87 protein-coding genes, 6 tRNA genes and 3 rRNA genes (1 of these 96 cut by a window edge) are annotated in these 115,343 nt (G+C 38.4%); 57 read left to right on the top strand and 39 right to left on the bottom strand.

Going from position 1 to position 115,343, the window contains the following annotated elements:
- From H8Z77_RS06700 to H8Z77_RS06640, 13 genes are all read right to left on the bottom strand, one after another.
- On the bottom strand, positions 1-172 hold the start of the coding sequence (locus H8Z77_RS06700; RefSeq protein WP_186996547.1) for a hypothetical protein. 293 nt of this gene lie to the left of the window's left edge; the window shows 172 of its 465 coding nt (coding positions 1-172); its start codon is at positions 170-172; its stop codon lies off the left edge, out of view.
- 24 nt (positions 173-196) lie between these two features.
- On the bottom strand, positions 197-958 hold the full coding sequence (locus H8Z77_RS06695) for a hypothetical protein (protein ID WP_286165499.1): 762 nt from the start codon (positions 956-958) through the stop codon (positions 197-199).
- 5 nt (positions 959-963) lie between these two features.
- Positions 964-1,290: a DUF5713 family protein gene (locus H8Z77_RS06690; protein ID WP_186996546.1), complete on the bottom strand. Its 327-nt coding sequence runs from the start codon at positions 1,288-1,290 to the stop codon at positions 964-966.
- 52 nt (positions 1,291-1,342) lie between these two features.
- The gene (locus H8Z77_RS06685; RefSeq protein WP_186996545.1) at positions 1,343-2,191 is read right to left on the bottom strand and encodes a DUF2262 domain-containing protein; all 849 of its coding nucleotides are present in this window, start codon (positions 2,189-2,191) and stop codon (positions 1,343-1,345) included.
- A 12-nt stretch (positions 2,192-2,203) separates the two neighbouring features.
- Complete coding sequence (locus tag H8Z77_RS06680) at positions 2,204-3,295, bottom strand: ankyrin repeat domain-containing protein (protein WP_186996544.1); 1,092 nt, start codon at positions 3,293-3,295, stop codon at positions 2,204-2,206.
- 18 nt (positions 3,296-3,313) lie between these two features.
- Complete coding sequence (locus H8Z77_RS06675) at positions 3,314-4,696, bottom strand: DUF6138 family protein (RefSeq protein WP_186996543.1); 1,383 nt, start codon at positions 4,694-4,696, stop codon at positions 3,314-3,316.
- Entirely contained in the window at positions 4,693-6,171 is a 1,479-nt protein-coding gene (locus H8Z77_RS06670) for a DUF6138 family protein (protein ID WP_366471972.1), read from the bottom strand. Before H8Z77_RS06670 ends, H8Z77_RS06675 begins: the two co-directional genes overlap by 4 nt.
- Before the next feature lie 15 nt (positions 6,172-6,186).
- The gene (locus H8Z77_RS06665; RefSeq protein ID WP_186996542.1) at positions 6,187-7,302 is read right to left on the bottom strand and encodes a hypothetical protein; all 1,116 of its coding nucleotides are present in this window, start codon (positions 7,300-7,302) and stop codon (positions 6,187-6,189) included.
- A 171-nt stretch (positions 7,303-7,473) separates the two neighbouring features.
- Positions 7,474-8,115 (bottom strand): TetR/AcrR family transcriptional regulator, encoded by a 642-nt coding sequence (locus H8Z77_RS06660; protein WP_186996541.1) that lies wholly within the window; start codon positions 8,113-8,115, stop codon positions 7,474-7,476.
- Between the two features lie 1,007 nt (positions 8,116-9,122).
- Positions 9,123-9,213: transfer RNA gene (locus tag H8Z77_RS06655), tRNA-Ser, on the bottom strand.
- A 109-nt stretch (positions 9,214-9,322) separates the two neighbouring features.
- Positions 9,323-9,411 (bottom strand) — tRNA-Ser (locus H8Z77_RS06650).
- Positions 9,412-9,767: 356 nt separating this feature from the next.
- A complete protein-coding gene (locus H8Z77_RS06645; protein WP_186996540.1) occupies positions 9,768-11,936 on the bottom strand; it encodes a heavy metal translocating P-type ATPase in 2,169 nt (722 codons plus the stop codon).
- A 30-nt stretch (positions 11,937-11,966) separates the two neighbouring features.
- On the bottom strand, positions 11,967-12,353 hold the full coding sequence (locus tag H8Z77_RS06640) for an ArsR/SmtB family transcription factor (RefSeq protein ID WP_436231579.1): 387 nt from the start codon (positions 12,351-12,353) through the stop codon (positions 11,967-11,969).
- Between the two features lie 273 nt (positions 12,354-12,626).
- On the opposite strand from H8Z77_RS06640, the gene nuoE reads away from it, so the two are divergent.
- The 4 genes from nuoE to H8Z77_RS06620 all read left to right on the top strand — a co-directional run bounded on the left by nuoE (position 12,627) and on the right by H8Z77_RS06620 (position 21,548).
- Positions 12,627-13,118 (top strand): NADH-quinone oxidoreductase subunit NuoE, encoded by a 492-nt coding sequence (gene nuoE / locus H8Z77_RS06635; RefSeq protein WP_069986668.1) that lies wholly within the window; start codon positions 12,627-12,629, stop codon positions 13,116-13,118.
- Complete coding sequence (nuoF, locus tag H8Z77_RS06630; protein WP_069986671.1) at positions 13,108-14,991, top strand: NADH-quinone oxidoreductase subunit NuoF; 1,884 nt, start codon at positions 13,108-13,110, stop codon at positions 14,989-14,991. Before nuoE ends, nuoF begins: the two co-directional genes overlap by 11 nt.
- 5 nt (positions 14,992-14,996) lie before the next feature.
- Positions 14,997-16,694 (top strand): [FeFe] hydrogenase, group A, encoded by a 1,698-nt coding sequence (locus H8Z77_RS06625; protein ID WP_069986673.1) that lies wholly within the window; start codon positions 14,997-14,999, stop codon positions 16,692-16,694.
- Positions 16,695-17,066: 372 nt separating this feature from the next.
- Positions 17,067-21,548 (top strand): family 78 glycoside hydrolase catalytic domain, encoded by a 4,482-nt coding sequence (locus H8Z77_RS06620; RefSeq protein WP_186996538.1) that lies wholly within the window; start codon positions 17,067-17,069, stop codon positions 21,546-21,548.
- Positions 21,549-22,385: 837 nt separating this feature from the next.
- Here the strand turns inward: H8Z77_RS06620 and H8Z77_RS06615 are convergent.
- The 5 genes from H8Z77_RS06615 to H8Z77_RS06595 all read right to left on the bottom strand — a co-directional run bounded on the left by H8Z77_RS06615 (position 22,386) and on the right by H8Z77_RS06595 (position 27,948).
- A complete protein-coding gene (locus H8Z77_RS06615; protein ID WP_186996537.1) occupies positions 22,386-24,023 on the bottom strand; it encodes an FIVAR domain-containing protein in 1,638 nt (545 codons plus the stop codon).
- Positions 24,024-24,038: 15 nt separating this feature from the next.
- Complete coding sequence (locus H8Z77_RS06610) at positions 24,039-25,904, bottom strand: glycosyl hydrolase (protein ID WP_186996536.1); 1,866 nt, start codon at positions 25,902-25,904, stop codon at positions 24,039-24,041.
- A gap of 98 nt (positions 25,905-26,002) precedes the next feature.
- Positions 26,003-26,527 (bottom strand): hypothetical protein, encoded by a 525-nt coding sequence (locus H8Z77_RS06605; RefSeq protein WP_186996535.1) that lies wholly within the window; start codon positions 26,525-26,527, stop codon positions 26,003-26,005.
- Between the two features lie 991 nt (positions 26,528-27,518).
- Positions 27,519-27,611, bottom strand: a tRNA-Ser gene (locus H8Z77_RS06600).
- An 88-nt stretch (positions 27,612-27,699) separates the two neighbouring features.
- Positions 27,700-27,948, bottom strand: a complete 249-nt coding sequence (locus tag H8Z77_RS06595) for a Smr/MutS family protein (protein WP_186996534.1) — start codon at positions 27,946-27,948, stop codon at positions 27,700-27,702.
- Positions 27,949-28,017: 69 nt separating this feature from the next.
- Between H8Z77_RS06595 and H8Z77_RS06590 the strand changes: the two genes are divergently transcribed.
- A complete protein-coding gene (locus H8Z77_RS06590; RefSeq protein ID WP_076939095.1) occupies positions 28,018-28,272 on the top strand; it encodes a FeoA family protein in 255 nt (84 codons plus the stop codon).
- 323 nt (positions 28,273-28,595) lie between these two features.
- Here H8Z77_RS06590 and H8Z77_RS06585 read toward each other — a convergent pair whose 3' ends face one another.
- The 4 genes from H8Z77_RS06585 to H8Z77_RS06570 form a co-directional block, all read right to left on the bottom strand.
- The gene (locus H8Z77_RS06585) at positions 28,596-29,042 is read right to left on the bottom strand and encodes a GatB/YqeY domain-containing protein (RefSeq protein ID WP_069986685.1); all 447 of its coding nucleotides are present in this window, start codon (positions 29,040-29,042) and stop codon (positions 28,596-28,598) included.
- A gap of 48 nt (positions 29,043-29,090) precedes the next feature.
- On the bottom strand, positions 29,091-29,309 hold the full coding sequence (locus tag H8Z77_RS06580; protein WP_069986687.1) for a hypothetical protein: 219 nt from the start codon (positions 29,307-29,309) through the stop codon (positions 29,091-29,093).
- 10 nt (positions 29,310-29,319) lie between these two features.
- Positions 29,320-29,976 carry a Crp/Fnr family transcriptional regulator gene (locus tag H8Z77_RS06575; RefSeq protein WP_186996533.1) on the bottom strand — a complete coding sequence of 219 codons (657 nt, stop codon included), beginning with the start codon at positions 29,974-29,976 and terminating at the stop codon, positions 29,320-29,322.
- A gap of 149 nt (positions 29,977-30,125) precedes the next feature.
- Complete coding sequence (locus H8Z77_RS06570) at positions 30,126-31,382, bottom strand: ROK family transcriptional regulator (protein ID WP_186996532.1); 1,257 nt, start codon at positions 31,380-31,382, stop codon at positions 30,126-30,128.
- Between the two features lie 282 nt (positions 31,383-31,664).
- On the opposite strand from H8Z77_RS06570, the gene H8Z77_RS06565 reads away from it, so the two are divergent.
- Entirely contained in the window at positions 31,665-32,000 is a 336-nt protein-coding gene (locus tag H8Z77_RS06565) for a P-II family nitrogen regulator (RefSeq protein ID WP_186996531.1), read from the top strand.
- Between the two features lie 42 nt (positions 32,001-32,042).
- On the opposite strand, the gene H8Z77_RS06560 is transcribed toward H8Z77_RS06565, so the two are convergent.
- Complete coding sequence (locus tag H8Z77_RS06560) at positions 32,043-33,083, bottom strand: AraC family transcriptional regulator (protein ID WP_186996530.1); 1,041 nt, start codon at positions 33,081-33,083, stop codon at positions 32,043-32,045.
- A gap of 201 nt (positions 33,084-33,284) precedes the next feature.
- Here H8Z77_RS06560 and H8Z77_RS06555 point away from each other — a divergent pair, with 201 nt between their 5' ends.
- Entirely contained in the window at positions 33,285-36,548 is a 3,264-nt protein-coding gene (locus tag H8Z77_RS06555; protein ID WP_186996529.1) for a glycosyl hydrolase, read from the top strand.
- 326 nt (positions 36,549-36,874) lie between these two features.
- Here H8Z77_RS06555 and H8Z77_RS11775 read toward each other — a convergent pair whose 3' ends face one another.
- The 4 genes from H8Z77_RS11775 to H8Z77_RS11615 all read right to left on the bottom strand — a co-directional run bounded on the left by H8Z77_RS11775 (position 36,875) and on the right by H8Z77_RS11615 (position 41,371).
- Positions 36,875-37,189, bottom strand: coding sequence for a magnetosome magnetite crystal formation protein family (locus H8Z77_RS11775; RefSeq protein WP_069986696.1), 315 nt, complete (start codon positions 37,187-37,189; stop codon positions 36,875-36,877).
- Between the two features lie 26 nt (positions 37,190-37,215).
- The gene (locus H8Z77_RS06550) at positions 37,216-38,736 is read right to left on the bottom strand and encodes a polysaccharide deacetylase family protein (RefSeq protein WP_186996528.1); all 1,521 of its coding nucleotides are present in this window, start codon (positions 38,734-38,736) and stop codon (positions 37,216-37,218) included.
- Positions 38,737-39,181: 445 nt separating this feature from the next.
- Complete coding sequence (locus tag H8Z77_RS06545) at positions 39,182-40,879, bottom strand: sugar-binding domain-containing protein (RefSeq protein ID WP_286165495.1); 1,698 nt, start codon at positions 40,877-40,879, stop codon at positions 39,182-39,184.
- Between the two features lie 66 nt (positions 40,880-40,945).
- Complete coding sequence (locus H8Z77_RS11615) at positions 40,946-41,371, bottom strand: hypothetical protein (protein ID WP_235843868.1); 426 nt, start codon at positions 41,369-41,371, stop codon at positions 40,946-40,948.
- 205 nt (positions 41,372-41,576) lie between these two features.
- Here H8Z77_RS11615 and H8Z77_RS06540 point away from each other — a divergent pair, with 205 nt between their 5' ends.
- Both H8Z77_RS06540 and H8Z77_RS06535 read left to right on the top strand, forming a co-directional pair.
- On the top strand, positions 41,577-42,602 hold the full coding sequence (locus H8Z77_RS06540; protein WP_069986705.1) for an AraC family transcriptional regulator: 1,026 nt from the start codon (positions 41,577-41,579) through the stop codon (positions 42,600-42,602).
- Between the two features lie 25 nt (positions 42,603-42,627).
- A complete protein-coding gene (locus tag H8Z77_RS06535) occupies positions 42,628-43,032 on the top strand; it encodes a DUF2500 family protein (protein ID WP_069986707.1) in 405 nt (134 codons plus the stop codon).
- Positions 43,033-43,259: 227 nt separating this feature from the next.
- On the opposite strand, the gene H8Z77_RS06530 is transcribed toward H8Z77_RS06535, so the two are convergent.
- The gene (locus tag H8Z77_RS06530; protein WP_069986709.1) at positions 43,260-43,676 is read right to left on the bottom strand and encodes a putative ABC transporter permease; all 417 of its coding nucleotides are present in this window, start codon (positions 43,674-43,676) and stop codon (positions 43,260-43,262) included.
- A gap of 379 nt (positions 43,677-44,055) precedes the next feature.
- Between H8Z77_RS06530 and glgB the strand changes: the two genes are divergently transcribed.
- From glgB to glgA, 4 genes are all read left to right on the top strand, one after another.
- A complete protein-coding gene (glgB, locus tag H8Z77_RS06525) occupies positions 44,056-46,233 on the top strand; it encodes a 1,4-alpha-glucan branching protein GlgB (protein ID WP_286165494.1) in 2,178 nt (725 codons plus the stop codon).
- 54 nt (positions 46,234-46,287) lie between these two features.
- Entirely contained in the window at positions 46,288-47,490 is a 1,203-nt protein-coding gene (locus H8Z77_RS06520) for a glucose-1-phosphate adenylyltransferase (protein WP_069986711.1), read from the top strand.
- A gap of 12 nt (positions 47,491-47,502) precedes the next feature.
- Positions 47,503-48,630: a glucose-1-phosphate adenylyltransferase subunit GlgD gene (gene glgD, locus H8Z77_RS06515; RefSeq protein ID WP_069986713.1), complete on the top strand. Its 1,128-nt coding sequence runs from the start codon at positions 47,503-47,505 to the stop codon at positions 48,628-48,630.
- 108 nt (positions 48,631-48,738) lie between these two features.
- Complete coding sequence (gene glgA, locus H8Z77_RS06510) at positions 48,739-50,157, top strand: glycogen synthase GlgA (RefSeq protein ID WP_186996526.1); 1,419 nt, start codon at positions 48,739-48,741, stop codon at positions 50,155-50,157.
- 383 nt (positions 50,158-50,540) lie between these two features.
- On the opposite strand, the gene H8Z77_RS06505 is transcribed toward glgA, so the two are convergent.
- Together H8Z77_RS06505 and prfB are read right to left on the bottom strand one after the other, a co-directional pair.
- Positions 50,541-51,044: a GNAT family N-acetyltransferase gene (locus H8Z77_RS06505; RefSeq protein ID WP_069986717.1), complete on the bottom strand. Its 504-nt coding sequence runs from the start codon at positions 51,042-51,044 to the stop codon at positions 50,541-50,543.
- Positions 51,045-51,201: 157 nt separating this feature from the next.
- On the bottom strand, positions 51,202-52,320 hold the full coding sequence (prfB, locus tag H8Z77_RS06500; RefSeq protein ID WP_069986719.1) for a peptide chain release factor 2: 1,119 nt from the start codon (positions 52,318-52,320) through the stop codon (positions 51,202-51,204).
- Positions 52,321-52,616: 296 nt separating this feature from the next.
- On the opposite strand from prfB, the gene H8Z77_RS06495 reads away from it, so the two are divergent.
- The 15 genes from H8Z77_RS06495 (at position 52,617) to H8Z77_RS06425 (ending at position 67,627) form a co-directional block, all read left to right on the top strand.
- Positions 52,617-53,540 carry an RING finger protein gene (locus H8Z77_RS06495; RefSeq protein ID WP_069986723.1) on the top strand — a complete coding sequence of 308 codons (924 nt, stop codon included), beginning with the start codon at positions 52,617-52,619 and terminating at the stop codon, positions 53,538-53,540.
- 17 nt (positions 53,541-53,557) lie between these two features.
- Positions 53,558-54,430, top strand: a complete 873-nt coding sequence (galU, locus tag H8Z77_RS06490) for a UTP--glucose-1-phosphate uridylyltransferase GalU (protein ID WP_069986725.1) — start codon at positions 53,558-53,560, stop codon at positions 54,428-54,430.
- A 91-nt stretch (positions 54,431-54,521) separates the two neighbouring features.
- Positions 54,522-54,818, top strand: coding sequence for a 30S ribosomal protein S6 (gene rpsF, locus H8Z77_RS06485; protein ID WP_069986727.1), 297 nt, complete (start codon positions 54,522-54,524; stop codon positions 54,816-54,818).
- A gap of 12 nt (positions 54,819-54,830) precedes the next feature.
- On the top strand, positions 54,831-55,313 hold the full coding sequence (locus tag H8Z77_RS06480; RefSeq protein WP_069986729.1) for a single-stranded DNA-binding protein: 483 nt from the start codon (positions 54,831-54,833) through the stop codon (positions 55,311-55,313).
- Between the two features lie 21 nt (positions 55,314-55,334).
- On the top strand, positions 55,335-55,568 hold the full coding sequence (gene rpsR / locus H8Z77_RS06475; protein WP_069986732.1) for a 30S ribosomal protein S18: 234 nt from the start codon (positions 55,335-55,337) through the stop codon (positions 55,566-55,568).
- 72 nt (positions 55,569-55,640) lie between these two features.
- Positions 55,641-56,060: a GtrA family protein gene (locus H8Z77_RS06470; protein ID WP_083256309.1), complete on the top strand. Its 420-nt coding sequence runs from the start codon at positions 55,641-55,643 to the stop codon at positions 56,058-56,060.
- Positions 56,061-56,600: 540 nt separating this feature from the next.
- A complete protein-coding gene (locus H8Z77_RS06465; RefSeq protein WP_069986734.1) occupies positions 56,601-57,902 on the top strand; it encodes a phenylacetate--CoA ligase family protein in 1,302 nt (433 codons plus the stop codon).
- Positions 57,903-57,936: 34 nt separating this feature from the next.
- The gene (iorA, locus tag H8Z77_RS06460; protein WP_186996525.1) at positions 57,937-59,676 is read left to right on the top strand and encodes an indolepyruvate ferredoxin oxidoreductase subunit alpha; all 1,740 of its coding nucleotides are present in this window, start codon (positions 57,937-57,939) and stop codon (positions 59,674-59,676) included.
- Between the two features lies 1 nt (position 59,677).
- A complete protein-coding gene (locus H8Z77_RS06455) occupies positions 59,678-60,292 on the top strand; it encodes an indolepyruvate oxidoreductase subunit beta (protein WP_069986738.1) in 615 nt (204 codons plus the stop codon).
- 27 nt (positions 60,293-60,319) lie between these two features.
- Positions 60,320-60,751 carry an ACT domain-containing protein gene (locus H8Z77_RS06450; protein WP_069986740.1) on the top strand — a complete coding sequence of 144 codons (432 nt, stop codon included), beginning with the start codon at positions 60,320-60,322 and terminating at the stop codon, positions 60,749-60,751.
- Positions 60,752-61,206: 455 nt separating this feature from the next.
- Positions 61,207-62,139 carry a LysR family transcriptional regulator gene (locus H8Z77_RS06445; protein WP_069986742.1) on the top strand — a complete coding sequence of 311 codons (933 nt, stop codon included), beginning with the start codon at positions 61,207-61,209 and terminating at the stop codon, positions 62,137-62,139.
- A 113-nt stretch (positions 62,140-62,252) separates the two neighbouring features.
- Complete coding sequence (locus H8Z77_RS06440; RefSeq protein WP_186996524.1) at positions 62,253-63,392, top strand: AraC family transcriptional regulator; 1,140 nt, start codon at positions 62,253-62,255, stop codon at positions 63,390-63,392.
- Positions 63,393-63,600: 208 nt separating this feature from the next.
- Positions 63,601-64,971: a TrkH family potassium uptake protein gene (locus H8Z77_RS06435; protein ID WP_186996523.1), complete on the top strand. Its 1,371-nt coding sequence runs from the start codon at positions 63,601-63,603 to the stop codon at positions 64,969-64,971.
- Between the two features lie 201 nt (positions 64,972-65,172).
- The gene (locus H8Z77_RS06430; protein ID WP_069986745.1) at positions 65,173-65,550 is read left to right on the top strand and encodes a hypothetical protein; all 378 of its coding nucleotides are present in this window, start codon (positions 65,173-65,175) and stop codon (positions 65,548-65,550) included.
- A 169-nt stretch (positions 65,551-65,719) separates the two neighbouring features.
- Positions 65,720-67,627, top strand: a complete 1,908-nt coding sequence (locus H8Z77_RS06425; protein WP_186996522.1) for a TIR domain-containing protein — start codon at positions 65,720-65,722, stop codon at positions 67,625-67,627.
- A gap of 3 nt (positions 67,628-67,630) precedes the next feature.
- Here the strand turns inward: H8Z77_RS06425 and H8Z77_RS11715 are convergent, their stop codons facing one another.
- Entirely contained in the window at positions 67,631-67,945 is a 315-nt protein-coding gene (locus H8Z77_RS11715; protein ID WP_366472178.1) for a DUF2752 domain-containing protein, read from the bottom strand.
- Between the two features lie 152 nt (positions 67,946-68,097).
- Between H8Z77_RS11715 and H8Z77_RS06415 the strand changes: the two genes are divergently transcribed.
- Together H8Z77_RS06415 and H8Z77_RS11710 are read left to right on the top strand one after the other, a co-directional pair.
- Positions 68,098-68,751, top strand: coding sequence for a DUF2238 domain-containing protein (locus H8Z77_RS06415; protein WP_069986751.1), 654 nt, complete (start codon positions 68,098-68,100; stop codon positions 68,749-68,751).
- Positions 68,752-69,391: 640 nt separating this feature from the next.
- Complete coding sequence (locus H8Z77_RS11710; RefSeq protein WP_366471961.1) at positions 69,392-70,468, top strand: M23 family metallopeptidase; 1,077 nt, start codon at positions 69,392-69,394, stop codon at positions 70,466-70,468.
- On the opposite strand, the gene H8Z77_RS06405 is transcribed toward H8Z77_RS11710, so the two are convergent.
- Positions 70,439-71,200, bottom strand: coding sequence for a biotin--[acetyl-CoA-carboxylase] ligase (locus tag H8Z77_RS06405; RefSeq protein WP_069986756.1), 762 nt, complete (start codon positions 71,198-71,200; stop codon positions 70,439-70,441). The two genes, H8Z77_RS11710 and H8Z77_RS06405, sit on opposite strands and share 30 nt — an antisense overlap.
- The gene (locus H8Z77_RS06400; RefSeq protein WP_069986757.1) at positions 71,197-71,682 is read right to left on the bottom strand and encodes a YfcE family phosphodiesterase; all 486 of its coding nucleotides are present in this window, start codon (positions 71,680-71,682) and stop codon (positions 71,197-71,199) included. Before H8Z77_RS06400 ends, H8Z77_RS06405 begins: the two co-directional genes overlap by 4 nt.
- 79 nt (positions 71,683-71,761) lie before the next feature.
- On the opposite strand from H8Z77_RS06400, the gene H8Z77_RS06395 reads away from it, so the two are divergent.
- From H8Z77_RS06395 to H8Z77_RS06365, 7 genes are all read left to right on the top strand, one after another.
- Positions 71,762-71,980, top strand: a complete 219-nt coding sequence (locus H8Z77_RS06395; protein WP_069986758.1) for a hypothetical protein — start codon at positions 71,762-71,764, stop codon at positions 71,978-71,980.
- On the top strand, positions 71,973-72,377 hold the full coding sequence (locus tag H8Z77_RS06390) for a hypothetical protein (protein ID WP_069986759.1): 405 nt from the start codon (positions 71,973-71,975) through the stop codon (positions 72,375-72,377). Before H8Z77_RS06395 ends, H8Z77_RS06390 begins: the two co-directional genes overlap by 8 nt.
- A gap of 19 nt (positions 72,378-72,396) precedes the next feature.
- A complete protein-coding gene (locus H8Z77_RS06385) occupies positions 72,397-72,750 on the top strand; it encodes a hypothetical protein (RefSeq protein ID WP_069986761.1) in 354 nt (117 codons plus the stop codon).
- Between the two features lie 196 nt (positions 72,751-72,946).
- Entirely contained in the window at positions 72,947-74,746 is a 1,800-nt protein-coding gene (locus H8Z77_RS06380; RefSeq protein ID WP_186996519.1) for an ABC-F family ATP-binding cassette domain-containing protein, read from the top strand.
- Positions 74,743-75,411, top strand: a complete 669-nt coding sequence (locus H8Z77_RS06375) for a M48 family metallopeptidase (protein ID WP_186996518.1) — start codon at positions 74,743-74,745, stop codon at positions 75,409-75,411. Before H8Z77_RS06380 ends, H8Z77_RS06375 begins: the two co-directional genes overlap by 4 nt.
- On the top strand, positions 75,412-75,858 hold the full coding sequence (locus H8Z77_RS06370; RefSeq protein WP_069986765.1) for a YaiI/YqxD family protein: 447 nt from the start codon (positions 75,412-75,414) through the stop codon (positions 75,856-75,858). It abuts the gene before it with no gap.
- A gap of 13 nt (positions 75,859-75,871) precedes the next feature.
- Entirely contained in the window at positions 75,872-76,567 is a 696-nt protein-coding gene (locus H8Z77_RS06365; RefSeq protein WP_069986766.1) for a flavodoxin family protein, read from the top strand.
- A 424-nt stretch (positions 76,568-76,991) separates the two neighbouring features.
- On the opposite strand, the gene H8Z77_RS06360 is transcribed toward H8Z77_RS06365, so the two are convergent.
- The 5 genes from H8Z77_RS06360 to H8Z77_RS06340 form a co-directional block, all read right to left on the bottom strand.
- Entirely contained in the window at positions 76,992-77,480 is a 489-nt protein-coding gene (locus H8Z77_RS06360; RefSeq protein ID WP_186996517.1) for a DUF2798 domain-containing protein, read from the bottom strand.
- Between the two features lie 336 nt (positions 77,481-77,816).
- Complete coding sequence (locus H8Z77_RS06355) at positions 77,817-79,289, bottom strand: glutamate synthase subunit beta (protein WP_186996516.1); 1,473 nt, start codon at positions 79,287-79,289, stop codon at positions 77,817-77,819.
- A gap of 11 nt (positions 79,290-79,300) precedes the next feature.
- A complete protein-coding gene (gltB, locus tag H8Z77_RS06350) occupies positions 79,301-83,818 on the bottom strand; it encodes a glutamate synthase large subunit (RefSeq protein WP_186996515.1) in 4,518 nt (1,505 codons plus the stop codon).
- Positions 83,819-83,838: 20 nt separating this feature from the next.
- The gene (asnB, locus tag H8Z77_RS06345) at positions 83,839-85,419 is read right to left on the bottom strand and encodes an asparagine synthase B (RefSeq protein ID WP_069986776.1); all 1,581 of its coding nucleotides are present in this window, start codon (positions 85,417-85,419) and stop codon (positions 83,839-83,841) included.
- A gap of 165 nt (positions 85,420-85,584) precedes the next feature.
- On the bottom strand, positions 85,585-87,681 hold the full coding sequence (locus tag H8Z77_RS06340) for a glutamine synthetase III family protein (RefSeq protein ID WP_186996514.1): 2,097 nt from the start codon (positions 87,679-87,681) through the stop codon (positions 85,585-85,587).
- An 824-nt stretch (positions 87,682-88,505) separates the two neighbouring features.
- On the opposite strand from H8Z77_RS06340, the gene H8Z77_RS06335 reads away from it, so the two are divergent.
- The 5 genes from H8Z77_RS06335 to H8Z77_RS06315 all read left to right on the top strand — a co-directional run bounded on the left by H8Z77_RS06335 (position 88,506) and on the right by H8Z77_RS06315 (position 93,160).
- On the top strand, positions 88,506-89,696 hold the full coding sequence (locus H8Z77_RS06335) for a glutamine synthetase family protein (RefSeq protein WP_069986783.1): 1,191 nt from the start codon (positions 88,506-88,508) through the stop codon (positions 89,694-89,696).
- Positions 89,697-89,748: 52 nt separating this feature from the next.
- Entirely contained in the window at positions 89,749-90,336 is a 588-nt protein-coding gene (locus tag H8Z77_RS06330) for an ANTAR domain-containing response regulator (protein WP_069986785.1), read from the top strand.
- A gap of 47 nt (positions 90,337-90,383) precedes the next feature.
- Entirely contained in the window at positions 90,384-91,184 is an 801-nt protein-coding gene (gene dapF / locus H8Z77_RS06325; protein ID WP_069986787.1) for a diaminopimelate epimerase, read from the top strand.
- Positions 91,181-92,389: an LL-diaminopimelate aminotransferase gene (locus H8Z77_RS06320; protein ID WP_186996513.1), complete on the top strand. Its 1,209-nt coding sequence runs from the start codon at positions 91,181-91,183 to the stop codon at positions 92,387-92,389. Before dapF ends, H8Z77_RS06320 begins: the two co-directional genes overlap by 4 nt.
- Positions 92,390-92,587: 198 nt before the next feature.
- Positions 92,588-93,160, top strand: coding sequence for a CDP-alcohol phosphatidyltransferase family protein (locus H8Z77_RS06315; protein WP_069986789.1), 573 nt, complete (start codon positions 92,588-92,590; stop codon positions 93,158-93,160).
- Between the two features lie 62 nt (positions 93,161-93,222).
- On the opposite strand, the gene H8Z77_RS06310 is transcribed toward H8Z77_RS06315, so the two are convergent.
- Positions 93,223-94,281 carry an AraC family transcriptional regulator gene (locus H8Z77_RS06310; RefSeq protein ID WP_069986790.1) on the bottom strand — a complete coding sequence of 353 codons (1,059 nt, stop codon included), beginning with the start codon at positions 94,279-94,281 and terminating at the stop codon, positions 93,223-93,225.
- A 246-nt stretch (positions 94,282-94,527) separates the two neighbouring features.
- On the opposite strand from H8Z77_RS06310, the gene H8Z77_RS06305 reads away from it, so the two are divergent.
- From H8Z77_RS06305 to H8Z77_RS06235, 15 genes are all read left to right on the top strand, one after another.
- Positions 94,528-98,964, top strand: a complete 4,437-nt coding sequence (locus tag H8Z77_RS06305) for a family 78 glycoside hydrolase catalytic domain (protein WP_186996512.1) — start codon at positions 94,528-94,530, stop codon at positions 98,962-98,964.
- Between the two features lie 572 nt (positions 98,965-99,536).
- Positions 99,537-100,481 (top strand): L-lactate dehydrogenase, encoded by a 945-nt coding sequence (locus H8Z77_RS06300; protein WP_069986792.1) that lies wholly within the window; start codon positions 99,537-99,539, stop codon positions 100,479-100,481.
- Positions 100,482-101,007: 526 nt separating this feature from the next.
- Positions 101,008-101,085, top strand: a complete 78-nt coding sequence (kdpF, locus tag H8Z77_RS11705; protein WP_076939097.1) for a K(+)-transporting ATPase subunit F — start codon at positions 101,008-101,010, stop codon at positions 101,083-101,085.
- A 51-nt stretch (positions 101,086-101,136) separates the two neighbouring features.
- Positions 101,137-102,873 carry a potassium-transporting ATPase subunit KdpA gene (gene kdpA / locus H8Z77_RS06290; protein ID WP_069986793.1) on the top strand — a complete coding sequence of 579 codons (1,737 nt, stop codon included), beginning with the start codon at positions 101,137-101,139 and terminating at the stop codon, positions 102,871-102,873.
- A 14-nt stretch (positions 102,874-102,887) separates the two neighbouring features.
- Positions 102,888-104,945, top strand: a complete 2,058-nt coding sequence (gene kdpB / locus H8Z77_RS06285) for a potassium-transporting ATPase subunit KdpB (RefSeq protein ID WP_186996510.1) — start codon at positions 102,888-102,890, stop codon at positions 104,943-104,945.
- Between the two features lie 16 nt (positions 104,946-104,961).
- Positions 104,962-105,615, top strand: a complete 654-nt coding sequence (locus tag H8Z77_RS06280; RefSeq protein ID WP_235843870.1) for a K(+)-transporting ATPase subunit C — start codon at positions 104,962-104,964, stop codon at positions 105,613-105,615.
- A gap of 312 nt (positions 105,616-105,927) precedes the next feature.
- Positions 105,928-106,605 carry a zinc ribbon domain-containing protein gene (locus H8Z77_RS06275; protein ID WP_069986795.1) on the top strand — a complete coding sequence of 226 codons (678 nt, stop codon included), beginning with the start codon at positions 105,928-105,930 and terminating at the stop codon, positions 106,603-106,605.
- Positions 106,606-106,942: 337 nt separating this feature from the next.
- Positions 106,943-108,634 (top strand): helix-turn-helix domain-containing protein, encoded by a 1,692-nt coding sequence (locus H8Z77_RS06270; protein ID WP_069986796.1) that lies wholly within the window; start codon positions 106,943-106,945, stop codon positions 108,632-108,634.
- A gap of 24 nt (positions 108,635-108,658) precedes the next feature.
- Entirely contained in the window at positions 108,659-109,456 is a 798-nt protein-coding gene (locus tag H8Z77_RS06265; RefSeq protein WP_186996509.1) for an amidohydrolase family protein, read from the top strand.
- A 566-nt stretch (positions 109,457-110,022) separates the two neighbouring features.
- Positions 110,023-111,547, top strand: a 16S ribosomal RNA gene (locus H8Z77_RS06260).
- 117 nt (positions 111,548-111,664) lie between these two features.
- Positions 111,665-111,740 (top strand) — tRNA-Ala (locus H8Z77_RS06255).
- A 51-nt stretch (positions 111,741-111,791) separates the two neighbouring features.
- Positions 111,792-111,868 (top strand) — tRNA-Ile (locus H8Z77_RS06250).
- Between the two features lie 144 nt (positions 111,869-112,012).
- A 23S ribosomal RNA gene (locus tag H8Z77_RS06245) occupies positions 112,013-114,850 on the top strand.
- 63 nt (positions 114,851-114,913) lie between these two features.
- Positions 114,914-115,030, top strand: a 5S ribosomal RNA gene (gene rrf / locus H8Z77_RS06240).
- The 16S, 23S and 5S rRNA genes sit together here with 3 tRNA genes alongside, the layout of an rRNA operon.
- A gap of 42 nt (positions 115,031-115,072) precedes the next feature.
- A tRNA-Asn gene (locus H8Z77_RS06235) sits at positions 115,073-115,148 on the top strand.
- Positions 115,149-115,343 lie beyond the last annotated feature (195 nt).

Here is a 115,343-nt window from a genome sequence, read left to right as displayed (position 1 = left end):
CAGAACGGATAAAATCCAGGTTTGCCGACCGGAGTTCAGATGTGTTCAAAATAATGGAAAACAGGATCTCTGTGTCTGCGATTCTTCCAGTCCAGCAGTGGATGGTTCCTGGTCCTTTCTGAAAGGTCAGTGCTCCCAATCCCAAATCGGAATGTTCAAAAAACTGTTCCATATCATTCTTGCCCCAATCCCCAGGTTACAGCGACAGCCATGTGGTCAAAGCACTAATTTCCCCCCGCAGCAATGCGGATTTCCCAGCGGCGGCAAAGGCTTTTTGGACACCGCCATAGCGCCGCTCGGAGCGATCCGCCAGCTGGAGCGCGGCTGCCTCCAGATTGGGAATCGCCATCACAGCATCTGCCAGCGCCTGGGCGGAGAGTTTATCCCCGATCAGAGAGGCGGCAAAGTAGCGCAAATGGCTGTGAGAGAGGGCGGACAAATCGTTTAGTTTATGCAGCTCATAGAGTTTCAGGGCATAAAGGGAAGGAAGCCCATCCAGAGCCGGTAGTTCCTGCACAGCTGGGAGTGACTGGAGATAGAGTTTCTGAAGCCGGGTCGCTGGAGTCAGGAAAGGGGCAAGATCTTCCGTTTTCCGCATTTCCTCCAAATGGAGATAGGTAATGCTGGTGAGAAGTGGGGTGATGTCGCCATTCTTTTCCCCACGCAGGTGGAGAACACGCAGGCCGGGGATAGAAACATCGTCCCAGGAAACAGGGGCCGACAGCCATAGGGACAGGGTATGAAGCCGCTTTAGCTCGGAGAGAACTTCCACCCCCTCGCATTTTTCCATTAGGGTCAGTTCCTCCAGATTGGGATAATCCTGGAGAAAGGACAGATTTACCTTCCGCTCTCCCGTCACAGCCAGACACCGTACCGCATCTGGTTTTTGTCCATTCAGATCAATCTTTTCTCCGCCACGCCAAAAGACCGCCGTGCAAAAAGAGGGCTCCATTTTCATAAAAATCACCAGTCCCGTTCCCGGATAGCCTCCTCCATGTCAATCGGAATGCCAAACCACTTCAAAATGTAGTCTACAGTGACGCCGATGCAGTCCCGGGCTACCGTTTCAATCTCACTGTTGTTCTCGTAAAATTCGTCCTGAAGATCATTGATGCCGCAAACTGCTTTGTCCAGCTTTTCCTGCACCACTTCGGTGTCGGTTTCGCCGCTCTCCAGCAGGTCGATGACCTTCTGGAGTTCGTCCTTTACCTTGTCTACCAGAAAAACTGGATAGTAATCATCCTGATACATCTCGTCCAGCAGTTTGTAATTCGGGTCAAATGCTTTCATCATGATTTCTCCTTTCGCATTCAAATATCAGCTTGTATGTCTTATGCAACCGTTATCCCGCAATATTGGCGCTCTCTATCCCATTTTCCAGGGAGCCGCAAACCTCAACAGTGTGTCCCCAGAACATATCGTCGTCATCAAAATAGGCCGTAAAGTCACCCTCATAAGTAAGGCTCAGTTCTGACAAAGTAATGCGCTGGGCAAATCCTTCTTCTGTAATGGGATCAGCATTTTTCTTCTCATCGTCATCTGCCTGCCACTCATTGGCCAGCCCGGTCAGTTCCTTTGCCGCAAATTCCCGCATGGACTTGTCCCAGCTTTCGCGGTCTGCCATAACTTTGTGGGCAATGCTGCGGACGGTATCCCAGGTTTCCTCATCCTCCAGATCTATTTCCAGTGCAAGGGAGACTTCCTTTTCGTTCCACAAGATTTTGCCATCCAGCAGCCCGAAGTCCCGGTTCAGTTTCAAAGTTCCCAGAACTTCATCCTCAATGTTTACGGGTTTCTGGTATTCCTCCCATACTGCCTCCAACGGAGGGCAGGGGACAGAAGGCTCCAGCACATCTATAACAGCCCAGCTGTTGAACTGTTCCGGAGTGGTGTGTTCAGGTACCAACCCATCCAACAATCTGCGTACCTTCAGACGGCAAATCTGCCCTTGCTGCAAACGCCCCCAGCTCTTTTCACTGTTGCGTTCCTCCTCCGTAACCGGCCATTTCAGCCGACCTTCTTTAATGCTGACCTTGCCGGTATTGCAGAACACCATACCCAGTGTAATGACAGTCATCTCCCAAAAGTCACTGTTATCGCTCTTATGGTACCCAGCCCCAATGCACTTACGAATCAGGGCAATCACTTCCTGCTCCTCAGTCTCATATTTTTGATAAAATTCCTCAAACATTGCGTTAGCTCCTTATTCCTCAAACTCGCCCTCAATCATTCCATTGAGATATTTTCCGGGATCAGCGATAAATGCCTCCCATTTGGCTAACGGATGAAACTCCTCATGCTCAATGTCCAGATACCAGAGTTTCTTATCTCTGGGACTCCACAGCAGCAAATAGTCGCTGTAATTATCCATTTTCGCCATGAGAGAGAGCAGCTTTTTCCGCTTCCAGGTCATCTCCTGCACATCCATGTAGGGGTACAGTTCCGCCCATTTCACCAGCTCCCACTCTGGAAATTCCAGACGCAAGGGGCCGGTCTTTAAGTATTCCACCAGCTTGGCAGGTAGCTTGTAAGGCATGAGTTGACGCGCCTTTTCCTGTTCGTTGTGCCATTCCTCCGGCTCCAGAGCTTTTAAGTAGGCGGCCATTTCCTGATTTTTGTTCTGCACTGCTACGGTGTAGGGCCGGTCACCGTATTTATCTGGGATGGTGATATCCGCACCCTGCTCCACAAGCCAGCGCACCATAGGAAAATCGTTGTGCCGTGCAGCTTCAGTGACAGGAGTCGAAGCGTAGGGAAACACCATGTCTGGCTTGTGATAGTTGATGTCCGCCCCGTTTTGAATCAGATACTCCACCAGCAGCTGATTCCCATGGCTCGCCATACTGCGCAGGGCTTCACCGCCGTGTTGTTTCAAATCCATGCCCAGTCTTTTCAAAATTGGGAGCACATCAGGCTCATGCCGATCCACCAAGTGGAGAAACAGCCTGCATATATCCCGTTGTTCTGCCGGGATTCTGACTCCCGCATCTACCAAAAAGGAAAACAGGGTCAGGTCTGGACTGCGCAGGGAACCACAAAGCAATGCTTCCGGGTTATGGGTCAAATCTGCTCCGCATTCGATCAGGAGCTGCACCATGTCCATCCGATTTTCCAGCACAGCCAATTCCAGTGGAGAGGCTTCGCCATCCCGCGGCCACTCTCCAATCATTACCTGATAGCACTGCGGCTCATTGGGAGAATGTCCTGCGTGAAGCAGGGAACGAATCGCCTCTATGTCACCACTTTTGATGGCAGCCATCATGGGAGGTACATTTAAATAGCTTACTTCACTCATCCGAGTCCTCCTTATAGTCTATTCAAAAATTTCCTGATACCTTTCTCTCAGTTCCTTCGGAGCCGTCTTGATGACCTTGCTACCGCCGTTTTCGGAGGCCGGGCCCCAGATGGCCCAGAGCAGGCTCTGCCAAGCGATGGCCCGGAATTTCGGGTTTTCGTTTTCTTCCGGCAGGAGATAAGCGGAAAAGCGGCGCTTGACTGCCAGCAGTGCATCCAGGATTTCCGCATTGGCAATCAGACTACGGAATTCCCTGGCAGGCTCCAGCCACTGCATAGACAATGCGCCCCGCACCAATACCCCCAGCGTCCATGGTTGAAACCCAAACTTCCGGATCAAGGCATGAAGGAATTTCCCTTGCATGGAAGAGTGCTCGTCATCGCAGAGATCCAGATACTCCGTCACCAGCGGCGCCCACGGTTCTCCCTCCAGCCCCAGAGCAAACACAGCGAAAGTACCGGGCATCGCGCAGGCTTCATCCGCGAGGTTTTGGTACCACTCAAACTCCCGCATAGCCAGACGAGCGTATCGCTCCATAATCGGATGCAGACTGGGATACTGCACAGCGCAGGCAAAGAGCTGGTTGACTCCCTTCTTGGGCAGGCCGGGAATGGGCAGATAGAGTTTCTCCTTTCCACGAAACTCCACCGAGTAACTGCGGGGAAATCCCTCCTGAGAAAGCACCGCACACAGGTAGTCCAGGATTTCAGCATAGCACTCCTCGGTGGAGTCCTTGGCGGTGATGCGGATGGTGGCAAACACATCATTGGCCGATGCGGTGAAATGCTCCGTCTTACGCCGCTGGATGGCCTTTGGCAATTTGCCGCTGCCGGCTGTTTTCAACTGCTTCACCATATCCGGGCGAAGCTGGGAAACCAGGCCGAGAATGTGTTCGGTGGTGAGGAAGTCGTAGCTGGCTCCATATACCGTATAACAGACCGCCACATAGCAGGCAAAGTGCAGCAGACCTTCGTCCACATCCTCCGGCCGCAGCTCGGGCCACACGGTGCAGGTCGGGTAAGCGGAAAAGGAATCCGCTTTCTCTCCAACCTTAAAATATCGCTCCTGCACCTGGTGTTCGATGTATTGTCCCAGTGTGTGATCGATCTCTTTCCAGCCCGCCAGCCGCCGCAGTGCATCGCAGAATACAACCGCCTCCTCGTAGGGGAACCCCTTCAAAGGCAGTTTGGACAGATACCGATCCAGCAGCTGACTGGGAAGAAAGGGCGTTCCGCTTTGGCTCCGAACTACCATCGGGTAGCCTGAATGATTTTCTTTGGCGGTTCCATCCAACACATCCTGAATGCACTGATCGGCGTGTTCCAGCACTTCTGGGTTCGTATCTGGTTTATGAATCAGGTAATAACGGCCATGTACGCCATCACGTTTAGGCAAACTCATAGCAGGCCACCACTTTCTTCCAGGTTCTCCGTTATCGGAATAAAAATCTGTCGGTAAAGTTCCTTCAGTTCCTCCGGAGCTGCTTCCACCACTTTTTGACCACCCTTGGCGCTGGCTTTGCCCCAGATCACATAGCAGACCGTTTCCCATGCGTATTGCAGCACTTCCTCTGGGCTGGATTCTGTTTCCAGGGTGGGTTCCTCGTCCTCGTCATCATCGTCATCCTCGTCGGAGGAAAAACCGCTTGGAACGATCTCGGACAGGTGGATTTTTGCCTCCAGCAGAGCGTCCAGGCTTTCTGCGTTTGCCATCCACGCGGCATAGTCCTTGGAATACTTCATGTTCTGCATGGACAGCACCCCACGGACAAATACAGGGACAGTATCGGCGGTAAATCCGAACTGTTTCACATACTCCCGGAGGAATTTTTCCTGTAAGTGGGAGTGCTCATCATCGCAGAGATCGAGATAATCCCATACCAGCTGCCGCCACTCTTGCCCCAGCATTCCCAGGGCGAACACGGCAAAACTTCCGGGGAGTGCGCACTGCTCATCGCTGAGATTGGTGTACTGCTCATATTGCCGCATGGCAAGCCGGGCGTACCGTTCCATCAGGGGATGGAGGCCGGGGTACTGCACAGCACAGGCAAAAAGCTGGTTTACTCCCTTTTTGGGCAGTCCTGTGATGGGAAGATATCTCTTTTCCGGTCCTTTAAACTCCACCGCATAGCTGCGGGGAAAATCCTCCTGCGAAAGAACCTCACACAGATAGTCCAGCACTTCATGGCAGCATTCCTCTGTGTTGTCCCTGGCAGTAATACGGATAACGGCAAAGGCATCGTTGGCCGATGCAGTGAAGTGCTCTGTTTTCCGCTTTTGCAGAGAGATCGACAGCCTGCCGGTCCCATGTTCCCGGAGCTTTTTCACCATATCAGGACGGACTTTCTCCACCAATCCAAAGAGGTAATTGGCGTCCAGATACTGAAAGTCCAAGCCATACACTTTATAGCTCACTGCCACATAGCAGGCGAAACGCAGCAGCGGCTCCGGGACCTCCTCTGCACGGATACCTGGTTTCAGGGAATACTCCCGATCCCAGAAGCGATCATCTTCATCGCCTGTTGCAACAAAATACTTCTCTTGTAGCTCCCGTTTCAGCATATCAAGTAGATGGTGGTCAATTTCACCCCAGCGGCTCTGGCGGCGCAGGTTTTCGCTGAAGGCGATGGCCTTTTCCGCATCCAGGGTCTCGGCCCGCTGTATTTCGGTCCATGCCCTAAGCAGTTGCCACACCTCAAAGGGTGCACCTTGACTGCTGACCACTACCGGCGGCCAGTGGGAATCATCAAGCCGCGTGATTTTCCCGTCAATGGCATCCTGGATACACTGGTCAAAGAGCGGTTGCAGTTCTTCCTGTACCTCGGGCTTCATCCAGTAACAGCGCCCGTCCGCACTGTTGAACTTTGGCAAATTCATAGCGATTTCCTCCTATCAGGTCTGCTGATGCTGCATGGATACGATCTGGCAGTCTGGGCAGAACTCCACATAGAGCGTCCCCTCCGCACAGTCAAACACCGTATCCCACTGGATCTGTGCCAGATACTTCATAGGCTTTCCGCAGTGGGGGCAGGCGGTGTATTCCCAGTCCTGAACCCAGTTGGCAAAGCCGCCAACGGTATTCACATCGTCACAGGCGGCGCCATAGAACAGGGGCATTGGCGCACCGCCCAGCACGAAGGGATTTTCGGTAAGGGACCTGTAGTCCTCCGGCCGGACATAGCAGTCCATCTTTCCCGCCCCGTCAAAGAGCTCTGAGGGAAAGACCTCTACGCCGCCGTCCAGAGTAAAGCTGTTAAATGCGGGACCTTTTAAAAACCCGACACAGTTGGGACAGCAGGTGGCAGTTAAAATACCAGCCAGCCCCAAAAATTTAAGCCGTTCATCTCGACCATCCAACACAAGAATGTCCACCATTTGGCAGCCACAGTGAGGGCAGGTATCTTCTCGGACTCGACCGATGCGAACAGAAGTTGCTTCGCCAGGCTCACCCTTCACCATGGGATAACAGGTATCGAAATTGAGCTGTGTCCGATGCCCTTCTTTGTCAAAGGTCCAGCCACCACATTGTGCATAGATAGATGGGTCTACATAGAGGCTCTTGCGCCATGGCCGAGGATTTCGCTCCAATTCCAGCAGCGTTTCCATTGCCTTGTCATCTCCCTGGAAGGCAAGACAGCACATCAGATTGGCCGCTTCATGGGCATTCTCGGTTTTTAACAGAGCGGCGATCAGACCATCTCGAACATCTGCCGGGGCACGGTAATAGATCTCACAGGGCCAGAACACCTCTGCGGCCAGTGCCGCCCGCTGAATCTCCGGGGTGATGGCATCACGGTAACTGAGCAGCTGCCAGAAGTCGGTAGATTCCGGGTCCTCCATATTACTCAGCCGCTGTATATTCGCCATCAGGTTTTTCTGTTTCTCTATGATCTGTTCCGGTGTCCAGGTCAGTGCAGTTTTCCGTTCCTGCTCACACTTACACTTCCAGCACAAGCCCTCATAACCCAACGGCGTGTCACAGATCAGGCATCGGTATTTGCATTTCATCATTTCTCTCCTTTCCCTATAAAACAAAATGCCCTGCGCCGTATTGTCTCAATGACATACTAACGCAGGGCATAAAAATCCGCACGGAACCAAAAGCCGGTCACAAAAATCCGGCCTTTTTTAGTATCTGAATAAATTGGATTGCCTTGTAATCCTATAGAATATGAAATCTTATTTCTGAACATCTTTTTTCACCTTATTCGTTTTTCCTTTGGCACGCTCCATCTCGTCTACCAGCGTGTTGATCTGAAACTCTACCATATCCTCCGCAACTTCTGAAAAGAGAAAAGGCATGGTATCAGGGATCGCTTTGTAGACCATCATCATGCTAAGGGCCAGATTTCCAAATAAGCGGGCATCGATGCTGTCCACCGGAAGACCGAAAACAGAGAGCAATTTGCTGTAAAAAGTAATTTGATCCTGTTGAAAGGCATTATAATTTTCCGCAGAAAGACAGCGGAAAATTTCCCCTTCTTCCTCTATGGACAAAACCGCGACTCCATTTTTGGCTCCATAGCAACAATTTTTCAGAAAGGTTTTTACGCCTTCCCTCCAACTTAGGTTCGGATCCTCCATCAAACTTTGTGCATAATATATCAGTTTGGGTTGCTGATACCGTAGAGCCTGCAAGACCAGTTCCTCTTTGGAAGAGAAAAAAGTGTAAAAAAAGGTTTTTGATATTCCTACTTTCTTACACAGAACATCAATACTGCTATGAATCAAGCCCCTATCCACAATGCACTGAAGGACAGTAGTCATCAATGCTTCTTTCACTCGTTGGCGTTCTTCAATAGAATAAGATTTTCGCGGCATCTTTTATGCTCCCATTTAACAATATAAAATACAAAATAATAAAATAGTATTTATTTTATTATACATTAGAATAATGCAGAAACGCAATCCTAAATTTGTGAATGAAATGTAAATATAAGTTCTTTAAAATAAAATGTTTTTTCTTTCTGCTGTAATCTCTCTTAAAGTGGGGACTTCAAGGAGGTCCATAATGAACCACCCCTAAGTCCACAAGACAGGCAGACTACTCCCTTGTGAGTAAAAATAGATTTTTTAAAGCAAATAATATCCACCTTTTCAAGGCTATCAGGATACATCCACAGGTTAATTTTTTTCTTGTTCTCAAACATGATCCATCTGCTTATTTGTTTTACAACGCCTGCTACAACCCCTCTTTTTTTCCTTGCACAGTCGGTAATTATGGTTACCTACAACCCCGACAACAGGTATTCGGACGGTTTTGCAACCCCTATGGTTTCTGATAGCCAAAAGAGTCGTAAAACCCTGATGCGGTCGGCATTGCCGTCCGCTGTGAACCGGAACGGGGAAGCCTCAGCAACCCCGTTCCTTTCACCTGCTTATTTTTCGACCTTGCTTTACCTGCAAAATACGACCGCTTTACATCTGTAAAAGTTTGTTTAATGGCGTGTAGAACAAGGTAAACACCAAAGAATCGTACTCCTGATTTCTGAATACATAACTTTTTCCTTTCAATAAAAAAGCCTTCAGTTTTTGCTGTGATAATCAAAAACAAAAGGCTTTAAAATGATGTGTTAATATTTTATTGCTGCATGCCAACAGGGAGAATAATAATGATTTTGGGCAAAAGAAAAAGGCGTATGAATTTTTAACTCTCCATACGCCTTTCAGTGCGATTTTTGCTATTTGTGGGTTTAAGTCCTGTCAGTATAGGATTTTTGCCGTTTGGCATCTATAGAATCTATGCTGAAAAACTTGCCCTGAAAATGCGAAAAAACCTCGATTTTATCGAGGTTTTTTGCTTAGGCATCTTTTTTAGTGCCCTCTTATGGCGGAGAAGGAGGGACTCGAACCCTCGCGCCGGTTACCCGACCTACGCCCTTAGCAGGGGCGCCTCGTCACCAACTTGAGTACTTCTCCAAATGACAAGACACCTACCAAGTTTACGTTTGCTCCTTTTATAGAAGCGGTTACAGGGTTGTCCACTTGCTAAAGGTAGACATTCCACTATAACACGTTAATCTTTGGTTGGCGGAGAGGGTGGGATTCGAACCCACGGTCCCTTGCGGGATCACTGGTTTTCAAGACCAGCTCCTTAAACCACTCGGACACCTCTCCAAATCAAATATTAAAATGATTTGCAACGACATTTATTATATCAAACAACTTGTATTTTGTCAACAAGTTTTCCAAAATAATTTAGAAAAACATCTTTCTTTGTAACAGTTTTCAGTGGCATCTATATGAAAAGCCTTATATAAAATTTGACAATATACTTTTTAAAGCAGAAAATGAATATACGACGGTATCTTTAAAAAATCTATTTTCTGTTTTATTTATCTCTACTATTATCTACAATAAAACAGCATTCTTGATATTTTTGAAATATTAAGAGTTAATTTTCAGAGGAAATATAATACTTAAACGCATATTAATCCCCCTCATTTAATGGAAATGAGGGGGGGTGGCGATTTTTATGAAGAATATTTTTTCTTGCGCACAAAGGAGAAAATCCGTACAGAGTTAAGCATTGCTAGAATGGTAACACCAGTATCGGCAAATACGCCCAACCACATTGGTGCCAATCCAATCGCTACTAAGATAATAACAATCAATTTTATCAATAGTGCAAAGGCAATATTAAATTTTACAACTCCCATACTGCGTTTTGCAAGATGGATTGCTTTTGGAAGGTTTTGTAGTTGGTTTCCCATAATTACGACATCAGAAGAGTTGTTTGCTATTTCACTTCCTAATCCCATTGAAATTCCCAAATCTGCTGAAGCTAATACAGGGGCGTCATTAATGCCATCTCCAACAAAGGCTACTGTGTGGTTTGTTTTTAACCGTTGTAATTGTTCTACTTTATCCTGTGGCAACAAAGAAGCATGGTATTCGCTAATACCACATTGTTCTGCCACTGTTTTGGCAGCTTGAGAACTATCTCCTGTTAACATTACTACTTTTTGTACTCCATTTTGTTCTAATTCCTGAACAATTGTTTTACTGGCTTGTGGGATCGTTTCCTTTAAATAAATCATTCCAGCAATTTTACCATCAATACAAAGGTAGGAAGCCGCATAAGTTTTAGGGGTCATTTGATAACGAGCTAACAATTTTTGGTTTCCACATAATATTTGTTGCCCATCAATGATAGCGGAAACGCCAAAACCAGCAATTTCATTTACATCGGATACTTCCAGTTTTTCATTTTTTTGAGTATAATCACATATTGCCTGAGAGATTGGATGATTTGAGTATTGTTCTACTGCTGCCGTATAGGTATAAACCTGTTCTTGGGTAAATTCAGGCATTACATCAATCCGTTCTACCTCTATTTTTCCAGAAGTAATGGTACCTGTTTTATCCATAGCAACACAGTCAATTTTGGATAGGGTTTCCACATATTTTGTTCCTTTAATGAGTATACCTTGTTTTGAAATTGCTCCAATAGAGGAAAAGAAAGAAAGGGGAACAGAGATAACCAAAGCACATGGACAGGAAGCTACTAAAAAGATTAAAGAACGCAAAATCCATGTTTTAAAATCTAAAATTCCCAATAGTGGAGGAACTACGGCCAGAAGGATACCGCATATAATCACAATGGGCGTATACAGTTTGGAAAATCTTGTGATGAATTTTTCGGTTTTTCCCTTTTTTTCTGAAGAAGCATAAACCAAATTTAAAATTTGGGAAGCGGTAGAGTTTTCAAATGTCTTGTTCACCTGACAGGTAAGGGCACCAGATAAATTAATACTGCCGGATAACAACTGGCTACCTGTTTCTGCTGGAACTGGAATACTTTCCCCTGTTAAAGCTGAACTATCAATTGCGGAATGTCCAGAGAGGACAACACAGTCCAATGGGACTTTATCTCCAGCACGAACTAAGATTTTCTCTCCTATCTGTATTTCTTCCGCTTTTACCGGAACTGGAGTTCCGTCCTCTAATAAACGGTTGGCAGTATCAGGGCGAATTTCGGTTAACGCTTTCAGATTTTTACGGGAACGTTTGATTGCTACCTGCTCCAAAAATTCGCCAATTTTAAATAAGAGCACTACCATACAAGCTTCTGGATGTTCCCCTAAAGCAAATGCTGCTACTGCTGCAATGGTCATTAAAGTATCTTCTTCAAATTTTAAGTGGAATAACCCTTTAATGCCGTTCCACAGTAAATCATATCCTGCTAGTAGGATACAGGCACCAAATAAGATGGTAGAAACAATTTCTGGAATCGGTAAAAACGCAAGAACAAAACAAGCAACAGAAATTCCATACAAAATGAAATCTATCTTTTTCATTTCCCCATGGTCATGGTTGTGTTCATCTTGGTGTGTTTCCTGTTTCATCAAAGCTTCTCCTTCTACGCAAGCCTTACAGGAACAGTGTTCTTCTCCATGGTCATGTTCACAACAAGCATCATGGCACCTATGATGTTCTTCTTCATCTGGTGGATCATGGCTATCATGATGATGAGTGTGATGCTCGTGACCTTCACATCCACAACTATCCTGCTCATGGCTTTCTACTTGCTGGCAGTGGCAATGTTGCTCATGGTTGTGGTCATGGTGATGGCAATGGGAATTTTGAGGTTTTGTAAGCTGTTCAGCTGCCGCACATGCTTTACAAGAACATTTTGACATAATAAAACCGCCTTTCTAAAAATGTCTTTTTTATTTTGTAATAGAACGATCTTCCCGAATGTGGTCTAATGCTTGGAAGATAATCCCTTTTACATGGTCGTCATCTAAGGAATAAAAAATTTGTTTTCCTTGACGGCGATATTTGACTAACTTGGAGGATTTTAAGATTCGTAACTGGTGGGATACCGTACTTTGATTTAAAGACAATAGTTCACAAATATCACAAACACAAAGTTCATCTTTTCCTAACGCACAAATAATTTTTAGCCTTGTATTATCTGAAAATATTTTATATAGTTCTGCTAACTCCTCTATTTCCTCTAAAGTAGGAAAATTTTGTTTTGCTAAATCAATCAAATTTTGATGAGGGCAGTTTTCACTACAAACTGGAACATTACATTCGTTCAATTTAGTCACCTCTTTTAATATATGCACATATATTCATATGTTAATCTTATAATAACTCTTTTTTTATCTTTTGTCAAGGTTCATTTTTTATAAAATCCAACTTATTTTTTGCGTTATTACATAGTTTTTTACAATGTTTTTTGTTTAATAATACAAAAATAAATGTAAATTACACAAAAAATTATTGATTTTATTTGAGCCTTATCGTATAATGATTATGTTTTGTATATAATTTATATAAAAATAAAATACATTATTAATTTTAAAATAGGGAGTGTGCATATGTTGACCCAAAAAGAACAAAAGGTCCTGGATCACATTTTAAAAGATCATACCTATCAGCAATCAGAAATTATTGCGATTATGCAGGATATCCAGCAAGAATATCATTATTTGCCACAGGAGGCTTTATGCTATATAGCTGACCAACTAAAATTGCCAGAAGCAAAGGTATACAGTGTTGCTACCTTTTATGAAAATTTTTCCTTAGAACCAAAAGGAAAATATGTCATCAAAATTTGTGATGGCACGGCATGCCATGTAAGAAAATCGGTGCCAATTTTAGAAGAATTCCGAAAATCCTTAGGATTGTCCGATTCCAAACACACTACGGATGACATGATGTTTACTTTAGAAACAGTATCCTGCCTGGGGGCTTGTGGGCTAGCTCCAGTCTGTACTGTAAATGACAAGGTACATCCTTCTATGACTCCAGAAAAAGCAAAAGAATTGATTCAAACTTTAAAACAGGAGGAAGCATCCAATGAGAATTAATACATATAATGATTTGGTTCAGATGAGGAAAGAATACAAGGCTTCCTTGGATAGCCAGTACAAACAAATCCTGATTTGCGCAGGTACAGGGTGTGTTGCAGGTGGTTCTCTGGATATCTACGCAAGGATGCAGGAATTGCTCAATGAAAAAGGGCTGCATACCTCATTAGTATTAGAAAAAGAACCACATGAACATGGTTCCGTTGGTATCAAAAAAAGTGGTTGCCATGGTTTTTGTGAAATGGGTCCACTACTCCGTATTGAACCACAAGGATATTTATATATCAAGGTAAAAGTAGAAGATTGTGAAGAAATCATCGAAAAAAGTATCCTTCATGATGAAGTTGTAGAACGCCTGATTTATAAAGACGCAGAACATTCTTATAGTAAACAAGAGGAAATTCCTTTCTATAAAAAACAGACCCGTATTGCTTTAGAACACTGTGGACATATCAACGCAGAATCCATTAAGGAATATATTGCTGTTGGCGGTTATAGCGCTATGGCAAAAGCTTTATTTGAAATGGACAGCCAGCAAATTGTTGATGAAATTTCTGAGAGTAATCTGCGTGGCCGCGGAGGCGGAGGCTTCCCCACTGGTGTGAAATGGGCACAGGTACTGGCTCAACCACAAGAGGAAAAATATATTGTCTGTAATGGGGATGAAGGTGACCCGGGTGCATTTATGGACCGGAGCATTATGGAAGGGGACCCTCATCGTGTCATTGAAGGAATGATTATTGCCGGAATCGCTACAAAAGCACATCATGGCTATATTTATGTGCGTGCGGAATACCCACTGGCAGTAAAACGGTTGAATACTGCTATTGCAAAAGCGAAGGAAAAAGGGATGCTGGGAAAAAATATTCTGGATTCTGGTTTTGATTTTGATTTACATGTTAACCAGGGTGCAGGCGCATTCGTTTGTGGAGAAGGTAGCGCACTTACTGCCTCCATTGAAGGGAACCGTGGCATGCCACGTGTAAAACCTCCTCGTACTGTAGAACAGGGCTTATTTGGAAAGCCAACTGTATTGAACAATGTAGAAACATTTGCCAATGTTCCTTCTATCATTTTAAAAGGGGCAGATTGGTTTAAAACAATTGGTCCAGAAAATAACCATGGTACAAAAGCATTTGCTTTAACTGGAAACGTAAACAATACCGGATTAATCGAAGTGCCAATGGGAACTACTTTACGTGAAGTTATTTTTGACATTGGCGGCGGTGTAAAAGGCGGAGAATTCAAGGCAGTACAAATTGGTGGTCCTTCTGGCGGATGCTTATGCTTAAACCATAACCATCTGGATTTGCATTTGGATTATGACTCCTTAAAAAAAGTTGGTGCTATGATCGGAAGCGGCGGAATGGTTGTTATGAACGACAAAAGCTGCATGGTAGAAGTTGCCCGCTTCTTTATGAAATTTACCCAAAATGAGTCTTGTGGAAAGTGTGTTCCATGCCGTGAAGGGACAAAGCGTATGTTGGAACTGTTAGAAGATATTGTTGCTGGACGTGGTACCATGGAGCATATCACTATGTTAGAAGAATTATCTCAGATGATTTCCGAAACCGCATTGTGTGGATTAGGTAAAACAGCTGCTTATCCTGTCATTAGTACTTTAAAATATTTCCGTGAAGAGTATATCGCCCATGTAGTGGATAAAAAATGTCCAGCTGGGGAATGTAAAGCACTGTTAAACTACGTTATTGACCCAGAAAAATGTAAAGGTTGTAGTAAATGCGCAAGGGTCTGTCCAGTTGGCGCAATCAGCGGAGAAATCAAAAAGCCTTTTGTTATTGATACAAGCAAATGTATCAAATGTGGCAGCTGTAAAGAAGGCTGTAAATTCAATGCCATTCGGGAGGAATAAGAACAATGCCAAATTATATGATTGTAGATGGAATCCATGTGGAATTCGACCAGGAAAAAAATATTTTAGATGTTGTGCGGAAAGCAGGAATCGAATTGCCTACCTTGTGTTATTACTCTGACCTGTCCATTTACGGCGCATGCCGTATGTGTGTAGTGGAAGATGAACGGGGAAGGATTATGGCTTCCTGTTCCACTCCTCCAAAAAATAAAATGGTAATCCAAACCAATACTCCAAAATTGCAGAAATACCGGAAGATGATTCTGGAATTGTTGTTATCTGCTCACTGTAGGGATTGTACGGTTTGTGAAAAAAGTGGAAAATGTAAATTGCAGGATTTAGCATACCGTTTCGGCATTAAATCTGTACGCTTTGCAAATACCACCGTCAAAAAACCGATGGATACTTCTTCGAAAGCGATTGTACGTGATCCTGGAAAATGTATCCTTTGTGGTGACTGTGTACGTATGTGTAATGAGGTACAAAACGTTGGGGCAATTGATTTTGCATACCGTGGTTCCAATATGATTGTCAGCCCTGCGTTTGAACGGAGTATTGCGGAAACAGACTGTGTCAACTGTGGCCAATGTGCGGCTGTCTGTCCAACAGGGGCAATTACCATTAAAAACGAAATTGACCGGGCATGGGACGCAATTTATGACCCAACTAAACGAGTTGTCGTCCAAATCGCTCCAGCTGTCCGTGTTGCATTGGGGGAAGAGTTCGGTCTGCCTGCTGGAGAAAACGTAATGGGTAAAATCGCGGCTAGCTTGAGGAAAATGGGATTTGACCATATCTATGATACCAATCTTTCCGCTGACCTAACGGTTACAGAGGAAGCGGCGGAATTTGTAAAACGAATCAAAAAGGGGCAGACAAAAGAATTCCCATTGTTCACATCCTGCTGTCCAGCATGGGTACGTTATATGGAAACCAAACATCCAGAGTTAATGCAATATGTATCCTCCTGTAAATCTCCAATGCAGATGTTTGGGGCGGTAATTAAAGAATACTATCGGGAACAGGACGAAATGGATGACCGTCAGACCTTTATGATTGCTATTATGCCATGTACCGCAAAAAAAGCAGAAGCCGCACGGGAAGAATTTGTTCGGGAAGGTGTGCCGGATATTGACCTAGTTTTAACTACTTCTGAATTATGCCAGATGATTAAAGAAACTGGTATTAAATTTAACGACCAGGAACCAGAAGCTTCGGATATGCCGTTTTCCTTGTATTCTGGTGGTGGTGCTATCTTTGGGGTTACTGGTGGTGTTACAGAAGCCGTGATTCGTCATGTGATGGATGACAAAAGTTCCGTCGCATTGCGGGAACTAGAATTTATTGGTGTACGTGGCGCGGACGAGATAAAAGAATGTGAAATCGAAGTGGAGGGAAATCCAATCCGAATTGCTGTAGTAAGCGGGTTAAATAATGCGGAAACAATTATCCAACAAATTACCAACGGAGAACGCCATTACGATTTTGTAGAAGTAATGGCCTGCCCAGAAGGTTGTATTTCTGGAGCAGGGCAGCCATTTAATCTTCGTGGAGGACGTAAAATGCGAGCAAGAGGTATTTATCGTGTGGATAAAGTTGCGCAAATTAAACGTTCTGGAGAAAACCCAATGGTAAAAGAATTGTATAATGGTATTTTGAAGAACCGGACCAAAGATTTATTACATGTTCATTACCATAAATAATACATAAAAAATAAACGGAAGATTTTATTGCTTCCGTTTATTTTTTATGTATAAATATCTTGAATGTCATGATATAGCTTTTCAGCAAATATATGACACCTTATCATATGATTCCTTTTAGAATGAATTAATTACCGGATTTTCTATATCGAGTCAATATTTTTTGAAGTGCCTATCAAAAGTAGAATGTTCTGAATATCCAAATAAAAGTGCGATTTTTTCAATAAAAAAATTTATAGAGGTACTTTTAACAATAAACAGTTCAATATATCTAATAAAAATCAACTATTTTTGTTTATTTATTCTATTGTGATGTAATTTATAGCAGGGTATAATAAACTTATCTTTTATGTTCAAGGAGGAAAAGAAAATATGAAGTTAAAACGACTTTTGAGCGTTGTGCTTTCTGCAACGATGGCAGTATCCGTTATTGGTACAGTGCTTCCAGCATTTGCATTGGAAGATGACGGTTTGGAGGTATCTGCTTTTCAAACAAGTTCCCGCTATGATCTGGGAATTGATGCTGATAATGTGCGGATTGGTTGGGAAATTGATGCGGAAAACCGTGGTATGGTACAGTCCGAATACCATGTAATCGTAAAGGATAGCAAAGATACCATTGTATGGGACAGTGGATGGGTTACATCAGACCAACAAACAGGTATCCGGCCACAAGGGCTAAAGCCGGAAACAGTGTACACCTATCAAGTCAATATTAAGGACCAAAGTGGAACAGAATCCAGTTGGAGTGATCCTAAAACGATCGAAACCGCTCCGGCAAAAGTGGATGGGCAATGGATTGCTTCCGACAGTTTATTGAGAAAAACCTTTGAGCTGGATCAGCCATTGGAAAACATAGATCGGGCACGTTCTTATATCGGTAGCACTTCTTATATGGAGCTGCGAATGAATGGCAATAAAGTAGGGGATATGGTGTTGGCACCTAAAAAACCGGTTGCTGATTTAGAATGTTATTATAATACTTATGATATTTTGCCTTATTTGCAGGACGGAAAAAATACAATTGGTGTTATGGTAAGCGGCGTCAATTCGCTGGGTGACCGTGCTGCTGGTATGATAAAAATTTATTATAAAGATGGTACGACCCAAACGATCTCCACTGATACCAATTGGAGGGCTTCTGCAAAATCAGAAATTACACGAGAAAATTTATCTACTGGGGAAGATGTCAATGCCAATTTGCGTGACAGTTGGGATACTAACGATTATGTAGAGGATGAAACCTGGTCAAACGCATTACCAGCAGGACCTACTATTGTGGATGGACAATTACGTATCCCTTCCAATAGCGGTATTTATTACAGCAAACAATCTTTTAGTGGGGATTATACCATTCACGCAACAGTAACTCCAAGACAGAATGCGTATGGGTTAGTATTTGGACATGGAAATCCAAACCCTGGCATGTGGCAGTTTAATGTGGAAGGGGCAGGAGTATTGCGTGCCCACCATCCAGGACAGTGGACAACAGTAGATACCATCCCTTGCGATGATATAAAAAAAGACGTTCCAATTGATGTTGCCGTTACGATCCAAGGAACAACAGTAACAACTTCTGTCAATGGAAACACTATCCATACCACCACTGTAGGAGAAGGGGAAACGACTGGTCCAATAGGAATGCGAGCGGCCTTAAATGAATCCTTTGATTTGGACAAAATGTGGGTAGAACAAAATGGAGAGGTGATCTTTGAAGATAATTTCGATACAGTAGATTATGAAAAATGGAATTTTCCATCTTCTCCTGATTTAGTCCCTTCTATCAGCGGTACAAAAGTAATTGATGAAATTAAACCAATTTCAGTCCATGAAAGTACATCTGTGGATAAAACTCGTCCCTATGCGGAAGATGGGGCGTTGGTTCTGCCAACCAACTGTGGTACATTCTATTCCAACCAATCTTTTAGTGGGGATTATACCGTTGAGGTAGCAGCAAAAACTAACAGTGTATTCGGATTTTTGTTTGGTAGTGGAAATCCAAACCCATGTATGTGGCAGATTAAACCAGATAACAACGGTGCGCTTTATCTGCATCGACCAGGAGATTGGACTGATATTAAAGGCATTTTTGGGACACCAGGGGTTGATCCAATCAATGATTGGGTACATATGAAAATTGAAGTAAAAGGCAACCATGTGGCTACCTATATTGGTGATATTTTAGTGGATGAAGTAGATCTTCCAGAAGGTAGTACGACAGGACCATTGGGATTCCGTACAACCATAGATGAAAGCAGTACAGTGGATTATGTACGTGTTACTCAAAACGGGCAGGTGGTATCTGAGGATAATTTTGATAAAATAGACTCTTCCAAATGGGCTGGTTTTATTGAACCAACTACCAATTATGTTTTGGATTACGGAAAAAATATGCAGGGTTATGTAAAAGTAGATACCACTGGACCAAAAGGTTCCACGATCTCTGTAAAATATGCGGAATTGCTAAATGAAGATGGTTCGATTAACGGGACATCAACCTTCCACCACCCATATTGTAGTTATACCCTTTCCGGAGGGGAAGATAGCTTTGAACCTAGATTTTTCTATACTGGGTTCCGTTATGTAGCGGTAGAGGGGGTTCAGGGAGAATTTGACCCGAATGATTTCACCGCTTGCTTTGTCAGCGATGATGTAACACAAACAGGTTATTTTGATTCTTCCAATGACCGTTTGGATCAGGTATTTGATATGTACTACCAATCCCAACGTTCTAATATGATGAGCAATTATACCGATTGTCCACAACGTGAAAAGAATGGTTGGACTGGGGATGCTTCCGTTATTAAAGAATCTGCGGCAATTATGTTGGATGATTATACTACAGCGGAAGCATTTATGAAAACTATGTATTTGGACATTACTGAAGAAGGGCAGCCATTTACAGTGGTACCTTGGATTTCTACTGATATTGCCACTAATGCTGGATTTGATATTACCTGGACATCCGCTTATTTTGTTTTTCCATATCAGACCTATATGCAGACAGGAGATCCATATTATCTAGAAATGGCATATGAACCATTGACAAGGGTATTTGATTACTATAAATCTTTGGATAAAGATGGGGATTATATTGTAACTGATAATGTTTATGGTGACTGGCTGGGATACGATAACCAGGAAGGAAAAATTGACCGTGGATTTTTAACTGCGCCATATTTTTACTATTGTGGTTGCTTATTAGCTGAAATGGCGGATGTTATCGGAGAAGACCATACAGAGTTAGATGCTTATTTAGATAATGTATATCAGGCATTGCAGAATACCTATAATAAAGAGACTTATTTCAGTACCGAAACCCAAACCGCAAATGCAATGGCATTGGATTTTGAAATTGTACCACCTGAAAATAAAGAAGCGGTAGTACAAACATTGGTGAACGCTGTTACCAACGCTAATACCACCATTAAAACCGGTGTATTGGGAACAAAATCCATTTACAGCGCACTGGGAGAAGCCAACCAGCATAAAACATTGTTGGATATGACCATTACTCCAGAAAAATGTTCCTTTGGCTATATGATTGATAACGGTGCGACAACCTTGTGGGAATATTGGGATAAATTTGGTGAAACCTTTAACTCTAACTTAACTCCAAATGATGTAGGTGCTTATGATTCCCAAAACCATGCCATGATGGGAGGCGGTCCAGCAACCTGGATGTTTAAAGGACTGGGAGGAATTACCGAAACCGAAGCAGGTTATGAGGAAATTACCTACCGTCCAGGTGTTGAAAGTGAATTGGAATATGTAGATAGTTCGATTGATACCATTAGAGGGTTGGCGGAATCCAATTGGGATATAGTAGACGGCGACCTGATATGGGATGTAACTGTTCCAGCAAACAGCACTGCAACCATTAAAATCCCAATGAAAGACGCAAAAACCATTACTGAGTCCGGCAATGATATTTTCCAGAAAGATGGAAATGGAATAACCTATGTAGGTCAGGAAGAAAACGGGGACTATGTCTATACAGTAGGCAGCGGAAGCTACCACTTTGTAGCGAGTGAACAGGAAAGTATAGTAGAAACCGATAAAGACATCCTGAATAAAATCATTGCCTATGCGGAAAACGCAGCAGATAGTGATGAATTTGACAATGTCATCACAGATGTACAGGAATCCTTCCAAGCAGCATTGAATGCAGCAAAAGAAGTAGCAGGAAATGATGCAGCAACTCAGGAAGAAGTAGATGCAGCATGGCAGACCTTATTAAATGAAATCCATAAACTAGGCTTTGTCAAAGGCGATATTACTTCTTTGGAAGATTTGGTAGTATTAGCAGAAAGTTATGACATGGATGACTATGTAGAAGCAGGTCAGGCAGAATTCTTAGAAGCATTGAAGGCAGCACAAGATTTATTAATGGATAAAGACAATGCAATGGCGGAAGAAATCGAAACAGCAGAAAGTAATCTGTTGAACGCGATGCTGAATCTGAGATACAAAGCGGATAAGTCTATCCTGGAAAAAGTGATTGCAGAAGCGAATGAAGTTAATTCCAATGCATACACAGTAGAAAGCTACGCAGTATTGGAAGCAGCAGTAGCAGAAGCGAACGCAGTAATGGCGAACGAAGATGCAACCCAGGAAGAAGTAAACGCAGCAGTAACAAGTGTACAAGAAGCAATAAAAGGTCTGGTAGCAGTAGAAAAACCATCTATCGAAACGTCAGATGACAACAAAGCGGATAGTACACAAACAGGACAAGAAAGTACAACCACAAAAGCAAACGCAGCGAAAACAGGTGATGTTGTTCCAATTGCAGGAGCGGCAGCAATGGCAGTAGTAGCAGGGGCGGTACTGTTGATTTCCCGTAAGAAAAAATAACTTGAATTAGGGACATTTTTTCTTTCTTAGTAATAAAAATCAGGGGATCCAAATCGGACCCCTGATTTTTATTATTTTACTTTTTTATCTGTCGTTATTAGCAACATTATCATATTATAGGCGTTACTCTTACGGTATCTTGTTTTATATTACTATGTATGACGGACGATATAGTTGAATTCAGCACTAATCTGAAACTATTTTTTCCTATGGTGTAGGTTTTAAATGAATATAACTTTTTTATAGATGAAAATAGATAAACTTTGGTAGTTTTTTGAGGGGAAGTGCTTTAAAAAATATCATGATTTTAGTATCTAATAAATTTTTTAGATAGTAAAAACAACAATTGGAATCTATTGAGTGATAAATAAAAATTATGCTTTTTTCGTAATATCTTTGTTTTGATTGTTACAAATAGTATAATACAATCTATAAATTCAATATGTAAATTTAGAGATTAAAAAATAGATCATATTTTGTGTAATTGAACAGATAAGTTATTTTATATGCTAAATAAAAATTCATGAAAACGAATGGGGTTTTATGACTTGTAAAATGGGTTATAGTGCAATAAAAATACTCATAGTATTCATAACAATAATTTATACAAATAGACAATCCATTATTTCCCTAAAAGTTATCTTATACAAATAAAATGATAAAATATTTAGATGTAAAATTAATTTTAAAAAATGGATTAGAAGATTCTTTTTATATTTTTGTCAATATTTTTTTACCGTAAAAAACAACCACAGGTCACTATTAAAGTGACCTGTGGCTGATAAGGAGATTGTTTTAATTTATTTATAGAGAAAAAGAACATAAAGATTGATCATATTATTTTTTCTTGCGGGAAATCAACAGTACTGTTCCTGCTACTACTATTGTTATCGCTCCTGCGATTGGGGTTATATCCCCTGTTTTCGCTGCGTTTGCTTTTGTGGTTGTACTTTCTTGTCCTGTTTGTGTACTATCCGCTTTGTTGTCATCTGATGTTTCGGTAGATGGTTTTTCTACTGCTACCAGACCTTTCATTGCTTCTTGTACACTTACTACTGCTGTATCTACTTCTTCCTGGGTTGCGTTTTCATTTTCCATTACTGCTTTTGCATTATTTACTGCTGCTGTCAGTACTGCGTAGCTTTCTGCTGTGTATACGCTTGCATCTACTTTTCCTGCTTCCGCTATCACTTCTTCCAGGATGGTTTTATCCGCTTTGTATCTCAGGTTCAGCATTGCGTTTAGCAGATTATCTGCTGCTTCATTGATTTCTGACTGCATTGCATCACCATTTTGGTAAACTGCTTGTGCTGTTTCCAATGCTGCGGTGAAATCCGCTTTGCCTGCTTCTATATAACGGTCTAGTTCAGCATTAATTCCGTTTGCTGCTTCGATTAAGCTTGCTAGTTCTGCTTTATCCCCTGCGATAAATCCTAATTTATGGATTTCGTTCAACAAGGTCTGCCATGCAACATCCACTTCTTTCTGTGTTGCTACCGCATTGTCTGCCACTGCTTTCGCATTTTCCAATGCTTTATCAAAGGATTTTTGTACCGATTCAATGGCATTATCATATTCACCACTTGATTTTGCATTTTCTGCATAGGTAATCACAGAATTTAAGATATCTTTATTTACTTCTACAGTTACTGATTTGGTATAAGTTTTTAAAACAACATTACCTGTCATACCAAAATCGCGGGACTGATTGTTTTCAGAATCAGCGTTTCCTGTCCATCCAGGATACCGGTCATTTGTAGTGTGTTCCTCATATAATCCACCTGGACGATATAAATCCCTTAAAGCATTCATTAAAATACTGGTAACTTCCACTTTAATTGTATTTTCTCCAGGAGATAAGAAATCTGTTATATCGGCTACAGTGTCACGTGGATTTAATACAGATACCTTTTGTCCATTAACATAAACGGCACCTGTCTGTCCGCTAATGGATTCAATATCCAAATATGCACCATTACTACTATTCCAGTTATCTGGAAGGGTAAATGTTGTCTCATAATATCCAATGCCGGATACATATTCACCTAATTCCGGAATGTCTTTCCAGGATATAAGGTCAGAGATTGGACCAACATTAATATTTTCTTTGCTAGTAGGCCAAATATATTCTGTAGAGGAATAAGCTGGAGAAACAGGATTACCAAAGAGACGTTCTGATGCTTCCTCACCGATAATATCAGAAGCCCAACCTTCTGGACGGGATTCTGTAGCATATTCTTGGATACCGTTCAAATCTGGAGACCATTTTTCAACAGTCAAATTCCAGGTTGGCAACTCAATATCATTTGGAACCGTGATATCTTGTGTTACAGTGGAACCATCACTTAATGTAGCCGTATAGTTACCGGTTTGAGAAGCGAGCATATAAACGGAACCCTCTGAAATATATGCTTTATCTGCAGTTGTACTGACAACATGTAGGCTATCGGCACTGTTTTTATCCAGTACTACCATAGTGGCGTCACCAGGTTAAACTGTTAAGGAAAATACTGTTTTACCATTTTGTAAACTATAGTTCAATGGTTCTATTTCACCAGTATAAGCATTGTATTGATAAGGTTTACCAGGTATATCGAGTGTGATTTCAACTTCATAAGCTTCTTGCTGATCCCATCTGTGGTTATATGCGTACAGATAAACTTCATCATTAGTTTCACGCATTGTAGTTACAATATTGTGATTGGTTTCATCAAATGCTGCACGTGGATAAACTCCAAGTTCTTGCAATGCTAAGTAAGCATCATTATCAATACCATTTTCAGATGCAGTCACTGTCCTTGAGTTTGGTAAAGCTTTGATTTGTGCAACAACTGCCTGTACTTCTTCATCAGAATCATAACTGTACATGGATTTGCTAGCTGCTTCTCCATGCTGCCAGGTATTGTAAACAGTATCGCTTTGGCATTCAATTACTTCACTCAACCCATTTACAAATACAACTGGTAAACCTTGCTGAGTAAACTCAAGCAGTTTTTTTGCGCTGGAAAGTGAGATCTGTTCCTGATAGAGGATGACAGCTTTATATCCCATTGTGTCAGGATTAATCTGTCCATCTTTAAATTCAATATATTCTTCATTTTCTAAAATTGATGAAGCAAAGTACTCATAGTTATAACCCATCTGTTGCATAGTCAAATCTCTGAAGTAATGGCCTACTTCATATTGTGCAGGTGTTTGGAGTGCCTCCGCTCTACGGTGTAAACTATCAAAGTGGTAGTCGGTACGTAGGATTGCAAAATCCATTTTTGAAACGCCTTGTTGCAACATTTTTTGATAGCGGGAAATCATGGTTGTCCATTCTTTGTAATGAATGCTGGATGGTTGCCTTTCACTAAACCGTTCTGGATAGGTATTTAGCATTCCGTCGTTTCCAGGCCATAATACTTGGTCGCTACCTACAATACTAGAATAACCATGTAACACATTTTTTTGGACACCGCCAGCAAATGCTGCATAAATATGTTGTGTATGCTGGTCAATATTCATTTTATAGGTTGCGTTACCCAAAGCGCCCATCTCAACAGAATATAGTTTATTAAATACATGGGCTCCTCCGGACATACCACGGTATCGGTCAATTTGTGATTCAAAATCAAGGGATTCCGTCTCAACACCGTCTACAAACTCAGCCGGAGTCGAAATTTCAAAAGGCTGGTTGTAGGAAATTTCTGCACGCAGTGTCATACCTTTTTCATGCAGCCATTCACGCAGAGGTTCCAGTGTGTTTTCTGAATACATTTTAGTTACATATTCTAGGATATCGTTTCTGACCTGAGCAGTTTTGCCTTTATCTGCGTCAGAATAAGCTTCATAAAAGCTAGTAGCTCCACCGGAGCGGTGGTTACCACGGACAAATGGAATCCAAGGAATAGGATCATATCCATATTCTTCCATAAATCCTTCTCTCATCTCTAAGCCCCAAATCATTTCCCGATTATTACGGTTAAAACAGCTTAGTTCAAGAGAGTCCATATACAGTTCTACCTTGCCGTTTTCCCGGATTAATTCTTCCATATCCGGTGTAAGAATATATTCATCCCAATATTCTTTCAAAGCTTCGATTCCATAGGGGTCCATATAATTGACAGTATAGTTTGTAGCCACGGATGGTTCAGCGGTTTGACAGGTACCATGAAGCCATATTGCCACAATATGGACAGGATAACCTGTGTTATTAGTATATTCTACTGTATTTGTGTTGGTATCCACTGCTCCTTCTGCCATTAGGTCAACAGGTGTAATATCATGAACCTGATATTCTCCAACACTAACATCATTGATCCTGCTACCATTGGATTCAGTGCTTTCCAGTGTATATGCATAAACACCTTGCAACTCAAACTCAGGTTCATATATTTCTTTGATTGCATCCGGGATTGTAGGGAGTGTAAGGGCTCCAGAATAGCTTTGTCCAGCTTCGACTGTATTGGTTGTTATTTTAATTGTTTCAAAGCGGCTTTATTGTCTGGATTAAAGCTTTCTCCATCATAGGTAAAGGTATCAGGGAGATTTGCAGATTCCCAGTTAGTACCACTTGTCATAGCAATACCCATATCCAGTTCAGTTGCTTTTTTTATGAGAAGTTTTGTATCGTTGACCCATTCAGCAGAACCCCAGCCATAGTAGGAACGCTGTGAATCGTAAGCACCACCATTATCAGGCATAGCTAAAACTTCGACACCAGAAAAACCTTGATCATGTATTTTTTCCATTTCTTCTTCCAAAGTCGCATTGGTATGATGTCCTTCATTTAGCCACCAACGTGCCCATGGCCAAAAATTTTCTTCTGGTTCGTCATACATTTGATGTAATTTTTGAGTAAAAGAATCTTCCACATTTGTTGTGGGAATTTTTCCGCTTCCTGTTGCCGCAATAACAGTACTAATTGGCTGAAGCGATGCGGTAACAAGAATGGCTGCTAGTAATGCAGCTAGACTTGATTTTAATTTTTTGGACATATCTTTTTCTTCCTTCCTTTGCGAACGGCTCTTTTTTAAAAAATTAGTTTCCTCTTCATTATTATTTCTGGTTAGAATCTATTTGCTTTAAAAATATATTCCCCCTTTACTTTTTACCTTAAATTTTATAAAACAAAGATGCGGTAATATGCCATATACACCTCCTTTATGGCAGCTATCCATACTGTTGGAAAAATTGAAACTCAAACTTCAACATGGATCCGATTAGCAGTAGGTTAGATATTCGCATCTGTTTTAGTGAATATAAAAAATAGTAGCTATCCCTAAATATAAAGTTGTGATTTGCAAATTGATAATGATATTTTTCATTGTTTCGATCTATGAATGGAACTATATGTAAAAATGATATAAATATTAATAATTATGATAAAAATATTATATAAAACGCTAAAATTGTTGTCAATGGAAAGGGTTGCGGATTTAAAAAACAAAAACAGAAAGTTTCTTGTATAGTAAATGACAAACTTTTTATAGATGTATACAAAGGTAGAAACAATGCAGATAAAGCCAAAAATAAGAAAAAATTACCAGTATCTAATTATATTTTCCAGTATCCTATAATCAACATTTTATTTTTTGGTATCCATATATCATTCAATATTTTTTATACATTTTTCTTTCCGTAGATGTAATTATATCTTATTGTCTAAAGCGTAAATTATATCTAAGATTCAGTTCGCCATATCACATGTTCAAAATAACAAGTTATTTATTCCGATCTATCATCATAATCTAAAAAAGAATTCGAATATAGTTTACATTCAAACTTATTTGTTTTATATTCTCAAAATAGATTATTTGATTGATGTAAGTTATGACACTTGTAGTTTATAAAAAGAAAAAAGTCCGAATGCGATATACATTCGGACTTAGTTTAGAAAGGTCAAACAAAATAGATGCGATTTGGTTGTGAGAAAATTACCTTGATAAAAGAAACGAGTCCAAACACAATATGCGTCCGGACTCAATCTGGCGGAGAGAGAGGGATTCGAACCCTCGGTAAGGTGTTTGCCCTACACACGATTTCCAGTCGTGCGCCTTAGACCAGCTCAGCCATCTCTCCAGTTATAAAATTGTAAGCTGTTTCATCAGACAGCTTAATTATTATAGCATGATGATCGAATTATGTCAATATCTTTTTTAAAATTTTTTTATTTTAAATAAAGTATTGTAACCCCTTGATTAAATGATTTTATCTTTTGCTTGATACGAGGATGTTTCAGACATTTTTGAATCATATTTTGTAGGGTTGTACCAGAATGATACCCATGGATAATATGAACTTCTTTTACATTTATACTAATAGAGTTTAAAAATTGTTCTAAATAACGTTTTGCTTGTTCTTTTACCATATTGTGTAGATCCACAGTTATAATTTGTTTTTTATTATCTAAAGTCATAATATTAACCTTATTCCTATAAAATTAGTACTAGTGTAACATAAAAGGGAGCTGAAATCAATAAAGTAGGTGAAAAAAGTGAAATTAACACTAAACCATTTACGGCCGGGACAAACATGTGTTGTATTGCACATATGGGGAAATAAAGCTTTGCGAAAACGGTTAATCGAAATGGGCATAACTCCAGGAGTACAAATAAAAGTTCATAAATATGCCCCTTTGGGGGACCCAATGGAACTACATTTACGAGGGTATTCATTGGCTATTGCTCGCTCTGCTGCGATGCAAATACAAGTAAAAATACTTTTTCGTAAAAAAGAATAATTAGTTCTACAATATCAGTTTTCTAGTTCGTCAAACGGGATTTAATTTATATTGTTTATCGGATAAAAACGTTTTTTAAAAATGAGAATTTTGGTTTGTAACATAGAAGTTTTTTGACTAACAATACTTTATCAAATAATATTGAAAATACAGGTTTAGATGTTATGAAATAACGAGCAATACAATAGTACTAAAATAAGCGCCCCGTTAAAAAATAAATGGAACGCTTATTTTAGGATATTTAACATTTAATCTGTAAAGAATAGAAAAAAGAAAACTACTATTATTGATACATAAGAAAACTATTTTATCAAAGAAATATATTATTTTAGGTATTCTCCTACCAGACGATTAACTAGACCACCATCTGCCTTTCCCTTTACCAAAGGCATTAAGTTTTTCATAATAATACCTTTATCCTTTACGGTAGGTTGGGTAATTCCTAATTGATCTAATACAGATTGAATTACTTGTTTGATCTCTGTTTCATCCATCATTTTTGGAGCGAACTCATTTAATACTTCCAAACGGTTTTTGCATTCTGTAAGGATATCATCCCGTCCATCTGGAGCATTTTCCATAGTTTCCTGAGTTTGTTTAATTTCCTTTAATATAATTGCGTTTTCTTCTTCCTCGGTTAAGTCCTCCCGTTTATCAATATATTTTGCTTTTAGAGCGGATAACAATAAAGATAACGTTTCTTTTCGATCCATTTCCTTGTTTTTTAAGGCTTGCATCATTGCTTTTCTTACTTCGTCCATTTTACTCATATTAAAAACCTCCTACCATTTTAAAATTAAATTTAATATTGTTTTTGATTATGTGATATTATATTTTAACCTTTGTTCAATCCAACGATATTGTCTCTGGAAAAAGATGTATTCTTTTTTACAGATAGAACATACAAGCAATGGAAAATCTCCTTGTTTGCAATGAAGCATCCTACCAGTGGGAACCATATTATTTTTGCAACATTCGTACAACATAATAACTTTTCCTGGGACATGGGTACGATATGGATGATCTAAGCCTTTCATAAAAAGCTCCTTATGGATGAAAAGAGTCATTTTGCATATAATAATAGTTTCCTTCTTTTCTAAGAAAGCCGGTTTTTACCAGTTCGCTTAAAGAACGGTATAAACTGGAGCGGGCAATATGAAGAATTTTTGCTAAGGATACCATACTTTGAGAAAATTGAACTCGCCCTTGGCTATCACAATGTTGCGCACAGTACATAGCTACTTTTTGGTGAGAAGAACCCAATGCAAATCCTGCTATTTTATGGTTAAAAAACCGAACACCATTAGATAGAAACCGAATATAGTTTTCTGCTATAATATAGTATTTTTTCATAATCAAAGTTAATGTTTGTTGGGATAAAAACAATATAGTAGTAGCTTTTTCCGCCTTAATTTCGTTTACATAATAATTTTGTTCTTCAAATAAAGTGGCAGATCCAAATATATTACCTGGTACAATTTGGTTTACTAGGATTTGTGATGGGCCATTCCCACAAGTTACTTGGGCAGCTCCACATAAAATAATACCAATCGCCTTTCGAAAATGGGACCGAGAATAGATAATTTCTCCTTTGGCAAATACTTCAGGAGATGGAAAATAAACCAGCAGTTCTTGAAACTCTTCCTTTGATAGTCCTTGAAATAAAAATGACTGCTGTAATATTTGTTGATTACAATCTTCCATTTTTTTCATTCCTAACAGCATATATTTTCATAAAAATGCTTTCATTAAAATATAAATTATACCATATGAACGTTATAAAATCAATTTGATATAGATTTGCTTAATAAATAGAAATACAGTATAGAAATCTATACTGTATCATAATTCATTTAATCCTCTGTTTCTATGAAAGAATTATCGTCCAATCCACCGCGTTTGATGAATAATTCTCTTACCGCTGTGGAGCAACCTGCCAAATAGATTGCTTTTGTTTTAATCTTACTAATAGAAATTAGGCTGAGCATTTCAGAATCTAAATAAGAAGAAAGCTGTTGCCGTAGAAAGTTTACCAAAGCAGAATTTTCAAACATTTTTCCAAAAAATACAATTTTTTCTGAGTCATACATTCGAACAGTGTTAATAATTGCCATTGCAAAATATTTAGCACAATCCGCAATAATATCACAAATTTTTGGGTCACCAAATAAATTTGCCTCATTTAAAACACGTTGCCCTGGTGCCTTTGAATCTGGCCCTAAAGCAGCAAATAGTTTAGGGGTGTTTTCAGGAGAGTAGATAGCATCTATTTTTTTAGTCATTGCTTCCCCTGAAATAATGGTACTTAAACAGCCGTCACATCCACAGAATTTGCAGTGTTGGCCATTTGGATCCACTACTAAATGGCCAAATTGGCATGCGTTATGATGGATCCCAAAATAAATGGAGTTGTCAATAATTACAGATGATGTAATATCCTTACGGTAGCGAACAAACACCATATTACGAGGTTTTTTATCTTCTTCGTAACCAAAATCAATATCAGCTAAAGCAAGAGAGTTTACCAATTCTTCTGCCACAACACGGTATCCTAATATTTCTTCTAACGGCTTTGTCAAAGGAGTAAAATCCATCTTTTCTCCTTTTGGAATCACGCCAAGTTCTGTAAAGTGTTGGGTTGGGATACAAAGCCCCATTCCAAGGATTTGATCATTGGTTAAACAACTTTCCGCTTTAATATCTTTTGCATGGCGTGCAATAGAATCTAGCATCCGTTGTACGTTTAACATATCAGGCAGACGTTCCGAACGTTTACCGAGAACATCTCCATTAAGGTTAGATAAACCAACACTAATCACACCACGGTCTACCACTACACCAAACACAAATTTATAGTTGGGCGCAATATCAATTAAAACTTTTTTTCGCCCTCTGGTTGCTTTTTTTCCGTTTGGGTTTGCCTCTCCTTTTTTATATAAAATGCCATTTTCCATCATTTCATTTGTGATAATTGTAACAGCTGCCCGTGTAAGCTCTAATGAACGAGAGATGTCTATTCTGGAAGTAGGTCCGTGCTGGCGGAGTAATTTAAGAATTTGCATACGGTTACAACGTTTTAGATCTAACTTGCTAATACCGGACTGTTCCATATTTGTCAACTCCTTTTTTTTACAAAATTACTTGTTAATTTTATTTTAACGTATTTTTCTGTTAAAGTCAATGAAAAAAGTGTTTGTTTTAACTAAAACTATAAATAGAAAGAAAAAATTTTTAAAAAATGCAATAGAAAGGTTTTATTTTGACAAAAAATAAATTTTTTTCATAATTTTTAACGCATCTGTTAAAAATTATAATCTTTATCAAAATATATTGTTTTTGCTTGCGCAATATGTTAAAATGAAAATAAAAGATAGTGTAGGGAGGATTTGGTAATGAAACTTTTGATTTTAGTATTGAATAATGTTAGTAAATTGGATAATTTAATGGTAGAGTTAGCAAACCAAGGAGTGAAGGGTGCTACTATTATTAATAGTACTGGTATGGCCCATTCTTTATATAATCATCAGGAAAGTAAATTGATGAACTCTTTGAAAGCTTTGTTGGATCCAGATTTACCAGATAATAAAACGATCTTTACCGTGGTGGATGATGAGCAGGAAGCTATTTTTGTGAAAGTAGTAGAGGAAGTAATTGGTGATTTAAGTAAACCTAATACAGGAATTATGTTTACCCTTCCTGTCAGTGATGTAAAAGGATTATCCAAATAATAACAGATAATAAGCCACTAGCATGAAAAGTGCTGGTGGCTTTTATTTATGTTGGCTGCGGTATTTTCCAGGTGAAACCCCAAATGTTTTGCGGAATACCTTACTAAAATAACTGATATCATTATAACCAATTAACTCTGATATTTTATCCAAAGAAAAGTTGGTATGTAACAGATACCCAATCGCATTTTGCATTTTAAACTGTAAAAGAATTTCATTAAATTTATATCCAGTGTGTTTTTTTATGTAGTGGGATAAATAATTGTCCGAGAAACCAAATTTCTCTGCCACTTCCATTAAACTAACATTTGCACAATGGTTACTAATATACTCCAAAATATTAGAAACCGTTTCTGGATAATGATTTTTCAGGTTTTCCATCTGCATTTTCTCCGTTCTCTGGCGTGCAAACATAGACCATAATTCGATTAACTTTGCTGAAATAACCTGTTGGGAATATGGACGGTTCAAATAATATTCCAAAATCATCTGGTGTAAAATCAAGGTAGTATATGGAGTATTTTCAAAGACTAAATAAGGGTGGATCGGACTCATCCCCAAACTGGTATCCAAAAACAAGTTGGTTAAACTGGAATTATGCATAGTTGGATTACTCAATACCTCAGTAGAAAACTCTTTTCGAATCATGATATTAAACAACATGGTATCTTTTGTTACAATTTCTGGAGAATGATAGGCATATGGATTCATTAATACAATTTGGCCTTTTCCCTGCTTTATTGTATTATCCAAAAGATGGTTGATAATTTCTCCTTGATATACATAGTTAATCTCATAAAAATCATGGTTGTGCAACTGTTTAATATTAAGCTGTTGTTGCGTCTTATCGTATTGTGTCTCCCAGATATGAAAAGATACCGCAATGTTCTCCTGATCTTGAATATTGATATCAGTGTGGATATTCATTTTTTGATCCAACACATATTCTTGTTTATCAAAACAGGAAGTCCTTTTCCACTGCCCAGACATCCGGTTGGAAAAATCCTGTGCTTTTTGTATTGCTATCTCAATACATGGATCCAGATTTTCAAAATACTTCATCATTTCTCTATAACTCTCCATATTACCCCTCCTAAGCTCATTATACTATACCTTTTATAAAAATTCTAGTTTTTTCTATAAATCACTTTATATCTTGTGAAAATACCATAAACATCGTAGAATATTACCTATTTGTCAACAAACTATTTTTGGTATGATAAAAATATATTATAGCTGTACAGGTTTATAATTCATTCACAAAATAAAAAGGAGAGAGACCAAATGAAAAAAATAAAACGCCTTTGTGCTGTAGGTCTGTGTTTGGCAATCATCGCAGCAACTGCTTCTACCAGTCTACAGATGGTTTCTGCAATAGAAACAGAATCTTTTTCGCAAAAAATATCTTCCTTATATCAGGAACCGGAAATGGAATACAAACCGGAAACCCGCTGGTGGTTGGCGGAAGGATCCCATACAGATGAAACATTGTTGGAATCCATACAGGAACTATATGACGCAGGTTTTGGCGCAGTGGAATTTGTTACCTTAGATGAATCGAAATATCTAGATAACCAGCGGTATGCATGGGGTTCAGAAGAGTGGATCCATGATTCCCACCTAATTGTTGAAAAATGTACAGAACTGGGGATGGGGGTCAGCTTTACCAGTGGGACAAACTGGGGTACAGCAAACTTAGTGAGCATTACACCGGATGATGAAGCTGCTGCCCAACAGCTGGGGTATAAATCTCAAGATTTTGCGGCGGGGGAACATTATCAAGGTATACTCCCTACCCCAGAGCTTCCTGATAAGGTAACCAAAATGAGGTTGGAACGGGTTATCACCGCAAAAAAATCACAAACATCTGCAGAAAATACCACTCATTTGGTAGAAGGCAGTTTAACTGATATCACTAATATGGCAACCCAAAATAGCGATAGCAGTTGGTCGATTGATTATACTGCCCCTACAGATGGAGATTATGTGTTGATAGCATTCTGGCAATATGGAACAGGAGAAACTTTTAAACCTGCAATTTCTGATTCCTTCACTATCAACTATTATTCCAGGGAAGGTGCTGACGCCTTAATTGAATACTGGAATGAAAATGTTTTGGATGATTCGTTAAAAGAAATGATTTTAGAAAACGGAGATGTTTCCATGTACATGGATTCTCTAGAAGCGCAACCTTCTGGAGATTACAGTACAGGAAACTTTTGGTCCGCGGATTATCTCCAGGAATTCCAAGAACGTCGTGGTTATGATTTAAGTCCTTACCTACCAGTTATCGTTCTAAACAGCTATGGCCCATTTGCAAAAGAATTCCAATATACATACACCATTGAAGGACAGGAAATCCTCTGCGAAAAAATCAGGAATGACCTGTATCAAACCAATACCGAATTGTATATGGAAGAATGTTTAGATGTCTTGACAGAATGGCTCCACAGTTTTGGCATGACATTGCGAGCGGAAAATTCTTACGGTGAATTTTTGGATTATTCCCAGCCAGTGAAGAGCCTAGATTGGGTAGAAACGGAATCATGGGAATTCCACTCTGAAATTGACGAGCTCCGTAATCAGGCAGGAGCCGCCCATTTATATGGAAAAACCTATTCTTCTGAAACAGGTGCAATTGTAGGGCAAAACTATCTGCATAACAATGATTATTTCCGCCAGATTTTCTATACCCAGTTTGCTTCTGGCGTCCAAAGGACAGTATTACATGGCTATTCTTCCGCTTATGGCCCGGAACAAAACACCAACTGGCCAGGATACGAAGGGATGGGAGCAACTATTTCGGAACGTTTCAACAAACGTCAGCCAGGTTTTGTGGATTATCCAGAATTGAATACCCATCTATCCCGTTTACAAAAGGTATTGCGCCAGGGAACTATAAAGATGGATGTAGGTATTCTCCGCACTGATTACAGCCTAAATAATACCTGGTGGTTAAATACAGAAAGCTACGATGACAACTATATGCGCCAAAATAAAGGATTGCATTGGCAGGATACTTCCCTCCAAAACGCAGGCTATACCTATGATTATTTTTCGCCAATGTTGTTGCAGGATCAGGATATTTCCTGTACCAATGGACAAATCCAAGCAGATGGAGTTGGCTATCAGGCTTTGATTGTTTATCAGGATAACATGCCTTACGAAACCGCAAAAGTACTGTATGAATGGGCAAAATCTGGCCTACCTGTCGTAATTGTAGATGGACCTACCGAAGATTTAATCCGTTGCTTTGTCTACGATAAAAATGAAAGTGCCGCTTTACATACCACTTATAATGATGGCAAAGATAACGAGATGCTTGCTCTGATGGAACAAATAAGACAACTTGACAATGTTGCAGTAATTCAAAGCCAAGACCAGGCAGATGATGCATTACTCAGTCTTGGTATTCACCCTCGCGCTGAATACATAGAACCAAATTCCAAACTGCTTTCGGTTGTACGTCAAGCGGAGGATGCAAGTTATTTATTCTTGTATAACTATATGTATACAGATCAGACAAACTATCAAGGTCAGGTATCTGTTGAGGGAACCTATAAACCATATGTATTGGATACTTGGACTGGGAAAACAACGGAATTAGCAGAATACAAATACCAAGATAACAGAACTATTTTAAACGTTGACCTTGCCCCAGGAGATGTTATGGTCTTTGCTTTGGATCCTAACGCTAATGATGATACAACCGTCATCATGAAAAACAATGTGGACCAAGTGGTAGTAGAAGATGGAAAAACCATGATGTATGTTCCGGACTCTGGAAAATCAGCGTTAATCTACAGTGATGGTACAACCTATGAAACGGAAAACAACACAGTTCCAGAAGATATTACATTGGATCAATGGAACCTGACAGTACAAGATTGGCAGCCAGGGGAAAAACTGACCCGTACAGAGGACAGAGGGTTAGGCTATACCACTACAGAAGTGACCTATGATACCAATAAAGTGGATATCAACGTGGGGGAAACCGAATTAATTCCATGGAAAGAGATCCCGAAAGTGGGGAAAGATGTATCTGGAGTAGGAACCTATACCACAACCTTCACTTTACCGGAAAATTGGAATCAAAAAGACAACGCATTAATATTTAACGCGGATTCCTTTGGTGGAGGGACAGCAGCAGTCTTTGTCAACGGGCAACAAGCAGAAGTCAACATGGATAATTGTACCGCTAACCTCTCTAAATACGTACAACCTGGAGAGAACACATTGGAAGTTCGAGTAACCAGTAGCCTTACCAACCGAATGGTTGCATTAGGCAGAGTGAGTGCGGAACCAGACGATTATGGATTAATCGGTAACGTAGTGTTAAATACTTATACCAAAGTAGCGGTAACAGATACGGAACAGCCTACTCCATCCAATCCATCTGAAACACCATCCGAAACTCCAAACCCATCCAATCCAAACCAACCAGATGGAACTGACTCACCACAAACAGGCGATACTGTCCCAGTTTTCGGAATTACTGCACTTTTGCTTACGGTGGGTACGCTGGCAATCATCCGCAAAAGAAGATAACTTTCCTATTTTCTTATTTTGTAAAAAACAATCATTTTAGTCTAGCCTATCAACTGATTTATCGGGTTCTATTTTATTTTTCTTATATACACTTTAGCACAACACAAAAAAATCCGTCAGGAATCTTCCTGGCGGATTTCGTTTTGCTATCAAGCTGTTTTTTCTTCAGATTAAATTGATGATTCCCTTTTTCGATTTATTCATTATTAAAATACCTTAAAAAATTGTAACCTTTATGTTTCTCCAATTTAGATGATCTTAAAGATGGATACAAGACATGCAGGCATGTCATTATTTATACTTGACAACGATAAATTTTTTGGATTTCATGAAAAAAACCTGATGTGGGAACCAATAAGAGGGATGGGCGTTTCGTTTCCAGAAAGGGCATGGCAGATTCCGCAAACTGCAAGGCAAACCCAAATAATAGTCAAACAAACTTGCAACACAAATCCTACAATAAAAATCCACGAAACAAAGTAAAGGAATATTTCTACTACAATACCTGATATTAACAGTAAAAAACCTTGATTCGCATGATATCGGCAAAAGGTGGGATGATCACCAAACAATAAAGGAAGAAAAAATAAAACCCCACTATAAGCAGTCGCTGACAACAGTTTGTCCTTTTTACAAATCATAAGCGCCACCTCATTGTTCTTAACTATTATTCTGCTTGGGAATATGTTTTTCCCCCTGTCATTGAGATTCCATACGCTTCAAAAAGTTCGCTCACTGTAACCAACTGGTATTGTTTTGCTAACTCTGGTATTATTGTATCACATGCATCTGCTGTTGTGCTATAGATATCATGCATCAAAATAATTTGGCCTGGGGCAGCATTTTTTCTAATATGGTCTATCGTAGCCTGTGCATTTCGTGTTTTCCAATCTCTTGTATCTACAGACCATAGCACTAAAGGCTGAGATAGGGTGGATTTTACAGTATCGTTTACGGCACCTCCTGGTGGACGTACCAAACGGGGTGACACTCCAGCTATTTCTTTTACAATCTGGTTTGTCTGGTCTACTTGAGATATCATTACTTCTGGTGTCTGTTTGGTAAGCGTAAGATGATCCATTGTATGGTTTCCAATTTCACATCCCATGTTTACAGCTCGTCGTAATGTATCAGGATATTGTTTTGCTTGTGGTCCCACAACAAAAAAAGTGGCTTTTGCATTATTTTGTTCTAATAAGGTCAAAATTCTTTCGGTAGAAGATGCTTTCGGACCATCATCAAAGGTTAACGCTAATAGTGGTTTACCATTTTTAGTTGGTTGATTAGATGGCGGCTGAGAAGGTGGTGTATCATCAGGTTTTGGTGCTTCTGTTGGCGGTTGGGGTTGCTCAGGAGAAGTACCAGAACTAGGATTTTCTTCTTTTTGATCTGGTTGTGTTGGAGTGGTTAACCCTGGTTTCATAATATCCTGTAGTTCATTCCAAGGAATTACAGCGGTACAAATCCCAATTTCATTCGGAAAAATGGTATTATAATTAAAAATGAATTTACAGTTTTCTTTGGTCAGTACAAATTGAGGGGATTCTGTTAACCAATTCTGAAGCTGGGGTTTTAGAGAAATATCTTTCAAGTAATTTTGATATTGGTTTTTTCGGGTAAAATATCGTTCCAATTTTGTAGAGAGAGGGTCTACAAATTGATTCTGAAAAATATCTGTTAATCCAACTTTTTGTTTTGTAGAAATTTGATAGGAAACGCCAGTGTATTGTTTTGCGATTTCTTCCCCTTTTACAGACACTGTAGTAGTAAATAAAATAGAAGCTAATTGATCAGTCGCTTGATAACTTTCATAATCAATAGATAGCACTGGACGTTCGTCAAGATTTTTGGGCTTATTTTGCTTATGGTTTTCAATAAAATGATTGACAATGTCATCTACCATTGTGGCAATATCCTGATCTATTTCCTCTTGATTTAATTGCGGATACTGGATATCATATACATAGTGGCTGGTACATTCTGTTTTTTCCTGTTTTTCACCAATATCTCGCTGTGGATCTACTTTGTGATATGCAGTATTTTTTAATTGTAAATCGCTTTGTTCCCTAGTACGTTGATGCAAGACAACTGCCATACAACTGGCAATACTAAATAAAATAATTGCCAAAATTAAGGTTATAATACGGATAAAAAAATTTTTTTTGTTTTTTTCTGCTCTATTTTTCATTATGCCACCTTCTGTCGAATTTTTGCTTGACATGTCAATTTAATTTTAATTATAGTAGCTTATTATAGAAAAACAATAGTATTTATTGGATTGAGATGATTTGTAAAAGCTTTGTAATTTTTGAAAAAAACAGTATCATCCTCTGTAACCACTATGTTATTATTCGTTAAAGATTCTTTACATTTTTTCATGAGTTCATCTAATTTTACAACCCATATTACTTCATAAAAGGCAATAAAACGATACAGTAATTAATAGAGTTTAGATGGAATTCGGAACTTAACATGTTAAAATAAGAAAAGGACGGGTTGGAAGGAATTTAAGCATAGATATTGAAAAGATATTATGGTATTTCATCTAGAAAGTACCGCAGTCAATATAAATAAAAATCCGTCAGGAGTTTTTCTGACGGATTTTTTATAAGAAAAAGAATTTTAAAGTGATATTACAGTTTTTTTCTGCGTGAGATGACGATGGCAGTTGCTGTAATTCCGAATAATCCTAATATTCCTAGGATAGGACCAGCATCGCCTGTTTGTGGTGGTTTTGTTCCATCTGGTTGGGATGGAGTTTGGCTTGGATTTTCAGTAGATGGCTCTGATGGAACAGGAGTTTCAGATGGATTGGATGGGGTAGGTTGTTCTTCATCGTTTACTGTTACTTTGGTGTAAGTATTTAATGTAACGTCCCCTACCATACCATAGTTGTCTGGGGTAGCTTCGTGAGAATAACCGTGGAAATTCCAATATATATCATATCCCTGGACGATCATACGGTTTCTTAAACTGCTGGAAACACGCACTTCTAATTGGTTCGAGCCTGGGATAACATATTCTGAAATATCGGTTGACCGGCTGTCCATATTCATCGGTACAGGTTGCCCATTTACAAACAGGGTAGCGGTTCCACCGCTGAAAGATTCTGCGTTAAATATTAAGCCATTTGTTTGATTAGACCAATCTTCTGGTAAGTCAAAGGTAGTAGTATAGTAGCCAATCCCTGATACTTTGTCTCCAACTTGTGGGATATCTTTCCATGGAATTAATTCAGTTTCTCCAACGTCAATAGAAACTTTTTCGGTCGTATAGCTTACTTCAGTTGTCGTATAGCCAAGGCCTCTATCTTCGGTACGGTATTGTTTTTCTCCTGGCTGCCAATCTTCTACAGATAAATTCCATTTATCTAATACAATATTCTCTGGTACTTGGATTTCATTGGCCTCAATGGAAGTACCATCACTGTAGTTTACAGTAGATTTTCCTGAGTCGGATACATAAAGGGTAGTTGATCCATGATCTGTAACTACTTTATCCACATTTTCCGTAGAAACAACAGTTTTAGCGTCCTGACTGTTGGGGTCTAAAGCAAATACCATAATGTCACCAGGAGCAAGGTCAATATTTAAGATGGTACGGTTCTGTTGGATAGAGTATTCTGTAACCTCTTCCACTTCACCTGTCCAAGTATTAATCGTATATGGTTTATAAACTCCTTCTAAAGAGATTTGCCCCTGATAATTTTCTGTTTGTTCAAACATGTAGTTGTAAACATACAAATAGCTAGCACCGTCATCTTTACGTAGTACAGAAAGTAAGTTTTGGTTGGATTCTGTATATTCAGCACGTGGATGTACCCCTAAATTGATTAATGCATCATATGCTTCTGCCTCCGTTTGGACAGTTGTAAAACTCTCTAGTTGCTTCATTTGTTCCATTAAAACAGTGAGCTCTTCATCTTTACCGTCGTTTCCTGGTGTACTCAAAGCAGCACCTTGGTTGTATTTCATTTCGTATGGACGTACATGTTCTTCTGTAGCCCCATCTACAAGTACGACTGGCAAACCGTCTTTTGCCCATTGGTATAATATTTGAGCGCTTTCATAAGGTAATTCTTCCTGGTAAACTATCAGAGCCTGATATCCAACGCCATCGGCTTGTACTAGTTGGTTGGAACAGGTAATATCTTCGTCCTGCAACAAGTATGGTGAAAAATAATCGTAGGTATAACCGGCGTTTTGTAGGGTCATATCCTGCCAATAATAAGCTTTATTGGAGCGGAGATTATTTTCTCTAAAATCTACAGGAGCATGGATAAACATAGCATTATTATAAAAATAATCGGATCTTAAAATTCCTAAATCCATTTGAGGAACGCCAGACATCAAAGCGGTTTGAATCCTGGTAAGATGTTGGTTAATTGTTGGGAAATCCTAGGATGATGGTTGACGTTTATTAAAACGTTCGGAAAAAATTTCTGTCATTCCTTCATAACCAGGCCAGGAACAATGCACTTCTGGACCATAAGAAGAGGAATATCCATGTAAAACAGTTTTCTGAATTCCGGAAGCGAATTGTGTATAGTATAACTGGCGGTAATAATTATTGTTGCGATAGTAGTTTTCACTATGATAAGCTCCGGTTTCACTGGAATATACTTTGTTATATAAATGGGCGGCGCTAGATTGTCCACGGAAACTGTCAATTTCTGAGTTAAATTCATAAGATTCTGTTTCTACAAAATCCAATGATTTGACAGGCTGGGAAATATCGAATCTAGCTCCATAGGAGTTTTCTGCCCGTAATTTCATATCAAAGCCGTGCATCCATTCTCTTAATACGTCCAGACATTCTTCCATGTACAACTCTGTATTGGTTTGATATAAATCGTTCCTTACTTTTTCACAGAGTTGTTCTTGACCATCCAATTTTAAGGTGTGATAGGGAACAAACGGATGGATTATGGGAGGAAAACGAATTATTCCATAATTTTTTTATTGTATTTAACAAAAATATGTTTTATATGCTATAATAAAAGAAAATGGCAGGAAAGGAAAAGGGAACATGAAAAATGATTTGGATTGTATATTGAAACATTCTATTCAACTGGAACCTTATTTGGAGACTGCGGTAACTGAATCTATTGAATATTTAAAGCGGGTGTTTGAATACAACAAATTAATTGGTAAAACTTATTTTGAATCGAAACAGGTTTTCTCCAAACCGTTATTTTTAAAGGAAGAGAATATTGCTGTATCTTTACATATATTGGATACGAAATATTGTGATGGGAAAATGAACCCGGATAGTGGGCCGGTTTTACATCATCATGATTTTTATGAGGTTAATTATATTTATAAGGGTGGGGTAACCAATTATTTGCCAAATACGGTTTTTCATCAGGATGAGGGCCAAATTTTACTGATGAACCCCTATGCCCAGCATACCGTACAAACAGATGATGAGGATACTTTATTATTTAATATTGTAATCAAGCAGGGATTTTCCGCCACTATTTTAAATAATCCCGCCTTAAATAATCTAAGTGTAGCTAATTTGTTTTTGGATACAAGCCTAGGCATGAGTCCGATCCAGCCGTACTTGATTTTTCAAAATGAGCCGGAAATACAATTGATTTTACATCAGATGATTGTGGAGTATTATCAAAGGCAGCCATATTATCAGCAGCGTTTATACGCGAAATTTATTGATTTATGGTCTATGTTTGCAAGGCAAAAAAATAGGGAGCGTCAGCAGGGGGATAAAAGCAATTATCCTGAGAACATGGTGGAAATTCTTAATTTTATCCGGGAACATTACGCAGATGTTACTTTAAATGATTTATCAAAAAGATTTGGATATTCTACCCATCATTTATCCTTGAATATTCAGAAACATACTGGTTATAAATTTAACGAAATCGTTTCCAAATTTAAAATGCAAAATGCGATCACCTATTTGCTGTATACAGAATATTCTTTAAATGAAATCGTTGATTTAATAGGATATAAGGATGTGGGGTATTTTATTAAAATGTTTCGGAAGAATTTTGGAATTTCCCCCATTGCATATCGAAATCAACATAAATAAATTCTTAGAAGGAGAGAATAAAGTAATGATTTGGATTGTTTTGATAATTGCTGTAGGGATTTTTTTGTTAATCCTTTGGATGATCGTCCAGGATATGTTGAGTTCAAAAGAAATCGAGGTAAAAGAGGAAGAAAAGACATCAAATGAGGAGTCTCCTATTGAAAAGAAAAATGCTATTGTTGTGGACAAAACAATGGAAGATGTCATTATAGGAAGCTACCATATTCCAGAGCGTTACTTGGATTATAAAATATTATTCCAATTTGACGATGGGGAACAAAAATGGTTCTCTGTTACAGAGGATATTTACGATGATATTTCAGTGAACGAGTATGGTGAACTTATCACAGCTGAGGATGATTTTTTAGATTTTAATAATAGATATGGAGAAGAAATTTCCAGTGAAAATAAAACTACCGGCTTTGATTAAAAGCCGGTAGTTTTTGCTGATTAGGGAAAACGCCATCTCTGCTAGTGGAGGCTGCCTATCAAAATTCTCCAAACATTGAGTGAATAGGGCTACTAATAACAATCTTCCAATGATAGTAAGATACCGATCCGACCGTGATGTAAGCGGGATAAAATTCATCACATCTTGAGTCGACTTTCGATAGCCGTATCGGGATAATTTGAACTATCGGTTTTGTCCAGTAGCGGCTAAGAAAGGGAAGGTTTATTGTTTGTGGTCGGGCTTTGCAGCATTAAGCGGCAAAACCAGTTATCTACATGGAGGGCAATCCAACTTAATCCATACCATAAAATAGAAAATGGAAGGCAGATTTGCCCTAATATTTGAAATGGAAGTGCAGAATAATCCCATACATTTAAGTGCAATATTTTATTGACAATACATCCAGTGATAAATTCAATGGCTGTAATAATTCCAGATCCTGCTAAGCATTGTATCCAGATTGATTTCGAAGAAAGTTTATTGCGAATAATTCCAATTAAACGGAAACAAACCCCTCCCGCTAAAAACATGCTCCAATGGGAGCTCCCTTTCCAAAGTACCTCGATTAAATAATAAACTGCTCCTCCAAATTGGAACAAAATAATCTTATGCCGTAGTTTCATAGTATCCTCCACATTACCAAATAATCTAATGTTATGGTTTGCCGGGAAAAACTTTTTAAACATAACAATATGTGGAATTTTTCTGCTATGATTTATTTGAATTCGACAAGCTATTATGGTATAATATATGGGATATTTTGTAATTGAAGAAATGGGGTTTCATGGAAATGTAACAAAAGAGTTGAAAGAAACATAGCAAATTGTTAAAAGTTCCATTTTTAATAATTATGCAGATTAAATAGTTTTGTATATTTTACACGGAATATATTGCGGAATTTTGCACAATAAATAATTGATTTTATCGATTCAGTTTGCTATAATAAAAGTAATAGAAATAAAAGGAATTTCAGGCTGATTGTGACGGGAAGGGATGATTCCAATGAAAACAAAATATATAACTGACTTTTTTACTGGCAATAATACACATGCTTATGAATACTTCGGGGCACATCCGGGAAAAAAGGGAAATCAGGAAGGATACTGGTTCCGAGTGTGGGCTCCCCATGCAAAATCAGTTTCTGTTGTAGGCGATTTTAACGAATGGAATGCAGAACCACACAGGATGAAAAAAATTCATGATGGTGGTATTTGGGAAATATTTATAAAAAGCTTAAACCAGTATGAGATGTATAAATACAGTATTATTACTGCTGATGGGCGTCAAGTCATGAAAGCGGATCCATTTGGTTTCCATATGGAAACTCGACCGGGTACAGCTTCTAAATTATACGATTTATCTGGTTATAAATGGGGGGATCAGAGATGGCAGACAGCCCAACAAAATAAGAATAATTTCCGTTCCCCAATGAATATTTATGAAGTGCACGCAGGTTCTTGGCGTACTTATGAGGATGGTTCCCCATTTAACTATGTAAAATTAGCAGAAGAATTAATTCCATATGTCAAACAGATGGGATATACCCATATCGAGTTAATGCCATTGGCAGAATATCCTTTTGATGCTTCTTGGGGATATCAGATTACAGGATATTATGCTCCTACTTCCCGTTATGGCACACCGCATGATTTTATGAAATTTGTGGATATGTGCCACAAAAGTGGAATTGGCGTAATTTTGGATTGGGTTCCTGCCCATTTTCCAAAAGATGCGCAAGGACTGTATGAGTTTGATGGACAGCCTTGTTATGAATACGAAGATCCACGTAAAGGAGAACACGCGAACTGGGGGACAAAAGTATTTGATTATAGCAAGCCAGAGGTTGTTTCCTTTTTGGTTTCCAATGCTATGTACTGGATGGAGTTATACCATATTGATGGTTTGCGTGTAGACGCAGTAGCTTCCATGCTATATTTGGATTATGATCGTGAAGAAGGAAAATGGGTTCCAAACCAATATGGGGGAAAAGAAAACCTGGAAGCCATTGAATTTTTACGCAAGTTAAATAAAGAAATTTTAACTGCTTATCCTTCCCGTTTAATGATTGCGGAAGAGTCTACAGCATGGCCAATGGTAACCCAGCCGGGGGATGTTGGTGGATTAGGGTTTAATTTTAAATGGAATATGGGTTGGATGAATGATATGATCAGCTATATTTCATTGGACCCTTATTTCCGTGGAGGAAACCATGATAAGGTAACTTTTTCATTCTTCTATGCGTTTTCTGAAAACTTTATTTTGCCAATTTCCCATGATGAAGTGGTACATGGAAAATGTTCTTTAATCAATAAAATGCCAGGGGAATATGAACAGAAATTTGCTGGTATGCGCGTTTTCTTGGGCTATATGATGGCGCATCCTGGTAAGAAACTTCTGTTTATGGGGCAGGAATTTGGACAGTTCATTGAATGGAACTTTGAACAGGAATTGGATTGGATGTTATTTGATTATAAATCTCATCAACAACTTGCCCATTATACTGAAACTTTAAATAAATTCTATTTGAAAAATAAACCGTTCTGGGAAGTGGATGATTCTTGGGAAGGATTTTCTTGGATTTCCAGTGATGACAATACCCAAAACGTGATTGCGTTCCGCCGTATTGACGCAACGGGGCATGAACTGATTGTTGTTTGTAATTTCTCACCAATTACGTATTATAATTACCGGATTGGGGTACCATTCCAGACCAGCTATACAGAGGTATTTAATTCTGATTCCACTGAATTTGGTGGGCAAGGGAATTTGAACTCTACTCCAATTAAAGCGGAAAAGGTAGCAATGCATGGATATGAACAATCCATTGAGCTAGTTGTTCCACCAATGGGGGTAACCTATTTAAAACCACGTAGTATCCCAAGAAAGAAAACAGCTGATTCCAAAACAAAACCAGCGGCTAAAAAAGCAACCAAAAAAACGGCTGCTACTAAAAAATCAGATGTAGCAGAAAAAGTTGTAAAAGAAACAGCAAAAAAACCTGCTGTAAAAAAACAGGTGGAAAAAGAAAAGCCAACGGTAGAAAAAACAGTAAAACAGAATACAGCAAAAAAAGCAACAACAAAATCTGTTTCTACAAAAACAAAGACAAAAACAGCAAAAGAAACATCTCCAAAACCTTCTGTAAAGAAAACAACAAAAGAAGAAAAAAATAAGAAATAAGAGAAAAAATTTTCAGGTTTTATTTGGGGTGTAATTTGAGATAGGAGGATTTTTATGTTTGTAAAGAAGGAATGTGTTGCGATGCTTTTAGCCGGCGGTCAGGGGAGCCGGCTGCATGTGCTCACGGAAAAAGTGGCAAAACCAGCAGTGCCTTTTGGGGGAAAATACCGTATTATTGATTTTCCGCTTTCTAACTGTGTTAATTCTGGCATTGATACTGTTGGAGTGTTAACACAATACCAACCATTGATTTTAAATGATTATATTGGGAATGGTCAACCTTGGGGATTGGACCGTGTTTATGGCGGCGTACATATTCTTCCCCCCTATCAAAGTGTATCCGGTGCAAGTTGGTACGCTGGAACAGCAAATGCCATTTATCAGAACATTTCCTTTATTGAACGTTATGATCCGGAATACGTTTTAATTTTATCTGGTGACCATATTTATAAAATGAATTATGATAATATGTTAAAAGTACATAAACAGCGTCAGGCAGATTGTACTATTGCTGTTTTGGAAGTAGAAATGCAGGAAGCAAGCCGTTTTGGAATTATGAACACGGATGAAAATGGGGATGTATACGAATTTGAAGAAAAACCGGAGCATCCAAAAAGTAATTTGGCATCTATGGGGATTTATATTTTTAATTGGGATGTATTAAAGCAATATTTAATTGCTGATGAAAATGATCCAAACTCCTCGAAAGATTTTGGGAAAAATATTATTCCAAATATGTTAAATGACCAGAAGAAATTGACTACCTACCATTTTGATGGATATTGGAAGGATGTTGGAACAATTGATAGCCTTTGGGAAGCTAACATGGATTTAATTAATCCGAATGTACCAATGGATTTGTATGATCCAGGATGGAAAATCTATTCCAGAAACCCAGTAGCACCACCTCATTATGTTTCCCGTAGTGCGGTAGTACAAAATTCTATGGTAACAGAGGGCTGTAAAGTATATGGGAAAGTAGACTTTTCGATTTTGTTTGCTTCTGTTACAATAGAAGAAGGGGCAATTATTCGCGACAGCATTATTATGCCAGGTGCCCATATCAAGAGTGGAGCTGTGGTTGACTATGCAATTGTTGGGGAAAACGCAGTAGTGGGTGAAAATGCTCACATTGGGGCAAGGCCAGAAGCTTCGATTGACTCGGAGAGCTGGGGCGTAGCTGTAGTAGGTCCAAATTTGACAATTTCAGATGGATCAATCATTCCTGCTAAAGCAATGATTGATAAGAACATGTAGGAGGTGGTACTGATGTTAGCAAGAGAACAAAAAGTAATGGGGATTATCTTTGCCAATATGCATGATATTGCGCTTTCAGATATTACAAAAAATAGAACAATGGCATCTGTACCATTTGGAGGCAGATATCGTTTAATTGATTTTCCATTATCCAACTTGGTAAATGCAAATATTTTTAATATTGGTTTAATTACAAAAGCGAATTATCAATCGTTGATGGATCATGTAGGTTCTGGACGTGAATGGGATTTGAGTAGAAAAACCAGCGGATTACATATTTTACCTCCATATGGTAACAAAAACTATGGTATTTACCGTGGAAAATTAGAAGCATTAGGTTCTGCTTTGGATTACCTAGCTGGAAGCCATGAAAAGTATGTAGTATTAAGCGATTGTGAAATTGTTTCCAATATTGATTTAACTCCATTTATCGAACAGCACCAGGAGAGCGATGCAGATATTACGATTATGTATTCTTCTGGTTATTTAGATCGCCAGGCTGCACAAGATTCTATTATTTTAAACTTTGATGATACAGGACGTTTAATTGAAACAATGTGTAATCCAGATATTTCTGGGGAATTTAACTATTCTTTAAATATCATGATTATGGAACGGGAATTCCTAATGCATATTGTGACAGAAGCGGTGAGCAAAGGGGAGTTTAGCTTTGACCGTGATATTCTCCAAAAAAGGAATAAGAATTATAAAATCTGTGGATACAGATATGATGGTCTAGTTCGGAAAATTGCATCAATAAAAGCTTATTACCAAGCCAACATTGATTTGTTGAACGAAAGTGTAAGAGATCAGTTATTTACCAAGGAAAGGCTGATTTATACAAAAATCAGGGATGAAGCTCCTGTGCGTTATGGATTACAGGCGCATGTAAAAAATAGTTTTATTGCAGATGGATGCATTATTGAAGGAGAAGTAGAAAATAGTATTGTTTTCCGTGGATGTAAAATTAAAAAAGGTGCAGTTGTTAAAAATTGTGTATTAATGCAGGGAACTGTGATTGGGGAAAAAGCAGAAGTGCAATATACAATTACAGATAAAAATGTTACGATCTCCGATTTCCGTACCATGATTAGTGCATCAACTTATCCTGCCTATATAGCAAAAGGAACTACGATTTAGTAAAAAACAGAGGGGATCCATGTTGGTTCCCTCTGGATTTTATCATAATAGTAAATTTATTTTTTCAACCAAATAATCATCCAATTGTAAAATGAATGAGGTGAACCAATGAAAGTTTTATATGCAACTAGTGAAGCCCGTCCCTTTGCTGCTTCTGGTGGTTTGGCTGATGTAGCAGGCTCTTTGCCAAAAGCAATCCGTGGAAAAGGGGTTGCCTGCCGTGTCGTAATGCCTTTATATGGGGACATTAGCGAAGAATGGCGCTCTAAAATGACCTATTTATGTAATTTTCAGGTAGATGTTGCTTGGAGAAAACAGTATTGTGGTTTATTTGAATATAACTATAATGGTGTAATTTTCTATTTTATTGATAATGAATATTATTTTAAACGACCTGGATTATATGGATACTATGATGATGCGGAACGGTTTGCGTTTTTCTCCCGTGCTGTTTTGCAAATGTTATGGCATGTCGATTTTATGCCGGATATTATCCATTGTAATGATTGGCAAACAGCGATGGTTCCTGTTTATCAGGATTTATTTTATCGGTATTGCGATAAGTTTTCCAATATTAAAACGGTATTTACAATCCACAATATCCAGTATCAAGGTAAATACGGCTTTGAATTGATGCAGGAAGTATTAGGTGTGCCTGATTACGCAAAACCGTTGATGCAATACGATGATTGCTTAAATATGATGAAAGCAGCAATAGAAGTAAGTAACCAGGTTACTACTGTAAGCCCTACTTATGCTCAGGAATTATTGGATCCTTGGTATTCTCATGGTATGGATCGCGAATTAATTCACCATCAGGGAAAGATGCGTGGTATATTGAACGGAATTGATTACGAAACCAATAATCCAGAAACCGACCCTGATATTGCGGCACATTTTTCAGTCAAAGATTTATCCGGAAAGCGCAAAAACAAAAAAGCGTTGATGGAAGAAGTTGGTCTACCCTATAGTGATGAACCGTTGGTTGGTATTGTTACCCGCATGGTAGACCATAAAGGGTTGGATTTAGTACAATATGCTTTTGAAAATTTAGTGAATAATGGTTTTAAATTTGTAGTATTAGGATCCGGCGATTACGGTTATGAGAATTTTTTCCAGGCGATGAAAGAAAAATATCCAGACAGGGTTTCCACTACATTAGGGTTTATTCCAGCATTGGCCAAAAAGATTTATGCAGGAGCGGATATGTTTTTAATGCCATCTAAATCAGAACCTTGTGGATTAGCACAGATGATAGCATTGCGTTATGGTACAGTACCAATTGTTCGTGAAACCGGTGGATTAAAAGATAGTATTCAGGATTGTTCTTTGGGATCTGGCAACGGTTTTACCTTTAGTGGCTATGATGGGGAACAGATGAAAAACGCTTTGTATCGTGCAAAAGAAGTCTACTATAAAAAAGATGAGTGGGAATCGTTAGTCAAGTATGGTATGAGCTGTGATTTAAGCTGGAAGAATTCTGCTGCCCAATATATTGAAATGTATGAAGATGTTCTTCGCTTTTAAGGAATACGAGTAGATTGGTATCTATTCCTTCTAGAAATAGATAAAATAGACAAATAGGAAAGGAATCGGATAAAGTTATCATCCGGTTCCTTTCCTATTTTAGAAAGACCTATGTTAAAAAATATGTAAATGGTACATAACAGTATAAGATGCTACTAAGGTTTACAGCAAAACAGTTAGAAAGTCAATTAAGTACTTAATATTACAAATTGGTCCAAAATTTACTTTTGGAAAAATGGCTAACAGATAATGGATAGAAACTTGTGTTCTCAATAAGATTACATCAGATTTTGCTATTGGAAATAAATTCCTCTATGAAGGGAAAACAATAATCGTATTTAAATTTGGAAGGAATAAAAATGTTAAATTCAAATAAATTATACTTATTGTATTTTGGAAAATAGGATACTATCAAAAAAATTGCCATTTTTAAAAATACTTTTTTGTAGAATCCCTTCCTGCTGAAAACCTGATTTTTTTAACACTTGGCACGATGCTAGATTATTAGAAAATACTTCAGCATAAATTCGATTGATATCCCAATAGTTCCATCCAATTTCACAAATTTGTTTTACTGCTTGAGTTGCAATTCCTTTATTCCAATATTCTTCTCCAATCCAATATCCTAGTTCTGCTGATTTTCTTTTTACGTCTAACTGTCTTGTAAGTCCAATGCTTCCTACAAGAGATCCATCTACTGTAATGGCAAAAGGAAGATCAATATTGGAATCTGCTTGTTGGCACATTTGGATGAAAAAAGCTGCATCTTTTGCTTGATATGGGTAGGGGAATACATCCCGTAAATAGTTTGCAATATTGGGATTATTGGCTAAGCGGGCTAATGGTTGTGTATCTTGGTTATTCCATTTTCTTAATTTTATTTCCATAAAAAAGCTCCTTTATTCATAGATTCAGTAAGTATAAGCCAGGAAAACTAGATTAAAATATAGATATGATGAATATGGATTATTTTTGATATCAAATGATTATGATAGAATACAAAAAGCTCCCTTTTGTAGAAGAAGGGAGCTTTTATCCTTATTGTTATAATTTTCCCTGGCTGTTTGCAACAAGATATGCGTTAATAAAATCGTCTAAATCGCCATCCATAACGGCATTAATATTTCCGCTTTCAAAATTAGTCCGGTGGTCTTTGACTAAAGTATAAGGCATAAATACGTAAGAACGGATTTGAGAGCCCCAGGCAATTTCCCGTTGTTCCCCCTTGATATCCTCGATGCGTTCTAACTGTTCCCGTTCTTTAATTTCCACCAATTTAGACTTTAACATTTTTAACGCCACAGCACGGTTTTGTAATTGGCTGCGTTCATTCTGGCAAGCAGTTACAATTCCAGTTGGAATATGGGTTAACCGGACAGCAGAGGATGTTTTGTTTACATGCTGCCCACCAGCACCACTTGCGCGGTATACATCCATTTTGATATCTTCCGGACGGATTTCTACTTCGGTATCATCATCAATTTCTGGGATAACTTCCAAAGAGGCAAAAGAAGTATGCCGCCTTCCGGAGGAATCAAACGGGGAAACCCTTACCAGACGATGGACGCCGGATTCAGATTTTAAATAACCATAAGCGTTTATTCCTTCTACTAAAACAGAAATACTTTTAATCCCTGCTTCTTCTCCTTCCACAAAATCCAGGGTTTTCACTTTAAATTCATGACGTTCTGCCCACCGGGAATACATACGGAATAACATTTCTACCCAATCCATTGCCTCTGTACCACCAGCACCAGCATGAAAAGTTAAAATAGCGTTTTTATCATCGTATTCCCCTGTTAACAAAGTTGAGAGAGTTTGTTCCGATACGGAACGTTGCATATTGGCAAGATTGGTTTTAATATCCTCCTCAAAACTATCATCCTGTTCATCCAATGCAAACTCTACCATCATAGCAGTGTCTTCATACATAGCAGATAAAGACTCAAATGCCTGTACCGTATTTTTTAATTTTGTGCTGCGCTTTAAGACCTTTTGGGAGTTTTCAATATCATCCCAAAAATTTGGTTGTGCTGCTTGATGGTCCAATTCGATAATCTCTTTATTTTTGCTTTCTATATCCAAGGCTTGTTTCAATTCTTCTATTTGGGGCTTTAGTGCTGTAAGTTGCCCGCGGTATTCTTCAAATGCAACGGTATTCATTCCACATAATCTCCCAGTTCTAGTTTACTACATTCAATACGTTTTCTTCCTTATTATAATGAATCGAACAGAAAAAATCAAGCATATTAAAACGACCGTTGGCCCATACTTTTTATATCAGAAAAAAATCGCTTCCAAAATCGTCCTATAAAAAGGGAAATTAGAGGAAAATACGGATTTATAATTAAAGTTGTAATTCATTTGGAAAAATGTTATACTATTATACCAAGGTTAGTGGTATCAACTTTAAATTATGATAAATGAAATATTTTGTTATTTATAAGGGGGTAGAAAAAATGGGAAAATTCGTTGGACAAGTCTGCCCAGTATGCCAACAGAAATTTAAGGATCAAGATGATATTGTGGTTTGCCCAGAATGTGGAACACCACACCACCGCAGTTGTTATCAAGAAATTGAACATTGCGCTAATCAAAGTAAACATGGAACTGAATGGGAATATGAGACAAAACCCGTAACACCTAATAGAGAATCTCAACAGGAGCAGCCCCAACAATCTGGTCAGAAACATAATATTGTTTGTAGCCAATGTGGGGCGAATAATCCGCCGAATGGATTGTTCTGTCTTTTCTGCGGGGCTCCTTTACAACAAAAAGATGGAGTTCAAACACCACAGAATACGGTTCCACAACAATTGCTAATGGAGATGTCGTTGGGAGGATTGCATCCAGAAGATTCGATTGATGGAATTTCTGTAAAAGATTTTGCTGCTTTTATTGGAAGCAACACAGCTTACTATCTTCCAAAATTTAAGCGGTTCAGTGAAAAGAAATTTTTGTCCTTTAATTTTTCAGCTGCTATTATATCTCCCGTTTATTATTTGTTTCGTAAGATGATTCCGTTGGGTATCCTGTTTTTAATCATCAATCTATTGGCTACTTTTTGCTACACTATTGTACAGGTAAATACAATTGTGCCAATCCAAAATTCATTATTGTTAAACATAGCATATTATGGCATGCAGGCTATTGGTATTTTTTCTACGATTTTTGGATTATTAAGTGGATTGTTCGCAAACTGGATTTACTATAAATGGTCGGTGCGTACCATTAAAAAGTGTAAAGCGAAAGCAGGGGAAGATCTGGCAAAGTACCAAGAACTTTTGGTGAAAAAAGGTTCTGTCAGCCCATTGTTTGTAGGGATAGGATTAATTTTTATCTTTTTATTTTCGATTATATTTAGCCTTGTATTGTCAATTTGATTTAGGAGAGTGATTGTATGAAAAGAATTAGAAAAGCAGTTATTCCAGCAGCGGGATTGGGGACCCGTGTGTTGCCAGCTTCCAAAGCGATGCCAAAAGAAATGTTGGCGATTGTAGATAAACCGGCAATTCAGTATATCGTAGAAGAAGCAGTACAAAGTGGCATTGAAGAAATCCTGATTATTACCAGCCGAGGGAAAACCACAGTAGAGGACCATTTTGATCGTGCTCCTGAGTTGGAAGCTACTCTATTGGCCCGTGGAAAACAGGATATTTATGATGAGATTGTTTCTATTTCCAATTTAGCGAACATCTCTTATATTCGCCAAAAAGAAACCAAAGGGTTAGGACATGCTATTTTGTGCGCAAAGGCTTTTGTTGGAGATGAACCTTTTGCTGTTCTATACGGAGATGATGTTATTCGGGCGGATTATCCAGTTTGCCGCCAACTTTGTGACGCTTATGAAGAATTTGGTTTGGGTGTTGTAGGGATTAAAGAAGTATCCGAAGAAGCAATCCAAAAATATTCTTCTATGAAAGTACAGCCAGTACGGGATAATCTGTTTAAAATCAGCGACATGATTGAAAAACCAACACCGGATAAAATTATGTCCCTGTATTCTATTTTAGGCCGCTGCGTCCTACCACCAGAAATTTTTAATATTTTGGAAAAAACCCCTGCTGGTACTGGAGGAGAAATCCAGTTAACCGATGCAATGAAAAAGCTAGCGCAGGTAAAAGGAATGATTGGGGTTGACTTTGTTGGCAAACGTTATGATATGGGAAATAAACTGGGCATATTACAAGCAATTGTAGAAGTTGGGCTGGAACACAAAGAAGTTGGGGAAAGTTTTCGCTCCTATTTAAAAGAAATTTCTAAGACATTATAGTTGACAATCTTTTTATTGTTTGGTATAATATCAGAGTTATCCTTGCTCTACCCGAGTGAGGTAGGGCCAAAGACCAAAAGGAGGTGCTGAAATGGCAAAATTAACACAAAAGTATGAAACCGTTATCGTCCTGAGCACAAAAATCGGTGAGGATGGTATCCAGGCTCTTGTTGAGAAATTCAAAAATTTGATTTCAAAACACGGTACTCTTGAATCTGTTGATGAATGGGGCAAACGTAGACTGGCTTATGCAATCAACTATGAAACAGAAGGTTACTATGTTCTGTTTAACTTTGAAAGCAAACCAGATTTCCCAGCTGAATTGGATCGTATTTATAAGATCACAGACGGCATTTTACGTTCCCTGATCATTGCAAAAGAAGACTAAGCTGGTGATTCTATGTTAAACAAAGTTGTTTTAATGGGGCGCTTAACCGCTGACCCTGAGCTGAAACAAACAGCCAACGGGATTCCAGTATTATCTTTCAGCATCGCTGTTGACCGCTCTTTTGCGGCAAGAGGAACAGAACGTCAAACTGATTTTATCAACATTGTTGCATGGAGACAGACCGCAGAGTTTATCAGCCGTTATTTTACGAAAGGGCAGATGATTGCTTTGGAAGGATCGATCCAAACGCGCAGCTATGAAGATAGACAAGGAAACAAACGTACAGCGTTTGAAGTTGTGGTAGATCAGGCTCATTTTTGTGGTAGCAAAAATGAATCCACAGGCGCAAGACCTATGGTACAACAGCCAAGCTATCCAGCTCCACCAAAGTTTGAGGAACCAGCAAAAACGGGAGAAAGTTTCTCGGTAGGCGATTTTGATGATTTTGACGGATTTGAAGAAATAGGTACTGATGACAGTGACCTGCCATTCTAATTGTGTAAGGAGGATTTGATTATGGACAGACCAGTACGCGGTAGAAGACCTCGTAAAAAAGTTTGTGCATTCTGTGTTGATAAAGCAGAATACATCGATTACAAAGATGTTGCTAAACTGAAAAGATACATGAGTGAAAGAGCTAAAATTGTTCCAAGACGTGTTACCGGAACATGTGCTCATCATCAACGTCAGTTGACAGTTGCGATTAAAAGAGCTAGACATTTGGCTTTATTACCTTATATTAGTGACTAATATAACAGGATTTGGACGGTGTGGCAGGATCACATCGTCCATTTTGTTTTGTGGGAAAAGAGAGGATTGATTATGAACTCATTTTCCGGGTTCTTCCAAAAACACAGGGAATTTTTATGGTATACCTTATTTGGCTGCGGTACTGTAGCAATCAATTATATTACGTATCTTTTTTGTGAGTCTTTCCTACAAATTAATTATTTAATCAGCATTGTAGCTGCTTGGTTTCTTAGCTTTTTATTTGCTTTTATCACAAACAAGCTGTTTGTTTTTCAAAGTAAAAGTTTCCAATGGCTTTTACTGTTAAAAGAATTTGGGGGATTTCTTGTTTGCCGTGTGTTTTCCTTAGGAATTGAGTTAGTGACCATGTTTATCAGTGTAGGGATACTTCACTGGAATGATAAATGGATGAAACTGATTTCCAATGGCATAGTTATTTTAATTAATTATATTGGAAGTAAACTGGTGATTTTCCGTGACCGAAATAAATAAACCGTTGAATCCTACTAAGAGTAAGATTCAGCGGTTTTTTGTTTATATAATGATTGTCGATAAAAAATACACTTGTTTTCTTAATTGAATAATATTTTTGAATTTAAAAAAGTGATAGGTAAATATTAGCAAATGTGTTTCCGTTGATCCGAGAGAAAATGCAAGAAAGACATTCATATTTCTTCTAAGAATATTTAAGATGATTTATAGAGAAGATAGCTTTACTTTTATTATAAGAATTTTTATTGATATAAAAAGAAAGATGAAAGAATACAAATAATAATTGTTTTAAGGAAAAATTATTTTTGGTTCAAAAATAACTTAATAAGTACGCTTTGTTCTTATATGGTTTCAATATTCAATCATTTTTTAAAAAGTGTGTTGTGATTTTTGCTTATTTTAACTTTATAAATCTATACAATTTTCACAAATAGCAGTTCTGCTACTTGTGAAAATAAAGAAACATGTATCATTTTGTTGATTTTAGCCTACAAACATGTTAAAATTATTAAAGATATTGTATATTTGAGGAGACTTAATATGTTTTGGGAAAAAGATATTGAAACCATGCCTCGTAACCAGTTGGAAGAATTACAACTGGAACGATTAAAATGGGTGGTTGACTATGCCGATAGAAATGTAGAATTCTATCATAAAAAATTTGAAGCAGCGGGGGTAACTTCAGAAAAAATAAAAAGCCTAGCTGATGTAAAATATCTGCCATTTACCACAAAAGCAGATTTACGTGACAATTATCCGTATGGACTTTGCGCAGCGCCAAAAAATAAAATTGTACGTACCCACGCATCTAGTGGGACAACTGGAAAACCAACAGTTGGTTTGTATACCAGAAATGACCTGGAAAACTGGGCAAACCAGGTAGCTCGTTTGGCGGTAGCGGTTGGAGTAACATCGGATGATATTATCCAAATCGCTTTTGGTTATGGATTGTTCACTGGAGCCTTGGGATTGCATTATGGTCTAGAAAAAATTGGATGTGATGTGATTCCAGCTTCTTCCGGAAATACCAAACGTCAGCTGATGTTAATGGAAGATTTAGGAGTAACTGGTTTAGTTGCAACACCTTCTTATGCGATGTATATGAGTGAGGTTGCAAAAGAAACCGGAGCAAAATTAGATGCCTTGAGAATTGGTTTATTTGGTTCCGAAGGATGTACCCCAGAGATGGCACATAAAATTGAAAAGAATTTCCATTTGTTTGCGACTGACAACTATGGTTTAACAGAATTAAATGGTCCAGGTGTTGCCGGTGACTGTATTGAAAAAACTGGGATGCATTTTGCGGAAGACCACTTCCTCCCTGAAATCATCAACAGCGATACATTGGAAGTTAAGGATAGAGGCGAAGAAGGAGAATTGGTAGTAACTACTTTGACCAAAGAAGGGATGCCAATGATCCGTTATCGCACCAAAGATATTACCCGTTTGCATTATGATGCGTGCCCATGTGGTAGGACCCATGTACGTATGGAAAAAGTAAAAGGCCGTTCGGATGATATGATGGTGATTAAAGGAGTCAATGTATTTCCATCTCAAATTGAAAGCGTTCTTGTGGGGATGGCTGAAATTGGTGGCCATTATCAGTTGATCATCCGTCGTGATGCAAAATATCGTGATACTTTGGAAATTAAAGTAGAATTAATTGATGGATCTTTATTGGAAAATTTCAAGGCTTTGGAAGATTTACAGGCAAGAATTAACGCAAAATTGCGTGAAGTATTGCGTTTGGATGTAAAAGTTTCTTTGGTTCAACCAAAAACTTTGGAACGCTTTGAAGGGAAAGCAAAACGTATTGTTGATTTAAGAGATCAAGTAGAATAAAACAACCATATTGATAAATTGGAGGAATCTAAGGATGAAACAATTGCTTTTAGGAAATGAAGCGGTTGCCCGTGGTTTATATGAAGCAGGCGTATCTGTAATTTCCAGTTATCCTGGTACCCCTAGTACTGAGATTACTGAATTTGCAGCTACTTATGATGAAATGTACTGTGAATGGGCTTCGAACGAGAAAGTTGCTTTAGAAGTAGCCATTGGTGCCTCTTTGGCCGGAAAACGCTCTTTTACAGCAATGAAACACGTTGGTTTAAATGTTGCCGCTGACCCATTATATACTTTATCTTATATTGGCGTAAACGCCGGAGTAGTAATTGCGGTAGCGGATGACCCAGGTATGCACTCTTCTCAAAATGAACAGGACAGCCGCAACCATGCAAAGGGCTCTAAAGTTCCTATGTTGGAGCCTTCCAACTCCGCAGAATGTTTGCTGTTTACCAAATTGGGTTTTGAATTATCCGAAAAGTTTGATACACCAGTATTGTTACGGTTATCTACCAGGGTATCCCATTCCAGAAGTTTATGTGAGTTAAACGATCGGGTAGAATTACCAGATAGACCATATGAGAAAAATATCCAAAAGAATGTAATGATGCCGGCAATGGCAATTCGGAAACACCCAATTGTAGAACAACGTACTGCTGACCTTCGTGCTTATGCGGAAACAGCGGAAATGAACCGTGTAGAGGACAACAATAGTAAAATTGGTGTAATTACAGCAGGTTCCTGCTATCCATATGCCAAAGAGGCGCTGGGAGACAAGGTAAACTATTTGAAACTGGGTATGGCATATCCAATGCCAGTACAGTTAATTAAAGACTTTGTGGCAAAGTGCGATCAGGTTTTTGTTATGGAAGAACTGGATGACTTTATTGAAAGCCATTGTAAAAAATATGGTATTCCCGTTATTGGAAAAGAAGCGTTTTCTTTCTGTGGGGAGTACTCCCAGGCTACTATTAAAAAAGCGATTTTGGGCATTGAACCAGAGTGTTATCATATTGATACGGAAATACCAGGTCGTCCACCTGTAATGTGCGCTGGATGTCCACATAGGGGCGTATTCTATGCTTTAAAACGATTGAATGTATTTGTAAGCGGAGATATCGGCTGTTATACATTAGGTGCAGCAGCTCCATTACAGGCAATTGATGCTTGTGTCTGTATGGGTGCGTCTGTTTCAGGTGCCCATGGTTATTGTAAGGGAGTTGGTCCAGAAAAAGGAAAGGCAACAGTTGCAGTTATTGGCGACTCCACCTTTATTCATTCTGGTATTACCGGCTTAATTGATGTGGCTTATAACCAAGGGAATACCGTTACGATTATTATGGATAACTCGATTACTGGTATGACAGGACACCAGCAAAATCCAACAACAGGCTATACAATTAAAGGTGATCCAACTTCTGCTGTAGATCTGGAAGCTCTGGTAAAAGCAATTGGAATTAAACGGGTTACTGTTGTAGATCCATATGATATTGAAGCGACCTATCAAGCAATTAAAACAGATATTGCGTTAGATGAACCAACCGTAATTATTTCACGCCGTCCATGTGCATTGTTAAAAAATGTAAAACATAATCCTCCATTCCATATTGATACAGAAAAATGTATTGCATGTAAATCCTGTATGAGAATTGGATGCCCTGCTATGAGTTTACATAATGGCAAAGTCCAAATTGACGGTACCCAATGTGTAGGTTGTGGCGAATGCATCAGCCTGTGTAAATTTGGTGCAATCAAAACAAAGGAGGAGAACTAATATGAGTACAAGGTTCAACTTGGGTGTGGAATATGAAAATAAAAGCGATGTAAAAAGTATTATGATTGTTGGAGTGGGTGGTCAAGGCACTTTATTGGCTAGCCGTTTATTGGGAAATGTCATCCAACAAAATGGATATGATGTAAAGGTATCCGAAGTGCATGGGATGAGCCAGCGTGGTGGTTCGGTTGTGACCTATGTAAAATATGGAAAAGAAGTGTATTCCCCGGTGATTGAAAAAGGGGAAGCGGACTATATCCTAGCATTTGAATTATTGGAAGCAGCACGTTATCTGCCTTACTTAAAAAAAGGTGGAAAACTGATTGTGAACACCCAGCAGATTGATCCAATGCCTGTCATTACTGGCGCTGCTGTTTATCCGGAGAATTTATTGGATAAACTAAAAGCCTCAGGGGCAAATGTGATTGATGTAGATGCTTTTTCTACTGCGATGGAAGCGGGTAATCCAAAAGCTGTTAATGTAGCTTTAATTGGTACACTGGCAAAAAATTCTCAATTTACAAAAGAACAATGGGAACAAGCTATTAAAGAAACTGTACCAGAAAAATTTTGTGAATTAAACTTAAAAGCTTTTGAACTTGCTTATGAAAAATAATTCAATACAATAAAAGGAGGTTTGTCCATGTATATTAAGCAGATTTCCGTTTTTTTGGAAAATAAAGTAGGTCGTCTGGTAGAAATTACGGATACCATTGCAAAAGCAGGAATTGATATTAGAGCCGTTTCCTTGGCAGATACCAGTGATTATGGTATTTTACGGGTAATTGTAGATAATCCTGATCAAGCCGAGAAGGTGATTCGGGATGCCGGTTATACAGTAGCAATTACCAACGTGCTTGCAGTGGGAATCCAGGATAAACCAGGTACGTTTACCAAAGTATTGGCGTCGCTTTCTGAGAATGATGTGAATGTGGACTATATGTATGCATTTACAGGAACGCACAATGGTACGGCTTATGTTATCATGAAAATGGATAATTTAGAAAAAGGGATTCAAGTACTACAAAATAATAATGCGGTTGTGTTAAGCACAGATGAAATATATCATTTATAATATGAAATAACAAAACGCCTATTGTGTAATTGTAACAAATTATACAATAGGTATTTTATTTATCTTTTATAAAAGAAATTGGTTTGTAGAACAGATGGAAAATAATTTTGGTATTAAAAAATTGAGACAATAGCAAAACGAAAGATTATATTGCCTAAAATATAGATGTTTTACCAATGACAGTGAATTTTGATAGAATTAAGTCTCTGTTTTTCGGATAAAACAAAGGAAATTGCTATATTTTTAATTGTTCATGTTTGCTAACATGGTTTTATTCAATTTTATGTTTTTTACAACTGTTTTAGTATAGGAATATATACTAAATGCAAAATTGAAATATCATGATTTTTAACCAATTATGATTATCGATCAAGAAAAAATGGAAAAAGGTTAGTTTGAACGGTTTCTCAAAAATTTTGGAATAACTTAAGTATATTGTACAAGAGGAAATAACGATGACATTGCAACAACTACGGTATATTATTGAAATTGTAAATAGTGGCTCGATGAGTGCAGCCTCTGAAAAATTGTTTCTTACACAGCCCAGCCTGTCCATGACAGTAAAAGAATTGGAACAAGAATTGGGGATTGAAATATTTTTACGGACAAACCGAGGAATTTCATTGACAAATGACGGAGTAGAATTTTTAGCATATGCCCGCCAAGTTGTAGAACAAGTTGACCTTTTAGAAAGTAGATACCATACAAAAAAACCTTCCCGCCGAATCTTTTCAGTATCCACCCAACACTATGCTTTTTCAGTCAACGCTTTTGTCAATCTGGTAAAAGAGTACAATCACAATGAATATGAATTTACTTTACGTGAAACCAAAACACATGAAATTATTGAGGATGTGAAAGAATTTCGCAGTGAAATAGGAGTACTCTTCTTGAGCAGCTTTAACCAAAAAGTTATTAAAAAAAACTTGCGGGAAAGTGGTTTGGTATTTCATCCCCTTTTCGAGGCAAAAGCCCATGTATTTATTAGTAAAAACAATCCACTGGCACAAAATCGTCAGGTGACATTAAAAGATTTACAAGAATATCCATGCCTTTCGTTTGAACAAGGACAGTATAATTCTGCTTATTATTCGGAAGAATTGCTTAGTAATGTATGTCATCCTAAAAATATTATGGTGAGTGATCGAGCAACTTTATTTAATTTATTGATTGGATTAAATGGTTATACCATTTCTACTGGTATTTTAAGCGAGGATTTAAATGGAAAGGATATTGTATCTGTACCACTTAATGTTGAAGAAAGAATGACAGTAGGATATATTGTACATAAAAATATTGGATTGAGTAAAATTGCCTTATCCTATATTGAAAAGTTACAACACTATATTTTTCAACAATTAAACGAAAAAATGAAGAAACTCTGGTAAAAAAATTATCATGTATCATTTTTTATGATGGTTGTTACAATATTTTGTGATTTTAGAAAAGATATTGATTTATATGGGAAATAATGCTATTATGAAAAATAAATAACGGTATTTTGATCAATATAGAAGATAATAGTACTACTTTTGATCCAAAGAGAAGAAAAAAGGAGAGAAAGAATATGGCATCCAACATTATAAAAATTATGGAGCCAATAATTTATCAGCTGAGAGAAAATCCAATCCATATGATTCGAAATATCCAACGGATGAAACAATATAAAAAGAAACATAAAAATCAGTTGATAAATAAAGAGCATACCATGTTAGAAGAGGTATGTTTTGATCCACAGGAAAATATTACAGTCTATTTAGATTTTTTATGTGAAAAAATTTTTCCTTTAAATACAGCTAAAAAACCACTACAAAAACGGATACAGGGTGCAAAATTACATCAACATAACCATGAATTTTTTGAGATGTTTTATCTATATTCAGGAGGATGTACCTGTTGTTTAGGAGATCGGGAGATAGAACTTCAACCAGGATCTATTTGGATTTTAAATACAAAACTACCTCATAGCATCGTATTGCATGATAATAGTACCAATTTAATTAATATATTAGTGCGGAGCTCTAGTTTTTCTCATACACTAATGGAGTTATTGAAACCGGATAATTGTTTTTATCATTTTTTTGTAAATGATGTTTTTGGGGAAGAAACAACAGCCGATTATATGTCGTTTCAATTAGAACCAGATTCTATGTCAGAAATTTATTTAAGTCAGATTTTAAAGGAATATCTGCAACAAGAAAAGGCATCTCAAACCATTATGTTGTATTTGTTTTGCTGTTTATTGGTGGAACTATCCCGCTTATATGAACAGCAAATTACAATAAAAGCAAAAGATAAATTGAGTTTATGCGATATTCTTGGATATATGAAAGAAAACTATACTTCAGTGACATTACAGGATTTATCAGAGCATTTTCATTATTCCTCCCATTATATTTCCGAGTTATTATTACAGTATACTGGAAAACGTTTTTTAAAAATTAAAAATGAGTTATGTTTGAAAAAGGCAAAAGAAATGCTTGCAAATACTGATTTATCTATTGATCATATCGCTATGACAGTAGGATATGAATACCGAAGTAGTTTTGATGCAACTTTTAAAAAAGAATTTCATATTACTCCAAAACAATATCGGAAGCAATTAGATGAAATTATAATACAAAATAATAAAGCAGAATAAAAACATCTTTTGTTGTTTGATTTAAAGATGTAGGGGATACTATAATATTAACTTTTTTGTATTATTGTTATATAATTAAAAAAATATAAAAATATGACAAGAAAACATTAAAATGATATTGTGAAACGGTTTGGATTGTGGTATACTTTTAGACGTTCTTTGAAAGTCTTGCTAAGAGAATAGAATCAATACAATGGAGATGAATACTTTGCTGGATTTAACGCCTAAGCGCAATCGTCATACAATTGCTCCAGTACGGATTATTTGTTTTAGTTTTTTATTAATTATTCTTGTAGGAACAATTTTATTAACCCTTCCCATATCTTCAAAAGCGGGAACGGTTACTTCTCCTTTAAACTGCTTATTCACTGCAACTTCAGCTACTTGTGTAACAGGATTAGTTGTATATGATACGTTTACCCAGTGGACACCATTTGGGCAAGGGGTTATTTTGGTACTCATCCAGTTGGGTGGATTAGGGTTAGTAAGTTTTACGACATTTTTTACTCTTTCTATCCGTGGAAAATTAGGGCTACGTGATTTGCGGATAGCTGGGGAACATATGAATTTTGGCAGCTTAGATGGGATTCAAAGTGTTATGAATACCATTATTCGTGTAACCCTTTTATGTGAAGGCATTGGCGCTATTTTATTAATGTTCCGTTTTATTCCCATGTTTGGATTAGAAGGTATTTTTGTTTCTGTCTTTATGGCGGTTTCAGCTTATTGTAATGCTGGTTTTGATTTGTTAGGACAATTAGAGCCTGGAGCTAATTTAACAGTAATAGCGGACGATTGGTTTGTGCAGTTAGTATTAGCGGCTTTAATTATCGTGGGTGGCTTAGGTTTTATTGTTTTCCATGATATTTTTACTTCTAGAAAGCACCATGAAAAAGTGCATAACTTAATGTTACATTCTAAGATAGTGTTAATTACGACAGGGCTATTATTATTGATAGGAACTGTATTAATTTTTATTTTAGAATATAATCATACCTTAAGTGGAAAACCATTGTGGGAAAAAGCTGTGAATTCGTTTTTCAGTTCTACAACCGCCCGTACAGCAGGATTTAATGTAATTAATTATGGCGAGGCTGTCCCTTTAACTAAAATGCTAACCTGTGTATTGATGTTTATTGGAGCGTCCCCAGGTGGTACAGGGGGTGGTGTAAAAACATCTACTCTATTTGTATTGTTAATGACAGTATACAGTGTGATGAGGGGGTTTGAGGACACCACGACATTTAAGCGCCGTGTAGGGCGTTCCACCATTTATAAAGCGATTGCTTTGGTGTTTTTTTCTATTATGCTATTGACTATTTCTACAATATTATTAATGATTTTCGATAGTGATCAAAGTGGATTAAATTTATTATTTGAGACTACATCAGCCTTTTCTACCACTGGATTAAGTGCAATTGGTTCTGGAAATCTTTCAGCACCATCTAAAATTGTTTTAATTTTATTGATGTATATTGGAAGGGTAGGACCCATTTCATTTATTTTAACATTAAATAGTACCTATGGTTCTAAAGGTAAAAATATGACTTTACCAGAAGGAAAAGTGATGGTAGGGTAACTTCTATTGTATAAAACTGCTTAAATCCCGAAATTTTTTTGGATTTAAGCAGTTTTTTGATTAATTAGATTGATTTTTATAATAATTTGTTGACAATTAACAAATATTCCGATATAATGATAGATAATTAGAAAATAGAAAAAATAATCCAAATATAACGGAAGAATAACATATTATTTGGTAATAAAAGGAGAATGAAATATGCAAAACGGTTTTTCACAACCACCTTACCCAAATCCCAATATGCCACCATACTATCCACCTCAACCGCCACGTAAATCCAGTGGAAAATCAATCGCCTCTTTAGTGTTGGGAATCATTTCAGATGCATTATTGGTAATTACTTGTTGTGTTTTCCCTTGGATTTCATTAATATGCTCTATTATTGGTATTATTTTGGGGATGTTAGGGAAAAAAGAAAATTCGAATGGAGTTGCAATTGCCGGATTAATCACCAATATTATTGCATTGGTTTTATCTATTGCAATGGTATTTTTGGTTATTTTAGTTTATATTGGTATCTTGGATACTTCTGGATGGTACTATAATTATTCTTTCTATAGTCCATTTATTCAATAATGAGGAATTAGATAAAGACCTGTAGTAAATTACTACAGGTCTTTTATTATGTCGGAAATTGAAGCCATATTATTGACAATAGATAGAAAAATAGATATATTAAATAATGGAAAATAATATAATAATGATGGCATAAATTGAAACTTTATTTAGCTCAGGAGGAAAAATAATGGAGATTTTAAAATGTAAAATGTGTGGAGGAGATATCCAAGTAGAAGGAAACCAAGGATTTGGAACCTGTGAATACTGTGGAACCACCATGACTTTACCAAAAATAGATAGCGAACAACAGGCCAACCAGTTTAATCGCGGAAATCATTTTAGAAGGAATGGAGAATTCGATCGTGCCTACCAAGTATATGAACGTATCATAGAGCAGAATCCTACTAATGCGGAAGCTCATTGGTGCTTAGCATTGAGCAGATATGGGATTGAATATGTAGAAGACCCAACCAGCCATGAGAGAATACCAACTTTTCACAGAATGAGCTATGACCTGATCATGAATGATGCTGATTATCAGGCGGCATTACAGTATTCAGAAGGGATAACCCGTTCGTTATATGAAAAAGAAGGGAATCGGATAGCGGAAATCCAGAAAGGGATGCTGGCGATATCACAGCAGGAAGATCCATATGATGTATTTATTTGTTATAAAGAAACGGATGAGAAAGGAGAAAGGACGCAGGACAGTGTGATAGCCCAGGATATCTACTACCAATTGGTAAATGAAGGATATAAAGTGTTTTTCTCACGGATTACATTAGAAGGAAAATTGGGACAAAAATATGAGCCCTATATTTTTGCAGCATTAAACAGTGCAAAAACAATGCTGGTAGTGGGAACAAAGCCAGAGTATTATAATGCAGTATGGGTAAAAAATGAATGGGGTAGATACCTACAATTGATGAAAAAAGATAAAAATCGGTTATTAATTCCATGCTATCGAGATATGGATCCATATGACTTGCCAGAGGAACTATCTTATTTCCAAAGCCAGAATATGGGGAAAATAGGATTTATACAAGATTTAATTCATGGGATAAAAAAGATATTATCCGACAAACAGGAACCTGTCCAAGCAACAGTACAGCAGGCTGTATCTGTCCAGAATACGGTGAATGACCAATTGCGAAATATTGTGGCATTGGGTTTCATGGATTTAGAACAGGGGAAAAATGAGTCCGCAGAACAAACTTTTCGAGACGCATTGAAAATGGATATGAAATGTGCTGAAGCATATTTGGGATTATATATTGTAACCCATAGCAAAGGGCATAAAAATTTGCAAGGAGAGTTAAACTCATATGCATCCAAAATGAAACGGTATGCTCCACAAATGACAGAATTTGAAAAAGAACTGTTTCAAGATGAAATGCAGTTGAAAATTGTACAGTCATACCTTTATATGAAGGACAACGATCGTATTAAAACAATTCTACAGATACAACCGGATATTTTAGAATCCAGAATATATGAACCAACAGCCCATTATCCGTTGTTGACCTGGGCCATTTTAGAAAAAGATGTGGAAATGGTGGCCGTCTTATTAGAAAATGGAGCAAATCCAAATGGAGAGAGAATTTGTACAACAGATTATGCCGAAGTACATATTAGCCCGTTAGGGGATGCTATTTGGAATGAACCAAATGTAGAGATTGTAAGGTTGCTATTGCAATATGGAGCGGATGCCAATGGATATAGAGTATATCAAAAAGACAATGAGTATGCTGTATACAGTTTGCTATCCGATGCCATTTGGAATGCACATAATATAGAGATGGTACAGCTATTGCTACAACATGGCGCAAACCCTAATTTTATGTATCAAAGCCACAATGAAGATGGAACAGTGGATGAATGCACCATGTTATCCGATGCCATTATTTATACCCAAGATATGAATATGGTACGACTGTTATTGGAATATGGGGCTTCTATGGATACTGAAATTACAATAGAAAAAAGAAAAAAGCCAATTCGGAGATTCCCATTCCGCCGTTTAATCAAAACTACGATATTTCCTGACTTTTTAAAGCAGTTGAAAACTGTTGGTTGGAAAGAGGGATGGTTTTAATCTCTAAAAGTAAAAATACTGTAAATACCAGCTGGTATTTCGGAGAATAAAAAAAGCAATTAAACTGATCATAAACAGTACAGCATACCACCAGTGAAATTTTATTTTAATCGGTTTATCTGCAAAGAAAAAAGAATGGATGGTAAACCAAATAAGAAATAATAACCCTATAACAATCCATAGGAAAAAGTAAGGATTGTATCGAAAGGCTTGTAATAAATCCAACTGTATGATACAATCGAACATACGGGTTAATCCACAGGACCAGCAAGCTAATCCAGTGGTGTTTTTTATGATACAACCTTCTGATAGTCCCATCCATTGGGTAGGATACCATTGGAAGTGATGGAATAAAAACCAGCCAACGAACAATACGGTCCAGATACCGATACATAAAATACGTTTTGTTTTATGGGAAAGTGTCAATGGAAAATCCCTTCCTTTCAAAAATCTCAAATAGGGGTGTTATGATGGAACGACAAGAAAAAATTTTTCAGCATGTGACCAAATATCTCACCATTGGTTTTATCCTTTTCGGACTAGTGATGACGATATACAATCTATTTTATTCTACACCATACTATATAGCTTTAAGTGCGGCATCTATTTTGTTCGCATTTATCCCTGCTGTGGTGTACAAGATATTCCGATTAAAACCAGTATACTCGTTAACTTTTTTATCCGATTTATTTTGCATTTTAGCCTTCACCATAGGGATGGTATTTCATGGTTATACAACCCTTCCCGGCTTTGATAAATTTGTGCACACATTATCAGGGGTATTTTTTGCCTTGGTAGGGTTAGGCCTTTATTATCTGTTAAAGCCAGATCGAACAATGCAAAAATCCGATGGACCACAAGCAATTGTGTTTAGTGTCTCGTTTGCTATGTTAATTGCGGTAGTATGGGAAATTTTTGAGTACGCAATTAATTTAGTGTTGCATAATGACCCGCAAAAAGTGTTAAATACTGGTGTAAATGATACGATGCTGGATATGATTGTGTGTTTGATTGGCGCACTGTTTTTGGCTATCTGTATGTATTTTTATTATCAAAAAGGAAAAAAAGAGTTTTTTATGCGAACCTTTGAAATCTTTTGTATTAAGAATATTCAGAGAAAATAATTTATTTTTTTACCCATTTACAGCATTGCTGTAAATGGGTTTTTTATTGATTAGGGAAACCACCGGCTATGCCGGTGGAGGTGCCTCGTAAAAAAGCTTTCGCTTCAAATATCGAGCGAAGCGAGCTACTAACAAGCAATCTAGCAAGTTCATCAAGCTCGGAAAGAAGCATAAGTGCCTGTTTACGGGCGGTGGAGCAGTAGATGCAAGAGAAAGAATGTTCAGTGCATCTTTAGATGCCCGCCAGTAAAATGCCCTTCTAGGGCTTAATCAAGCCTCCGGCTTAGCCGGAGATCATGGCTGCTATAATAACACAAATAAATAGATTGTTAAATGACTTGGATTATTTGTAAATAAATAATATCTATTTTAGAAATTTTGCACTTACTATTTTATCAATTCTTATTTTGGGTCATAAAATATTAAACCTTATCCAATAGGAAAAATATGATTCATTTTCATCAATAGTATATTTACAGCCAAAAAGGTTTCGTATGATAAATCATTTTTATTACATCATGTTAAACCATATTTTGTTCCGTATGGTTTTTATTATAATAAAATTTTATCATAAATACAACTGGGATTTTGTTCTGTTTTTTCGGTAGCATCCATATAATTTGGATATGGGGTGATGCCAGTGAATTGGAAACAGAAATTATTTGGTTCGGTTTGTATTCTCTTAGTAGCTGCAATCGGATGCAATTTTATTGGAGCTGTTCAGAAATATACATCTTCCCAGTCGTTGGTGCAGGCAGCAGATGGAAAACCAATCCAGTGGGTAACATTTGATCCCCCTTATTCTGCATTAGTAAAAGCAATGAACTATGATATAGAGAGCCAGTCTCAAGAAATCCAAATTGACTGGGTGGATCTGCTTGCTTATTTATCCGCCAGTTATTGGGGGGAATGGAAAAAGTATAAGGCAAAAGATATGGAGGAAACAGTAGAAAAATTAAAGTCAGGTGTAAAAATAGAAGAACTAGCAGCTGATTATCAATATTTTTCTTATTATCAACAAGCTTATACCGCTGTACTTGGCGGGATGGTAGGGGAATATCAAATTGGAAATGGAGAAACCGATGCTTCTGGTAACCCTATTATGGAAACAAAATATGGATTAAAGGCATATTCCCCAATTGCATATGGATATTCTTTTAGCCATTATGATGATTTTGGAAATTCCCGAAACTATGGATATAAACGAAAGCATCTTGGAAACGATCTGCTTGCTTCAATTGGAACGCCAATTGTCGCAGTAGAAAGTGGGATTATTACCCATATAGGTTGGAACCAATACGGTGGATGGAGAATTGGCATCCGAAGTTTAGATGGAAAGCGGTATTACTACTACGCTCACTTGAGAAAAGACCATCCCTTTCGGCAAGACTTGACAGAAGGTACCTTAGTGGAAGCCGGTGATTTGATTGGTTATGTTGGAATGACTGGATATAGCACGAAAGAGAATGTGAACGGGATGCAAGTACCACATTTGCATTTTGGCATGCAGTTGATTTTTGATCCATCCCAGGAAGAAGGGGAACATGAGATTTGGATTGATGTTTATGAAATTATTAAATTACTGGAAAAACACAAATCGCCCCTCTTACAGCAAGAAGGGCAATCCGATTATATTCGTAAATATGAATTTGTTGACCCAACAGTAGAAGAATATGTTCGTAAAGGTTCAGATATAACCCCACAACCCTCTAATTGAGGCTTCTCCGTGATGGATATATTGTTGCTTACCATCAATTTCACAAATTAATTGGCCAGTATCTGAAATAGCAACCGCTTTGCCTTGTTTTTCTACTTGGTGAAATAATACCCGGACCTGTTTTCCCAGTGTAATACAATGCTTTTGATATTGTGGTAGGATGCCTTCTACAAAACCTAATTTTTGGTATTGTTTCCACAATTGGTTGAATTCCTCCAGATAACCGGATAAGATTTCTTCCATGGTATAGTTTTTTTGGGTTTCCAACCATAAGCTAGTAGCATAAGTAAGCTGTTGTTGCTCAAATTTGTTTTGCGTTTGATGCAAGTTAATCCCAATCCCACAAACCACATGAATGGAGGAACCTTCAATTGTACTTTCACATAGAATACCGGAGACCTTTTTTTGGTGAACAACAATATCATTTGGCCATTTAATTCCAGCATCTGAAACAGATAATTTTTGAAATAATACTATTTCAGCTAAGCCACAAATCAAAGATAAAAAACTTAAATCCTGCGGTTGGCAATTTTTTAGTACAAAGGAAAAAGCAATTGCGTCCCCAGGCGCAATCTCCCAAGACCTTCCTTTGGTACCTTTTCCGCCAGTCTGGCAATCAGTATAAACAACAGTGCCATTTTCTAGTAGGTCCATTCGCTGTTTACAATAGGTATTCGTAGAATCCACTTGCTTTAAATAGATGGTGCGGTGCCCAACAAAAAATGGTTTCAAAACCGTTCCACCTCCACTGTATGCATGGCGATACCAGCTTTGGTAATATCAATAACGCCGTAGCTGGGTAAACCGTTCCGTGGCAATGTTATGCTGCCAGGGTTCATAATATATAAGCCGTCTTCATAGTCTGTAAAGTTTTTATGGGTATGGCCATATAATGCAATAGAGGCATTTTCCATCCGCGCTTTGGCTTTTAATTTGTCCAAATTGGATTTTACACCATAAATATCCCCATGGCATGCAAATATAAGATTACCATTACAGTCAATAGTACGGGTTAGTTTTTCATCGGAATAGCGGTCACAGTTGCCATGTACCGCAAGAAATTTTTGTTCCGGATACAGGCAGCGGATATCCTCTAACTCCTGCAAACCATCTCCAAGATGTAGGAATAAATCAGTAGAATCCAGGTGGCGCTTTATGACCCAGTGTAACCGTTTAAAGTTTCCGTGAGAATCGGATATGACGATTATTCTCATAACTTTTTACCTCCGGCAAGATATTTGTATGGTAAAACTTATTTTATCATAAAAAATTTAGAAAGAAAAGGGGACTCCTATGAACAACAAATCTTCTCAAACCAATATGGATGATTTTTTACAAAAACACAAAAATATGAAGGGCAAGCAGCCAGAAGAGATTTTAAAATCCTTAAAGCCAGAGGATGCTGAAAAAGTGCGTAATATTATGAATAACCCTGAAATGACAAAAAAAATTTTAAATTCCCCACAAGCTCAGGCGTTAATGAAAAAATTGATGGGTGGTAAACATGAGTGAAGATTTATCCCAAATGCTGCAAAATTTTTTGGGAACGAAAGAAGGGCAGCAACAGCTACAGTCAGTAGCGGAAATGCTTGGTTCGGGAGAGGGCGGTTTTGACCTTTCCCAGCTAAGTGGGCTGTTGGGTGGAGGGGAATCACCAAAAAAGGAAGAACAAAAACCCACCGCAATGGATTTTGGTGGGTTGGATATGAATATGATTATGAAATTACAACAGATGATGGGACAGTTCAATAGCCATGACAAAAATACAGATTTAATCATGGCGTTAAAGCCGCATTTAAAGCCAGAACGTCAGTCCAAAGCAGACGATGCTATTAAAATTATGCGGTTAATCTCCCTTTTACCTTTGCTAAAAGACAGTGGATTGTTTGGTAAGCTGGGTGGGGAATAATACGGGAAGGAGGAGTAAAATGGCACAACAATATTCTCATTCCGAAATGATGGCGATGCAGCAGGATGCAATCCGCAGGGTACAAGAAATGCATCGGCGTTCTCAGCAAAAAATTCAAAATCAATCCCACCATTCCCGTAATAATACCCATCCATCCTCCCAGCAGAAAAATCAGGAATTTCCTGACAAAAAACAGAATAGCCAACAGCCTATTGTACCCGCTAAGCCAAACGAAGAATCTCCATTATCCAAAATTTTAACAGATTTAAATCTGGACCATGACCGGATTATCATTTTAGCTTTAATTGTACTGTTGTTAAATGAAGGTGGAGATAAACTATTGATTTTAGCGTTGTGCTATCTATTAGGATAGTATTTAGAATTATATTTGAGTATTGGCGTTTTGATTTTGTTGTGATATAATACAAGATAGTTCAACCAAAATCCAATTAGATAAAATCTAATTTTGATAGGAGATACTGATAAAACCAGGAGATAGTTCCCGGTTTTATCAGTCTTTCTTTGTGCTCATTCAAAGGACAAGGCTGTTTTCTGTCAGGAGGTACAGTATGGTATTGCTAACATTAGATCAGATAACAAAATCTTATACAGAAAAAAAGCTATTGAATCAAATCAGTTTTACCTTAAACGAAGGGGATAAAGTAGGAGTTATTGGAATTAATGGTACGGGAAAATCCACCCTGTTAAAAATAGTTGCTGGGATTGAACAGCCGGATCAGGGAAAAGTGGTAAAAAGCAATTCGGTACGGATTGGGTACCTGCCACAAAACCCTGTGTTCACCCCTGGAAACACTGTTTTAGAGCAGGTATTAGATGGAATATCAAACCAGTTGGATACCAAAGAATATGAAGCAAAGGCGATGCTGCAGAAATTAGGGATTGCAGACGATACCCAGTTAGTGGATGAACTATCTGGTGGGCAGAAAAAGCGAGTAGCAATTGCGGCTGCACTGCTCCATCCCTGTGAAGTCCTAGTAATGGATGAACCTACTAACCATTTAGACCATAAAATGGTAACTTGGCTGGAAGAGTATTTGAAAAAATATCGTGGAGCATTGTTGATGGTAACCCATGACCGCTATTTTCTAGACCGTGTTACCAATCAAATTTTAGAAATTGACCGTGGCTCTATTTACCAATATGAAACCAATTATTCTGGTTTTGTACAGCGAAAAGCAGAACGTGAAGAAATGGAAGCTGCTTCGGAACGCAAACGGCGTTCTCTATTAAAGAAAGAGTTAGCTTGGATGCAGCAGGGACCAAAAGCACGAGGTACCAAAAGTAGATACCGAATTGAGCGATATGAAGAATTAAGCAGCCAACAAGGAAATCTACCAGAACAACAGTTAGAATTAAATTCATTGGCATCTCGCTTAGGAAAAAAGATTGTAGAACTAGAGAATATTTCAAAATCCTATGATGGACAGCTTTATATTAACCAGTTTAGTTACAATTTGTTGCGCAATAGCAGGATAGGAATTGTCGGCCCCAATGGATGTGGAAAATCCACATTGCTAAAGATTATTTGTGGAAAAATCCAGCCGGATTCTGGAATAGTACATATCGGAGAAACGGTTAAATTTGGATATTTTTCTCAGGAATGTGATGAAATGGATCTTTCCATGCGGGTGATTGATTATATCAAGGAAGTGGCAGAAAGGATTCAAACTCCAGATGGTGTTTTGACTGCTAGCCAGTTATTGGAGAAATTTTTGTTCTCTGGGGATTTGCAATGGAATACGATTGGAAGATTATCCGGAGGGGAACGGCGGCGGCTATTTCTTTGCCGCATTTTGATGAATGCTCCTAATGTACTTTTATTGGACGAGCCTACCAATGATTTAGACATCCAAACCATGGTGGTGTTGGAGGATTATCTAGAATGTTTTGATGGTGCTGTAATTGCGGTTTCCCATGACCGTTACTTTTTAGATAAGATGGCAGATTTTATTTTTGCTTATCAACCAGGTGGGATTATCCGGCAATATGTAGGCGGTTATACTGATTATGAACAGCAGATAAATTCAGAAGAACTATCTTCTAAACCAGTTCAATCCAATGGAAAAAGTGTAAAAAATATACGGCCTAAAAAGCAGGATATGCCAAAAACAAAATTTAGTTACAAAGAACAGTATGACTATGACCACATTGACGGTGAAATTGAAGCATTAGAACAAAAGTTGGCAGAAGTTGCCCATCTGATTGAGGAACAGTCCAGCGATTATAGTAAGCTACAAGAATTGTTGGAAGAACAAGAACAATTAAATGAAAAACTGGAAGAAAAAACAGAACGCTGGATCTATTTGAACGAGCTGGCGGAACAAATAGAAAATGCGAAAAAATCATGAATTATCAATTGATACGTTCTAAACGAAAAACAGTAGCGATTCAAATCAAACAAGATGGGACGATTCAAGTTAAAGCACCGAATCGTCTTCCCTTGCGGTACATCGAACAGTTTCTTCGGGAAAAGCAAGGATGGATTCGGCAGCATGTTTATCAGATGTCACAATGGATGGAACAGAAACAGCAGTTTTCTATTCAACCGGGGGACAACATGTTGCTGTTGGGAAAAGAGTATCCAGTTCAGTTGGGGGACCAAGTATGTTTTCGAGAAAATAATTTTTATGTCCCCAAAATGGAATTTTCAGCATTGCAGCCAAGATTAATACAGCTTTATCGTGAACTTGCACAACAAATCATTCTTCCACGTGTAGAATGGTATGCAAAAAAAATGGGGCTATCCCCTACTTCAGTGAAAATTAGTTCCGCAAAGAAACGTTGGGGTTCCTGCTCTGGGACAAATCGGATTAACTTTAGCTGGAGGTTGGTAATGGCCCCTTTGTCAGCTGTGGATTATGTGGTGGTACACGAACTTTGCCATATGATAGAACATAACCACTCAGCAAATTTTTGGAAGTTAGTTTCCCAGATTGTTCCGGATTATTCAGAGCAAAAGCAACAGTTAGCAGAACTTTCCTATCGTTTGATACAAGAAAATTGGGGTGATTAAATGGTGACAATTTGGGTGGATGCAGATGGATGTCCGGTTGTAAACCAAACAATTCAGATTGCTTCAAAATATCAATTGGATGTTTGGCTGGTGTGCGATACTTCTCATGAATACCATCGGGAAGGTGCAAGAACTCTGGTAGTGTCTAAGGGGAGAGATAGCGCTGATTTCGTTTTGGTAAACCGTATCTGTAAAAATGATATTGTGATTACCCAAGATTATGGTCTAGCTGCCATGTGCTTGGCAAAACAGGCAGTTGTAATCAATCAGGATGGAATGCGATACAATGAATTTAACATTGACAGTTTATTGTTAGCACGGCATACAGCAAGAAAAATCCGAAATAGCGGCGGTAGGTTAAAAGGGCCTTCTAAACGGACAGAGCAACAAAATAAGATTTTTCAGAGAGAATTAGAACAGTTAGTAATAAATCAATTTGAAATATAGGAGGTGGGGTAGGATGAAAGTTACCATTATTCATTCTAACGGGAGAAAAGAGAACACATGGGAGATTACCCAGATGTTCCGGTATCAACTATCAAAATATCAAAAAATAGAATTTAAAGAGCATGATTTATCTTCTGAGTTTCCTTATTTTTGTACAGGTTGTCATAACTGTTTTTTACATGGGGAACAAACCTGTCCCCATTTTCAAAAATTGCAGCCTATTTTAGAGGATTTCCTCTCTGCAGATGGGGTGATTTTAGATAGCCCTGTATATTGCATGGATGTTAGCGGGCAGATGAAGTCTTTTTTAGACCATCTTGGTTATATGTGGATTGCGCACCGTCCACGAATCGCTAATTTCTTTGCGGTTGGAATGGCAATCTCTACAGCAAGCAATGGAGGTTGTAGTTATACAAATAAAACTATGGAGCGCAGTTTCGAATATTTAGGATTCCGGCGTTGGTACCATCTTGGTGTGTTAAAATCGGAAATTGAGGAGGAAAAGACCAGAAAAAGGGTTGTAAAAGCAGCAAAAAAATTTTATCAAACTATGCTAAATAAGGATGAGATTCATCCTCACCTTTATCAACAACTATTCTTCCAAATCATGAAAAAGAAAATTTTATCTGCTGACCAGCTTTCTTTAGACCGGCAATACTGGGATTCAAAAGGGTGGCTAGAAGGGATGAAGCCCTGGAAATACGAATAAAATGGTGGAAATTTTCTTTTGAGAAAGAAAATTTTTGGAAGTAAAATGTTATAAAAATAGAAAATTCTATAATAGAGGTGATTCCATGAAAAATAAGGACTGTCCCTGTAAAAGGAAACAGTGTAAACGGAGGGGAGATTGCGCTGCATGTATCCAGCATCATCGTCAATCGAAAAGAAAGCAAACAACCTGTGAACGGATAAATAAAAACAATACCAGTAAATCAATGGAACAATTATTTGTGTGATAAAATGTTAGGAGACTAACAATTTAAACGAAAGGGTTTATTCCTAATTGTTTCAATCATTTTGCTAGTATTTTAAAATTAGGGAAAAGGTATTTTTGGTTGATATCTTTTTAGATAGAATTGGAAAGTTTATTTGGTAAAAAAATAAGCGGTGAGATTTTTCTCACCGCTATTGTTTTATGGTTCTATACAAGGTTGTTGTGCAAGCTGTTTTTTAAAAATTGTTCGGAATATCAAACGGATAAAAGGCCCAACAAAAAAGATTTGCAAGCAAAGTGCCATTGGAAAATTAAAAACTGTGGTTTCCAGCCATACAGCAATCAGCTCTGTTCCAGGATGTTTAAACAGAATAGTGGCAACTAAACTCATCATAGGACACATCAGACAAACAATCATAGCGGAAATTGCCAAAATAATAAAAATTGGCCGGTCTTTTCCTGGAGTAACAATACGAAACGCTAGTTTTTGAGATAATTTTTCCACAACAAAGAATTCTAAGATAAATGCTACTGGCCACATGATAATTAACTCATGGAATGCCTTTAAAAAGACTTCATTACTCATACCACCCATATTTAACGCAATATTATAGCAGATCATTCCATAAACCATAGTGAATGCCATAAGGATGGTAAAAATAACTGACTGAAATTTTGTTTTTGGCATAATAAATAAGCTCCTTTTTTGAAAAATAGGCGCAAAAAAACACAGGTGTTACCTGTGTTGTTCGTTAATCAGTGATGCCAAGCGGCCACATGTGTCGTTTCCAATCGTACCAATAACCTATATTTAATTGCAAGAGTTATTATAGCATGGAACCGGAATGGATGCAACTATTTTTATGGATTACTACTAGAATAAAATGATATTCATTAATTCCACATCAATAGTTTTAAGATAATAAAATAATTGGGTTATTGTTTAGAGAATTTAAAAGAAGGAGGTACAAGAACTGTACCTCCTGTGTATATAATAAATAGATTGATGATAATATCGCACTTCCTACATATTGGAGTATCCGTCCAGGAAATCATCCACTTCTTTTGCGCATGCTCTCCCTTCCTCAATTGCCCACACGACTAAAGACTGGCCACGGCGCATATCTCCAGCAGTAAAAACACCAGGAATATTGGTAGCATATTTTCCATCCTCTGTCTTTACTGTATTACGTGGGGATAATTCCAGTTGAAATGCTTTAGCGATGTACTGGTCACAGCCGGTAAATCCTGCTGCGATAATCAGTAAATCACAATCAATGATTTCTTCCGTTCCAGGAACGGGAAGATAACGATGTTGTTTATCAAAAGCCATGCGAATGGTTTCAATAGAAGTAATCATTTTATCCTCATTATAAAATACCCGATTAATGGTAGTACTATAGCGTCTGGGATCTTTTCCAAATACGGCAATAGCTTCTTCTTGGCCATAATCCACTTTACATATTTTAGGGTATTCAGGCCAAGGATTGTCGTCGCTTCGTGTGTCAGGCGCTTTTGGCATCAGTTCCAATTGGACAACCGATTTACATCCATGGCGTATGACAGTTCCTACACAGTCATTTCCTGTGTCACCACCACCTACGATTACTACATTTTTGTCTTTGGCATTAATGAATTTTCCGTCTTTGAAATTGGAATCTAGGTAGCTTTTTGTGTTTTGGGTTAAAAAATCCACCGCAAAATAGATTCCTTTGGTATTCTCCCGTCCTTCCGCTTGGATGTCCCGGGGTCGTTCCGCACCACAACATAGGATGACTGCGTCAAATTGTTCCTGCAATACATCGGATGGAATATCTTTTCCTACATTTACATTGGTAATAAATCGGACGCCTTCCTCTTTCATTAGATTGATACGGCGGTCAATAATCCTTTTATCTAATTTCATATTTGGAATCCCGTACATGAGTAGGCCACCAACACGGTCGTGTTTTTCGTAAACGGTAACATGGTGCCCCCTTTTGTTCAACATATCCGCGCAAGCGAGACCTGATGGACCGGAGCCCACCACTGCTACCTTTTTATCAGTTCGCATTTCAGGGATTTGCGGCTGCATATATCCCTTTGCAAAGCCAGCTTCAATAATAGCCAGCTCACTATCCTTGATGGTAACAGGGGAATTGTTTACCCCGCAGAGGCAGGCTACTTCACACAAAGCGGGGCAAACCCTGCCTGTAAATTCAGGAAAATTGTTTGTTTTTAAAAGGCGGGATAAAGCATGCCACATATTGCCGTGATATACCTCGTCATTCCATTCCGGAATCAAATTATGCAGTGGACAGCCAGTAGCCATACCATGGAGCATCATGCCCGACTGGCAAAATGGTACACCACAGTTCATACAGCGGGCGCCTTGTTCCTTCCTATCTTCCTCGGATAGCATGCCATGAAACTCATCAAAATCCTGAATGCGCTCCAGTGGGTCCCGCACGGGTGTTTCATGCCTGTTATATTCTAAAAAACCTGTTGCTTTTCCCATGATTCATTCTCCTATCGTTTTGTATTTTGATAAAAAGCTTCAATTTGCGCTTCTTGTTTACTGATGCCTTTTTTCTCCAAGGAAGAAATGGTGTCCAACATTTTTCGGTAATCATTTGGCATAATCTTTTTAAATTGAGGAACAAAGGCATCAAAATCCATTCGTATTTTTTTAGCCAGTGGTGAGGATGTTGCTTGATAATGTTCTGTGATAATCTCTTTTAACTGTTTGATGTCATATGGTTCTGTGAGTGTTTCGATGCTGACCATTCCTTTGTTCACTTTGCGGTATAAATCATGATTGATGTCTAGGACATATGCAACGCCACCACTCATACCCGCTGCAAAGTTTTTTCCGGTTTTTCCTAAAATAACAGCAATGCCACCTGTCATATATTCACAACCATGATCTCCTACTCCTTCCACTACGGCAAGGGCACCGGAATTCCGGACACAGAACCGTTCGCCTGCGATCCCGTTGATAAATGCTTTGCCAGAGGTAGCGCCATAGAGGGCAACGTTGCCGATGATAATATTCTCTTCTGGTTGGAAACGACTTTCCTTTGGAGGAAAAACAACCAGTTTACCGCCGGACAACCCTTTTCCGAAATAGTCGTTACTATCGCCGGAGAGTACCATGGTAACCCCTTTTGGCAGGAAAGCGCCAAATGACTGGCCACCACCGCCATTACACAGGATGCGGAAGGTATCTTCTTGAAGGCTATTGCCAAACCGTTGGGTTACTTCAGATCCAAATCTTGTACCAACCGTCCTGTCGGTACTGGAAACATTGATTTCCACCTGACCCGGTTCCCCGCTGATCAGATTGTGGTGTAGTTTTGGAAGAATCACTTTTTCATCCACGGTTTTTTCCAGCTCAAAATTGTATGCGTCTTGTTTGTGGTAGCAGCAGGTTCCCTGATAGGGATGTGCTAATATGTTGGAAAGGTCTACTAATTTTCCACGGGGTGCGGAGGAGTTTTCCCTTTTTTTCAGTAAATCTGTTCTACCAACCAGGTCATTAATACAGCGGATACCTAGATGGGCCATAATTTCCCGAAGTTCTTCTGCGATAAAGCGCATGAAATTCACAACGTACTCTGGTTTACCAGAAAAACGCTTCCTGAGTTCTGGATTTTGAGTAGCGATACCGAATGGACAGGTATCCAGGTTACAAACACGCATCATCATACATCCCATAGTAACCAGTGGCGCAGTGGCAAAACCGAATTCTTCCGCACCGAGCATACAGGCGATTGCTACATCCCTGCCGCTCATGAGCTTGCCATCCGTTTCGATGCGCACTCTGGAGCGCAAACCATTTTTCATTAAAGTTTGATGAGCTTCCGAAAGTCCAAGTTCCCATGGCATTCCAGCATTGTGAATCGAATTTCGAGGGGCAGCTCCTGTGCCGCCGTCATATCCTGAAATAAGGACAACACTTGCGCCAGCTTTGGCAACCCCTGCGGCAATGGTTCCAACACCGGCTTCCGAAACCAGTTTTACTGAGATATCCGCATTGTGGTTTGCATTTTTTAAATCGTAAATCAGCTGCGCTAAATCTTCAATGGAATAAATATCATGGTGTGGAGGAGGGGAAATCAAGGATACACCAGGGGTGGAGTATCTGGTTTTTGCAATCCACGGATATACCTTTTTCCCTGGAAGGTGTCCACCTTCTCCAGGTTTTGCTCCTTGTGCCATTTTAATCTGAATCTCTTTCGCGGAAACCAGATATTCGCTGGTAACACCAAAACGGCCGGAAGCCACCTGTTTAATCGCACTGCAATACTCAGAGGAAAGGCGTTCTGGCAATTCCCCACCTTCACCGGAATTGGATTTACCACCTAATTGGTTCATAGCTGCTGCCAGACATTTGTGCGCTTCTTCTGAAATGGAGCCATAAGACATGGCACCGGTTTTAAACCGTTTCACAATACTGTCCACAGGTTCTACTTCTTCCAGAGGAATCCCTCCGTTTTCATCAAACACAAAATCAAGGAGCCCCCGCAAGGTATGTGGTCTTGTTTCATCGTCTACCATAGCAGTGTATTCTTTAAATTTTTTGAAATCTCCTGTTCTTGTTGCCTGCTGAAGCGCTACAATAATTTGCGGGGAATACAGATGGTCGTCTTTGTCTTTTCCGCTTCTTAGATTGTAGCTGCCGGAGGAATCCAAGGTGGTATCTACCCCTAATCCCAATGGGTCAAAAGCATGAGCATGGCGTACGTGGATGTCCTGGTCGATTTCTTCCAAGCCAATCCCTTCCACCCGGCTAACTGTATTAGTAAAGTATTCATCAATCACTGATTTTTTAATTCCGATTGCTTCAAAAATCTGAGCGGATTGGTAGGATTGCAAAGTGGAAATCCCCATTTTGGAGGCAATTTTTAGTACACCGCTTAGGATTGCTTGATTGTAATCTTCAATGGCAACATACAGGTCTTTATCCAGCATATTATTTTCAATCAGTTCACCAATTGCTTCGTGGGCAAGGTAAGGATTAATAGCAATTGCACCATAACCTAATAAAGTGGCAAAATGATGGACATCTCGTGGTTCCCCACTTTCTAAAATGATGGAAATAGCTGTCCGTTTTTTGGTTTTAATCAGATATTGTTCTACTGCAGATACTGCTAGCAGGGAAGGGATTGCCACATGGTTTTCATCTACCCCGCGATCGGAGAGGACAATGATATTAGCACCTTTTTTATAAGATTTGTCTATCTGCACAAACAAACGATCCAATGCCTTTTTTACTGGAGTATTTTTATAATATAGTAAGGAAACTATATCTGTTTTTAGTCCTGGCTGGTTTAGATTTTTAATTTTAAGCATATCGACACTGGTCAAAATAGGGTTGTTGATCTGTAATACCATACAGTTTTCCGGTTTTTCCTGTAAAAGGTTTCCGTCCGAACCAGCATATACGGTAGTGCTGGTAACAATATTTTCACGGATAGCATCAATTGGAGGATTGGTTACCTGGGCAAAGCTTTGTTTGAAATAGTTAAATAGAGGTTGATGTTTATCCGATAATACGGCAATTGGAATATCAATTCCCATGGAAGCTGTCTGCTCGTTTCCGTTTCGAGCCATAGGAAGGATAGCGGTTTTGAGGTCCTCATAGGTGTAACCAAATGCTTTATACAGTTTATCCCGTAATTTTTGTGGATGGATTTCTACTTTGTGGTTGGGGACTTTTAAAGCAGATAATTCCACAACATTTTGGTCGAGCCATTCTCCATATGGGTAGCGGCTAGCATATTTATTTTTGACTTCCTCATCGGTCAAGACAATGCCTTGTACAGTATCTACTACCAGCATTTTTCCAGGTTCCAAGCGGGATTTTTTGATGATTTTTTCGGATGGGAGTTCCAACACGCCAACCTCGGAAGCCAGAATCAAAGTATCATCATCTGTAATATAATACCGGGAAGGACGAAGACCGTTTCGGTCAAGGGTGGCTCCTACCAAATCCCCATCAGAGAATAGGATGGAAGCAGGACCGTCCCATGGTTCCATCATGGTAGCGTAATAACGGTAAAAATCTTTCTTATCACGGCTGATATCCTCTGTATCCCATGGCTCTGGAATGGTAACCATCATAGCAAGGGGCAGTTCCATGCCGCTCATAACTAAAAATTCAATGGTATTGTCCAAAATTGCGGAATCCGAACCACTGTCATCTACAACTGGTAAAATTTTATCCATATCTGCTTGGAGAACAGGGGAGAACATGGTTTCTTCTCTAGCAAGCATGCGGTCAATATTCCCACGGATGGTGTTGATTTCCCCATTGTGCAGCAAAAAGCGGTTTGGATGCGCCCTTTCCCAACTTGGATTTGTATTAGTAGAAAACCGGGAATGGACTAGAGCGATTGCAGAAGTGTATTGTTCATCTTGTAAATCAGTATAAAATTGTCGCAGCTGATTAACCAGAAACATTCCTTTATATACAATGGTACGGCTGGATAAAGAAGCGATATAGGTATTGCTGTCACTCTGCTCAAAGGTGCGGCGTACTACATATAATTTTCGGTCAAAGTCGATTCCGGTAGGGATATCTTTTGGCTTTAGAATAAAACACTGATAGATTTTTGGCATACAATCCAAAGCCTTTTTTCCTAAAATTTCTGGATGGATAGGTACTTCCCGCCAAAAGCCAAAGGTAAGGCCTTCTTTTTTTACGATGACCTCTAGCATTTTTTGGGCTTGGGTTCGCAATAACAGATCTTGTGGAAAAAAGAACATTCCAACACCGTATTCACGCTCTTTTCCTAAGAAACATCCTTTTTCCTGGGCAATTTTCTCAAAAAACGGATGGCAAATCTGCAACATGATACCAACGCCATCTCCTACTTCACCAGTAGCATCCTTTCCGGCACGATGCTCTAATTTTTCTACGATTTTTAACGCATCGTCTACTACTTGGTGGCTTTTATTTCCTTTGATATGGATGACTCCTCCAATGCCGCAGGCATCGTGTTCAAAACTTTCCTGGTACAGGCTATTTTGTACTTGTTCCATTATGATTCCTCCATCTTGATTTATTTGCCACTATCCCCATAGTTGGAGAGTACCCGGGCCGAAGGGTCCGCAACATCGCAGCCTTCCCATTTTTTGTTTGGCATCCAAAAACCTGGGATCATTTCCACTTGCCCTGGATAATATTGTTCAAAAAGATCCCGGTATAGAAGGGATTCTTTTGTAAAAGGCGTTGCATAGGTATATTTTTTACAACCTTTTTCAAAGCATTCATCACTATATTGTTCTTCTGCGTATGCTTTTAGGTCATCTACCATAGAATGTCCTACAGCATCGGAAAAAGCTGCTTTTTCCCTCATTAAAATAGAGTTTGGTAAAAAATCACCCTCAAAAGCATGGCGGAGCAAATATTTTCCTTTTCCGTATGTATTCATTTTTTTCTGAGGATCAATGCTCATCACGTATTGTACAAAATCCAAATCTCCAAACGGAACCCGTGCTTCCAAAGAGTTTACAGAGATACATCTATCCGCACGCAGCACATCATAACAATAGATTTCCCGAATACGCTTTTCTGATTCTTTTTGGAATTCCTGGGGATTTGGTGCAAAATCTGTATATTTATATCCAAACAATTCATCTGAGATTTCCCCAGTAAGCAATACACGGATGTCTGTTTGTTCATGGATTGCTTTACATACCAGATACATCCCAATACTAGCTCGGATAGTGGTGATATCATAAGTACCAAGTAAGGCTATTACTTCTGGTAGTGCATTAATAACATCCTCTTTTGTAATGATTACTTCATGATGGTTAGAACCGATAAAATCAGCTACTTCTTTGGCATATTTTAAATCAATAGCATCGGTATCCATTCCAATTGCGAACGTCTCGATTGGTTTTTGTAAAAGTTTTGCCGCTACCGAACAAACCAGGGAGGAATCTAAGCCACCGCTTAGCAAAAATCCCAATGGTGCATCTGAATCCAAACGTTTTTCAATCCCCGTGATTAATTTTTCACGGATATTCTTACAGATTGTTTCTAAATCATCGTTACAAAAACTATCTACTTTGGTAATATCGTGGTAACAGACGAATTGTTCTCCATCATAATAATATCCAGGTGGAAATGGGGTGATTTTATTACAGAGCCCTACCAGGTTTTTGGCTTCACTGGCAAAGAGCATGGCACCGTCTCCATCTTTTCCATAAAAAAGGGGACGGATCCCGATTGGATCCCTTGCGGCAAGATATTTTCTTTGTTTTCCATCATATAGGATAAGAGCGAACTCCGCATCTAACTTTTGGAACATCTCCACGCCATATTCTTGATAAAGGGGCAAGAGAATTTCACAGTCGGATTCACTTTGAAATTGATATCCTTTTTCCTCCAATTGTTTTTTCCATTTTCGAAAGCCATAGATTTCCCCGTTACAGACCAGATAATTCCCATCCCTGAAAAAAGGCTGCATGCCTTCTGGCTGGAGCCCCATAATTGCTAAACGATGGAACCCCAACAGGCCATTTCCTGTATTGATAATCCTGGTATCATCCGGACCACGGGAGATGGTTTTATCAAACCCTTTTTGGAATGTTGTAACCGGCATGCTTTTACCGCAATACCCCATAATGGAACACATATGTTTTACCTCATTTCTTTGTAAATATAACGGATAAGCAGATTCCCCCCGTAAAAACGAGGGGATTTTGTACTTTTTAATCTGCTATTTCAGTGGTTGGGGAAACTAAAATAACAGTATCATTGTTTGAAAAAGTTCAAAACACCATTGCTTTTCGTTGTTTTATTACCGGACACCAAATAATAAATCACCATAGTTTGGATATGGATATAATTTTCGGTCCATAACATTTTCAATTTCATCTGCAACGATACGAAGGTCGTTCATGGCCTGAAATACTTCAGTACGGTAATATTTTGCCTTTTCCAATTCGTCATATTCCCGATGAACCAATGCCATTAAACTTTCTTCCAATCCTTTTGTTTTTTGATACATACTTCCACATAAACCGGAGACTTTTTTAATCTGCTCTTCTTCATAACTGCAATCCACACCTGGCGCAGCCTCTTTTTTAGCAAGCAGTGTATCGCTGAGTTGTTTGGTATAAGCAGAAAACGCAGGGAGCAAATCTTTTTTTGCCATATCCAACATGGTAACCGCTTCGATATTTAAAGTTTTACTGTAATTATCCAGAATAATTTCGTACCTTGCATGGATTTCTGTTTCTGTGAGCACTTTATGTTCTGTTAAAAGTTTAATGTTTTTTTCGTTGATATAATAGGGAAGACAATCCGGAGTTGTTTTTAAATTGAGAAGGCCTCTTTTTTCAGCTTCTTGTACCCAAGATTCATCATAGCCGTTTCCATTAAAAATAATCCTTTTGTGTTTTTTAATAGTATCTTGGATTAAATCGTGTAGTGTTTCATTAAAATCTGTAGCATTTTCCAACACATCTGCAAATTGTCGTAAACTTTCCGCCACAGCAGTATTTAACATCATATTGGTACAAGCGATGGAGTCGCTGGAACCTAACATTCTAAACTCAAATTTATTTCCGGTAAATGCAAATGGGGAAGTACGGTTTCTATCAGTTGTATCTTTTGGAAAACGTGGCAGAATATGTACACCAACTTTCCATAGTTCTTTTTCTTTGGTACCATATTGTTCCCCTTTTTCGATGGAATCGAGGATATCTGTCAGTTCTGTACCCAAGAACATAGATACGATTGCTGGTGGCGCTTCATTGGCTCCCAAACGGTGATCATTTCCAGCGGAAGCAACCGAAATACGCAACAAATCCTGATAATCATCTACTGCTTTGATAACAGCACATAAAAACAGTAAAAATTGTGCGTTTTCATGTGGTGTATCCCCTGGTTCCAACAGGTTTTTTCCTGTATTAGTAGAAATGGACCAGTTATTGTGTTTTCCGGAACCATTGACCCCAGCGAATGGTTTTTCATGGAGCAAGCAAATCATACCGTGTTTTTTTGCGATGCGTTGCATTAATTCCATTGTCAACTGATTATGGTCAGTAGCGATATTGGTTGTAGTGAAAATTGGTGCCAATTCATGTTGTGCTGGCGCCACTTCGTTGTGTTCTGTTTTTGCTAGTACTCCCAGTTTCCACAAAGACTGGTTTAAATCATCCATAAATGCTGCGACCTTGCTTTTGATGGTGCCAAAATAATGGTCATCCAATTCCTGGCCTTTTGGAGGTTTTGCTCCAAACAGGGTTCTTCCTGTATAAATCAGGTCAGGACGTTTATCGTATAAATCTTTATCCACTAAAAAGTATTCTTGTTCTGGACCAACTGTGGTTTTTACTGAAGTGATATTCTGATCGCCAAAAAGTTTTAAAATCCGTACTGCCTGACGGTTGATTGCTTCCATGGAACGGAGAAGAGGTGTTTTTTTATCCAAAGCCTCGCCGCCATAAGAACAGAATGCGGTGGGGATACAGAGTGTTTTATCTTTAATAAACGCATAAGAGGTAGGGTCCCAGGCAGTATATCCCCGAGCTTCAAAGGTTGCGCGTAAACCGCCAGATGGGAAGGAAGAGGCGTCTGGTTCCCCTTGAATCAGTTCTTTACCGGAAAACTCTAAAATAACCCGTCCATCATTTGTAGGGGTGATGAAGCTATCGTGTTTTTCCGCAGTAATACCGGTCATTGGCTGAAACCAATGGGTAAAATGGGTAGCGCCTTTTTCTACTGCCCAGTCTTTCATTGCATTTGCCACAACATTGGCAACAGCATTGTCCAGATGTTTTCCTTCTTTCATTGTGCGTTGTAGCTGCCGGTATGTTTCCTTTGGAAGCCGTGCTTTCATGACAGAATCATTGAATACATCTGTACCAAAGACGTTTGTGATTGTGTTCATTATAACAACCTCTTTTCAAAATAAAATAAGCGGCAAAAACGGTAGAAAAATACTTTCTACGACGTCTTTGCCGCTTTGTATCAATAAAAAACGATGTTGGAATTATTTTACTGTGTATCCCCATTGATGCCAGTAAAAATTCATCATAATCTAGTTGGTTAGGGATAACTAGATTATTTACTATAAAAAAACAATGGTATAGCAGTAGCTTAAAATTACTGCGACACCATTGCCGTTTGTATGTGATATAGTATACACCCCACTTTAAGACTTGTCAACCTTTTTTTAAAAGTAAATATGGTTGGTATGACATGAAATTGCGGAGATAATCTTTTTCTCAGGCATATTTATGGCTTTTTTGCTGTATTTTATTTGTTCATCTATTAAGGAAATTATACCATTTCACAGTCTTGTTAAATAATTAATCTTTTTCTATTGACAAATAAAAATGGTAGCCATATAATAAAACTATAAATTAAATCATGAAGTGAGCAATGGCGTTCATAATATACAAAAATGAATTTTTCTTTTTTGTATATTGATGGACGCTTTTTACATATTTTTCAAAAATAGAATGTGTACTATCAAAAAGAACTTAATATCGCAATCAGGTTTAGTTTTGAAAATATAATTCATAGGCAATTTATCATATATAGATTTAAAGATATAAAAAATAATGTATGATTATGTAATTGATTACGCTTACCTTTTGTATTTAAAAATATAGAATCACAATATTACAGCACTATTAATAAATATTTGTAATAGGAAACTGGTTAGATATATTATATTTTAAAAATTACTGATAGAAAGGATGAAACAATATGTATTCTTACCATGAAGTTATGACATATTGCGAGGAAGAGGATGTTAAATTTATCCGTTTAGCATTTTGTGATTTAGCAGGAAACCAAAAGAATATTTCGATTATGCCTTCGGAGCTAAAACGCGCCTTTGAATATGGGATCTCGTTTGATGCTTCCGCCATCTATGGATTCGGTAATGAAGTAAAATCCGATTTATTTTTATTTCCTGACCCCTCAACTTTGTCTGTATTGCCATGGCGTCCAGCACAGGGAAGAGTGGTAAGGATGTACTGTGATATCCGTTATCCTGACGGAAAACCCTTCCGACGTGACAGCCGCTATTTACTAAAACAGGCAATTGCGGAAGCGGAAAAACGGAATATTTCCTGCTATTTTGGCGTTGAATTTGAGTTTTATTTGTTTATCACAGATGAGGAAGGAAATCCAACCAAAATTCCTTTTGACCAGGCTAGCTATATGGACATTGCTCCAGAGGATAAAGGGGAAAATATCCGTCGAGAAGTTTGCTTGACACTGGAAAGCATGGGGATACAGCCGGAGAGTTCCCATCATGAGGAAGGGCCTGGACAAAATGAAATTGATTTCCGCTATAGTGATGCGCTATCAGCAGCGGATAATGCGGTTACTTTTAAATCTGTAGTAAAAACCATTGCTATGCAAAATGGACTTTATGCCTCTTTTTCCCCAAAACCACTAAAAAACCAGAGCGGAAATGGAATGCACATCAATATTTCGATTAAAAGCCCTAATGGGAAAAAAGATTCCGATGCTTTTATGGCAGGAGTTTTAAAGTATATAAGAGAAATATCAGCTTATTTAAATCCAACAGAGGAATCTTATCTTCGCCTTGGAGAGAAAAAGGCACCCAAATACATTACCTGGTCTTCTGAAAATCGTTCCCAATTAATTCGCATTCCAGCGGCAAAAGGGGAATATGTACGGTTTGAATTGCGTTCCCCAGATCCTACTACAAATCCATATATTGCTTATGCATTATTGATTTATGCTGGATTAGATGGCATCCGAAAACAAATTCCACTATGTGAACCATTGGATCAAAATTTATTTATAGCAGACCAATCTGTTACAGATACTCTCGAAAAACTGCCTGCCAATTTAAAAGAAGCGATAGAACAAGCAAATCAAAGCAGTTTAATCCAACAATATATCCCTGATATCCTGGATTAGGATTGCCACAACAGATTTTTGTTCAGAAAAAAGAAGAAAGGAGACGCTCCATATGGTGCAAAACAAGGACCTTAACAGTGTATTGGTTGTTTCGTCAAGTAAAAAATTTTATCAGCAATTTATGGAGCTGTTACCAAAAAGTGAATTTTCACCATTATGTTCTGTCACAACTGTAGGGGAAGCAAAGCGTATATTGGTAGATCGTAGTTTTCGTATTGTAATTGTAAATACACCATTGTCAGATGATTTTGGCATCCATTTTGCAATTGAATTAGCGGAAAAACAAAATTGTGGTATTTTGATTTTTGTAAAATCGGAAATACAGGACGCCATCTGTCAACAGGTAGAAAATTACGGAATTTTAACACTGCCAAAACCGGTTAGCAAGCAAATGGTGTTTCAATCCATAAAGCTTTTGGTGGCAATGCAGCAAAAAATTAGAGCTTTAGAAACAAAGGCATCTAGTCTACAAAGCAAAATGGAGGATATTCGCCTTGTAAATCGGGCGAAATTATTGTTAATCGAACAGCTAAAAATGAGTGAATCAGAAGCTCATCGTTATATTGAAAAAAGGGCAATGGATACCTGCGTAAAGCGCAGAAAAGTTGCGGAAGATATTATTAAAACATATGAAAATTAGATGATACCAGTGAAGTAAAATATCTTTTTGAAAGGAATTAGTTTAGAATGAAATTTACAAAAATGCAGGGATTAGGGAATGACTATATCTATTTTAACTGTATGGAAAAGGAGATTGGACATCCTGAGGAACTCTCCATTCAATTATCCCAATACCATTTTGGTATAGGGGCAGATGGAATTGTTTTAATATTGCCTTCTGAAATTGCGGATTTTAGGATGCGTATGTTCAATGCTGATGGCAGCGAAGGAAAAATGTGCGGAAATGCAAGCCGATGCATAGGAAAATATGTATACGAACGTGGATTAACAGATAAAACCGAACTTACATTAGAAACATTAAGCGGTGTAAAACAGCTTCAGTTGCAGGTACAAGATAAGAAAGTAACTTCTGTATCCGTAAATATGGGAGAACCCAAAGTGCGGGATGTAAACGCAACATTGATTATTGATGGAGTTGAATACCAGTACACAGATGTTTCCGTGGGAAATCCTCATTGTGTTATTTTTTCCCATAATATTGACGAAATGGATCTAGAGACGCCAGGTAGAAAGATTGAAGTAAATGAAAAATTTCCAGAGCGGACCAACGTAGAATTTGTGGAATTGATAAACCGTAATTTCATAAAAATGAGAGTTTGGGAGCGGGGCAGTGGCGAAACCATGGCTTGTGGAACAGGAGCTTGTGCTAGTGTTGTCGCGGCAGTAGAAAACGGATTCTGTGACCAAGATGTAACTGTTTTATTAAAAGGTGGACCTCTCCATATTTCTTATGGTAAGGATTTAATTATGACTGGGCCAGCAGCTTTTGTATTTGACGGGGAAATCAATGAGGAGGATTTTTCATGACACAGATAAATAAAAATTACTTAAATTTAAAAGAGAGCTATTTATTCTTTGATATCGCAAAAAGGGTAAAGAATTATGAAAATGAACATCCAGGTAAAAAAATAATACGAATGGGAATTGGAGATGTTAGTTTGCCGCTTTGTCCAGCTGTTATTACAGAAATGCAGGAAGCGGTTGCGGAAATGGGAAAAGCGGAAACATTTCACGGCTATGGACCAGAACAGGGATATAGTTTCCTGAAAAAGCCAATTATGGAATACTATCAAACATTTGGTGTTTTTTTGGAAGAAGATGAAGTGTTTGTTTCTGATGGTGCCAAAAGTGACCTGGGAAATATATTGGACTTATTTTCAAAAGAGAATACTGTTTTAATACCGGACCCTGTTTATCCAGTATATGTGGATACCAATATTATGGATGGACGAAAGATTATCTATTTAAAAGCAGACCAGGATAATCATTTTTTGCCAATGCCTCAAGAAAATATACAAGGAGATATTATTTATTTATGTTCTCCAAATAATCCAACAGGAGCGGCTTATAGCAAAGCACAGTTAAAAGAATGGGTGGATTTTGCGTTATCCCACAATAGCTTGATTCTTTTTGACGCCGCTTATGAGGCGTTTATTTCGGACGATAGCCCCCATAGTATCTATGAAATTGAAGATGCAAAACAATGTGCTATCGAATTTTGTTCCTTTTCTAAAACCGCGGGGTTTACTGGTACCAGATGTGGATATACCATTGTCCCGATGGCTTTGCATTTTCAAGATGTTTCCATTAATCATCTTTGGTTAAGGCGCCAGACTACTAAATTTAATGGGGTGTCTTATGTGGTGCAACGGGCTGCAAAGGCTGTTTTTTCCGCAGAAGGACAAAGGCAGACAAAGAAAAATATCGAGTATTATAAACGCAATGCTAAACTTATGGCTGATACAATGGAACGTTTAAATATTTGGTATACGGGAGGAAAAAATTCTCCTTATGTATGGATTCGTTGCCCGCATCAGATGAGTTCTTGGGAATTTCTTGACTATCTTTTAGAAAAAATTCAAGTGGTTGGAACACCTGGAGAAGGTTTTGGAAAGAATGGAGCAGGGTATTTTCGTTTTTCTGCTTTTTCCAGTTATGAGGATACTATAGAAGCGATGGAACGTTTTTACAATCTTTTTCAATTAAATGAGTTGCCGGACTTAACGAAATGAAGCATAAAAGAAAAGGGATATTACAATAATATCCCTTTTCTTTTATTATGTGGCTTAATGAATACAGTTTTAGATCTGCAGACAAAGTTATGTCGTTCATGAATTGTTTACTTTTATTTAAATGGAATCGGTGCATTTTATAGAGAAATTTGTTACAATGAATAAAATAGAAATGAATTTTAAGGAAGGCAAGGATATATGAAGTTAAAAAAAGAAGACATTATTACAATTCCTAATTTTTTATCTGCTGCTCGGTTTTTGATGATTCCAATTTTTGTTGCATTGTATTTGACAGCAGAAAATTCTACTCAAATACGTTGGGCTGGGTGTGTACTGATTCTTTCTGGGATTACAGATTTTTTGGATGGCTTTATTGCAAGGACATTCCATCAGATTAGTGAACTGGGAAAAGCAATGGATCCAATTGCAGATAAATTGACTCAAGCTGCGGTAATCTTTTGTTTTGTGTTCCGATATCCAGAGATTATATGGCTGGTAATTTTATTCGTTGTAAAAGAATTATTTATGGGAATTAACGGATTGATTTTAATCCAGTATGGAAAAAAACTTGGCGGTGCAAAATGGTATGGTAAATTATCTACTGCGGTATTTGATGTTGTAGTTGTAATACTGTTGATTTTCCCAGATTTAGATTATCGTATTATTATGGGGCTATTTTGGACCACAGGATTTTTCTTAGCTTTATCTTTTATTTTATATATTCCGGTTTTTGTAAAAATGTACCAAGAAGTAAAACAAGAACAAAAGTAAACCATATAAATGAACCAGGTCCTATCTTAATTGATAGGGCCTGGTTCATTATTAGATATACATTAAGCAATTTGATCACGGTACTGTTTTGGTGTAATTTGAAAAACATTTTTAAAAGCACGCTCAAAACTACGTCGGTCGCTATAACCCAGGGTAGCGGCAATGGTCTCTGTAGAAAAATCTGAATTTGCCAACATTTCTTTTGCTTTATTTAATTTCATTTTATTTACCGTTTCCGCAAACCCATGTCCAGTTTGTTTGGAAATAAATCTGGAAATGTAGTTGGCAGAATAATGAAATTTATCAGATAACTCAGTTAATGTAACCGTCATAAAATGAGAATTAATATAACTTAATAAATCTAAAATATTTAAAACTTTCGTATTACTCTGTATTACTTTATTTTTTTGGTATAGTGAAGATAGCTCTAACAGAAAACCGCTTAAAACCGCCTTCATCATAGATTGCCAGTTCGGTTCTTGAGTCAAATAGGTAGATAACAACTTATAGAGGAAAAATAATAGATCGCAATCCTCTTCTAATTGGCATGAAATATATTTTGGTTGAGCAACTGGACTATAGATAGAATTGACAAAGAACTGATACAACAGATCATCTGTATCCAGCATGTTAATCAAACTATCCATAAAGGTGGACTTTCGCACTAAAATATTAACAAGATTTGTTGTTTCGTCATCTAATACAACGTTATGGGCAAGTTGTGTATTTAAAATCCAGATTGCCCCTGGCTGTAAAATAAATTCAGATTCATCTACATAGATATGACAGGTTCCGGAATGCAGATAATAAAACTCAAAAAATTCGTGAGTATGCTGGTGTAATTTTGCTTTTTTACAGCGTTCTTTTAAAGGAGTTTTTGTCGTATTCCAGGGAAAAAACTGTTCCGTTAAAAAGTCTAAATAAATCGTAATATTTTCATCATCATCAAAGAAGTTGTTTTCTTTTCGGATAGATATAGAGGGTTTATTGGGATCCAGTTGGACAGATTGTTTCTGTTTAGAGTTATTAATTATGCGTTCTTTAAATTTTACCATATGTATAGGATTTTTTCTAATATCCCGTACAATAACATCCAGTTTTTTTATTAATTTATTTTCCATGATTTTCCCTTTCCTTCCTGTGTTTATCATAACAATAGTTAAAAAAATTGTCAATATATCATTTTTAATCTTAAAATTGAGTAAATAAAAAAAGTATAATATCCATAAAAATGATACAATTTATATTACAAGAGTGTGAAAACTGTCCTATTAAATAAAATGGCCCATATGATATAATTTAACCAACGCAAGGGATTGCGGGGAGTAAAAAATTGTTTTTTTATTTATGCAGAGAGGAGAAAACAAATGGCAAAAAGTTTAAAAACACGAATTGTTGCCGTTGTAACAGCTACAGCGTTGCTTGGTTCTATGCTGGCAGCTACCAATGTATTTGCGACATCAACCGAACGTTTGGAACTGGTTAATCTCAAAACGGATGGCTTAGTACAACCATTGGGTATTGATGATGCACAGCCAGAATTTAGCTGGCAGATGGATTCCAACATTATTGGAGTTAACCAGCAATCTTATCAGGTTATTGTAAAAGACAATAACAATAATGTGGTTTGGGATTCCGGTGTGGTAAAGGATAGCACTTCTACCTTTATTCAATACGAAGGTACAGAGTTGCAACCAAAAACCCAGTATACTTGGACGGTAACTGTTACAGATGATGCTGGTGATACCTATACTTCTGAACCACAAACTTTTGAAACAGGTTTGATGGATACAACAAGAACTTCTTGGGATGGAGCAGAATGGATTGGTGCGGATGAACTGACTTTGGATGCAACTTCCGCAGCACTGTTTGATTTAAGAACAGATTTAACAATTCCTGAAGGAAGCACAAAGGCATCTGTTATTTTTGGTGCAGATGATTTCCGTCTAAACGATGAATATCTGAACATTTGGCGTAAAGGTGGGGAAAACTATATTAAATATGAAATTGATGTAACTGATCCAAATGCAGCTAAATTGAATATTTATGTAGTTGGTATGCCAGCTAAAGGACAAGAAGTAGAAAATGATGCAGCAGAAGTTGATTATACAATTGATATTTCTAATGTAATTAACGCTGAAAATGCTCATGCCCCCCATAATATTCGTATTGCTACTGTAAATAATATTAACAACATTGATTGTGTTATTGACGATATAACAGTAGATAGCAAACGCACATTAAATGTATTGGGTAGCGGTCATAACTATAACAGCTTCCCGAACTTAAATTCCATTGGTTTTGCGGTTCCAGCTGGTGAAACTGCTACATACAGTAATATGACAGTAGAAAATATGGGCTATGGTACTGGTACACTGTTTGGGGCAGAAATTGGCGCAACCTATGACATTTTTAATGGTTTAGATGGCGTTACTGTAAATGATGACAATACGATTACTGTTGGAAAAGCTGATGCGGATGTTTTAGCATATGCTGACCCATCTTATGGTTCTGCCCCAATGTTACGTACAGAATTTAACGCAGATAAAGAAATCGCTTCCGCTAGAATGTATGTTACCGCTCAAGGTATTTATGAAATGTACATTAACGGCGAAAGGATGGGCGATGACTGGTTCAACCCAGGAAACGAAGAATACCGCGAAAGAATTGCTTATCACACCTATGATGTAACCGATATGTTACAGCAGGGTGAAAACGCTATCGGCGCCCAGCTAAGTGAAGGCTGGTGGAGTGGTTACCAAACTTATACTTCTTCCAACTATAACTATTATGGTGATAAACAAGCATTGATGGCTAAATTGGAAATCACCTATACAGATGGTACCACCGATACTGTTGTAACCGATGACGCTACGTGGGATTACTACGGTGATGGTCCAGTAGAATATGGTTCTTTCTATCAAGGCGAACGTTATAACGCATTAAAAGAACAAGATGGATGGTCCACAGTAGGTTATGATGACAGTGCTTGGAGAGATGCGACAGTCATTGAAACCCGTGAAGCGTTTGATGATTACGAATTAGTTACCCGTTATGATGAACCAGCGGGCATCGTAAACGAAATACCTGTAAAAGAAGCGTTGGGAGAATCCCGTCCAGGTTCTGGTTCTTACATTTATGATATGGGTGAAAACGTAATTGGTGTCCCACAGATTACAATTCCAGATGAATATGTGGATGAAGGTCAGGAAGTAACTGTACGTTTTGCTGAAATCCTCTATCCAGATAATTTAGCGGAATATACAGATGCTGATATCGATGGTATGTTGATGACAGAAAACTACCGTGCAGCTTTATCTACCGACTTTTATACAGCAAAAGATGGTGATAATGTAATTGAGCCTCATTATACCTTCCATGGCTATCGTTACCTGGAAATCACAGGTCTGAAAAAAGAATTGCCGGCTGAATATATTAAGACATTAGTACTTTCTTCTATTGAAACAACAGCTACTTATGATAGCTCCAATGCTTTGGCAAATAGACTGTTTAAAAACGTTCAAAATTCTCAGACAAGTAACTTCTTGTCTTTACCAACTGACTGTCCACAGAGAAACGAAAGAATGGGCTGGACAGGTGACGCACAAGTGTTCTCCCGTGCGGCAACCTATAATGCGGATGTATATAACTTCTACCGTCAATGGTTAGTAACTTTGAGGGATTCCCAAGGGGAAAATGGTTCTTTACCAGTAACCGCTCCTTCTTATGGTAAAGTAACGGATGGTGAAGTACAAGTAGGGCATCCAGGTAGTGGCTTTATGGGTATTTCATGGGATGCTGCTTTGACATTAATTCCATGGCAGTTATACCGTCAATATGGTAATACTGGTATTATCGAAGAAAATATTGACGCTATCTATAGTTATCTGAATTACCTTGATGCAAATGATATGACATATACTAATGAAGCTGGTGAAAGTATAACAGAACCATCCTTAACCAGTAAAACTGGTATTTTGGCAGACTGGCTATCTCGTGTATCTACAGATGCCTCTTTGATTAATAATGGTGTATACATCTATTTGATGGATGTTGCTTCTCAGATGGCAGAAGTTGTTGGTAAAACTGATATGGCTACCGAATTGCGTACTCGTTACGATGCAGCAAAAGAAGCTTGGAATAATATTTATGTTGACCAGGAAACAGGTAAAACACAAAAAACAGATGGTACCATACAGGATACAGAAGCTTCCTACGCAACTGCATTGGTTTACAATGTATTTAACGAAGCAAATAAAGCAAAAGCAGTAGAAAACTATGTAAATATTGTGAAGAATCCAGATCCAACTTTTGAAGATGATAATGGTAAGATTCCAGCATATTCTATTACTTCTGGTTTCTCCGGTACACCAAACCTGGTTCCAGCATTAACCCAAAATGGTTATATTGAAGATGCTTATAAACTGTTTGAACAAACAGAATACGCTTCTTGGCTGTATCCAGTAACCCAGGGTGCAACTTCTGTTTGGGAACGTTGGAATTCCTATACCGTAGAAAACGGCTTTGGTGGAAACAACTCAATGAACTCCTTCAATCACTTCTCCTTAGGTGCTATCTCTGAATGGATGATGGGATATCAATTAGGTATCACAGGCGATGATGCAAATCCAGGTTATCAAGAATTCATCCTTCAACCAACAGTAGGTGGGACATTCACTTATGCAAACGGTTCCTTTGAATCCAACTATGGTGAAATCTATAGTGGTTGGACAGCAGACAATGGTTCTATCACTTCTTACAGTGCAGTAGTACCTGCAAATACAACAGCTACTCTGTACTTACCAATTAGTGAAGAACAAGCTGCAACATTCGAAAATATTGATGGTGTTACCTACGAAGGTATGGCAGTTAACAATGAAACCACTGTAGCAAAATTTACAGTAGAAGCTGGTGGTTATGACTTTAATATTACAGCAGATGGCGTAAGTGCATCTATTAAAGATGGTTATGTATCTAGAGATAGTCAACCTACAACAAATAAAGGTATTTTGAATACTGTAATTGCATATGCAGAAAATGCACAAGCAAGCGAAGAATTTGAAAATGTAATTGCAGATGTACAGAAATCCTTTACAACTGCTCTGGACAATGCTAAGGCAATAGCTGCAAATGATGATGCAACTCAGGAAGAAATTGATGCAGCATGGCAGACATTGTTGACAGAAATCCATAAATTAGGATTTGTCAAAGGGGATATTACCTCTTTACAACAACTGGTAACATTAGGCGAAAGCTATGATATGAATGATTTTGTGCAAGCAGGCCAAGCAGAATTTAAAGAAGCATTGGAAGCAGCACAAGCAATCCTTGCAGATAAAGACAACGCAATGCAGGCAGAAATCGAAACAGCAGAAACCAATCTGCTGAACGCAATGTTGAACCTGAGATACAAAGCGGATAAATCCGTCTTAGAATCTGTATTGGCAGAAGCGAATGGTAAAGACGCATCTGCTTACACAGCAGAAAGTTACGCAGTATTAACAGCGGCAGTAGCGGAAGCAAATACAGTAATGGAAAATGAAAACGCAACCCAGGAAGAAGTAGATGCAGCTGTACAATCTGTACAGACAGCAATCGATGGTTTAGTAGCAGTAGATGGAACCGTTCCAGAAGAAACAACACCATCCACTGATGATGTAGCTACTCAAACTGGACAGGAATCTACAACAACCAAAGCGAATGCAGCTAAGACTGGTGACTTTGCTCCAATTGCTGGTGTAGTAGCCCTGATGGGTATTGCAGGTGTTTCTGTAATGGTACTCCGTAAAAAACATAATAAATAATTTAGTATCTTTTCTCTAAATTAAAAATAGGTGTTTTACAACCCCTCCAATTTATAATTGGAGGGGTTGTTTATTGCCATGGAAACGTTCCGTTTAACAGGGAGAGATATTCTGCAAAAAATGTTAATTTCAAGTTATAAATCAAGCAAGCTATTAGAAAAGGTACTACAAATATAAATAAATTGAATTGTGTGAATAACATTTTTTGGAGTGATAGGATAATAAATACAAGTAAAGGAAATTTTCAGTGCTTTTTCGATGTTTTTTAGTACTATTTTCGAGCTATTCAAGCCTCTGGTTTAGCCGAAAGTTGTGACTTTAAATTCATAGAATATTTGGTAAATAGAAAAATGTTACATTAAAGAACACTATAGCGGATAAGTTGATGATATGATTGGGGTAGTTTACAATACGATAGTTTTTGAGAACTTAAAAAATGAAATTAATAGAATATGAAAAATTCTAATGTGTAAAATCTGGTATACTCTTTCCAAGTTAGATGGATTATTTTATAGAATAATTATTCTATGATGATAAAAGATAATATTAAAATAGAAAAGAGGTGTGCCAATATGATAAATATTAGAAAAGTTGCTATAATTGGTTGTGGATTTGTTGGTTCTTCGATTGCGTTTAGTTTAATGCAGCGAGGGTTATTTTCTGAAATGGTTTTAATTGATTCCAATCAAGAGAAAGCGGAAGGAGAAGCAATGGACTTGGGGGATGGCTTACCTTATACTGCTTCGATGGATATCTATGCTGGGAGATATGATGATATTGCGGATTGCGCTTTAGTGATTATCACAGCTGGAGCAAATCAAAAACCAGGGGAAACCCGTTTAGACTTAATTGATAAAAATGTAGCAATTTTAAAAACTATTATTCCAGAAATAAAAAAACGTAATTTTGAAGGTATTTTAATGATTGTCTCTAATCCAGTAGACGTTTTAACCTATGCTGCTTATAAAATTTCTGGTTTTCCTGCCCATCGTGTGATTGGTTCCGGTACTGTATTAGATACGGCTAGGTTAAAACAATTATTAGGGGAATATTTAAGGGTAGATGCCAGAAGTGTACACGCTTTTATCGTCGGGGAACATGGGGACAGCGAACTTGCGGTATGGAGCAGTGCCAATGTGTCAGGTATCGATTTAGATCATTTTTGCGAAATTCGTGGAGAATCCAACCATGAAAATTCTATGGAAAATCTATATGAAATAGTTCGAGATAGTGCTTATGAGATTATTAAACGGAAAGGAGCTACCTATTATGGTATTGCAATGGCTGTTGCAAGAATTTCTGAGAGTATTGTAAAAGATGAACATTCTGTTTTACCAATTTCAGTCGTTCTGGAAGGAGAGTATGGATTAAAAGGATTAAGTTTAAGCATTCCCTCTATTGTAGGAAAGAATGGGCTGGAGACGATATTGGAAATCCCATTAAGTAAAAAAGAAAATGACGCATTAGCAGCTTCCGCAAAGCAGCTAGAACAAGTAATACAGAAAATCCATTTTTAAAACTAGTGGCCTAGATCTTTCTAGGCCATTTTTGGTGTTTTTTCGATGATAAGTAGTATATTATATGAGAAAGATTGCTATAAGATTTTCTGGAACTATAATCAACTAAAAATCCGTGATTTTAGGTTAATGATTTTTCGATAGCAAGGTGTTTTTTTCCTATATTATACTCCATATTTACTTGTGAAGGAAAAAATCAACTATGAGGATGATAAAATATATGGAGTTTATTTTGTATATATCCTATAAAATTTAAAAATTGTAATCGTTTTTTAGTACAAGTATAGTTTGGTTACAAATCTTTATGTAATCTTTATGTATATACAAGATAGATTAATATCATGTTAACGAAATAAGTGATATTATCTTTTTAGGCCTTAATGGACTTCAAAAAGGAGGGCACTATAATGTTGGATTTAGCGATGATAGGCACATTGGCTGTTTGCTTTCTATTAATTAAATTGCTAGCAGACTGGTGTGGCCATCAAATCGACAGAAAAGATTAAGGATAGGAGGACGATATAGAATGATTCTGTTAATCTTAATTTTGATCTTTATGTCAGGCTATTTACTATATGCTTTAGTAAATCCAGAAAAATTTTAATACTTGCTTATAGTAAATACAAAAAGAAATTTTTAGGAGGATAATCAAACTATGTTACAGATGATTGTAATACTAGCTGTTTTCGTTGCTTTGATCATTCCTTTAGGTACTTATTTATATCATATTGCAGAAAGAAAACACACATTTGCTGATCCTGTGTTTGACCGTGTAGATGGTGTTATCTATAAAGTATGTGGTATAAACCCTGATAAAGGAATGAACTGGAAGAAATATGCGCTTTCTTTAGTACTGGCAAATGCCGTAATGGTTTTTGTTGGGTATTTGATTTTGCGGATTCAATTTCTTCCAATTTTCAATCCAAATGGAATTGAAGGGATGCCTGCTGACCTTTCCTTTAACACCATTATATCATTTATGACCAATACAAACTTGCAACATTATTCTGGTGAAAGTGGACTGTCTTATTTAAGTCAGATGTTGGTAATTATCTTTATGATGTTTACTTCAGCTGCAAGCGGCTATGCAGCTTGTGTAGCTTTTGTGAGAGGTCTCTCCGGTAGAGGAAAAGACATGGGTAACTTTTATGCTGATTTAATCCGCATTACAACTCGTGTTTTAATCCCATTGTCTATCATTGTTGGTTTATTGCTAGTATGGCAAGGATGTCCACAAAACTTATCTCAAAATGCTACTTTCCAGACTATTGAAGGAAATTTCCAAGATATGCAGATGGGTCCAATCGCCTCACTTGTATCTATCAAGCACTTAGGAACAAATGGTGGTGGTTTCTTGGGGGCAAACTCTACAACTCCATTGGAAAACCCAACCATTCTTACCAATATGATTGAAATGCTGTCCATGATGATTTTACCAGGTGCTTGTGTACTGATGTTTGGCAAAATGGTCCGTAGCCGTAAAAAAGAAAAAGACCTGAGAAAAATGAAAAATGGTCAGATCCGTACCCCTATTTTTGGAACAGAAGGTCGCACCATTTTCTGTGCAATGGGTGTCATTTTCTTAATTGGTTTAGCTGTTTGCTATTTTGCAGAATTAGCAGGAAACCCAGCGTTGGCTAAGGTTGGTTTAAACCAGAGTATGGGCAGTATGGAAGGAAAAGAAGTTCGTTTTGGTATAGCACAATCCGCTATGTTTACTACTGTAACAACTTCGTTTACAACTGGTACTGTAAATAATATGCATGATACTTTGACGCCACTTGGTGGTATGATACCATTGCTACATATGATGTTAAATTTGGTATTTGGCGGTAAAGGCGTTGGCTTGATGAACATGGTTATGTATGCTATTTTGGCTGTATTTATTTGCGGTTTAATGATCGGACGTACACCAGAATATTTAGGCAAAAAAATTGAAGGTAAAGAGATGAAGTTAACCGCTCTTTGCATTATTGTTCATCCGTTATTGATTTTAGCATTCTCTGCAATTGCAGTTGGAACAGCAGCTGGCTTAGAGGGAATTACAAATCCAGGTTTCCATGGTCTGAGCCAGGTGTTATATGAATTTTCCTCCTCTGCTGCTAACAATGGTTCTGGTTTTGAAGGATTAGCGGATAATACCTTGTTCTGGAACGTTACCGCAGGGTTAGCAATGTTCTTTGGCCGATATATTTCGATTATTATTCAGCTTGCAGTTGCAGCTTCCTTGATGAGAAAAGCTCCAGTAAATGAATCAATTGGTACCTTGCGTACAGATACACCAACCTTTACTATTGCATTGATAGCGGTTGTATATATCTTTGCTGCATTGACATTCTTCCCAGCATTGTCACTTGGCCCAATTGCTGAGCATCTAACTCTATGGGGTTAAGGAGGGGTTGAACGATGAGTAAAAAACAAAAAACTAAATTTATTACTGCCGATATTTTAAAAAGTGCAATTGGAAATGCGTTTATTAAGTTAAACCCAAGATATATGATGAAAAATCCAGTTATGTTTGTAGTAGAAGTTGGATGTATCATCACTTTGATCCTTTGCTTTGTTCCAAATTTATTTGGAACTACAGATATTCCAAATGTTCGCACTTATAATATTATTGTTACAATTATTCTGTTTATCACGGTTTTGTTCGCAAACTTTGCGGAAGCTGTGGCAGAAGGTCGTGGTAAAGCACAAGCTGCTAGTTTGAAAAAGACACAAAAAGATACAGAAGCACGTTTGATTCATGAAGATGGGACAGAAGAAATTGTTAGTTCTAGCCAATTAAAAAAAGGTGATATTGTCCTGGTAAAAACAGGAGAAATTATTCCAAATGATGGCGAGGTAATTGAAGGGGTTGCTTCTGTTGATGAATCCGCTATTACTGGGGAATCCGCTCCGGTTGTTCGTGAGAGCGGCGGAGACTTTTGCTCTGTTACTGGTGGTACTACAGTAGTTAGTGACTGGCTGCGTATTAAAATTACATCTTCCCCTGGTGATAGTTTCCTGGATCGTATGATTGCACTGGTCGAAGGTGCTTCACGTAAAAAGACACCTAACGAGATTGCTTTGAATACTTTATTGGTAAGTTTGACCATTATCTTTATGATTGTAATTATCACTTTATACCCTATTGGTATTTATAGTGGTGTAACACTTCCTGTTGCTACTTTGATTGCTCTGGCTGTTTGTTTGATTCCAACTACCATTGGTGGTTTGTTATCCGCAATTGGTATTGCTGGTATGGACCGTGTAACTCGTTTTAATGTTATTGCAATGTCTGGTAAAGCGGTAGAAGCATGTGGCGACGTAGATACCATGATTTTGGATAAAACAGGTACCATTACATTCGGTAACCGTCTAGCAGCTGATTTTTATCCAGTTGGCAATGCTGATAAAAATGATTTAATCAATTGTGCGGTACAAAGTTCTTTACATGACAGTACTCCAGAAGGAAAATCTACAGTTGAACTGGGACGGAAATTAGGCTGCGATATACAAGAAATGGATGGTGCAGAATACATAGAATTCTCCGCACAAACCCGTATGAGCGGTGTGGATTTGCCAGATGGAACAAAGATCCGGAAAGGTGCAAGTGAAGCGATCCAAGAGTATGTAGTAGCGAATGGAGGTACCATTCCAGCTGATTTGGAAGAACGTGTGAATGAAGTAGCACGTTTAGGGGGTACACCATTAACTGTATGCAAAGGAAATGTAGTGCTTGGTGTTATCTATTTAAAAGATACCGTAAAACCAGGTATGAGGGAACGTTTTGAACGTTTGCGTGCAATTGGTATAAAAACCATTATGTGTACAGGGGATAACCCATTAACTGCAGCAACCATTGCTTCAGAAGCAGGCGTAGACGATTTTATTGCGGAATGTAAACCAGAAGATAAAATCCGTGTTATTAAAGAAGAACAGGCACATGGTAAAATTGTTGCCATGACAGGTGATGGAACCAATGACGCCCCTGCCCTTGCACAGGCAAATGTTGGTTTGGCGATGAACAGTGGTACTGCCGCTGCAAAAGAAGCTGCTAATATGGTAGACTTGGATTCTAACCCAACCAAAATTTTGGAAGTTGTAGAGATTGGTAAACAATTATTAATTACTCGCGGAAGCTTAACAACATTCAGTATTGCAAACGATATTGCAAAATACTTTGCAATTATTCCAGCTATGTTCATGAGTTATATCCCTGCGTTAGGGGTATTGAATATCATGCATCTGGCTTCTCCATTGAGCGCGATTCTATCTGCATTAATCTTTAACGCCATTATTATTCCTTGCTTGATTCCTTTGGCAATGAAAGGTGTTAAATATAGACCAATGAACAGCAGCAAAATGTTACGCCGTAACATGTTAATTTATGGTTTAGGCGGTATTATTGTTCCGTTTGTGGGAATCAAAATTATTGACTTAATCATCCATCCATTATTAATGTTGTTGGGTTTGAATTAAGGGAGGATATACTATCATGGGAACAAAATTAAAAAATGCAATGAGTGGACTGAAAAAGGCTTTTCTGGTTACAGTAGTATTGCTGATTCTTTGTGGCTTGATTTATCCATTAGTATTAACGGGTATTTCTCAGGTGATATTTCCAAAACAGGCAAATGGTAGTGTAATTACTGTAGATGGAAAACAAGTTGGTTCTGAATTGGTTGGCCAGGATTTTACTGATGAACGCTTTATGAAGTGCCGTCCATCTTCTGTAAACTATAATACTTATACCCAGGAAGATGTAGATAACGGTGACCATACTATGGGTGCGCCATCTTCTGGCTCTAATAACTATGCTCCTTCTAACCCTGAATTGGCAGAACGTGTACAAGCGGATATTGACGCATTTTTAGAAGAAAATCCAGATGTGAAAAAAGAGGATATCCCAACTGATTTGCTAACGGCTTCCGGTTCTGGTTTGGATCCACATATCTCTCCAGAATCTGCTGAAATACAGATTCCACGTTTGGTAGAAACTACAAAATTATCCGAAGATGAATTAAAACAGATTGTAAAGGATAATACAAACGGTAAATTCCTTGGAATTTTTGGTGAAGAGACTGTTAATGTATTAGGTGTTAACCTGGACATTGCAGAAAAACTTGGTATGATTGGCAGTGAAGAATAATTGCTAGAAAACCTAATAAAAGGCTACTATTGAAATTTCAATAGTAGCCTTTTTTATATGAAAGAAATATAAGGTAGTAGTATAGGAAATATTAATAAAAATAGGTAGAATTTGAGGTAATGAAAAAATGATAGCAGTTTTTTGGACAAATTAGAAGCTTGATGAAATCTTCACATTAGAGAATATTACAAGACTGTAAGTTTATTTTCTATTTTGACGTAATTTGATAAAAAAAACGATTTACTTCCTTCATATTCATTCCATATAATATAAATACAATAATGACTGATCTACTGAAAGGAGGGAATTGTTTTGCGTTGTCCAAATTGCGGAAAGGAAAATCCACAGGGATATTTAATATGTTATTTTTGTCATGAGCTTTTAACACCACGCCCCAATAAAATTTATGGAGTGGATACAAGACCAACGATTGATCTTGAACAAAACAACAAGCAAGAATTAAATCAATGGAAAGAAGAACCACATTTACAGTTTGAAACATCATCTCCAGTTAGTCAGCAAAAAAAGGAACAGGAGAATTTAAAAAATACAACATCAAAGCCACAAAAAATAAAACAGCAGAAAACAAAAGCTGCAAAATCAAAACGTCCTAAACGATCAAAATCTCCAAAAAGGGTAAAACAAAAGAAACAAAAACGAGTGAGTTCTCCTCGGAAGCAAGTAAAAGAAGTTCATACAGTGAAAAAACGGGGAGGTTTTTTGGCAGCATTTTTAGCACTATTGTTGCTTGCTATTGCCGCTATTGTCATTGCTGGAGCTTTGTTGATTCACCATTATGGATTACAAACAATATTAAACCATTTTGGATATCAAATTACTACAGTACAACAGGATGAAACATCTTCTCAAGAAGTATCAGAATTCAGTTCCATACAACAAGAAACTGAATCGAAAGTGGATCAAAAAGGGGAAAGTTCTTCAGAACCGGAAACATCTTCGGAACCAGAAGAAAACAAAGAACTAGAATAAGAAACTTAGCCTGCTCAAATTCTATTTATGATTGGGCGGGCTAAGTTTTTATAGAGGGTCATCAGTAAAGGTGGACATATGATTCCAATCATTATTATTGGTAGGAATCTATTTGGCTAATTGTATAGGAACATTTTGATTTCTTGACAGTAGTAGAAAAAAGGTGTATCCTTTCATTAATAAATAAGCTGATGTAAAAAGAAACAATTGATGCTAAAATTTTGGTTAATATTACTTAAATCTACTTTACGTAGATAGAAATAGAACAGCATGTGAGTTGTTTTTAAAGATAAATTTGTTATGCTAAGGTATACAAATAAATGAGGAGGAAAACTTTTTGGACAGTAAAAGGACGGGGCTGTTTATTGCTTATTGCCGCAAACAAAAACAGATGACCCAACAACAATTAGCAGATACTTTAGGAGTAACCAATAAAGCTGTTTCGAAATGGGAAACGGGCCAGGGAATGCCAGATATTAGTATTTTAGAATCTTTAAGTCAGATATTAGGTGTTAGTATTGATGAGATTATCAGAGGAGAGAAACAAAAAAATACTACAAATCATCCAGAAGAACAAAAAGAGGATATGCCAGAAGAAAATACAGTTGAAATAACCACAAAGATGGATGAAACTATTTTGTTGGATTATTATAAAAATATGTTTCCAATAAAAACAAGAAAAAGAAGATATCTTATTTATTTTCTATTAATTATTTTAGGTATTAGTATTGGTATGGTCGTTTGGGATACCAACTGGATTGTTACGATTCTGGTTGGATGTTTATATATTGCAATAGTAACGATTACCATTTGTTTTGTTCAGCAACAATATAAATTGGCTGCGAAAAGGAAATTAAAGAAAAACCATCAATTATATGGTGGCATTCCAATTTTAAAAGTTTTGTTGCAACAAGAAAAAATTCATTGTATGGATTCTTTTTTAGACATACAGCTTCCATATCATAAAATTAAAACAATAATAGAAACAGAGTGCCTTATTCTTTTGACTTATGAAACGAATACAGTTTTATTAGATAAAAGAGGAATAAAAGACCATACTGTTATGGAAGTATTGGAATTATTCCATCAAAAAGCCCCGCAAGCATTCTGCAAAAAATATATTCCTAGCAATCAGTCAAAAATAAAGAACATAGTTGGAGTTAGCTGTATTATCATAGGAGCATTATTACAATTATTACAGATTGTTTATTATGGATTGCATTACTCTCAAGGAGTAGAATATCTTTGGGATGGTATGCTGTACTGGATCAATGGCATTTTAATCGCTTTGGTTGGAATAGGGATTATCAGTTTGGTTTGGCCAAAACGAAAATGGATACTGACAAGTTCGATCTTAGCTATGTTATTGTTGGTACTCAATTTATTTGGTTCATTTATTTCACAAAATAAAAATGAGACGATCTGGTCTATATCACCAGATGGAAGCAATAGCATGGTAATGAAGCGAAATCCAGATACAGGAAGAACATATGATTACCATCATCATAAACTGTTTTTTATTTCATCTGGCAGCCAGCTTCCGTACACAGTAAGTAAAAACAAAAAAATCCAATGGCTTACCAATGATATTTGCGCTTTTACGTATATGTCCCCGGACGACAGTCAGATCCACCAATATATTGCTACTTATGGAGATAGAACATTGGGATCCTATTATTATGTTACAAATGTGATTGGCGGAGATTGGACAACTTATGATACGAACAATACGGTTGGATGGCATATTCTTGTAGATGACGGAGTTATGCTAAAATATGGAGAAACCAAAGAATATTATTCGTTGGATGATTGCGTCCAATTTGGAACTACTGCGATAGCTTTATGTAAAAATGGGATTCCCCAATGGACAATTGTGTTGAATGAAGATTGTGAAGTAACAAGTGGAAGCGATTTAACAGGAACGATTACTTTATGTAAGGTATCAATGGATCAAACTGCTCCAACTATATTTCATCGTAGTTCATCTGAGGCGAATTTAGATGAGTTAGAAGAATTGAAACTGGGGTAAAATTTTAGGAAGGAAGGTGATAGTTTGGTTATTGATGTGCATACACATATTTTTCCTGAACATATTGCAGAAAAAGCAACAAACAATATTGGAAATTATTATCAAATACCAATTCAATTTAACGGTACAGTAAATCAATTATTAGATAATATGCAACAATACCATATTGACAAATGTGTTGTAAATTCTGTTGCGACAAATCCTCATCAAGTACAAACTATTAATCAATTTGTGGCAGAACAAGTTAAAAATTATCCTAATCAGTTAATTGGGTTTGGTTCATTGCATCCTGATAGTGAAAATTTAGAACAGGATTTTCAACAATTACGGGAACTTAAGTTAAAAGGAATCAAATTGCATCCTGATTTTCAAGGAAGAGCAATTGATGACCCAAAAGTAATGAAAATCTATGAAATGGCGGAAGGATGTTGTCCGATCTTAATGCATATGGGAAGTACAGATTCGGATTTATCCAGCCCAAAGCGCTTGGCGAAGATATTGGACTTGTTTCCGAAATTAGATATCATAGCAGCTCATTTTGGAGGTTGGTCCCATTGGGAAGATGCGGCATTAGAGTTGGCATTAAAACGCGTCTATGTAGACAGCAGCAGTACCCAATATGCAGTAAAGCCGCATCAAATTCGGGAATTAATCGATATCTTTGGAATTCATCATGTGATTTTTGGTTCAGATTATCCTATCTTTAATGCAGGAGATGAATTAAAACGATTTGAAAACATTCCAATGACAGAAGAAGAAAAGGAATGTATTTTCCATGGCAATATAGAGCGTCTCCTATTAAAATATAAAACAAATAGCTGATTTATTTGGATTTATTATCTTATTAGATAATATTTCTACTGAATTGTTGTTGCTATAATATCAGAAAAACCTGTTATAAATAAGTAAATTTTAGTAAATCAATCCATAATAAGGAAAATATAATAGAAAAAAGGAAAAAGTAGTTGACAAAAGGGAGAAGGTGTGATATATTATTAAAGCTGCAACGGAAGAGCGGCCGGGAGGGCAAGAGGCGCCGTTGAGCAAAAAGGAAGAAACGAAAAAAGATGAAAAAACATCTTGACAAAGAGGAAGCGATATGATATAATAAATAAGTCGCTTCTGAGGCAAGCGAAACGAAAGAAACAAAAAACTTTCAAAAAAGCTTGACAAAATCACAGAGATGTGATAAAATAGTAAAGCTGCTTGAGGGCAGCGGTCAAGAAACGACAAAAACAGGACCTTGAAAATTAAACAATATAGTAAGTAACGAAAACGAACCAATCCTTGTTAATTCAAGAGTTTTAGTTATTTTAGAAAAAATGACGTTAGCGTATTCGAGTAATACGAGCTAGATTAAATCATCCGAGAGGATGTTTTGATATGATTAAATTAAGAGTTTGATCCTGGCTCAGGACGAACGCTGGCGGCGCGCCTAACACATGCAAGTCGAACGGAGATACCTGTTAGATCCCTTCGGGGTGACGATGGACTATCTTAGTGGCGGACGGGTGAGTAACACGTGAGCAACCTGCCTTACAGAGTGGGATAACGTTTGGAAACGAACGCTAATACCGCATAACATTAACTTATCGCATGGTAAGATAATCAAAGAAATTCGCTGTAAGATGGGCTCGCGTCTGATTAGATAGTTGGTGAGGTAACGGCTCACCAAGTCGACGATCAGTAGCCGGACTGAGAGGTTGAACGGCCACATTGGGACTGAGACACGGCCCAGACTCCTACGGGAGGCAGCAGTGGGGAATATTGCACAATGGGGGAAACCCTGATGCAGCGACGCCGCGTGAGGGAAGAAGGTTTTCGGATTGTAAACCTCTGTCTTCAGGGACGATAGTGACGGTACCTGAGGAGGAAGCTCCGGCTAACTACGTGCCAGCAGCCGCGGTAATACGTAGGGAGCGAGCGTTGTCCGGAATTACTGGGTGTAAAGGGAGCGTAGGCGGGACAGCAAGTTGAATGTGAAATCTATGGGCTCAACCCATAAACTGCGTTCAAAACTGTTGTTCTTGAGTGAAGTAGAGGTAGGCGGAATTCCTAGTGTAGCGGTGAAATGCGTAGATATTAGGAGGAACACCAGTGGCGAAGGCGGCCTACTGGGCTTTAACTGACGCTGAGGCTCGAAAGCGTGGGTAGCAAACAGGATTAGATACCCTGGTAGTCCACGCTGTAAACGATGATTACTAGGTGTGGGGGGGTCAACCTTCCGTGCCGGAGTTAACACAATAAGTAATCCACCTGGGGAGTACGACCGCAAGGTTGAAACTCAAAGGAATTGACGGGGGCCCGCACAAGCAGTGGAGTATGTGGTTTAATTCGAAGCAACGCGAAGAACCTTACCAGGTCTTGACATCCAACTAACGAGATAGAGATATGTTAGGTGCCCTTCGGGGAAAGTTGAGACAGGTGGTGCATGGTTGTCGTCAGCTCGTGTCGTGAGATGTTGGGTTAAGTCCCGCAACGAGCGCAACCCTTACCATTAGTTGCTACGCAAGAGCACTCTAATGGGACTGCCGTTGACAAAACGGAGGAAGGTGGGGATGACGTCAAATCATCATGCCCCTTATGACCTGGGCCACACACGTACTACAATGGCTATTAACAGAGGGAAGCAATACCGCGAGGAGGAGCAAACCCCTAAAAATAGTCTCAGTTCGGATTGCAGGCTGCAACCCGCCTGCATGAAGCCGGAATTGCTAGTAATCGCGGATCAGCATGCCGCGGTGAATACGTTCCCGGGCCTTGTACACACCGCCCGTCACACCATGAGAGTTGGCAACACCCGAAGCCAGTAGCCTAACCGCAAGGAGGGCGCTGTCGAAGGTGGGGTTGATGATTAGGGTGAAGTCGTAACAAGGTAGCCGTATCGGAAGGTGCGGCTGGATCACCTCCTTTCTATGGAGAACTGACAGGATGGGGAATGTTAGGAGCTATATTGTTTAATTTTGAAGGCCCTGAGTCTTCAGAAAAATAATTGATGGGAAAAGCGGCAACCTAGAAACCCTGGAAAATGGGGGTGTAGCTCAGCTGGGAGAGCACCTGCCTTGCACGCAGGGGGTCAGGAGTTCGATCCTCCTCATCTCCACCACAACCGAAAGGTTGAACAGGGAAAAGAGAGACCGACAGCCGAATCTAACATGGGCTCATAGCTCAGGTGGTTAGAGCGCACGCCTGATAAGCGTGAGGTCGGTGGTTCGAGTCCACTTGAGCCCACCAAGTTACTTGAAAAAGTAACAAAGAAGAAAGTACCTTGAAAACTGAATAAGTAAAGCGATAAAAGTAGTTAAGACAAATATCTTTTTTAAAAAAAGGGTAAAAATACTACTACAATTTGAAAAAGTTGGAGAACATAATTCAAATGGTCAAGCTACAAAGAGCGCAGAGAGAATGCCTTGGCATTAGGAGCCGATGAAGGACGTGGTAAGCAACGATATGCTACGGGGAGTCGCAAGCAGACATCGATCCGTAGAATTCCGAATGGAGGAATCCGGCAGTGGTTATGCACTGTCATCATATACTGAATCCATAGGTATATGAGGGGAACCGCCTGAACTGAAACATCTAAGTAGGGCGAGGAAGAGAAATCAACCGAGATTTTCCTAGTAGTGGCGAGCGAACGGGAAAGAGGCCAAACCAAAGGTAGCAATATCTTTGGGGTTCGGACTGCAATGTGTATCTGACGAGTTAGGAGAAGTGCATGGGAAGGCACACCAAAGGAAGTGAAAGTCTTGTATCCGAAAACAGATCAGAGCTAGCAGTATCCAGAGTACCGCGGGACACGTGAAACCCCGTGGGAAGATAGGGGGACCACCCTCTAAGCCTAAATACTACCTAATGACCGATAGCGAAAAGTACTGTGAAGGAAAGGTGAAAAGAACCCCGGGAGGGGAGTGAAATAGAACCTGAAACTCTGTGCTTACAAGCAGATAGAGCACGTCAAAGTGTGATATCGTACCTATTGTAGAATGGTCCGGCGAGTATACGTATGTAGCAAGGTTAAGAACTTCAGGTTCGGAGCCGAAGCGAGAGCGAGTCTGAATGGGGCGTTTAGTTTCATGCGTATGACCCGAAACCAGGTGACCTATCCATGTCCAGGTTGAAGTGACGGTAACACGTCATGGAGGACCGAACCCACTCCCGTTGAAATGGTAGGGGATGAGATGTGGATAGCGGAGAAATTCCAATCGAACTTGGATATAGCTGGTTCTCCCCGAAATAGCTTTAGGGCTAGCGTTGTCATAAAGATTACCGGAGGTAAAGCACTGAATAGTCTAGGGGCCGAGAGGCTACCGAAACTTATCAAACTCTGAATGCCGGATAATCATGGACAGCAGTCAGACTGTGTGAGATAAGTCTCATAGTCAAAAGGGAAAGAGCCCAGACCCACAGCTAAGGTCCCAAAGTACATTTAAGTGGAAAAGGATGTAGGATTGCGAAAACAACCAGGATGTTGGCTTAGAAGCAGCCACACATTTAAAGAGTGCGTAATAGCTCACTGGTCGAGTGGTCCTGCGCCGAAAATTTAACGGGGCTAAAATGTACACCGAAGCTTGGGCTTGATACGTAAGTATCAGGGGTAGGGGAGCGTCGTATACGGAGAGAAGTCATAGCGGAAGCGGTGGTGGACTGTATACGAGTGAGAATGCCGGAATGAGTAGCGAGAATTATGTGAGAATCATAATGGCCGAAAGCCTAAGGTTTTAGGAGGAAGGTTCGTCCGCTCCTAGTAAGCCGGGAGCTAAGGTGAGGCCGAAAGGCGTAGCCGATGCACATACGGTTGATATTCCGTAGCCTCCAAAAGATTTAAGCAAAGGGACACTTTAGAAGGGTGTAAGCCGGGCGTTGGTAGACCCGGTCGTAAGGGACTGAAATTAGAGTAAGGAAGTACACTTGGATGAAGGCGAGAAAAGCTTTGTGGATATCTTCGGAGCCCGTACCGCAAACCGACACAGGTAGGTAGGAAGAGGATTCTAAGGCCAACGGGAGAAGGGTTGTTAAGGAACTCGGCAAGTTGACCCCGTAACTTAGGGATAAGGGGTGCTCTAGCAATAGAGCCGCAGAGAATAGGCCCGGGCGACTGTTTATCAAAAACACAGGTCTCTGCTAAATCGAAAGATGACGTATAGGGGCTGACACCTGCCCAGTGCTGGAAGGTTAAGAGGAGGAGTGAGAGCTCTGAATTGAAGCCCCAGTGAACGGCGGCCGTAACTATAACGGTCCTAAGGTAGCGAAATTCCTTGTCAGGTAAGTTCTGACCCGCACGAATGGTGTAACGATCTGGGCACTGTCTCAACAATCCACCCGGCGAAATTGTAGTACCGGTGAAGATGCCGGTTACCCGCGACTAGACGGAAAGACCCCATGGAGCTTTACTGTAGCCTAATATTGGATTTTGGTATTTCATGTACAGGATAGGTGGGAGGCTAGGAAGCAAAGGCGTCAGCTTTTGTGGAGCCATCGTTGGGATACCACTCTTGGAGTGCTGAAATTCTAACCTGCGGCCATGAATCTGGTCGGGGGACATTGTTAGGTGGGCAGTTTGACTGGGGCGGTCGCCTCCTAAAAGGTAACGGAGGCGCTCAAAGGTTCGCTCAGTACGGACGGAAACCGTGCATTAGAGTGTAAACGCATAAGCGAGCCTAACTGCGAGACTGACAAGTCGAGCAGTAACGAAAGTTGGAGTTAGTGATCCGGCGGTATGTGAGTGGAAATGCCGTCGCTCAACGGATAAAAGCTACCCTGGGGATAACAGGCTGATCTCCCCCAAGAGTCCACATCGACGGGGAGGTTTGGCACCTCGATGTCGGCTCATCGCATCCTGGGGCTGGATTCGGTCCCAAGGGTTTGGCTGTTCGCCAATTAAAGCGGTACGCGAGCTGGGTTCAGAACGTCGTGAGACAGTTCGGTCCCTATCTGTCGTGGGCGTAGGATATTTGAAAGGAGCTGTCCCTAGTACGAGAGGACCGGGATGGACGCACCTCTGGTGTACCTGTTGTCATGCCAATGGCACGGCAGGGCAGCTATGTGCGGATCGGATAAACGCTGAAGGCATCTAAGCGTGAAGCCGTCCTTAAGATAAGATATCCCACTGGGTTAACCAGGTAAGACCCCTTGTAGACTACGAGGTTGATAGGCTCAAAGTGTAAGCGTCGTGAGGCGTTAAGCTAGCGAGTACTAATCGGTCGAGGGCTTGACCAATGATATGTTCTAAAGTCGTGATACTTATTCAGTTTTGAGGGTACTGAACCTTCAAAAGAAATAGACGGTGTTAATGGCGATGAGGATCCACCTGTTCCCATACCGAACACAGTAGTTAAGCTCATCAACGTCGAAGATACTTGGCTGGAGACGGCCTGGGAAAATAGAAAAATGCCGTCACGAAGAAAGAAAAGTAGAGTAATCTACTTTTCTTTCGTATATTCCTCAATAGCTCAGTCGGTAGAGCATGCGGCTGTTAACCGCAGGGTCGTTGGTTCGAGTCCAACTTGGGGAGCCAATAACAGAAACAGATAGGTAAAGAAATATTTACCTATCTGTTTTTTTGTTATATATTATTTTTTATAGATTGAAGTATTTCAATCTAGTTGTTATATTTTATATTTGTAATTTCCCTTATTGTGTTTCGGTAGTGGATTCCTATTGATAGATAAATTTTGATTATTTATAGATATTTTCTATAATTATAGAAAAA

This window comes from Clostridium facile (assembly GCF_014297275.1).
In the GTDB taxonomy this organism is placed as follows: domain Bacteria; phylum Bacillota; class Clostridia; order Oscillospirales; family Ruminococcaceae; genus Massilioclostridium; species Massilioclostridium facile.
Note: the sequence above shows the minus strand (reverse complement) of the source record. Positions and strands in the feature narration are given on the sequence as shown.

Bases quoted from the DNA above. Each gene is read 5' to 3' on its own strand.
- H8Z77_RS06385 (WP_069986761.1), top strand. From the start codon at position 72,397: ATGGCACAACAATATTCTCATTCCGAAATGATGGCGATGCAGCAGGAT.
- H8Z77_RS06310 (WP_069986790.1), bottom strand. From the start codon at position 94,281: ATGGAAAATAAATTAATAAAAAAACTGGATGTTATTGTACGGGATATT.
- H8Z77_RS06585 (WP_069986685.1), bottom strand. From the start codon at position 29,042: ATGAGTAAAATGGACGAAGTAAGAAAAGCAATGATGCAAGCCTTAAAA.
- H8Z77_RS06550 (WP_186996528.1), bottom strand. From the start codon at position 38,736: ATGAAAAATAGAGCAGAAAAAAACAAAAAAAATTTTTTTATCCGTATT.
- H8Z77_RS06470 (WP_083256309.1), top strand. From the start codon at position 55,641: ATGAACTCATTTTCCGGGTTCTTCCAAAAACACAGGGAATTTTTATGG.
- H8Z77_RS06615 (WP_186996537.1), bottom strand. From the start codon at position 24,023: ATGGTAGTACTGGATAAAAACAGTGCCGATAGCCTACATGTTGTCAGT.
- prfB (WP_069986719.1), bottom strand. From the start codon at position 52,320: ATGAATACCGTTGCATTTGAAGAATACCGCGGGCAACTTACAGCACTA.
- glgA (WP_186996526.1), top strand. From the start codon at position 48,739: ATGAAAGTTTTATATGCAACTAGTGAAGCCCGTCCCTTTGCTGCTTCT.
- H8Z77_RS06625 (WP_069986673.1), top strand. From the start codon at position 14,997: ATGCCAAATTATATGATTGTAGATGGAATCCATGTGGAATTCGACCAG.
- H8Z77_RS06535 (WP_069986707.1), top strand. From the start codon at position 42,628: ATGATTTGGATTGTTTTGATAATTGCTGTAGGGATTTTTTTGTTAATC.
- H8Z77_RS06675 (WP_186996543.1), bottom strand. From the start codon at position 4,696: ATGAGTTTGCCTAAACGTGATGGCGTACATGGCCGTTATTACCTGATT.
- H8Z77_RS06395 (WP_069986758.1), top strand. From the start codon at position 71,762: ATGAACAACAAATCTTCTCAAACCAATATGGATGATTTTTTACAAAAA.
- H8Z77_RS06360 (WP_186996517.1), bottom strand. From the start codon at position 77,480: ATGCCAAAAACAAAATTTCAGTCAGTTATTTTTACCATCCTTATGGCA.
- kdpB (WP_186996510.1), top strand. From the start codon at position 102,888: ATGAGTAAAAAACAAAAAACTAAATTTATTACTGCCGATATTTTAAAA.
- H8Z77_RS06330 (WP_069986785.1), top strand. From the start codon at position 89,749: ATGGTGCAAAACAAGGACCTTAACAGTGTATTGGTTGTTTCGTCAAGT.
- rpsR (WP_069986732.1), top strand. From the start codon at position 55,335: ATGGACAGACCAGTACGCGGTAGAAGACCTCGTAAAAAAGTTTGTGCA.
- H8Z77_RS06445 (WP_069986742.1), top strand. From the start codon at position 61,207: ATGACATTGCAACAACTACGGTATATTATTGAAATTGTAAATAGTGGC.
- H8Z77_RS06690 (WP_186996546.1), bottom strand. From the start codon at position 1,290: ATGAAAGCATTTGACCCGAATTACAAACTGCTGGACGAGATGTATCAG.
- H8Z77_RS06530 (WP_069986709.1), bottom strand. From the start codon at position 43,676: ATGAAACTACGGCATAAGATTATTTTGTTCCAATTTGGAGGAGCAGTT.
- H8Z77_RS06685 (WP_186996545.1), bottom strand. From the start codon at position 2,191: ATGTTTGAGGAATTTTATCAAAAATATGAGACTGAGGAGCAGGAAGTG.
- H8Z77_RS11615 (WP_235843868.1), bottom strand. From the start codon at position 41,371: ATGGAAGAATGTCTGGACGTATTAAGAGAATGGATGCACGGCTTTGAT.
- H8Z77_RS06540 (WP_069986705.1), top strand. From the start codon at position 41,577: ATGAAAAATGATTTGGATTGTATATTGAAACATTCTATTCAACTGGAA.
- H8Z77_RS06670 (WP_366471972.1), bottom strand. From the start codon at position 6,171: ATGAATTTGCCAAAGTTCAACAGTGCGGACGGGCGCTGTTACTGGATG.
- H8Z77_RS06620 (WP_186996538.1), top strand. From the start codon at position 17,067: ATGAAGTTAAAACGACTTTTGAGCGTTGTGCTTTCTGCAACGATGGCA.
- glgB (WP_286165494.1), top strand. From the start codon at position 44,056: ATGAAAACAAAATATATAACTGACTTTTTTACTGGCAATAATACACAT.
- H8Z77_RS06680 (WP_186996544.1), bottom strand. From the start codon at position 3,295: ATGAGTGAAGTAAGCTATTTAAATGTACCTCCCATGATGGCTGCCATC.
- H8Z77_RS06430 (WP_069986745.1), top strand. From the start codon at position 65,173: ATGCAAAACGGTTTTTCACAACCACCTTACCCAAATCCCAATATGCCA.
- H8Z77_RS06280 (WP_235843870.1), top strand. From the start codon at position 104,962: ATGGGAACAAAATTAAAAAATGCAATGAGTGGACTGAAAAAGGCTTTT.
- H8Z77_RS06645 (WP_186996540.1), bottom strand. From the start codon at position 11,936: ATGTCAAAATGTTCTTGTAAAGCATGTGCGGCAGCTGAACAGCTTACA.
- H8Z77_RS06340 (WP_186996514.1), bottom strand. From the start codon at position 87,681: ATGAACACAATCACAAACGTCTTTGGTACAGATGTATTCAATGATTCT.
- galU (WP_069986725.1), top strand. From the start codon at position 53,558: ATGAAAAGAATTAGAAAAGCAGTTATTCCAGCAGCGGGATTGGGGACC.
- H8Z77_RS06400 (WP_069986757.1), bottom strand. From the start codon at position 71,682: ATGAGAATAATCGTCATATCCGATTCTCACGGAAACTTTAAACGGTTA.
- H8Z77_RS06520 (WP_069986711.1), top strand. From the start codon at position 46,288: ATGTTTGTAAAGAAGGAATGTGTTGCGATGCTTTTAGCCGGCGGTCAG.
- H8Z77_RS06465 (WP_069986734.1), top strand. From the start codon at position 56,601: ATGTTTTGGGAAAAAGATATTGAAACCATGCCTCGTAACCAGTTGGAA.
- H8Z77_RS06450 (WP_069986740.1), top strand. From the start codon at position 60,320: ATGTATATTAAGCAGATTTCCGTTTTTTTGGAAAATAAAGTAGGTCGT.
- H8Z77_RS06570 (WP_186996532.1), bottom strand. From the start codon at position 31,382: ATGGAACAGTCCGGTATTAGCAAGTTAGATCTAAAACGTTGTAACCGT.
- H8Z77_RS06375 (WP_186996518.1), top strand. From the start codon at position 74,743: ATGAATTATCAATTGATACGTTCTAAACGAAAAACAGTAGCGATTCAA.
- H8Z77_RS06545 (WP_286165495.1), bottom strand. From the start codon at position 40,879: ATGGATTTAGGAATTTTAAGATCCGATTATTTTTATAATAATGCTATG.
- H8Z77_RS06555 (WP_186996529.1), top strand. From the start codon at position 33,285: ATGAAAAAAATAAAACGCCTTTGTGCTGTAGGTCTGTGTTTGGCAATC.
- H8Z77_RS06605 (WP_186996535.1), bottom strand. From the start codon at position 26,527: ATGTCCAAAAAATTAAAATCAAGTCTAGCTGCATTACTAGCAGCCATT.
- H8Z77_RS06455 (WP_069986738.1), top strand. From the start codon at position 59,678: ATGAGTACAAGGTTCAACTTGGGTGTGGAATATGAAAATAAAAGCGAT.
- H8Z77_RS06695 (WP_286165499.1), bottom strand. From the start codon at position 958: ATGAAAATGGAGCCCTCTTTTTGCACGGCGGTCTTTTGGCGTGGCGGA.
- nuoE (WP_069986668.1), top strand. From the start codon at position 12,627: ATGTTGACCCAAAAAGAACAAAAGGTCCTGGATCACATTTTAAAAGAT.
- H8Z77_RS06425 (WP_186996522.1), top strand. From the start codon at position 65,720: ATGGAGATTTTAAAATGTAAAATGTGTGGAGGAGATATCCAAGTAGAA.
- H8Z77_RS06320 (WP_186996513.1), top strand. From the start codon at position 91,181: ATGACACAGATAAATAAAAATTACTTAAATTTAAAAGAGAGCTATTTA.
- kdpA (WP_069986793.1), top strand. From the start codon at position 101,137: ATGTTACAGATGATTGTAATACTAGCTGTTTTCGTTGCTTTGATCATT.
- H8Z77_RS06380 (WP_186996519.1), top strand. From the start codon at position 72,947: ATGGTATTGCTAACATTAGATCAGATAACAAAATCTTATACAGAAAAA.
- H8Z77_RS06665 (WP_186996542.1), bottom strand. From the start codon at position 7,302: ATGAAATGCAAATACCGATGCCTGATCTGTGACACGCCGTTGGGTTAT.
- kdpF (WP_076939097.1), top strand. From the start codon at position 101,008: ATGATTCTGTTAATCTTAATTTTGATCTTTATGTCAGGCTATTTACTA.
- H8Z77_RS06660 (WP_186996541.1), bottom strand. From the start codon at position 8,115: ATGCCGCGAAAATCTTATTCTATTGAAGAACGCCAACGAGTGAAAGAA.
- H8Z77_RS06335 (WP_069986783.1), top strand. From the start codon at position 88,506: ATGTATTCTTACCATGAAGTTATGACATATTGCGAGGAAGAGGATGTT.
- nuoF (WP_069986671.1), top strand. From the start codon at position 13,108: ATGAGAATTAATACATATAATGATTTGGTTCAGATGAGGAAAGAATAC.
- gltB (WP_186996515.1), bottom strand. From the start codon at position 83,818: ATGGAACAAGTACAAAATAGCCTGTACCAGGAAAGTTTTGAACACGAT.
- H8Z77_RS06580 (WP_069986687.1), bottom strand. From the start codon at position 29,309: ATGAAAGGCTTAGATCATCCATATCGTACCCATGTCCCAGGAAAAGTT.
- H8Z77_RS06365 (WP_069986766.1), top strand. From the start codon at position 75,872: ATGAAAGTTACCATTATTCATTCTAACGGGAGAAAAGAGAACACATGG.
- H8Z77_RS06355 (WP_186996516.1), bottom strand. From the start codon at position 79,289: ATGGGAAAAGCAACAGGTTTTTTAGAATATAACAGGCATGAAACACCC.
- iorA (WP_186996525.1), top strand. From the start codon at position 57,937: ATGAAACAATTGCTTTTAGGAAATGAAGCGGTTGCCCGTGGTTTATAT.
- H8Z77_RS06370 (WP_069986765.1), top strand. From the start codon at position 75,412: ATGGTGACAATTTGGGTGGATGCAGATGGATGTCCGGTTGTAAACCAA.
- H8Z77_RS06315 (WP_069986789.1), top strand. From the start codon at position 92,588: ATGAAGTTAAAAAAAGAAGACATTATTACAATTCCTAATTTTTTATCT.
- H8Z77_RS06305 (WP_186996512.1), top strand. From the start codon at position 94,528: ATGGCAAAAAGTTTAAAAACACGAATTGTTGCCGTTGTAACAGCTACA.
- rpsF (WP_069986727.1), top strand. From the start codon at position 54,522: ATGGCAAAATTAACACAAAAGTATGAAACCGTTATCGTCCTGAGCACA.
- H8Z77_RS06505 (WP_069986717.1), bottom strand. From the start codon at position 51,044: ATGGAAATAAAATTAAGAAAATGGAATAACCAAGATACACAACCATTA.
- H8Z77_RS06415 (WP_069986751.1), top strand. From the start codon at position 68,098: ATGGAACGACAAGAAAAAATTTTTCAGCATGTGACCAAATATCTCACC.
- asnB (WP_069986776.1), bottom strand. From the start codon at position 85,419: ATGTGTTCCATTATGGGGTATTGCGGTAAAAGCATGCCGGTTACAACA.
- dapF (WP_069986787.1), top strand. From the start codon at position 90,384: ATGAAATTTACAAAAATGCAGGGATTAGGGAATGACTATATCTATTTT.
- H8Z77_RS06300 (WP_069986792.1), top strand. From the start codon at position 99,537: ATGATAAATATTAGAAAAGTTGCTATAATTGGTTGTGGATTTGTTGGT.
- H8Z77_RS06560 (WP_186996530.1), bottom strand. From the start codon at position 33,083: ATGGAGAGTTATAGAGAAATGATGAAGTATTTTGAAAATCTGGATCCA.
- H8Z77_RS06390 (WP_069986759.1), top strand. From the start codon at position 71,973: ATGAGTGAAGATTTATCCCAAATGCTGCAAAATTTTTTGGGAACGAAA.
- glgD (WP_069986713.1), top strand. From the start codon at position 47,503: ATGTTAGCAAGAGAACAAAAAGTAATGGGGATTATCTTTGCCAATATG.
- H8Z77_RS11715 (WP_366472178.1), bottom strand. From the start codon at position 67,945: ATGGGACTATCAGAAGGTTGTATCATAAAAAACACCACTGGATTAGCT.
- H8Z77_RS06595 (WP_186996534.1), bottom strand. From the start codon at position 27,948: ATGACTTTAGATAATAAAAAACAAATTATAACTGTGGATCTACACAAT.
- H8Z77_RS06575 (WP_186996533.1), bottom strand. From the start codon at position 29,976: ATGGAAGATTGTAATCAACAAATATTACAGCAGTCATTTTTATTTCAA.
- H8Z77_RS06495 (WP_069986723.1), top strand. From the start codon at position 52,617: ATGGGAAAATTCGTTGGACAAGTCTGCCCAGTATGCCAACAGAAATTT.
- H8Z77_RS06480 (WP_069986729.1), top strand. From the start codon at position 54,831: ATGTTAAACAAAGTTGTTTTAATGGGGCGCTTAACCGCTGACCCTGAG.
- H8Z77_RS11775 (WP_069986696.1), bottom strand. From the start codon at position 37,189: ATGATTTGTAAAAAGGACAAACTGTTGTCAGCGACTGCTTATAGTGGG.
- H8Z77_RS06565 (WP_186996531.1), top strand. From the start codon at position 31,665: ATGAAACTTTTGATTTTAGTATTGAATAATGTTAGTAAATTGGATAAT.